Source organism: Micromonospora sp. NPDC126480 (assembly GCF_040302465.1).
Lineage (GTDB): Bacteria > Actinomycetota > Actinomycetes > Mycobacteriales > Micromonosporaceae > Micromonospora.
Genome location: NZ_JBEORU010000021.1, coordinates 1 through 112318 on the forward strand (window position 1 = coordinate 1; position 112318 = coordinate 112318).

The window sequence follows — 112318 nt, forward strand, 5'->3', positions numbered from 1 at the left end:
TGCTTCGTCAACCCCCGCACCCGCAACAACGGCTCACCGGCCGGTCGCTGGTCCGCGGCGGCGACGGTGGGCTCGTCCGGCGCGGGTCCGGTCGGTAGGGCGGTGGTGTCGGTGCTCATCGGGCCACCCCCACGTGGGCGACGTCCTCGGCGTACAGGCGGGTGCGGTCGTCGGCCGAGAGATGGCAGGCGACCAGATGACCGGGCGCGCCGGCCGGGCGCAACTCGGGCACCTCGGCGCGGGAGCGGGTGCCGTTACGGTCGGCGTAGCGGCAGCGCGGATGGAACGCGCACCCCGACGGCAGATTGATCAACGACGGCGGATTACCCGGGATCGGCACCAGATCCGCCTCCGCGTCACCGTGCAACGACGGCACGCTCGACAACAACCCCCACGTGTACGGATGCTGCGGCCGCCGCAACACCTGCTCCACACTCCCGTGCTCCACCGCCCGACCCCCGTACATCACCAACACCTCGTCAGCCACCTGCGACACCACACCGAGGTCATGCGTGATCAGGATGATCGCCGAACGGAACTCCGCCTGCAGATCCGCCAGCAGATCCAGGATCTGCGCCTGCACCGTCACGTCCAGCGCAGTCGTCGGCTCGTCCGCGATCAACAGATCCGGGTCGTTCACAAGCGCCATCGCGATCATCGCCCGCTGCCGCATCCCACCCGAGAACTCGTGCGGATACTGATCGAACCGCCGCCCCGGCTGCGGAATCCCCACCCGGCCCAGCATGTCCACCGCCCGCTGCCGCGCCTCCCGCCGACCCGCGTCCGGATGGTGCACCCGGTACGCCTCGGCGACCTGCCGCCCCACCGTGTAGTACGGATGCAACGCCGACAACGGATCCTGGAAGATCATCGCCATGTCCCGGCCGCGCAGCCGGCGCACCTCCTCCTCGGACAACCGGAGCAGGTCGCGCTCGCCGAGGAGGATCCGCCCCGACAGGCGGGTACGGCGCTGGTCGTGCAGGCCCAGGATCGCCAGCGAGGTCACGCTCTTGCCCGAGCCGGACTCCCCCACGATCCCGAGCGTCCTGCCCTGCTCGACCGCGAAGGAGATCCCGTCGACCGCCCGGACGGTGCCGTCCTCGGTGGAGAAGTGCACCTTGAGGTCCTCCACCCGCAGGTACGGGCCGGCCCGGCGGGCGACCGGCACGGCGCTGCTGGTCATCTCGTCTCCCTTCATCAGCTCAGTCGCACCCGTGGGTCGATGACCGCGTACAGCACGTCGACGACGATGTTGGCGATCACGATGAAGATGGCGGCCAGCAGGACGGTGGCCATGACCACCGGCAGGTTCAGGAACTGCACCGCCTCGACGGTGGCCTTGCCGAGCCCTTGCAGGCCGAAGATGGTCTCGGTGATGAACGTGCCGCCCAGGGCCGTGCCGATGTCGAGGCCGGCGATGGTCACGATCGGGGTGATCGCGGCGCGCAGGGCGTGCCGGGTGTGGACCCGGCGCAGCGGCAGGCCCTTGGCCCGGGCGGTCCGCACGAAGTCCTCCGACAGGGTCTCCAGCATCTGCGCCCGGGACAGCCGGGCGTACAGGGCGGAGTTGAGGAAGCCGAGCGTCATCCAGGGCAGCAGGAGCCCCAGCGCCCACTTCGCCGGATTCTCGGTCAGCGGCGTGTAGCTCGGGAAGGGCAGCAGCCCGGTCGCGTAGACGAGCAGGTAGAGCAGGATCAGGCCGAAGAAGTAGACCTGCATGGAGGCGCCGGCGAGGCTGACCCCGATGGCGAAGCGGTCGAAGACCGTGCCTCTGCGCAGCGCGGAGATCATGCCCAGGGTCACGCCGAGCAGGATCCAGATCGCCGCCGCGCCGAAGACGATGCTGAAGGTGACCGGGGCGCGCTGCGCGACGATCTCGGTCACCGGCTGGTCGTTGCGGAACGAGTAGCCGAGGCACGGCGCCGGGCACTCGCGTTCGAACTCGCCCGAGCCGAACGTACGGCCGACGAAGATGCCGCTGGCGAAGTTGACGTACTGCTCCGGCAGCGGGTCCCGGATGCCGAGCCGCTCCTCCACCTGGGCGATGTCCGCGGCGGTGCAGTTCTTGCCGCACATCACCTTGGCCGGGCTGCTGGGCACCGCGAAGAACAGTCCGAAGGTGACCAGGCTGATGACGATGAGGGTGACGACCGCGACGAGCAGCCGCCGGATGATGAAACGGAGCATCCGTCGAACCTCTCGGGCTGCGGCGGGGAGCGGCCGGAGCCGCTCCCCGCCGGGGCGTCACTGCTTGACGTAGATGGTGTTGACCTGGATGGCGCCGAAGGCGTCACTCAGGAAGGCGTTGCCGACCTTCGAGCCGTGCAGCACGTAGGTGGCGTCGTAGTAGACCGGGACGACCGGGACCTGCTCGCGCATGATCTTCTCGTCGAGCTTCATCCACTCCGCGTCCTGCTCGGCCGCCGGCAGTTGCCGGACGCGGTCGACCTCGGCGCTGACCGCCGGGTCGTTGATGTAGGAGAGGTTGTAGTTCCCCTCGGCCGTGATCTCCCGGCCGTCGAACTGGGGCGGGATGATGGTCGAGCCGGTCGGCCAGTCCGAACCCCAACCACCCAGGTACAGGTCGTACGGGTTGTTCTTGCGGCCGATCTCGTCGTAGTAACTGGACGACTCGATGGACTTCATGGTGATCTTGAAGCCGCGCTCGGTCAGGGTCTTGCGGATCGCCTCGGCCTGCTGGGTGCGCTGTTCGGTGTTGGCGTGCGCCAGCACCAGCTCCGGCGTCTTGCCGCCGAGCAGCTCCTTCGCCTTCTCCGGGTCGCCGCTGGGCGGCGCGCCGAACACGTCGTACTGCTTCCAGCCGGCGGTGGTCGGCGACATCAGCGTGGTGGCCGGCGTGCCGGCGGCCTGGCCACCGATGGCCTTGAGTGCGGCGTCCTTGTCCACCGCGTAGTTGAGCGCCTTGCGGACGTCGACGTCGGTGACCCGCTGCGTGTTGATGTTGAGCATCCAGACGTACTGCGTCGGGCCCTTCACCACGCGCTCGGCCACCGCGCCGGACGTGGTCCGCGGCAGCACCGCGGGCGGCACGTCGGTCCAGGTGAACGCGGCCTGGTCGGCCGGGGCGTCGGCGACGAGCCGCTCGGCGATCTGCGCCCCCTCGAGTCCGAAGGTGAACTTGAAGGCGTCCGGGTACGCGGTGCGCAGCGGGTCGCTGTTCGGGTCCCAGTTCGGGTTGCGCTCCAGTTCCAGCGCCACATCGCGCTGGTACGACTTGACCTTGTACGGGCCGGACGAGAAGGGCCGCAGGTCGTAGTTGGTCTTGGTGTCCTTGGCCGGCGGCACCGGCGCGGTGGTGGCCATCGCCGCCGCGTACGGCATGTCGCAGTGCGGGTCGGCGAAGTTGAACCGGATGGTCTTGTCGTCCGGTGTCTCCACCCCGTCCGGCGTCGGCTTCCCGCCGTCGTACGGTCCCTTGTAGGTGGCGTTGTACTCGCCGCCCGGGTAGAGCCACTGCTGGATGTAGTGCGGCCCTTCGTTGAGCTGCGGAGCGAACGACCGCGCGACGCCGTACGCGACGTCCTTCGAGGTGACCGGCGAGCCGTCCTCGTACTTCAGCCCGTCGCGGAGGGTGAACTCCCAGACCTTGCAGTCACCGTTGACGTCCTTGCCGGGGTCCTTGGCCAGGTCACCGACGAGGAGCATCTTACCGGTGCCGTTCTCCTTGTAGCCGGTCAGCGACCGGTAGATCAGGTTGGTGGTCAGCTGCTGGACGTTCACGTAGTTGCGGGCCGGATCGAGGTGCTCGAAGTCGAACTCGCGCAGGACCGTGATCGTCCCGCCCTTGGTGGCGCCCTCGACGGCGGTGGCCGGGCCCTGGTTGTCGGCCGCCTCGTAGGAGATCGAGCCGGTCTGGGTCTTCGCCTCCTCGTTGCCGGTGCCGGTGCCACCGTCGTCGGTGGTCCGGGTGCAGCCGGTGGCGACGAGCGCCACGGACAGGACACCGATCGACAGTGTCCGGGCTGTTCTACGCACGGTGCTTCTCCCTTCTCACCCGGCGCGGGCCGCACGAGGCCCGCCGTTCGCCGGGCGAACGGTTGGTGATCGGATTTCGGGTTACCGGGTTGACCGGGGATCCAGGGCGTCCCGCAGCGAGTCGCCGAGGAGGTTGAACGCCAGGACCAGGATGAAGATCGTCAATCCGGGGAACAGGGTGTACCAGGGGTCGCTGGCCACGTAGCCGATGCTGTTGTAGATCATGCGACCCAGGTCGGGGGTGGGTTCGGTGACGCCGATGTTGACGAACGCCAGGGCCGCCTCGATCGCGATGAACTGCGGCACGTTCAGCGACAGGGTGACCAGGATCGGCGCCCAGATGTTCGGCAGGAACTGACGCAGCAGCAGGTGCCCCGTACCCGCGCCGGCGGCCCGCGCGGCGTCGACGAACTCCCGTTCCCGCAGCGAGATCACCTGACCGCGGACCAGCCGCGCCGTGTACGTCCAGCTGAACAGGCCGAACGTGGCGACGATGAGGGCGACGCGGAAGCTCGGCGGCGGCGCCTCCCGCGCGGTGAAGAAGCGGTCCTCGACGATGGGGATGACCGCGAGGGCGAAGATGAGGAACGGAAAAGCCAGCGTCACGTCGATGAACCAGTTGATGAGGCTGTCCAGCCAGCCCCGGGCGTAACCGGCGACGATGCCGACGGCCACCCCGATCAGTGACGCCAGCAACGCCGAGACGAAGGCGATGAACAATGACGTACGCAGGCCGTACACCAGTTGCATGAGGATGTCCCGGCCGCTGCCCGGCTCCAGGCCGAGCAAATGCTCACCGCTGATTCCGCCGGCGTAGCCCAGCGGCATGCCGAAATCGTTCAGCCGGTCGACGAACTTGTCGGTCGGATCGATTCCGGTCAACCGTTCGATCAGCGGCGCGGCCAGCGCCACGACCATCGCGACGACGAGGGTCACGCCGCTGACCAGCGCGGTGCGGTCCCGCTTGAGGCGGAGCCAGGCGAGCTGTCCGGGCGAGCGACCCACGATGTCACGGTGGGTGGTCTGCGCCGGCGTCTCGGCCGGTGAATTCACCTCGGCAATCGGGTCGGTCGGGTCCCCGGCCAGGGGCAGGGACGGTGGGTGGGACATGTCGCTCATCGCGGGCCCCTTCGTGGCGGAACTGCGTCTGCGCCGACGATAAGCGAGAAGGAAAGGGCGGAAAGAATCGTTCAGATAACGACGGGATCGGTTGTCATGCATCGACAACGGTTCGGCAACGGCACCGCCTCCTTGCCGTAACGACGCCATTCGGTTGTCATCCGTTCGGCCAACTCACAGCCAATTCGCAACGCAATGCGTGTCGATCCGGTTGTCATGGGTCCGTTTCGATTCCGTGTCGATCGGCCGCCACGACGGCCACCGTCGCTTGTGGAGGGTGCGTCGACGGTCCGGCGCTGCGTGCCCCGGCCGACGGCGGCTGACCGCGACCGGGACGCTCAGCCGTCCGAATCGGACGTGCACCGGTCCGGCGTACCGGTGACCGGCGGGGGGATCCGCCAGGTCGCGGGCCGCCGGGACGGGACCAGGCGGTCGCGCAGCCGGGCGCCCGCGTCACCGGCGGTGGCGGCGACCATCGGCAGCAGGCGGGTGGAGCGCATCACCGCGACCTCCTCGGCGGGGCTGGTGGCCCCGTCGAGGAAGCGCAGCACGCGTTCGGCGGGGTTGCGTTCGAAGAGCCGGTCGAAGAAGTCCGGGCCGGCGACCCGGCCGCGGTCCAGCGCCCGCAGGGCGACGGCGTCCAGCCACCGGTGCCGTCCGGGGTACGCGGGCGTCGGCACCGGCGGCCGGCCTGCGGCCAGTGCGGCGGCGACCTGCTCGGCCTGCCGGAGCATGGCGGAGAACGTGAATCCGGTGGACGGTCGGGTGGCGCCGCCGGCGGTGCCGAGACGGACCACCCGGGGCGAGGGACGCGGGTCGAACGGTCCGTCCGTCATCGGGATCACGCCGTTCTCGATCTCCCGTACGGTCAGCCGGGCCGGGTCCAGCCCGAGCCGGTCGCGGTACGCGGCCAGCGCCTCGTCGTAGCCGGCGTCGGTGAGCAGGCCGGGCGTGAACTCCGTGTACTCGACAAGCGCGTACCGGTCGCTGACCGGCAGCACGTAGCCGAACGACACGCCCCGGGCCGGTTGCGGGGTGCGGAAGTCCATCAGCACCGCCCGGCGCGGGTCGAACGTCGGCCGGTCGGCCGCGAGCCACCAGCCACGGAAATGCTGGAGCCAGTTGGTGCGGCCGGGCCGTCGGGGCGGCCGGGGCCGCGAGTCGAGCACCCAGGACGCCCGGACGGCCGCCCCGGCGGTGCGCACCGTGACCCGGTCGCCGTCGTCCTGCACGGACTCGGCCGCGGCGACGATCCGGATCGCGCCGAGCCGCTGTTCGGCGGCGGCAGCCCGGTCGTAGACCGGGCCCGAGCGCAGCATGGCGTACCGCAACGGGGTGAGGTCGAGGACCCGGCGCCCGGCGGCCGTGGCGACCTCGACCTGCGACCAGCTCGCCGCGAGCAGCGGATCGAGGTCGTCGTCGGGTCGGCCCCAGAAGGCCCAGGTCCGGTCCTGCCCACGGCGGTGGACCGGGTCGACGACGGCGACGCGCAGGTCGCGCACGCGGTGCCGGTCGAGGGCGGCGAGCACGAGCGACGCGGCCCCGCCGCCGCCGACCAGGGCGAGGTCGACGTCGACCGGTACTGAGGTGGGCACCCGTCCACGCTGCCACACCGGCCGGCGATATCGGGTTGGCGGGTGCCGGCTCGCCGTGCGACCGTCCTCGCCGTGGACGAACACCTCGCGGTCAACCGGGCCAACTGGGACGAGCGGGCACCCGCGCACGCAGCGTCGTCGGGGTACGCGGTGGAGCGCTTCGTCGCCGACCCGGGCCACCTGAGCGAGGTGGTCCGCTTCGACCTGCCGCGCCTGGGCGACGTGAGCGGGCTCCGCGGGGTGCATCTGCAGTGCCACATCGGGACCGACACCCTGTCGCTGCACCGGCTCGGCGCGCGGATGACCGGCCTGGACTTCTCGGCGGCGTCGCTCGCGGAGGCCCGCCGACTCGCCGAGCGGACCGGCGCCGCCGTGAACTTCGTCCAATCCGACGTGTACGACGCACCGCGGGCGCTCGGCGGCGAACGGTTCGACCTGGTGTACACCGGTGTCGGCGCGCTGTGCTGGCTGCCGGACATCCGGCGGTGGGCCGAGGTGGTCGCGGCGCTGCTGCGTCCCGGGGGCCGGCTCTTCCTGCGCGAGGGGCACCCGATGTTGTGGGCGCTGGACGACGAGCGCGACGACGGCCTGCTCGCCGTGGAGCATCCCTACTTCGAGCAACCGGAGCCGACGGTCTGGACCGACCCCGGCACGTACGTCGAGACGGACGCGACGTTCACGCAGAACACCACGTACGAGTGGAACCACGGGCTGGGCGAGCTGGTGACGGCGCTGCTGACGGCCGGGTTCGAGCTGACCATGCTGACCGAGCACGACAGCGCCCCGTGGGACCCGCTGCCCGGGCGGACCGTCGCCGACGAACACGGCGAGCACCGGCTGCGGGAGCGCCCGTGGCGGTTGCCGATGACGTACACGCTCGCGGCCCTTCGCCGCTGAGGCCGCAAGCCCCTGGACAGGCAACCGGCCGGTTGCGTATGTTCAAAGGCAACCGACCGGTTGCCTTTGGGGGATGCGTGGACGAGGTGTTCCGGGCCCTGGCCGACGCCAGCCGGCGCCGGCTGCTCGACGACCTCAACGCCCGCAACGGCCAGACCCTGCGCGAGCTGTCCGCCGGGCTCGACATGAGCCGCCAGGCGGTCAGCAAGCACCTCGCCGTGCTGGCGGCGGCGAACCTCGTGACCACGGTCCGGCGCGGCCGGGAGAAGCTGCACTACCTGAACGCGGCGCCGATCACCGCCATCGCCGACCGGTGGATCCAGCGCTACGACCGCGAGCGGGTACGCGCGCTCGCCGACCTGCAGACAGCATTGGAGCGAACCGGCATGGACGCACCCACCTTCGTCTACACGACCTACGTCAACACCACCGCCGAGCGGCTATGGGCGGCGCTCACCGAGCCGGAGTTCACCCGGCGGTACTGGGGCGGCGTCGCGCTGCGCTCGGACTGGCGGGTCGGCTCGCCGGTGCTGTGGCAGGACGAGCCCGGTGGCGAGTTCCGCGACCTGGGCCAGCGCGTCCTGGCCGCCGAGCCGCCCCGGCTGCTGTCGTACAGCTGGCACGGCTTCCAGCCGGAGCACGCCGCGCACTTCGGCTGGTCCGCGGAGGAGCTGGCGGCCCGGCTCGGCGAACGACGCTCCAAGGTGACCTTCGAGATCACGCCGCACGGCCGCTTCGTCAGGCTCACCGTCACGCACGACGACTTCTCGCCGGACAGCGAGATGCACCGGGCGGTCAGCGGCCAGCTCGACGGCAGCGGCGGCTGGCCGGAGCTGCTGGCCAGCCTCAAGACCCTGCTCGAGACCGGCGAGCCGCTGCCCGAGCCGCAGCCCGTCACGGGCTGACTGGCGGCGCTCGCCGCCCGATAACGGGCCATCGGCCCAACGGCGTCGGCACCGGCCCCCGGTGGCATCGATCGGGAGCACCGACGCGCCCGCCGCGTCCCGGCATTTCCGCTGCTCGGTCCGCCTGTGAGGTGGACATGTGACGGCAACGAGGATTTCTCATTTTCACCGGATCGTGGGCCCAACCCACCTAGTGTTGGGCACACCGGTGCTAGTCGCGGAGTTGGCCACCCGAACGACGTCCCACCCATCAGCGGACGAAAAGTGAGGGAAGACGCGTATGAAGGCGAAGAAAGTCCTCGTGTCGGCGGCGGCCGGTGTCGGCCTCGGCACGCTGCTGCTCCCGGGCGCCGCGCTGGCCGAGACGATCGTGTCACCGGCCACCACACCGGTCGGCGGGACGGTCGTGCTCACCGCCACCACCTGCAACCCCAAGTCGGGCGACGCGATCTTCCGCGTCACCGGTCCCGACCGGGACATCAACGTCCGCTCCACCACCGCCGCGGCCGGCGGCGGGCTCAGCGCCGAACTGTTCACCGCCGGCTTCACCCTGGGCACCTACACGGTCACCGCCACCTGCGGCGACGGCAGCGCGGCCGGCACGGCCACGTTCACCGTCACCCCGATCGGCGGCGCCCCGGCCGGCGGCCGCGACGCCGGTGGCGGCGCCGGCTCGCTCGCGGCCGGGATCGCGCTGCTCAGTTCCGCCGCCGGCGGCGCCGTCATCCTGGCCCGCCGCAAGCGGCACGCCGCAATGGCCGCCGCCGCCCGCTGAGGCACTGCTCCGTCCATCCCTGGGAACGGGTGCCCGCACCGGCCGGCCGCCGGCGCGGGCACCCGGGCGACGAGCGTACGGAGGTGGCGGTGTCCCGAAACCGGCCGAGCTGGGCGGCCCGGATCGTCGCGCTGCTCGGCGCGGCCGGGCTGGGCCTGGTCACAAGTGTCGTGGCGGCTCCCCCGGCGCCACCCCGACCGGCCGGCGCACCGGTCGGGGCCCGCCCGGCTCCGGCACTGCCGCCACTGCCACGCGCCGAGCCCGTGACGGTCCGCGCCCCCGCCATCGGGCTCGACGCGCCCCTCGTGCCGGTCGGCGCCGACGCGCGCGGTCGACTGGAGGTGCCATCGCTGGACCGGCCGGCGATCGCCGGCTGGTACCGGCACGGGCCCAGCCCGGGCGAGCACGGCAACGCCGTCCTCGTCGGGCACGTCGACACGACCGCCGGCCCGGCGGTCTTCTTCGATCTCGGCCGGCTGCGCGCCGGGGACACCGTCCGGGTGGAACGCGCCGACGGGCGGGTCGCCGCCTTCGCGGTCGACGGCGTCACCGCGTACCCGAAGGACCGCTTCCCGAGCGACCTGGTCTACGGACCCAACCCGGCGGCAGGGCTGCGCCTGATCACCTGCGGCGGCCGGTTCGACCCGGACCGCCGCAGCTACGTCGACAACGTCGTCGTCTTCGCCACCCGGGTCGCGTGAGCCGGAGCGCGCCCCGGGCCGGGCCCAGCCGAGCCGCCCGCCCCGCCGCGGCCGGCGACGATCACGCCGCCGGACGGCCCCGGTCCGGACGCCGACGCCGGCGGGCGGGAGGATGGCCGGCGTGGTGAAGCGTGGCGAGCGACGAACCTGCCCGTGCGGCTCCGGCCTGCCCTACGACGGGTGCTGCGGACGGCTGCACGGAGGTGCGGACGCGCCGACCGCGGAGGCCCTCATGCGCTCGCGGTACTCCGCCTTCGCGGGGGGCGACGCCGCGTACCTGCTGCGCACCTGGCACTCCTCGACCCGGCCGGCCCGGCTCCGGCTCGACCCGGACGAGCGCTGGACCGGCCTGGAGATCGTCGACACCCTCGGCGGCAACCTGTTCGACGCCACCGGCGAGGTGGAGTTCCGGGCGCACCACCGCGCCCGCGGCCGGGCGGGCACACTCGCCGAACGCAGCCGGTTCGTCCGCGAGGACGGCCGCTGGGTCTACCTCGACGGCGAGACACGCTGACCGGCACCGGGATGCCCGCGACGTGGCGCGGTCGGTACGATGGGGCCGGCGCCGTCCCGCGCCCCACCTCCCTCCCGGTGCTCACGCCATCGGCCTCGCGGAGGCAAAGGGGGCCCCTGCCCTCGGGACGCACCACCACGTGCCCCACTTCGGCGGGGCCGACGGGAGCGTGAGTCCTGCCGGCCGTGCCGTGAGCAGGGAGCATGTGATGACGAATCAGCGCGCGTTCAAGTCCCGGGTCCGGGCCCGGATGGCGAAGACCGGCGAGAGCTACACGACCGCCCGCCGGCACCTGCTGGCCCGCGCCGACACCGAGGCACGCCTCGACGCCGGCGCCACGCCTGTCGAGGGCCCGGCCGGCGCCCCGGCGGCCGACCTCCCCGGCACCGCACCCGAGCCGGCGACCGCCGAGCCGGCCCCGCCGCCGGCCGGTGGCGCCGCCGGGCAGATCGAACGCATCCCCGACGCGTTGCTGCTAGAACGGACCGGCCGGGACTGGGCCGGCTGGCTCGCCCTGCTCGACGAGTGGGGCGGCACGGAACACAGCCACGCCGAGATCGCCCGTTGGCTGGTCACCGCCCACGACGTGCCGGGCTGGTGGGCGCAGACCGTCACCGTCGGGTACGAGCAGGCCCGTGGCCTGCGGGCCCCGGGGCAGCGTCGAGGCGGCGGATACTCGGCCGGCGGCAGCCGGACCGTCGCGGTGCCGGTCGACCGGCTGTTCGCCGCGTTCGCCGACGAGGACCTGCGGCGACGCTGGCTGCCCGACGTGGAGCTGCGGGTGCGTACCGCCACCGCGCCGAAGACGTTCCGCGCCGACTGGGCGGGCGGGCCGACCCGGATCGTGGTCGGCTTCGTGCCGGCGGGTGCGGCGAAGTCCCGGCTGTCGGTGGCGCACGAGAAGGTCGACAGCGCCGAGCGGGCGGCCGAGCTCAAGGCGTACTGGCGGGACCGGCTGGGCGCGCTCAAGCGGCTGCTCGAGTCGGACGGGACGTGAACAGGGGCGGCGGCCCCACGGCGGGGCCGCCGCCCGAGCTCAGCCGTCCCGTCGCGGCACCCGCCGGCCGCGCGCCGTCAGCAGGGCGACGACCAGGTACGGCACGGCGGCCACCGCGAACGCCACCCCGTTGCCGGTGGCGGTGGCGAGCCCGCCGTACGTCGCGTAGACGGCGATGATCGTGACGTCGGTCGCCATGCCGGCCAGCGAGGTGACGGTCGCCCGGCTGGGCCCGGTGATCCGCGCCTGGAGTCGGGCGTCGGCAAGCACCGTGGCCAGTTGGAACCCGCAGAAGGCGACGCCCACCAGCAGGAACCCGCCCGGGTGGCCGACCAGCGCGCCGACGGCGAGCGCCACGGCCGATCCGGCGAGCAGGCCGGCGTATCCGCGGCGGCCCAGCCGCTCCCCCGCCGGAGCGAGCAGTCCACCGGCCGCCGCGCCGAGCCAGGTGAACAGGAGCAGCAGCGGGACGGTCGACGCGGCGACGCCGGTGTCGTAAGCCAGCAGCGGGCTGTACTCGTCGAGCGCGCCCCAGACCGCCGCCACCACCCCGACCATCAGCACCGCCCGGCGGACCGCCCGATCGGCGCGCGCCTCCGCGAGACCCGCCCGGAGGCTGGCCCGCCAGCCGAGGTCGTCGCCGTCCGGCTCGGGGGCCGGCGCCGACGGGCGAGGCGGGTGGGACGGCTCACGGTCGTCGGGGAGGCGGGTGGCGACGGCCGCGGCGAGCAGGCACGCGAACACGCTCGCCGCCCCGACGGCGAGGTAGCCACCGAAGGCCAGCACCGGCGCGGCGAACACGATCGACGCCAGCGCGCCGAGCGTCCCGGCGGTCCGGGCCCGCCCGATCACCCGGGCGTACCGGCCGGCCGCCCCGAGCTGGTCGAGACCGGTGTAGACAAGCGCCTCCAGCGCGCCCGAGACGAGCGCTCCGCCCGCGCCCCAGAGCAGGAAACCGACCGCGAAGGTCGGGTAGGACGGCACGAGCACCCAGAGCGCGAAGCCGGCGGCGGTCACCAGCGGCGCAAGGCAGAGCAGCAGCCGCCGGGAGACCGCGTCGGCAAGCGCGCCGGAGGGTACCTCCAGCAGCAGGCTGCTGGCCGACCAGATAACGAACAGCGTCGAGATCTGCCACACCGTGAGGCCGGTGTCGGCGAACAGCAGCGCGTAGACGGGGTAGAGCAGGACGAGGTCGCTGAGGAACGCGTACGCGTACAGCGTTCCCGCGAGCCGCCGGACCCGGCGGTCGGGCGGACGGACGGTGACAGTGATCATGGGGCCTTCCCGTGGGACGGATGCGGACGCCGGGCGTACGGCGACCGCGGCGGCCCACGGGACGGGAACTCAGCGGTGGATCAACATCGCCACGTCATGCGGCTGATGGTAGCCGGGCCGGACCCGGGCGACCACACGGTTCGGGGCGGGACCCGACCGGTCCCGCCCCGATGCCGTGGCGGTCAGCGGCGGGACCTGTCGACCTCCGACGGCGGGATGACCATCGTCGCCTCGACGTCCTCCGGGGCCGGCTGCGTCGGCACGCCGCGCGGGGTGTCCTCGGTGGCCTGCGGCTCACGCGGCACCGGAACGGTCGGGTCGGCACCGGCCGTGGGCCGTGGCACCACCTGGGTGGCGTCGGCCGTGGGCACCACCTGCGTGGCGTCGGCGTCGCCGCCCAGGTGCGCGGCGGCGTCGCGGCGGCCCGCCTGGTAGGCGCGGGCGTGCGTGGCGATGGCGTGGGACTCCTGCTCCGCGCGGGCGAGCCAGGACTCCCAGCGGCTCTGCATCGGACGGACCAGCCCGCCACCGACACCGACGACCAGGATGCCGCCGGCCGTGGCGAGCACCGCGATGAGCACCGGCGTGGTCACCGCGGTGGCGACGCCGATCTGGTTCAGCGCGGCGATGACGCCGAGACCGAGGATGAACACGTACGCGATGGTGGCGAGGATCCGCCCGTACGACAGGCCGCCGAGCGCGCCGTTGACGATGTCGCGGACAGCGTTGGCGATCGCGGCGGCGACCACGACGATCACGATCGCGACGAACGCGCGCGGCAGCCACGCGATGACGGCGGCGATCAGGTCGGAGACCGGGTTCGGGCCCCAGATGCCGAACGCGAGCTGGAGCGTGACCAGCAGCACCGCGTAGTAGGCGAGTCGGGCGACGATGTCGCTGGCGTCGTAGCGGGACCGGGCGAGGGCGCGGCGGATGCCGCCGCGCTCGACGGCGCGGTCGAAGCCGACCCGCTCCAGCACCTTGTCCACGATCTTGAGTACGGCCTTGGCGATCAGCCAGCCGGCGACCAGGATGGCGACGAAGGCGAGCGCCTTCGGCAGGAAGAGCAGCACCGAGCGGAGGGCCTCCCCCGCCGCGTCACCGAAATTCTCTGTCATCGGATTCTTCCCTCCAGGGGCGTGCGGTTCGACCGCCGACCTACCCCCGGTGGGTTCCGGAGAAACCCGCGGTCAGCCGCCGCAGTCGTAGGCCACCGCGGCCCGTGCCTGCGCCGGCGCGGGCTCGAGGATGTTGACCGTCGCCGTCTCCGCGGTGCTGCCCACGCCGCTGAAGGACCAGCGCAGGGTCAGCCGTGCGGTGCGCTGCCCGTAACCGACCCGTTCGGTCAGCACGGTGCCGGGCGCGCTTCCGGAGCGCAGCCACTGGTACCGGATCTCGCCGGCCCGGCCGTTGGTGGTCACGGTGGCCACCACGTCGACGGTGACGTCACAGCGGGTGCCGGCCGGTTCGGGCACGGCCACCGTGACGTCGGTGATCTCCAGTGGACTGAGTCGCTGCCACAGGTACAGCCCGGCGATCGCCATCAGCACCAACGTGAGCAGGGTGGACAGCACCGAGGCCACGCGGCGCCAGAGCGACCGGCGCCGCGGCGCGGCTGCCGGCCAGGACGGGGCGGGCGGCGGGGCGGCCGGCACGCCGGGCCCGAACCGGATCTCGCCGCCGGCCGCCGCCGCACCGCCGGTACGCGCCCCGCCCGGCGCGGCGGCGCTCCACCCGCCGGGGATCGTTGCCGGGCCGGGCGCCGGGGTCCGCCCGGGCGCCGACCACGCCGCTGCCGGGCCCGTCGCGGAGGCACGACCGGCCGCTGTCGTCCACTGCACCGGGGCGGCGGCGGTCGGCTCGCCGGTGCCGGGCGGCCGTCTCCCGGCCGTCGGCGAGTGCCCGGCGGTGACCGGCGACCCGTCCGTCGGCGCTGGCGCGCCGAGGTGCACGGTCCGCTCGTCGGCCGGTTCCGCAGCGCCCAGCCGTACGGTCGGCTCGCCCGCCGTCGGCTGGCCGGGGGCGAGGCGGGCCGTGGGCTCCGCACCGCTGAGCCGGACGGTGGACCCGTCACCGGCGGCCAGGTGCACGGTGGCGTCGCCGCCCATGCCCGCGGTGGCATCGCCGCTCAGGTGCACAGTGGCGTCGCCGCCCAGGTACGCGGTGGCGTCGCCGCCCAGGTACGCGGTCGGCTCGTCCGGCGCCGTCCGGTCGTTCGGCTGGCTCACGGCTGCCCGCCTCTCGGTCTCCCGGGCACCGTCAGCCCGGGGTGCAGTAGGAGTAGAGGGTCACGTGCACGGGCCCGCCCTCTGCCGACGTGTTGCCGGCCCGGTCGACGGCGACCACACGGACCGGGATCCGCGTGGTGTTGGCCGGTCGCGGCAGGTCGGCGAGCACACCGGTGAACACGCCCCGTCCCGCGTGGGTCATCACCACCTCGCCGGTACGCCCCTCCAGCGTGTACCGCAGGCGAACCCGCAGGTCGCCGACCGGGGTGCGGTCGTCGGAGGCGGTGGTGGTGACGGTGCTGGCGGTGGGCCCGAACGGGCAGCCCGTCGGGTCGAGTTGGGTGGGGCTGGCGGAGACCTTGCCGACGGTCGGCGCGGTGGTGTCCGGCGGTGGCGGTGGACTCGTCGACGTGCTCGGTCGCGGTGTCGGCGGGGTGGTCGGCGGGGCCGTCGTGGCCGGTCCGCCCGGGGCGGTGGGGTCACCGGGGGCGGGTGGGGTCCCGGTGGCACCGCCGGCCGGTGTGGTGGTCGGTCCGGCGGTCGGCGTGGTGGTGGCCGCCGGAGTCGGCGTCGGCACCGCGGCCGGGCTGCCCGGGGTGAGCACCGTCCCCGCGGTCGGCGGCGGATCGAGCTGCGAGGCTGCCTCCGGTTTTCCCCGCTCGGCGTAGCTGAGCCCGGCGCTGCCCAGCAGCACGGCCGCCGCGGCCACGCCGGCCACCAGGGCCGGCCGGGCGCGGCCGCCGCGCAGCCAGCCCCACCGGCCGGTGCCCGATCCCAGCGCCGTGGTGGCGACGCTGGTGGCGCCGCCGGTGCGGTCCGGGAACGGGAAGAGCGCGGCGAGCAGGGCGGCGCGACGCGCCAGCTCCCGCAGGCCACGCTCCTCCCAGTCCGGCCCGAACGCCTCGGTCGCCACCTGTTCGAGCACGGCGAGGAAGACCTCGGCCGGTTGGGGCCGCTCGTCCGGACGCTTCGCCATGCCGTGTCGCAGCAGGTCGTGCACCGGCTCGGGAGCGGGCTCGGTGGGCACCGGGGCCTCGGCGTGCTGCCGGCGCAGGGTGAACAGGTCCCGGCCGTCGTACGGCGGCCGGCCGGTCAGGCACTCGTAGAACGTGGCGGTGGCGGCGTAGATGTCGCAGGCCGGGCTGGCCGGCGCGCCCGTCCACTGCTCGGGCGCCATGTAGCGCGGCGTGCCGGTGACGGTCCCGCCGGAGTCCGTGCCCACCGGCAGGGCGATGCCGAAGTCGGCGAGCTTGCTCGTGCCCTCCGCGGTGACGAGCACGTTCTCCGGCTTGTAGTCCCGGTGCACCACCCCGCGGGCGTGTGCGGCGCCAAGCCCGGCCAGCGAGCCCTTGAGGACCACGAGCGCCGACTCGGGGGTGGTCGCGCCGTTCGCGCGCAGCATCTGGCGCAGCGACACCCCGTTGACCAGCTCCATGACGATGGCCGCGCCGGACGGCGACTCCACGTACTCGTAGAGGCGCGACACGTTCGGGTTGTCGATCTCGGCCAGCAACCGGGCCTCGGTGCGGAACGCGTCCCGGAAGGACGGTTCGTCGCCGACGGCCCGGGTGAGGTACTTGATCGCCACCGGGGTGCCCGTCTGGTCGTGTACGGCCAGTTCGACCCGGCCGGACGCGCCCGCGCCGAGCTGCCGCACCGGCGTGTAGCCGGAGAGCTGCCAGCCGGTCACGTTCGCACCTCCTCGGTCGCGCGGGACGAAAGTGGCCGCCCCGCTGGTCATTGTGGCCCCGCCGACACGCTGGGCCATCGGCGCAACGGCTGCTTCCGGGGCCCGGACGGCGGCCGGGCCGCGGGTGATCCGTCGCGGACAAGCCCAGTGGTAGCAGGAGCCGGCAAGCCCTCCCCGGCCACCCGGCCGACTCGTGGCGGCTGTTCTAAGGTGCAGTTCGTGACGAGCAACGCAGATCCGCCACCCGTGGCCGTCCGGAGGATGACGACCCGACGCTGGCTGAGTGTCATGTTGCTGACGATGACGGCCCTGGTCCTCGTCGGCGGAGGGCTCGGTGCGGCGGCGCTGTCGCACACGGCCGAGGTCTCCAACCGGCTGGCCGACCGGATCGCCCCGGCCCGCGCGGCGGTCGGTCACCTCGACGCCGGGCTGCTGCGGCAGGTCGCCGCGGTGCGCGGTTACGTCGTCACCGGCGACGAGTCGATCCTCGCCCCGTACGGCGAGGCGATCGGCGCCGAACGGGCGCGGTGGGACCGGATGCGGGAACTGCTCGCCGACGAGCCGGAGGCGCTCGCCGACCTGGACCGTGCGGGCGGGCTCGCCGACCGCTGGCGGGCCGGGTACGCCGACCGGCTGGTCGCGGCGCGGCGGGCGGGTGCGCCGCCGGCCGAGCTGGCGTCGCTGGTGTCCCAGGGAGCCGCGTCGTTCGAGGCGGCGCGCACGGAGCTGACCGGTCTGGCCGACCGGCTCGACCGGATCCAGGCGGCCGGCCGGGCCGACCTGGACCGGGCGCGGGCGCTACGCGACATGACCTTCGTGGCGATCCTCGCCGCGCTGCTGGTCTGCGGGATCGTCCTGTCGGCGCTCGTGCGGACCACGGTGCTGCGCCCGCTGGAGCGGCTCGGCTCGTCGGCCCGCCAGGTCGCCGGCGGCGACTTCCGGCACCGGCTGCGCCCGGAGGGGCCGGCGGACATCGCCCGGCTCACGGCGGACGTCGAGTCGATGCGCCAGGTGGTGGTGGACGCGCTGGAGCGCAGCCACCGTGACCGGGACGCCCTGGAGCAGCAGGCGGCCGAGCTGCGCCGGTCCAACGAGGACCTGGAGCAGTTCGCGTACGTCGCCTCGCACGACCTGCAGGAGCCGCTGCGCAAGGTGGCGTCGTTCTGCCAGATGCTGGAGCGCCGCTACGCGGGTCAGCTCGACGACCGGGCACGCCAGTACATCCGGTTCGCGGTCGACGGGGCCACGCGCATGCAGGAGCTGATCAACGACCTGCTGGCGTTCTCCCGGATCGGGCGCGTATACGCGGACCTGCGCGAGGTCGACCTCGCGGAGGCGTTCGCCCGGGCCGAGGCGAACCTGTCCGGCGCGATCCAGGAGGCGGACGCGACCGTCGTCGCCGACCCGCTGCCGACGGTGCACGGTGACGCGACGCTGCTCACGATGTTGTGGCAGAACCTGCTCGGCAACGCGGTGAAGTTCCGCCACCCGGACCGGCGGCCACAGGTGCGGGTGACGGTCGAGGAGACGCCGGACGGCTGGGCGTTCGCAGTCGAGGACAACGGGATCGGCATCGACCCCCGGTACGCGGACAAGATCTTCGTGATCTTCCAGCGGCTGCACCCGCGGGGTACGTACCCGGGCACCGGGATCGGCCTGGCGATCTGCAAGAAGGTCGTCGAGTACCACGGCGGGACGCTCACCCTGGACGAGGCGTACACCGGTGGGTCCCGGTTCCGGTTCACGCTGCCTCGACCCGCCGAGGTCGTCGTACCCGCTCAGCCGGACGGGCCGGAGACCGCCCCGGCGGCGACGGTGTGAGCCGGCAACCACCCGGTCCTAGCGGTGCTGCCCGCCCCGGTGCCCGTCGCCGGTCACCGGGGCCACCGGCTCCGCCACGGCCTCGCCCTGCTCCGCCGGGGTGGCGCGCGCGTACCTGTCGAAGAAGCGCAGCAGTTCCACCGGGAACGGCATCACCAGGGTGCTGTTCTTCTCCGCCGCCACGTCCGCGACGGTCTGCAGCAGGCGCAGTTGGTACGCCCCCGGGGTGCCCGCCATCGCCCGCGACGCGTCGGCGAGCCGGCGGGACGCCTGGTACTCGCCGTCGGCCGCGATCACCCGGGCCCGACGGTCCCGCTCGGCCTCGGCCTGCCGTGACATCGAGCGTTTCATGCCCTCCGGCAGCGCCACGTCCTTGACCTCGACCCGCTCGATGTTCAACCCCCAGGGCTCCTCGGTCGGGGCGTCGATCACCGACTTCAGGTCGGCGTTGACCTTGTCCCGGTCGCTGAGCAGGGTGTCCAGGTCCACCTTTCCGATCACCGAGCGCAGCGCGGTCTGCGAGATCTGGAGCACGGCGGCCGGGTACCGCTGCACGTTCACCAGGGCCTTGATCGGTTCCACGACCCGGTAGTAGACGACCGCGTCGACGGTGAGGGTCACGTTGTCGCGGGTGATCGCGCCCTGCGCCGGCACGTCGATGACGGTGGTCTGCATGCTCACCCGGACCATCCGGTCGGCGATCGGGATGATCAACCGCAGGCCGGGCTGCCGAACCGGCTGCACCACCCGGCCGAACCGGAACACGACACCGCGCTGGTACTGCTGCACGATCCGGATGCTCAGCGCACCGAGCAGGACCAGGACCGCCAGCACGATCACCACGCCGATGGCGGTGGCTGCCATGACACCCCCCGATCCGGTAGGTCCCCAGGGCCGGCCCATTCCCGCTGTGGCCCGGAATAGTCATGGTCAGGGGCGGGCGTCGAGCAGCCGGTCGAGGTTGACCGCGGTGCTGATCAGCGAGAGGTGGCTGAAGGCCTGCGGGAAGTTCCCGGCCTGCTCGCCGCTCGGCGCGATCTCCTCCGCGTAGAGCCCGTGCGGGCTGGCGTAGGTGAACATCTTCTCCAGGGTCAGCCGGGCGTCCTCGAGCCGACCGGAGCGGGCGAGGGCGTCGACGTACCAGAAGGTGCACATCGTGAAGGTGCTCTCGGTCCCGGCCAGGCCGTCGGGGGACGCCTCCGGGTTGTACCGGTAGACGAGGCTGTCGGAGACCAGTTCCTGATCCATGGCCTGCAGGGTCGACTGCCACATCGGGTCGGCCGGCGACACGAAGCCCACCCACGGCATCGCGAGCAGGGCGGCGTCCAGCCGGTCGGTGCCGTAGTGCTGCACGAAGGCCTGTCGCCCGGGGTGGAAGCCCCGCGCCATGATCTGGTCGTAGACGCGGCTACGGATGGCACGCCACCGGCCGGTGTCAGCGGGACGTCCACGCGCGTCCGCGAGCCGGATGGCCCGGTCCAGGGCCACCCACGTCATCAGCCGCCCGTAGGTGTAGTTGCGGCGCCCGCCGCGGGTCTCCCAGATACCTTCCTCGGGCTTGGTCCCAGTTGTCGCAGAGCCAGTCCACGACATTCACACCGTGCCGCCACCCCTGATGGGTGATCTGGAACTTCTGAGCGTCGGCGGCGTGGATGGCGTTCAACGCCGCGCCGTAGATGTCGAGCTGAAGGTGCCTCGCCGCGCTGTTGCCGACCCGGACCGGCTTAGAGCCGCGGTATCCCTCGAGGTGGTCGAGCATCTCCTCAGGAGGGACGGGTGAGCCGTCAACGCGGTACATGACCTGGAGCGGCCCGCCAGTCTCGTCGGCGTCGCAGACCCGGTCGTTCATCCAGCGCATGTAGCGTGCCGCCTCGTCGGTGAAGCCCAGCGACAGGAGCGCTTGCACCGAGAAGGAGGCGTCGCGGATCCAGGTGTAGCGGTAGTCCCAGTTGCGCTCGCCGCCGATCTGCTCGGGCAGGCCCGCCGTGGGCGCGGCGACCAGCACGCCGGTCGGCGCATACGTCAGCAGTTTGAGGGTCATCGCGGACCGCTCCACCATCTCCCGCCAGCGGCCGGTGTACCGGGAACGGCCGAGCCAGTCGCGCCACCAGTCGCGGGTATGGGCGAGCAGGTCGTCGACCTCTTCGGGGGTGAACCGCCGTGGCGGCTCGGGCGACAGCCCGGTCTCCAGGACCACGCCCCCGGCCTCGCCCTCCGTCAGGGTGGCGATCAGGCAGATGCCATCGGCGGTGCGCCTGACCTCCTGTTGGTCGCGCAACCGGTTCGCGTAGCTGACCCGACTCAGGTTGAGGGCGAGCGACGGGCTCCGGAACACGCTGCCCTCCGGATGGATCTGAAGCTCGTGCCGGTCACGCCCGTAGTTGAAGCGGGGCCGCACGTCGAGGCGGAACCGCATCGTGCCGCGAACCATCCGCACCAACCGGACCAGGCGATGCCGGTCGGTGGCCTCGTCCCCGGCGACGGGCATGAAGTCGATGAGTTCGCCCACGCCGTCCGCGCTGAGGAAACGGGTGATCAGGATCGGTGTGCCGGGCAGGTAGAGCTGTTTGCACACGTGGTCGACCCCGTCCGGCGCGATCCGGAAGTGGCCGCCGCGGTGGCGGTCCAGCAAGCCGCCGAAGATGCTCGGTGAGTCGAACCGCGGCGCGCAGAACCAGTCGATCGTGCCGTCCATCGCCACAAGCGCCGCTGTCTGCAGGTCACCGATCAGCCCGTGCGCCTCCACCGCCGGGTACGAGTCCACGAGTCCTCCCCAGGTACTCCTCGACCGCGCGACTACCCCCGCTGCACCGGCCCACACCTCGCGTATCCCCTGCCAGCTGCGGAGACGAGCCGGTGGAGGCCAGCGGTCCGGCATTGGATCTGGCCGACCCACCGCCGTCGGTTCCTACGATGTGGGCCGATCCGACGACCGGGAGGACGCCCATGCGGGAGCGCTTCGCCGACCTGTCCACGCCCCTGGTGGCCGACGCCTGCGTGCGGCTGGGTGTGCCGCTGCGGGTGGCGCCCGCCGGGATCCGGCCGGTGGTTCCCGGTCAGCGGCTCGCCGGCCGGGTGCTGCCGGTCCGCCACCACGGAAGCGTGGACGTGTTCCTGGAGGCGTACGGGCGGGCGGCGCCCGGCGACGTGCTGGTGATCGACAACGGTGGGCGGACCGACGAGGCGTGCGTGGGCGACCTGGCGGTGCTGGAGGCCGCCGCGACCGGTGTCGCCGGCCTGGTCGTGTGGGGACTGCACCGGGACACCCCGGAGTTGGTGGAGATCGGGGTGCCCGTCTTCAGCTACGGCGCCCTGCCCGCCGGCCCGACCCGGGTCGATCCGCGGGAGCCCGCGACGCTCACCAGCGCCCGCTTCGGCGCGCACCGGGTCGACGCCGACGACCTGGTGCTCGCCGACGACGACGGGGTGCTGTTCGTGCCGGCGGCGCGGGGCGAGGAGGTGCTCGCGGCCGCGGAGCGCATCCACCGCACCGAGCGGGTGCAGGCGCAGCGGATCCGCGCCGGCGAGACGCTGCGCGAGCAGACGGCGTTCGCCGAGTACCTGGCCCGCCGCGAGGTGGACCCCGCCTACACGTTCCGCGCCCACCTGCGCCGGGTCGGCGGCGCCATCGAGGAGTGACGAACGGTCCTCTAGCGACGCGCGACGGCGGCGGCGCGGAGGCAGTCAGTCGAGGCAGAACTCGTTGCCCTCCGGGTCGGCCAGCACGAGGTGACCGGCTTCGAGCGGCGGCGCCGGCTCGAAGCGCCCGAGCCGGGTGGCGCCGTGCGAGACGAGCCGCTCGGCCTCCGCCTCCAGGGCCGCCATCCGCGCGTCACCCGCCAGCCCGGGCGCGGCCCGCACATCCAGGTGTACGCGGTTCTTGGCCCGCTTGCCCTCCGGCACCCGCTGGAAGAACAGCCGCGGTCCGGTGCCCTCGGGGTCGACCGCGGCCGAGGCGTCGTTGCGGCGCTCGGGCGGTACGCCGAACGCCTCCAGCGCCTGCTCCCACGAATCGAACCCGGGAGGTGGGTCCTGGATCCGGTAGCCGAGAGCCTCGGTCCAGAACGCCGCCAGGGTGGCGGGATCGGCGCAGTCGAAGGTGATCTGGATCTCGCGGGCCATGTCAGCTCGTCTCCTGTCGGGTGTGCCGGTAGAGGTCGCGCAGCAGGCAGACCTCGGCCAGATGATGGATCAGCTCCCGGTTGATGTGCAGCACCAACGCGGCCATCGGACGCTCGCCGTACGGTCCCTCGGCCGGCCCGCACGGGCGGGCCAGGCCGGTGTCGCCGAGCGACTCGACCCCGGCCTGCCAGGTGGCGTACTCGGCGTCGAGTTGGGCGAGCGCCGCCGCGGCGGTCGGGGCGTACGCGAAGGACTGGTAGTCGGTGGGCGCGCGACCGAAGTGGGCGGCGTTGCGCACCGCGAGCACGCCGACGATCACGTGCCCGAGCCGCCAGGCGATCGTCGTCAACGGCGGCGGGTCGGGCTCCGGCATGGCGAAGTCGATGGTCATCGCGCCGGACCCGGCCTGGACCGGCGCGGTTCCGGTGCCCCGCGGCCGTACGCTCCAGCAGCCCGGCGCCGGTTCCCAGAGGTACTCGTCGTCGCTGAGCCCGGCGAGGCGCGGCCGCAGCTGGTTGGTCCAGTGCCAGGCGATCTGGTCGCCGAGCAGGTGGTTCCAGGTCGGGTCGGTCATGGGCCCAGCTTCCCGCCAATAGCGGACAGGATCGTTCCGTGATCCGTGCGACGATCGGCGGGTGACCGTCGAGGCGACGACCGAGCGGGTGCTGCGGCTGCTGGCGCTGCTTCAGCGCCGGCCGTCCTGGACCGCCGCCGAGCTCGCCGCCGAGCTGCGGGTCACCGACCGGTCGGTACGCCGCGACGTGGAGCGGCTGCGGGCACTCGGCTACCCCGTGCACGCCACGGCCGGAGTCGGTGGCGGCTACCAGCTCGGCGCGGGCACCCGGCTGCCGCCGCTGCTCCTCGACGACGAGGAGGCGATCGCGACGGCGGTGTCCCTGCGCCTGGCGTCCGGCGGCACGGTCAGCGGGGTGGGCGAGGCGGCGCTACGGGCGCTCGCGAAGCTCGACCAGGTCATGCCGCCCCGACTGCGCGCCGAGGTGCGGGCGGTGCACGCCGCCACCGAGACCCTCGTCGGCCCCGGCGTCGAGATCGACGCGGAACTGCTTGTCACGCTGGCGCGGGCCTGCCGCGACGCGGTGCGGGTGCGGTTCCGGTACGCCGGCCGCGACGGCGCGGAGGGCGAGCGCACGGTCGAGCCGGTACGGATGGTCGCCACCAGCCGTCGCTGGTATCTGATGGCCCGGGACGTCGACCGCGAGGACTGGCGCACGTTCCGGCTGGACCGGATGCGTGACGTGGTGTCGACGACCTGGCGCTTCCGGCCTCGGGAGCATCCGGACCCGGTCGCCTACGTGCAGCGGGCGGTCACCGAGGCGCCGTACCGGCACGTTGCCCGGGTGCGGTTGCACGCCGCGGCCAACCAGGTACGGGCGCTGGTGCCGCCGCAGGTGGGGCGCGTCGAGGAGGATCGCGACGGGTGGTGCGTACTCGTCGTCGGCGGGGACGACCTGGACTGGCTCGCGATGCACGTGGCACGGCTGGGCTTCGAGGTGGCGGTGCTGGAGCCGCCGGAGCTGCGCGAGGCCGCCGCCCGGCTCGCCCGCCGCCTCGCGGCGATGGCCGGCCACGCCTAGCCGGCGGGCACGGTCCACGCCGGTCACGCCCCGTCAGTGGCCCCGGTAGAGGACCTCGATGTCGTCGGCGTAGCGCTCCTGGACGACTTCCCGCTTGATCTTCAGGGTGGGCGTCAGTTCGCCGTCCTCCTCGGTGAAGTCGCGGGGCAGGATGCGGAACGTCTTCACCTGCTCGGCTCGGGACACCGTGGCGTTCGCCCGGTCCACGGCCGTCTGGATCTCCCCGCACAAGTCGGGATCGTTCCGCAGCTCGGCGACGTCGGCGTCCGGCCGGCCGTGCGCGGACCGCCACCGGGCGAACGCGACCGGATCGATGGTGACGAGCGCGGCCACGTACGGGCGGTCGTTGCCGACGAGCATGCACTGGCTGACCATCGGGTGGGCGCGGATCGCCTCCTCGATCGGGGCGGGCGCGAGGTTCATGCCGGCCGCGGTGACGATGATCTCCTTGGTGCGGCCGGTGATGCGCAGGAAGCCGTCCGCGTCGAGGCTGCCGAGGTCGCCGGTGCGCAGCCAGCCGTCCGGGGTGAACGTCGCCCGGGTGGCTTCCGGGTTGTTCCAGTAGCCGGGGAAGACCACGTCGCCGTGGGCGAGGACCTCGCCGTCGTCGGCGATCCGGATCTCCACTCCGGGCAGTGGCCGGCCGACGGTGCCGATCCGTTGCGTCGACGGCGTGTTCGCCGTCAGGGCGGGTGAGGTCTCGGTGAGGCCGTACCCCTCCAGCACCAGCAGGCCGGCGCCCCGGAAGAAGTGGCCCAGCCGCTCGCCGAGGGGTGCTCCGCCGACGATCGCCGCCTCGCACCGCCCGCCCAGCGCCGCACGCAGCTTCCGGTACGCCAGCAGGTCGAGCACCCAGCGGGCCAGCCGTAGCAGCACGTTCGGCCGGCCCGGCGTGTCGAGGGCGCGGCTGTAGCGCACCGCCACCCGGTCGGCGACGGCGAACAGCCGGCCGCGGTGCCCGTCCTCGGCCTTCTGCCGGGCCCGGTTGTACATCTTCTCGAAGACCCGCGGCACCGCCAGGATGAACGTCGGCCGGTGCCGGCGCAGTTGGTCCATCACGGCCCCGATGTCGGCGCTGTGCACCATGGTCGCCCGCGTCTGGACCGTCCCGACCTGGATGAGCCGGGCGAACGCGTGCGCCAGTGGCAGGAACAGCACCGTGGACGCGCCGGGGTGCAGCAGTTGCGGCAGTACCGCGGCGGCGGCGGTCACGTCGCAGTGGATGGAGCGGTGCGTCAGGACGCACCCCTTGGGGCGGCCGGTGGTGCCGCTGGTGTAGACGATCGTGGCGATGTCCCCGCCGGTCACCCGCTTGCGGCGCGCCTCGACGCGCGTGTCGTCGACGGTCCGCCCCTGCCCGGCCAGCCCGATCAGGTCACCGGCGTCCAGTTGCCACACGTCCCGCAGCGCCGGCAGGTCCGACCGCAGGCCGGCGACCACCTCGGCGTGCCGGGACGTCTCCGCGACGCAGCCCACCGCGCCCGCGTCGGAGAGCATCCACCCGACCTGGTCCGGGCTCGCGGTCTCGTAGATCGGCACGGTCACCGCGCCGATCGCCCACAGGGCGTAGTCGACAAGGGTCCATTCGTACCGGGTGCGGCTGATCAGCCCGATCCGGTCGCCGTGGCCCACGCCGGCGGCGACGAACCCGCGGGCGAGGCTGAGCACGTCGTCGCGGAACTGCTCACACGTGACCGGCACGTCGCCGCCGCGTACCGACCGCCGCGCGGGCCACGCCCGCGACACCGGTGCGGGGCGCACGAACTGCACCGCCTGTGGGGCCTCCCGAGCGTTGATCCACACGCGCTCCGCCAGCCCCGGTAGTACCGCCCCGACGTCGAGCGGCGCGGAAACGACCTCCTGCACCTCATACCCCCGCCAGCCACGCCGCCGGCACCGGACGCTTCGACGGTCGTACGCCCATCGTGCGTTCGCCGGTGGCGCGGGCGGTGGTGCTATCGGCAAACCGGCCCGCATCGCGCGGGGAAATGGTAGGGGCCGGGCCCCTGATCGACAGTGGCCTCTAGCGCCGCACGCCGGTTGGCAATATTCTCCGCCTTACGCCCGGTGTTTGGAGCTGATTTTCACGTGGCTCATTCCCACCCCCGCGAGCCGGGCGCGGAGGAGATGCAATGCACGTCGAGCAGAGCGAGTTGGACCGTCGTACCCTGCTGCGGGCCGGCCTCGGCGCCGCCACCGTCGCGGTCGTCGGGAGCGAACTCGCCCGTCCCGCCGCAGCGCACGCCGACCCGGGCGCCGACCTGGACTGGATCTACAGCTGCGACGAGTGGGGCGCCCGCCCGCCGAAGGACCCGCTGGTCGTCAGCACGGTCCCGACGAACAAGATCATCGTGCACCACATGGCGTTCCCGAACGTCACCGACTACTCCGAGGCGCAGGCGATCAAACTGGCCCGCGACTGCCAGAACCTGCACATCGACGGCAACGGCTGGTCCGACACCGGCCAGCACTTCACCGTCAGCCGTGGCGGCTACGTCCTGGAGGGACGCCGGGGCAGCCTGGAACGGCTGCAGGCCGGCGACCGGCAGATGGTCTCCGCCCACTGTCCCGGTGAGAACACCCGCTCCATCGGGATCGAGAACGAGGGCACGTACGTCACCGAGACTCCGCCGGAGGCGCTGCTCGACTCGCTGGTCCGGCTCTGCACGACCATCTGCCGGCAGTACGGCCTGCACGCCCACGACATCTTCGGCCACTGGGACTTCCGCAACACGCTCTGCCCCGGCGCCGCCTTCTACCGCCAGTTCCCGATGCTGCGCCGCCGGGTCTTCGCCGCGCTCGGCACCGACCTCGCCGACGTACCGGCCCGCCGCTGGCCGGACCTGTGGCGGTTCGTCGGGTCGCCGTCGGTGCGGGTGGCGCAGTACCTGCTCGCCCACCACGGGTACGCCGTGACGCCCAGCAGCGTGTTCGACGCCGCCACGGTCGCCGCCGTGCAGGACTGGCAGGCCCGCAACGGCATCCCGGTCGACGTCGACGCCACCCTCACCGCCGAGACCTGGGAGACCCTGGCACCGGAACTGGATCAGCACGCGAGCGGCCTGCCGGTGACCGCGGCGCAGTTCATCCTCAACGCCAAGGGGTACGACGAGGTCGCCGTCACCGGCGAGTACGACCACGTCACCCGCACGGCCGTCAAGGACCTGCAGGCCCTGCACGGGCTGCCCCGCAACGGCAAGGTCAGCACCAGCACCTGGTGCGTCCTGGTGGGCGGCGTCGTCCGCCAGTCGTTCCGGCACCGCTGATCGCCCTCCGGCGCGGGGGCGGACGACCCGCTCGCCCCCGCGCCGGCACGAAACCCGCGCTCCCGCGCCTCGTTGGTCCCCCTGGCACCTCCACGCGCGACGACGTGGAGGCCGACCAAGGAGGCACGGTGCAGACGCAGCTCAACCCGTACGTCAACTATCCCGGTAACGCCCGCGGGGCGATGGAGCTCTACCACTCCGTCTTCGGCGGCGACCTCACCATCGCCACGTTCGGCGAGTTCGGCGAGACCGACCCGGCGGTCGCCGACAAGGTCATGCACGCGTTGCTGCGCTCCCCCGGCGGCCTGACCCTGATGGCCTCCGACCTCCCGCCCGGCCTGGAACACCAACCCGGCACGAACATCTCGATCAGCCTCAGCGGCGACGACGCCGACGAACTGCGCGGATACTGGGACAAGCTGTCCGCCGGCGGCAGTGTGACCATGCCGCTGGAGAAGCAGATGTGGGGCGACGAGTTCGGCATGTGCGTCGACCCGTTCGGTGTCCAGTGGATGGTGAACATCACCCAGGCCCAGGGATGATCATGACCCACGTCACGATCATCGGCACCGGCAACATGGGAACGGCCATCGCGGGCGTCGTCACCGCCGGCGGCAACACCGTGGACCTGCTGGGCCACGCCGAGATCAACCAGCCGGCCGCCGGGCAGATCGTCGTCCTCGCCGTCCCGTACCCGGCGGTCACCGAGGTGATCGCCGCGCAGCGGGACAGCCTCGCCCGGAAGGTCGTCGTCGACATCACCAACCCGCTCGACTTCGACACGTTCGACTCGCTCGTGGTGCCACCGGACGGTTCGGCCGCCGCCGAGATCGCCGCCGCGCTGCCCCAGTCGCAGGTCGTGAAGGCGTTCAACACCACCTTCGCGGCCACCCTCAACGGCCGGAAGGTCGGCTCGCAGCCGACCACGGTGCTGATGGCCGGCGACGACGCGGACGCCAAGACGCTGCTGGGCGGTGTCGTCGAGGCCGGCGGCCTGCGGGCCGTCGATGTCGGCCCGCTGCGCCGGGCCCGGGAACTGGAGGCAATCGGCTTCCTGCAGATCGGCCTCGCGGCGGCCGAGAAGGTCCCGTGGGACGGCGGGTTCGCCGTCGTGAGCTGACCGGCGCGCGCCGGCCGGCGTTTGGCCGGCGGTGATCCCGGAAAGTGTGGCGGCATGACCTGGGCCCGTCGAGCCGTACCCGCAGCCGTCGCCGCCGTCGCGGCCCTCGCCGCGCGTGACCTGCTGCAACGCGATCACGCGCTGCTGCGCAACTTCCCGCTCCTCGGCCGCGCCCGGTACCTGCTGGAGTCGATCGGTCCGGAGCTGCGCCAGTACATCGTGGCCGGCAACAACGAGGAGCGGCCGTTCACCCGCGACCAGCGCCGCTGGGTGTACGCGTCGGCGAAGCAGGAGAACAACTACTTCGGGTTCGGCACCGACAACGACATCGAGTACACCCCCGGGTACCCGATCATCATGCACCGCACCTTCGGCCGGGCGGTGCCGCCGTCGTCCCCGGCCGCCGGGCACGACGTGACGCTGCCCTGCGCCAAGGTGCTCGGCGCCGCCCGGGGGCGGGCCCGCGCGTTCCGCCCCGAGTCGGTGGTGAACATCTCCGGCATGAGCTTCGGGTCGCTGTCCGGCAACGCCGTCGAGGCTTTGAACCGGGGCGCCGCTCTCGCCGGCGCCCTGCACAACACCGGCGAGGGCGGCCTGTCGCCGTACCACCGCCAGGGCGGTGACCTCATCTTCCAGATCGGCACCGCGTACTTCGGCTGCCGCGACGAGCACGGCCGGTTCAGCCTTGACCGGCTCAGGGACCTGGTGGCCGGCGCGCCGGTGAAGGCGTTGGAGATCAAGCTCAGCCAGGGCGCTAAGCCCAGCCTCGGCGGGCTGCTACCGGCGGCGAAGGTGTCCGCCGAGATCGCCGCCACGCGTGGGATCACGCCGGACCGGGACTGCGTCTCCCCGTCCCGGCACGCGGAGTTCTCCGACTGCGACAGCCTGCTCGACTGGGTGGAGTTGCTCGCCGCCGAGACCGGCCTGCCGGTGGGCATCAAGTCCGCCGTCGGCGACCTCGGCTTCTGGACGGAGCTGGTCACCTTGATGCGCGACACCGGGCGCGGCGTGGACTTCGTGACGATCGACGGCGGCGAGGGCGGCACCGGCGCCGCGCCACTGATCTTCACCGACTCGGTGTCGCTGCCGTTCCAGCAGGGCTTCTCCCGGGTCTACCGGCTCTTCGCCGAGCAGGGCCTGCACGAGCAGGTCGTCTTCGCCGGCGCCGGCAAGCTCGGCCTGCCGGACAACGCCGTCGTCGCGTTCGCCCTCGGCTGCGACCTGGTCAACGTCGGCCGGGAGGCGATGCTGGCGATCGGCTGCATCCAGGCCCAGAAGTGCCACACCGACACCTGTCCCACCGGCGTCGCCACCCAGAACGCCTGGCTGGCCCGGGGCCTGGACCCGGGCCGCAAGTCGGTGCGGGCGGCGAACTACATCCGGACGCTGCGCCGCGACCTGATGAAGGTCGCCGAGGCCTGCGGCGTGGAACATCCCGGGTTGATCGACACCGGCTCGATCGAGGTCCTCGACGGTCGCACCGCCTCCACCCCGTTGCGGGACGTGTACGGCTACCGCCCCGACTGGGGCCTGCCGTCGGCGACCGACCGGGCCGAGATCATCCGGATCATGACCGCCGAGGCGCCGCAGGGCGGCAGCGCCCCGCCGTCGCCCACCGCCACCGGCTGACCGCGAAAACCGGACGACGCGGCCCGGCACCCGTGCGTACGGTGGCGCGGTGCTGATCAGACGGGAGACCCCGGCCGACGTCGCCGCCATCCACGCCGTGCACGCCGCCGCCTTCGCCGACCCGGAGCGGGCGGACGCCGGGCCGGTGGAGGCCGGCCTGGTGGACGCGTTGCGCGCCGACGCGGGCTGGTTGCCGGCGCTGTCCCTCGTCGCCGAGGTCGACGGGCAGGTCGTCGGGCACGTGGTGGCCACCCGGGCCCGGGTCGGCGGCGAGCCGGTGGCGGTGGGTCTCGGGCCGCTCGGGGTGCTGCCGGCGTGGCAGCGCCGCGGCGTCGGGTCGGCGCTCATGCACGCGGTGCTCGGCGGCGCGGACGCGCTCGACGTACCCCTGGCGGTGCTCCTCGGTCACCTGGACTACTACCCGCGGTTCGGCTTCCGGCCCGCCGTCGCGTTGGGCGTCACCCCGCCGGTGCCGGCGTGGGGCGCGCACTTCCAGGCCCGGCCGCTGGCCGCCTGGCACGAGGGGATCCGGGGCGAGTTCGCGTACGCGAAGCCGTTCGCCGACCTCTGACCGGCGTATCCCGCAGCCTTCCGGACCCGGGCCACCGCCGCCTACAGTGGACGGCGCCCGGTCGGACACGGGCAGTGACGGAGGGCTGCATGCGTCCGGAGGCGGACCGATCCCTGCTGCTCGACCTCGCCCGGCCGGTCGTCGACCGGTACTCCCCGGGCGAACAGGAGCTGTTCGCGCTGTTGAGCGAGGCGCACTTCGCCGACCCCGGGGCGTACGCGAAGCCGGAACGGCGCAGCGGTCCGCTGGCCTTCGGCGTGCCCGAGGTCCTGGTGCTGCTCACCCCGGTGGCTCTCGCTGCCATGACCGAGGCGGTCCGGTACGTGGTCGAGCTGGGCATGCGCAAGGGGCACCGGGTGACATCCGACGCGCTGCGGCGGTTGTTCCGGGGCGGCCGGTCGCAGCCGAAGGAGGCGGCACCTGTGGAACTCACCGCGCAGGAGTGGGCCGAGGTACGACGAATCGTCGAGCGGGTCGCGCTGCGTGGTGGTGTCGCCCCGGACCAGGCGGCGCTGATCGCCGACGCCGTCGTCGGCCAGGGCCGGCTCAGCGGCGAGGCCCGCTGACCGCCGTGGCTGACGGGATCGGCCATCGTGCGGGGCCCAGCACGCCGGCCGCCTACTTCGTCCTGCTGGTCGGTGCGGTCCTAGCCACCAGCGTGCTCGTGTTCTTCAGCCTCGGCTTCCACCCGGTTAATCGAGCTGAAACCATCGAGGCACGCCAGGCCGAATGCTCGACCGCCTTCGACGCTCACGCGGCCGAACTGGCTCGGGATGGCACTCTGGACGAACCCGGCCAGCAAGAGGCGCTCACCGCCGAGCTTCGTTCGTGCATGCGGCCGGTGTACGCCACACCACTCGCGGCGGTTGGAGCCGGGCTCGGGCTGCTGATGGTGGTCGCCCTCGCCCTCTACCTCACCCATTCCTGGTGGATCGTGCGGCGGGACCGGTCGAGGCGACTCAAGCCGCACCTGGTGCCCGGGTTGACGGAGGAGCTGGCTCAACTTAGCCACGACATCGGCCTGGCTCGGGCTCTCGAGTGGCGGCTCGTGCCGCACGGTGGCGCGCCCAGCGGGCAGGCGTTCGGTCTGCCGGGGCGACGGCGGGTCCACCTGGACGCCGGCCTGCTCGTGCTGCGCGCCACCGACCGGCCGGCGTTCCGCGCCGTCGTGGCCCACGAGCTGGCGCACCTGCGCAACCGGGACGTCGATCTGACGTACCTGACGATCTCGATCTGGCGCGCCTTCTTGCTCGTCGCCGTGCTGCCGACGGTGCTCCTGTTCGCCACGGCCCGCGGCGGGACATGGCGCACTCCGCTGGATGCCCTTACCGACCACGCCCGCACGCTGTGCGCCCTGGTCGCGCTCGGCTGCTCGGTCTACCTACTGCGCAACGCGGTGTTACGGGCTCGCGAGCGGCACGCCGACGCGGCGGCCGCCTCGGTCGGCGGCGTGGGCACCGCGCTGTCCGCCATCCTGGAGCGGCTGCCGCCGCCGCGACGGTGGCTCGACCGGTGGGGGACCCATCCACTGCCCGCTGACCGCCTCCGCGCCATCCGCGATCCCACATCCCTCATTCGCCCCTCCCACTGGGACCTGATCGTCACCGGCCTTCCGGCGGGCGTCCTGGCTGCGAACCTGTCGCCGGTGGTGGGCGGCGCTCTCGGGCTCGACCCAACCCTCGGAATGGCCCTGCTCGGCTTGCTGATCGGCGCCTGGCTGGGTGCCCAGCTCGCGTCAGCGGTCTGGCGCGAGGCCGTGGCGGGGTCCGATGCCCGACGACGGTTCCCGTTCTGGCTCGCCAGCGTCATGGCCCTGAGCGGGTCGTTCCTGATGGGTACGCAGGTGTCCCTGACCGGCCTGCTCGGGTCGGACGACGATGCGGTCTCCACGCTGGTCGCGGGGTTGCTGCTCACGATCGCGGCGGTGCCGCTGGCCGCCTGGGCCGACTCGGCGGCCCGCGCGGCTTCAGCGGCCGCGACCGGTGGCATCGAGTCGGCTGGCACCGCGCGGGCGGACGGCATCAGCCGACCCGGCCCGGTGCCGCGCTGGGCGTTTCCGGCGATTGTCGCAACCGCCGCGCTGGCCACCGGGACCGCGTTGGCCATCTGGCTGCCGTACAGCCGGGTCCGGTTCGGATTCTCGCTGGGCTGGGGTCCGCGGCCCGCCGACGGCGAGGGCTGGTATGCAGCCCTCGGAATGCTCACCACAGCAGATCTCGGTCCGGCCGACCGGTTGGTGCACAACCCGCTCACGTTACCGGCCCTGGCCGCCCTCTCGCTGGTGCCGACGGTGGTGTTGTGGAGCGCGGGCCACCGGAGCGCCGTCCAGCGCGCGGTGCTGCTCGGGCTCGGTGGCGGGCTCGGGGCGGCCGTGGTCGGGGCTCTGCTGCCGGTGGTCGCCCCCACGGCCCTCCCGGTCGACGTACGCCAGGCGCTCCCGGAACCGGCGGAGATGGGGTTCGGCGCGGTGATCGACAACGCCACGATCGCCGCCGGTTCGGTGCTGGTGGCGGTCATGATGGCGGTAGTCGTGGCCGGGCGGGGCCCCGGCCGGCCGGCGCTCGCGCTGCTCGCCGCCACGGTCGCCACCTTGGCCTCGACCGGAGCGATCTGGTGGGTGGCCGGCCCGGTGCGCTGCCTGACCGGCGTCGGGCTGTGCCGGGGCGCGCTGGACGTCGACGGTATGTCTAGAACGGCGCACTGGGTGTTCGTACAAGGCCTTCTCGTGGCGGTGCCGCTGGTGCTGGCGGCGGCCGTGGTGGCGCTTCGACGCCGGATGGCGGGCGGCGCCCCGGCCCAGAGCGACGACGCGCCGACCGTCACCGGCCACCCGGCCCAGTGGCCCGGCCGACTGGGCCTCGTCATGCTGCTCGTGGTGATCGCTGTCGTCGTGTGGGGCACCCGCACGGCAGCGTACGACCTGTGGTTGCGCGGATCGCTGGACTGAGCATCGCGATCGTCGACATGTGGGCAGGTCACTGCGATCTGTCGAACACTTGTGCGAAGATGTGCGGGTGTCGACCGCGGCCACCGTCCTGCACGCCGACCTGGACGCCTTCTACGCGTCGGTCGAGCAGCGCGACGATCCGCGCCTGCGTGGCCGCCCGGTGATCGTCGGCGGCGGAGTGGTGCTGGCCTGCAGCTACGAGGCGAAGGCGCGGGGCGTGCACAGCGCGATGAACGGGCGCCAGGCGCGGCGGCTCTGCCCGGACGCGGTGGTCGTGCCACCCCGGATGGGGGCGTACACGGCGGCCAGCCGGGCGGTGTTCGAGATCTTCCGCAACACCACACCGCTTGTCGAGGGCCTGTCCGTGGACGAGGCGTTCCTCGAGGTCGGTGGCCTGCGCCGGCTGGCCGGTGCGCCGGCCGACATCGCGGCGCGGCTGCGCCGGGAGGTCCGGGACCGGGTCGGCCTGCCGATCACCGTCGGCGTGGCCCGGACGAAGTTTCTCGCCAAGGTGGCCAGCGGCGTCGCCAAGCCGGACGGGCTGCTGGTCGTCCCCCCGGAGCGGGAGCTGGCGTTCCTGCACCCGCTTGCCGTGGAGCGGCTGTGGGGCGTCGGTCCGGTGACGGCGGCGAAGCTGCGCGACCGGGGGATCCACACCGTCGGGCAGGTGGCGGGGCTCGGCGAGGCGACGCTCGTGTCGCTGCTCGGGTCGGGGGCCGGCAGGCACCTGCACGCGCTGGCGCACAATCGCGATCCGCGCCGGGTGCAGGTCGGGCGCCGCCGGGGCTCGATGGGGGCGCAGCACGCCCTGGGGCGCGGCCCGCACTCCCCCACCGATCTCGACGCGACGCTCGCCGGGCTGGTGGACCGGGTGACCCGCCGGATGCGCGCCGCGTCCCGCTCGGGGCGCACAGTGGTGCTGCGGCTGCGATTCGCCGACTACACCCGGGCGACCCGCTCGCAGACGCTTCGCAAGGCCACCGCCGACACGGCACCCCTGCTGGCGACCGCGCGATCGCTGCTGTGGGCGACGCTGCCGGAGATCGACCGGCGGGGTGTCACGCTGATCGGCGTCTCCGTCGGCAACCTGGACGACGCGCCGGTGCAGCCGGCGCTGCCCTTCGAGCGGGATCCTGGAGCGGACCTGGACGCCGCGGTGGACGCGGTCCGCAGCCGGTTCGGCTCGACCGCGCTGACCCGGGCCACGCTGCTCGGCCGCGCTCCCGCGCTGGAGATGCCGCTGCTCCCCGACTAGCCGACGTGCGGGCGGACCGGCACGCCCCGCAGTCCCGGTGCCGCCGCCGGTCGGCTGCCGCCGCGACGGTCCGGGCGATCCGTGGCTGTCGAGCTGCCCTCACGGATGGGCCAACGGGATCTCCTCGATCGGCGTACGCTGGCCGGCGGTCGGTGCGCCCGGGCACGCCGTCGGGTGACCACCGGTCGGCCGGTCGGTCGGAGCCGGCGGCCCGTCGGTCCGGCCGGCGGAACGGCGCCGGGTCGACTCTCGTTACGTGATCGCGAGCCCCGGTGCCGCCGTCGCGGCGGCACCGGTTCGGCGGAGGTGAGCCGTGTCGGAGCGTCACGAACCCACCACTCCCGCCTGGGAGTGCCGGGACTGCGGGCAGAGCTGGCCGTGCCCGAGCCGTCGTCAGTTGCTGTTGCTGGAGTACGGTCCGCAGCCGGCGAACCTGAGCGTCTACCTGGCGGCCTGCCTGACCGCCGCCACGGCGGACCTGCGGTCACCACCGGCCGCCCTGCGGGAACGCTTCCTCGGGTGGATACCGCACCCGCGCCACCGCACCTTCTGAGGGCCTACTCGTCGACGCCGGCCCGGTGCGGCTGCGGTGAGCGGAACGGGATGCCCGCTGGGACCGTATTTGTCACACAACCGTCATCCGGCCGCAGGGTGATCGCGAATCCCGGCCGGCAGGTTGTGGGCTGAACGGGGGCGTCGCGGGCCCGACGGAGGCGGCGTCGTCGCATCGGTGGGCCCGCAAGCGAAGGGGGGACCCGCCGATGACCGTCGTCCGGGGCGACGAGCGAACGACACTGGTGTGCGACGTGTGCGGCGACACGGTCGACGCGGCCGCGACGGACGGGGGCCTGGTCTGGGCCCTGATCGCCGACCACGGCTGGAGCGGTTCACCGCTCGCCGACGGCCCCCACCGCTGCGCCCACTGCACCCTGACGTCCCGGTCCGGCGGTACGGCGGCGGACGGGCCGGGGACCGGTGGGATCCTCGGCATCGACCACCGGGACGGGGTGACCGTGATCACCTGCGCCGGGGACATCGACGTCGACAGCGAGGACACGCTGCGCACCGCGTTGCGCCACGCCACCGAGGTGGGCGGGCACGTCGTCGTGGACCTGTCCCACGTACACCTGATCGACTCGACGGGGCTGGGCCTGCTCGTCCGGGCGCACAGTGACGCCGCGGCCCGCGGAACCACCCTCAGCCTCGCCGCGCCGTCCACGTTCCTGCGGACCGTCCTGCGGACCCTGCGACTGGACGGGGTGTTGCCGATCCACGACAGCCGGGCCGAGGCGGTCGCCCAGGTGACCGGGCGGGCCGGGTCGACGGCGTCCGGGCACCGGTCCTGATCCCGGGCGACGAGCCCACTTCGACCTGGAGGTCCCCGTTGGCGTCGATGTCGATCACCATCACGATCCTGTCCGCCGGTGTGGTGGTCCTGGTGCTTCGCGGCAGCATGCGCGGCGACGACATCGGCGCCTTCCGTGACGCCCTGCACCGGGTGCTGCGGGACCGCCCTCGACAGGTACACCTCGACCTGTCCGCCATCGTCGACGTCGAGCCGTCCGCGGCCGCCGCCATCACCACCGCCGCCCTGGAGGCGGAGCGGACCGGGACGATGGTGCGGGTCGTCCACGCCTCCCCACCGGTGCGCCAACGGATGACCACCGCCGGCGCGGACGAACTGCTGCGCTGACGGCCCGCCCGGTCGTTTGCGTCCCGGGCACCCGGGAAGGCAGCCGGTCCGGGCGGCACGGGGACGCTCTCGCGCCGCGACTCGTCGGGGAGGTTGACATGGGCAACCGGGAACAGCTCCACGAACTACGCCAGCAGGCCCACAACGCAGGCATCGAGGGCAACTCGAAGATGACCGAGGACCAGCTGCGTGACGCGTTGCGCCGGGTTGGCAAGGGCACCGAGCCACAGATGGCGAAGCGGGAGGCGAAGCGCTGACCGGCTGACGCGCCCGGACGAGCGGCGCCGACGCTCGGGGGGCGGCGCCGCACGCGGGGGCCGGGTCAGCTCATCGTCGCGAGCAGGTCGCGGCACGCCCGCTCGCAGGCACGGCACGCGTCGGCGCAGATCCGGCAGTGCTCGTGCTTGTCGGCGTGCCCGGCGCACTCGTCACCGCACGACTTGCAGGCGGTGGCGCACGCCTCCAGCAGGCTGCGGCTGATGTTCGCGTCGTACCCGGTGTGCCGGGACAACACGCGCGCCGTCGTGGCGCAGATGTCGGCGCAGTCCAGGTTCGACCGGACGCACCTGGTCAGCTCGGCGACCATGTCCTCGCTCAGGCAGGCATCCGCGCAGGCGGTGCAGGCCTGGGCGCAGTCGTTCAGGGCGTCGATGACCGTGGCGAGCTTCTTGCGGTCCAGGTTGATGGACTTCGGGTACGTCTCCAGCATCGGCATCGTGGTGCCGGACATGTCAGTCTCCTCTCTGCATTCTCCCCGAACGTCCTACCCCTTCCCTCAGCTCGCATTCCCGGGCCCGCCGGAGCTTCCGCCGGTGGCGGACGGCTCGGCCGACGTCGGTGTCACGGCGGACGGAGTGGGCTCGGCCGGTTCGGAGGTGGTCTGCGGGTCGGGTGTCGGCTCCGCCGTCGACGACGGCTCGGACGATGGTGGCTCCGATGTCGACGGTGGCTCCGGTGTGGACGGCGGCTCCGACTCCGGGGGCTGGGTGGCCGTCGGCGACGTGGTGGGCGGCGACGTGGTCGGCGGCGGCTGGGTGGTCGGCGGCGACGTGGTGGGCGGCGGGTCGGAGGACGGTGGCGCCGTCGGGTCGGCTCCGGACGGCGAGGCCGGCGGCGCGGTCGCCGTCGGACCCGACCCGGACGTCCCGCCGGCACCGCGACCGCTGGTCCGGGGCTCGCCCGCCGTCGGTGCGCCGGCTCGCCGCCCACCGGACGCCTCGGTGGTCGCGGCCGGGCCGGCCGTGCGCTCCGGGAGCACCGAGGTCCGGACGTGCGTGCCCGAGCGGTCGCAGACGAGGTCGCCGAAGCTGAACCGGCGGGGCGCCTCGTGCCCGCCGGTGTCCGCCCGCCCGTGCAGCGTCGCGGTCAGTTCCGCACCGGGTACGGGTGGTTCGGCGAGCCGGAGCGTCACCCGCCGCTCGTCGCGCGTCCACGCGGCGCCGGCAACGTCGAGGAGCCGCTGGCCGGCCGGAAGGTTGAACGTCAGCGTTCGATCCGCCGGGTCGTGGTCGCCGGTCCCGGTCACGGTGATGCGCGCGGTGAAGCTGCCGTCGGGCTGCTGCTGCGCCTGGTACCGGGTGCTGCATCCGGCCTCGGCCGGCGGCGCGTCGGCGGATCCCTCCTCGGCGGTGACCAGTCCCGGCAGCACACCCGCGAGCGCCGCGACGGCCACCGCGGGAGCCGCGAGGAACACCCCACGGCGTATGCCGTTGGTCGCCCTGCCCGGGACCGGCGGCACCCGGCGGGTCGGGCCCGGCACGGTCCGGGCAGGCACCGCCGGCCGGGCCGGGCCCGGCGCGACGCCTCCCGCCCCGCTCGTCGTGGTGCCCGGTGCGAGCGCTGCGGCCAGCTCCGCCGCCGTCGGCCGCTGCGCCGCCTCCGTGGCCAGGCACCGGCGGAGCAGGTCCGCGTACGGCGCGGCGAGTTCGGTGGGGACGCTGGTGTCCGCCGGTTCGTGCGGGGCCCGGCGCGGCGTCCGCCCGGTCAGGCACTCGGTGATGACGACACCGAGGGCGAACACGTCCCCCGCCGGTGTCGCCTCCGCCCCGGCGGCCTGCTCCGGCGGCAGGTAGGCCGGCGTCCCCCAGACGAGGCCGTCCGGGTCGGTCACGTCGTCGCCCACTCCGGCGGCGATTCCGAAGTCGACGACCTTCACCCCGGTCGGGGTGAGCATGATGTTGCCGGGCTTGACGTCGCGGTGCACGACGCCGTGCTCGTGGGCTGCGGCGAGCGCGTCCGCCACCTGCTGCCCGATCCGCAGCGCCTCGTGCGGCGCCAACGGCCCGTCAGCGCGCAGCCGGGCGGCCAGCGTCCGCCCGGTGACGAACTCCAGCACCAGGAACGGGGTCGGCGTCCGGGTCAGGTGCCGCTGCTCGCCGTAGTCGTAGACCCGGGCCACACCGGGGTGGTCGAGCGGGGCCGCGGCCAGCGCCTCGCGGCGGATCCGGTCGCGGGCCGCCGGGTCGCCCAGCAACGCCGGGGACAGCAGCTTCACCGCGACGGTACGCTGCAACCGCAGGTCGTAGCCGCGCCAGACGGTCGCCATGCCGCCCCGTCCCACCGGCTCGTCGAGCCGGTAACGCCGTTGCAGACAACGCACCCCGTGCCCCCTCCCCGGTCCGGTCACACACCCCCGCGGGAGCTTCCGGCTGTCGGTCGATCTCGACGCCGCAGCCCCGGTCAACCATGGCGCTACCCTGGCTCCGGCAGGCAAAAACGCTGTTCGCGGGCCGGTCCGGTGTTGTCACACGACCGTCACGCGGCCGCACGGTGATCGTCATGCCTCAGGGCATCTCTGGTGACAGGAGCAACTGGACCGTCGCTGAGAGGCAGGTGATCACCATGGCCGGCCAGCACCTTCTCCGCCGGGTGGCCGTCGTCGCGGGACTGGCCGCCGCCCTGCTGTCGGGCGGCTGCACCCGGGAGCCGGAGCCCGAGCCGCCGCGACCCGCCAGCACCAGCCCGCCGAGCACCCTCGCCCGCGCCGAGGTCGGCGACCGGCTCACCGTGACCGCCGCCGTGGAGCGAATCATCGACGACGGCGCGATCGTCGTCCGGGACGTCGACCTGACGGACGGGTCGTTGCTGGTGCTGACCCGGCAGGCCGTCGAGGCCAGGCCGCCGCAGTTGGTCACGGTCGAGGGCACCGTCGTCCGGTTCGTGTACGGCGACCTCGCCGGCGAGCGCGGGCTCGGCGACCCGGAGACGTACCGCGCGTTCGACGGACAGAAGGCGCTGGCGGCCGGCCGGATCACCGTCTGGCGCTGACGGCCCCGCCGCTTGCGCGCCCCGGGGCACCGCTGTGCCGCGAACGCGCCAACGCCGCGGCGACCAGCTGCCGGATCGCGACGATCGCCGCCGCACCGAGCAGGTGCTCCCACTCGGGTGGCTGGGCCAGCCGCAGCAGGCCGGCCGCCAGCCACAGGTCGAGGGCGGCCCGCAGGGCCAGCACGCCGCTGCGGGCCACGACCAGGACGATCGCCCCGGACAGGAGGCCCGCCGCCACGCAGGCGAGGGAGGCGTACCCGATGAGCGTCGTCATGTCAGGTGCCCGCCCGGCGCCCGCGCCGGGTCCACGTCCGGCGGGTGGCCGGCCTCCTCGAGCTCGCGGCGCTCCTGTTTGATCTCCCGGGCCAGGAAGAAGTTCAACCCGGTGCGGATCGTCGCGACCGCGGCCAGCTCGGCGATCTCCAGCAGGGTGGGTGCGATCGCGGTACGGAGGATGTCCGAGGCGAGCTGGAACTCCAGCCCGAGGACCAGGAACCGCCCGAGGGCCAGGCGTACCGGCACGAACGCCCGGCTCCGCCGGTCCCGCAACCCGACCACGACGAACCGGACGAGCGCCACCATCGCGCCGACGAAGATGACGAGGGCGCCGGCGGCCTCCACCACCCGCACCAGCAGGTCCACCGTCTCCGACAGCCACTGCTCCCCGAGCATGTCCTCAATACCACCGTGTCCCGCCCGCGACCGCCGCCGGCATGCCCGGTCACCCACCCGATCGCGTCGCAAACGGCGGAAGCGGATTCGGCGCGCCCGTGCGGGGCCTAGCGTGAGGACACGTGACCCACCGGAGGGAGACTGCCGTGACCGAGCCGGAGGAGGGCCGGGAGAAGAGCCCGAAGACCGACCGGGTGCTCTTCTCGCCCGACGGCGACCCGCACCACACGATGGCGCAGGCTCCCCAGCCCGACGAGCACCTGGAGCCGACCGTCACCCGCGACGGCCGTACGGAGCCGGTCGACGACGAGCAGTGATGGGCTCGACGATGGAACCTCGTCCCAGCCCGGACGGAATCGCCTTCGCCGGGTGCCGGCCCCGGAGGAGACTGGCCCGGTGAGTGCTCCACCGCCGTTGCGCCGGTCACGCTGGCTCAGGCCGGTCGTGCCCGGTACCCGGGTCACCCGGGTGGAGCTGTTCTTCGACCTGATCTTCGTCTTCGCGTTCCTCAACGTCGCCGGGATCGTCTCCATGGACCTCACCCCACAGTCAGCCCTGTCCGGCGTGGTCGTGCTGGCGCTGCTCTGGTGGTGCTGGACGACGTTCGCCTCGCTGGGCAACCTGGTCCGCGCCGACCACGGGCTGCTGCCCCTGTTCGGGTTCGGCATCATGGCGGCCGCGTTCGTGCTGGCCATCGCCATCCCGCAGGCGTTCGTCAACCAGCCGGACGACCTGGCCGGCCCGGTGGTCTTCGCGGGCGCCTACCTGGCCCTGCGCGCCCTGACCCTGGCCGCGTTCCTGTACGCGCTCAGCAGCGCCGGTCGCAGCCGCCGGCAACTCGCGCTGATCGCCCTCCCGGCGGTGGTGGCCGCCGTGTTGATCGGGTTGGCGGCCTCCGCGACGTGGTGGGTGCCGGCGGACCACGTCCTCGACGTGCGTCTGGCCCTGTGGGCGTCCGCCCTGCTTGTCGAGTACTCGATCGGGCTGTTCCTGCCGTACGCCCGCTGGGCGGTGGCCTCGGCCGGGCACTGGGCGGAGCGGCACGCGTTGATCGTGCTCATCGCGCTCGGGGAGGCGGTCATCTCCCTGGGGCTCGGACCGGGGCGGTTCGACCGGCTCGCGCTGACCGGGCCGGTGATCATCGGCTCCGTCCTCGGCATCGTCCTGCTGGCCACGCTGTGGTGGCTGCACTTCGACACCCTCATGCCGAGCATCGAGCAGGCGATGCACGGAACCCGGGGCCGGACGCGGCTTCCGCTGGCCCGGGACGTCTTCACCTACCTGCACTTCCCGGTCATCGTGGCCATCGTCGCGACCGCTCTCGGGCTGAAGCTCGTCCTCGAGACGGTGGCCATGCCCGAGGTCGAACCGCTGCCGTGGTCGGCCGCCATCACCCTGTACGGCGGGGTGGCTCTCTATCTCCTGGCCGGGGTGGCCGTCACCGCGCGCACGTTCCGGCGACTCCGGCCCACCGCCCTGGTGGCCGGGGTGGTTATCGGTCTGCTGACGATACCGGCGACTCTCCTCACCCCCCTCGTCGCGCTGACCGTGCTGGTGCTGGTCTGCGGGACGCTCGTGGTGGTCCAGCGCTGGACGGGTGCCGCCGCGCGGGCCCGGATCAAGGCGTCGGTCCGCGAGGAGGAGACGGTGGCCGAGGAGGCCGTCAGCGAGTGGCGCTACCAGCACCTCTGACCGGGCCGGGCTACCGCCCCTCGTCGCGTACGTCGGCGAGGGTGCTGCCGTCGCCGAACTGGCCTCGAGTGATGACGCTGAGGCTTCCGTCCGTCTCCAGGACCACGGCCGCGAGGTCGTTGAGGTCACCGGCGCCCGCACTGCGGGCGGCCTGTCGGATCTCGCTCTCGGTGACCCGGGTGCGGCGCAGGGTTTCCCGCCGCAGCTGCCCGTCCCGCAGCAGGATGGTCGGCCGGGCCTTCAGCAGCCGCTGCGACGGCGGCCAGCGGACAGCGAGCAGGGCGACCGCGTACTGCAACGCCACCAGCAGGGACAGGGCGAGGATGCCTTCCACCAACGAGACGTCCCGCGACAGCAGGATCGTCGCCAGGGTCGAACCGAGCGCGACGGTGACGACGAAGTCGAAGGCGTTGAGCTTGGACAGCGTCCGTTTGCCGGAGACCCGCAGGATCACCACCAGCGCCGGATAGACGATCACCGCGATCACGAGCAGGCGTACCAGGTCGGCGGGGTTGTTCAGCACCATTGCGGTGACGTACCCGGTCACCGGCCGGGCAAAAAGACCGACGGCCGATTCGCCCGCGTCGACGGGGGTATGCGGACGGGATGGCACGAGCGCCGAGTCCCGAGGACATCTACGACAGCGCCCGCGCCGAGGGCGAGCGCCGGCTGTCCACCAGCGCGCTGGAACAGGCCTCCACCGGCTTCATCGCCGGGGTCACCATCGTCTTTGGGATCGTCGCGCTGGGCGTGGCCCGCGAGTTGGTGGCACCCGACTTCGCCTCCGGTGTGGGGCAGCTGGTCGGGGCGCTGGCGTTCGGCATCGGCCTGGTCTTCGTGGTGGTCGGGCGTACCGAGCTGTTCACCGAGAACTTCTTCGACCCGGTGGCCGCCGCGGTGGCCCGCCGGCGGCTCGCCGCGCTGGGTCCGTTGGCCCGGCTGTGGCTCCTGGTGCTCGTCCTCAATTTCGTCGGCGGCGCCGTGATGGCCGCCGTGTTCGCCGTGCACGGCACGCTGCCCGGGCGCGCGCACCACACCCTCGCGCTGGTGGCCGAGGAGATCGCCGCCAAGGATGGGCTGGCGACCTTCACCCGGGGCATCGCCGCCGGGACCCTGCTGACGCTGCTGTCGTACCTGCTGCACGCGGTGGGCTCGGTGGGCAGCCGGATGGCCCTGGCGTACGTGGTGGGGTTCTTCCTCGCTCTCGGCCCGTTCGACCACGTCGTGGTCTCCGGACTGCACCTGCTGTTCGGTATCTGGCTCGGCGCCCCCGTCTCCTACGCCGACCTGGGGCTCAACATCGTCCTGTCCGGCGCCGGCAACCTTCTCGGTGGTCTGCTGCTGATGACCCTGACCCACGCCGTGCAGGTCAAGGGCGGGGGCTGAGCCGCGCGACGGGCCGGATCCGGTCAGCCGGCGACCCACGGCGAGGTCGGCTGCAGGACCGCCTCCCGCAGGGCCACCGTGCGCCACCGGGTCACCTCCTGGTACGCCGGATCGGCGACCATCCGGCTGAAGGCGGACCGGCTCGGGTAGCGGACCAGCAGCACCGCGTCCCACGCCTGGCCCTCCTCGGCCACCAGGGCCGGTCCGCCGTCACCGGCGTAGAGCACCTCGCCGCCGTAGCGGGGCAGGAACGTCTCCCGCAGCGCGGCGGCGTACCGCTCGTAGGAGTCCCGCCCCCCGTCGGCGAAGCGCAGGAGGTTGAGCATCACCACCGGCCCGTCGGGATCGGTGGCGAGGAATTCCTTGAGGTCCCGACCAGTCGGGTCGACTGCCATGGGTCGCGCCTCCTGTCCGTTCCGGTGGCGACATGAGATCACACCTGCCCGCATCGGGAAACCGCCCTGGGGCGCCACGGAAAACCGCATATGATGCCAGATCAGAGGAGTTCCTCCCAATTTCGACAGTGGAAGACAGGGACGCCATGGCTGGTCAGCGACGCCGCCGATTCGCCCGCGCCGGGGCTGTCGTGCGCATGGTCGCGGCACTGGTCCTCGCGGGCGGGGCGTACGCGGCGTTCGCGCCGCAGGCGAGGGCACAGGAGGAGCCCCGGATGAGCGCCGCCGCCCGGGAAGGTGAGGCGCTGTTCGAGGTCGGCTGCATCACCTGCCACGGACGCAGCGCCGGCGGCGTGGAGGGGCGGGGGCCGAGCCTGATCAACGTCGGGGGCGCGTCGGTCGAGTTCCAGGTGGGCACGGGCCGGATGCCCCTGGCCCGGCAGGAGGCGCAGGCGCAGCGCAAACCGCAGCTCTACACCGACGAGCAGGTGCGCCAACTGGCGGCGTACATCGACTCGCTGGGGGTCGGTCCGGTGGTGCCGGACGACGTTGACGCCCTGGTCGAGGACGCGAACGTCGCCCGTGGCGGCGAGCTGTTCCGGATCAACTGCTCCCAGTGCCACGCGTTCGGCGGGGGCGGCGGCGCCCTGTCGTCGGGCAAGTACGCGCCGAGCCTCTACCCGGCCAGCGACCGCATCATCTACGCCGCGATGCTCAGCGGGCCGCAGAACATGCCGGTGTTCGGTGACAGCACGCTGACCCCGGAGCAGAAGGCGGACATCATCGCGTACATCCAGCGGGTGATCCAGGCCGACACCGACCCGGGCGGCTTCGACCTCGGCCGCTACGGCCCGTCCACCGAGGGCCTGGCCGTCTTCCTGGTCGGCATCGTCGCGCTGGTCTTCGCCAGCCTCTGGATCGCGGGCAAGTCGTGAGCGAGCACGTCGCGCAGCAGGGCCGGCACCCGGTCGACGTCGACGATCGAAACCTGTCCCGCTTCGACATCGTCCGCGAGGGCGCCCGCCGCGACGACATCGAGATCGTCCACTACGAGCCGCAGGTCGTGACCGGCTCACGGGCGGAGCGCCGGTTGGTGCGTACCGTCGCCGCGTTCTTCCTCGTCGCCGGCGCGGCGGCGACCGCCTTCCTGGCCGTCTACATCTGGTGGCCGTGGCGCTTCCGGCTCGTGGGCGGGCTGACGGAGTACTACACCCCGCTGCTCGGGACGACCCTCGGCATCGCCCTGTTGGCCGTCGGGTTCGGCGTCCTCGCCTGGGGCAAGAAGCTCCTGCCCAAGGAGGTCTCCATCCAGGACCGGCACGAGGGTGCCGTCTCCCCCGACGAGCAGCGCGTCACCGGCCAGACCATGCTGTACCTGGCCGACGAGCTCGGCGTGAAGCGCCGCCCGCTGCTCGGGATCTCCCTGCTGGCCGGGCTGGTACCGGTCTCCGCGGTCGTCGCCGCGCCGCTGGTCGGCGGCCTGATCCGGGACCCGCACACCGACCGCGAGCTGTTCCGGACCGGGTTCGCCCCGGCCGACGAGCAGGGCGCGATCACCCGGATCCGGCTGGTGCGGGAGGACGGCCGCCCGGTACGCCCCGCTGATCTGCTGCCCGGCGGGCAGGTCACCGTCTTCCCCGGCATCCCGCACGGCATCAGCAACCAGTACGCCGACTCGGTCACCCTGCTCATCCACCTGCGCGCGGATGACGCCCGCCTCGCGCGGGCGAACAACCGCGACACCGGCAAGATCGACTGGATGTGGGGCAACTACATCGCCTACTCCAAGATCTGCACCCACGCCGGCTGCCCCGCCAGCCTCTACGAGCAGCAGACCAACCGGCTGCTCTGCCCCTGCCACCAGTCCCAGTTCCTGATCACGAACAACGCGGAACCGATCTTCGGGCCGGCCAACCGGCGCCTGCCCCAACTGCCCATCGAGGTCGACGACGAGGGCTTCTTCGTCGCCTCCTCCGACTACCGGGAGCCGATCGGTCCGGACTTCTGGGAGCGCCCCTGACCACCGGCCGGCGTCACCCGCCCGGCGGGCGTAGCCGGTTGTTGACGTCGTGCACGTCGGTGGTCCCCCAGGCGACGGTGTGGGCGTGGGCCTTCACGTCGGCCGAGCTGACCTCGCCCTCGAGGATCACCACGCGGTTCTGCACCTCGATGCAGATGCGTTCGTGACGCAGCACGGGGTCGCGCTGCATCTGCTCGAGCAGGCGGCAGGCCAACCGGGCGTCCTCGGAGGTGGGGCCGGTCTGGAACAGCGATGGCAGGTCGTCGGGGAAGAACCAGGGGTACGTCATGGCGTCGCTCCTCACGTCCTGGTGGCTCTCCGGTTAGCCCTACCCCGCAGGCTTCGCCCGGAATACGACAGAGACGTGACAGTCCGCGCCCGCGAATGTGACGAGTCTCGACGTTGCGTCAGGATCAGGACGTGACGATGAAAAAGGGGACGGCATGAGCGGGCCGCGCAGTCCGGCGGCGCTGCTCGCCGACGTACGAGAGAGCTTCTGGCTGGTGCCGGGCGTCTTCGCGGTCGGAGCGGTGGCTGCGGCGATCGGCCTGTCGGCGCTCGAACTGCAGCTCGACCTGCCGGTCGAGTGGCTCCTGCCCGGAGGCCCGGACGGCGCCCGCTCGCTGCTGTCCTCGATCATCACGGCGATGATCTCGTTCACGGCGCTTGTCTTCTCCATCACCGTCGTGGCGCTGCAACTGGCCAGCAGCCAGTACTCGCCCCGGGTCCTGCGTACCTTCCTGCAGGACCGGATCATCCAGGTGACGCTCGGCACGTTCGTGGCGACCTTCCTGTTCGCGATGGTCGTCCTCGCCGCGCTGCCGACCGACGACGAGCGACAACTTCCAGAGCTGTCGCTGGCGGTCTCCATGTCCCTCGTGCTCGCCAGCACCGCCATGTTCATCTACTACCTGCACCACATGACCACCGTGATGCGGGTGTCGCACATCATCGCGTCGATCGGGTCCCAGACACGCCGGACCATCGAGCGGCGCCTCCCGGGCGACGGTGCCGCTCCCCCACCCGTCACCGGCGAGGTCGTGCAGGTGGTGCCGGCTCCGGGCTCCGGCATGGTCACCGACGTCGACCTCGCCCGCCTCGCCCGGCTGGCCCGCGAGCACGACTGCGCCATCTCCGTGGTTCCCACGCCCGGTGACTTCGTCCTCGCGGGCGCGCCACTGCTGCACGCCCACCGACTCCCGGCCGGCGAGCCCCGTCCGCTGCCCGTCGGCCATGCCGCCCGCGAGGTGACAATCGGGGTGGAGCGGACACCCGGTCAGGACGTGGGCTTCGGCTTCCGGCAGCTCGCCGACATCGCCGAGCGGGCCCTCTCTCCCGCCGTGAACGACGTCACGACCGCCACCCGGGCGGTCCAGGAGGCGCACGACCTGCTTCGCCGGCTCGCCACCCGCCCGGAGCGGCCGTGGACGGTCCGCGACGACGACGGGACCGTCCGGGTACGCGTCAACTGCCTCCCGTTCGACGCGTACCTGGCGATGGTCGTCGACGACCTGCGCGTCACCGCGGGATCCCAGCCCCGGATCGCCCGCCTGCTGGACGCGCTGCTCGAGGACCTGCACGCCGTCGCGCTGCCCGTCCACCGGCCCGCGCTACGACGCCGGATGCCGACCGGCTGACCCGCCGCCGGGTCAGCCGCCGCCGGGCGCGGTGACGGCATCGCTGCCGGAGGTGCGGTCCGCCCGCGCCGCTGGCACCGGCCGGACGGCGTCGGCAGGCGGCTCCCGGTCGGGCCGCTCGAGGCGCTCCCGCAGCGCCGCGATCTCCCGGCGCAGCGCGGCGACGTCCTCGGCGGTGGCGGTGGGCTGCTGGTTACGGCCCGAGACACGGTCGACGATCCAGGTGGCGAGGGAACCGGTCACGAAACCGATCAACCCGATGCCGCCGATCATCAGGCCGACGGCCACGAGCCGTCCCTCGGTGGTGACCGGGTAGAAGTCGCCGTACCCGACGGTGGTGATGGTCACGGCCGCCCACCACAGCGCGTCGCCGTAGCTGGTGATCGACGAATCCGGGGCGGACCGCTCCGCGTCGAGGACAGCAAGCGCGGCGACCACCACCAGGAGCACGGTGGTGGCCGCGACGTACAGGCTGAGCCGGCCGCGCACCCACACCTCGGTACGCCGGCTGAGCGTGAGCACCACGGTCACCAACCGCAACGCGCGTAGCGGACGCAACACGGGTAGAAGCAGGACCGCGAGGTCGAACAGGTGCTCGCGGAGGAACCGTCGACGCTCGCGGTGCAGGACGAACCGGACAACCATGTCGAGCCAGAACAGCAACCAGATGGCGAACGTCGTCACCTGGCAGACCCGACTCCAGGCCGTCCCGAGCTGCGGATCCAGGATCGGCGCGGCGTACGCCGCCAGGAACACGAGCGAGAGAACGGTCAACGGAAGGGCCGTCAGCCGCTCCCATCGGGTGGCTTGCCGCACCCGCCGGTCGGTGGCACTGCTGGTTCCCATGGTCACCCCTGGAAGGTGCTGCGTGTATCCGTGCAATCATTGCCCGGTGCGACTCTACGTGGAGCCGACGCAGCCCTCGACGGCGGCGGGCGAAGCCCTGGTGGATGCGCTGGCGGCGCTGAGCCGCTCGCTTGTCGGCATCACCGTCCGGACGCTCGGTGCCCTCGACGTCGAGCTCACGATGTCGCAGTACCGGACGCTGGTTCTCCTCGCGTCCCGGGGGCCGGTCCGGGTCGTCGACCTCGCGGCGGCGCTGCACGTGCATCCGTCCACCGTGACGCGCACCTGTGACCGCCTCGTCCGCCGTGGCCTGGTGGCGCGGCAGGCGGGCGAGCGCGACCGGCGGGTGTCCCTGCTCAGCCTCACCGCCGCCGGCCGGGACCTGGTGGGTGAGGTCGTCCGCCTGCGCACCACCGAGCTGCGGCGCTTGGTGGCGGCGACCGGGCTGCGTGCCGACGGCGGCCTGGTGGCGTCGATCGAGGCGCTGGTGGCGGCGGCCGGCGAACCGGACGAACGGCAGTGGCGGCGGCACTGGGAAAGCAGTGCCGGGACACCGGAGGCACCGACATGAGCGGGCCCCTCGCCTGGACGTTCCGGCGTGACTTCCGCGCCGGGTCCACCCGTGTCGTACTCACCGGTGGGTGCCCGCCCGGCGCTGAACCGCTGCTGGCCGCCGCCCTGCGGGACGGCGACGCGGACGCCCCGCTGGCCCTCATCATCGACCTGCAGGGCCTGTCCGCCGCAGCGGTCACGGCGGCCGGACCGGTGATCGCCGCCTGGGCCGCCGCCCGCGACGGCGGGCCGGCGCTGGCCGTCGACCCGCCGGCGCACCCCGCCGTGTCCCTGCCGCCCGTGGCCGGAGCGTCTCCGTCCGGGACGCCGGTGGGCCCCGCGCTGCGCCGGGCCCACCTGTGCCTGCCCGCGCATCGCGACTCCCCCGCCGGTGCGCGCCGGCTCGTCGCCGAGCACTGCCGGTCGTGGGGCCGCCCGGAGGCCGTGGAGCGGGCCACCATCGTCACCTCGGAGCTGGTCAGCAACGCCGTGGAGCATGCCGGCACCGAACTCGACGTCACGCTTGTGGAGCTGGCCGGCGCGGTACGGGTCAGCGTCCGCGACCGCGCCGGCGACCGGCCGGACCCGGCCGGGGACGGAGACCTGCTCGCCGAGCGGGGCCGGGGCATCCCGATCGTCGGGGCCCTCGCCGACGACTGGGGCTTCCTGACGGTCGGCGACGGCAAGACGATCTGGGCCGTCGTCGCCGACGACTGACCGCGCGCGTCGGCCCGCACGGGTGGCATGACGGAGCCGCCGGCGGGTAGCCGCTGCCGTGGTCGACTGGCGGGCCATGTTCACGCCGGACACCCCGATCCTGGAGATCGTCGTCCGGGGCAGCGTCATGTACCTGACGCTGTTCTTCCTGCTCCGCATCCTGCTGAAGCGGGAAAGCGGCACCACCGGCATGACCGACCTCCTGGTGATCGTGCTGATCGCGGACGCCGCGCAGAACGGCATGGCGAGCAACTACACCTCGCTCGCCGACGGCGTGGTCCTGGTCGCGGTGATCATCGCGTGGGCGTACGTCCTCGACACCGTGGCCTACCACTGGCGCCCGGCCGCCCGGTTGATCCGGCCGAACGCGCTGGTCCTGGTGCGCGACGGCCGGATGCTGCACCGCAACATGCGCCGCGAACTGGTCACCGAGGAGGAGCTGTACGGGAAGCTGCGGGAACAGGGCGTCGACGACCTGGCCGACGTCCGGGAGGTCCGGATGGAGTCCGACGGCCAGTTCAGCGTCATCACCCGTGCACAGGACCGCGACCAGTCGTCGTGATCCGGGCCGGGGGCGCGGCCCCGCCGCCTAGCCCCGCGCCAGCTCGGCCAGCCGGTCGACCTGCCGCGGGTCGGCGAGGGCCGAGCCCACCCCGACCACCCGCACCCCGGCGGCGAGGAAGTCCCCGGCGTTGCCGGCGTCGACCCCGCCGGTGGCGACGAAGCGCAACTCGGGCAGCGGGCCGGCGACGGCCCGGAACCACGCCGGGCCGAGGCTCACCGCCGGGAAGGCCTTCAGCCAGCGCAGGCCGTGCCGCAGCGCCTGCTGCGCCTCGGTCGGAGTGGACACGCCGGGCAGGTGCGGCAGGCCCCGCGCGGCGGCGGCGTCGGCGACCGCGAGGTCCAGGCCCGGCGCGACGGTGAACGCGGCGCCCGCGTCCGCGGCGGCGGCCACCTGGTCGGCGTCCAGGACGGTGCCGGCGCCGACCGGGAGGCCCCGCTCCCGGGCTGCCGCGACGACGCCGCGCAACGCGGGCAGCGCCGCCGGGGTGCGGATGGGCACCTCCACGACGTCGATGCCGAGATCCCAGGCCCGGGCGGCGAGCCGGAGGGTCTCGCCGGCCGGCAGGTCGCGCAGGATCACCAGCACCCGTACGCCGTCGAACAGGGACGCCGGATCCGGCACGCTCATCGGTTCTCCTCGGTCAGGTCCAGGGTGGCCCACCGCTCGTCCGGTACGGCGGCCAGCGCGTCCAGCCGGTCCCGGCCGGGCAGCGCCCCCGTGTCGCCGGGCACCCGCAGCGCGTACCCGGCGAGCAGGTGGCCGTGGCGCAGCCGGGCCGCCGGGTCGAGGCCGCGCAGCAGGCCGGACAGGTAGCCGGCGGCGAACGCGTCGCCAGCGCCGACCGGTTCGACCACCCGGACCGGCAACGCCGGCACCACCGTGGCCGGACCGCGCCGGGGCAGCGCGGTGGCGGCGACCGCCCCGTCCTTCACCACCACCGTCGAGGGCGACGGCAGCAACCGCCGGACGTCGATCGGGTCGGCGCAGCCCCACAGCCGCGCCGCCTCGTCGAGCCCGACGAAGACGACGTCGGCGCGGTCGGCGAGCCGGCGAAGCACCGGTGCCGCCCGGTGCGCCGGCCAGAGGCCGGGGCGGTGGTTGACGTCGAAGCTGACCAGGGTGCCGGGAAGCGACCGGCGGGTCAGCGCGTGGGCGACCAGGTCCCGGCAGGAGTCGGACAGGGCGGCGGTGATCCCGGACAGGTGCAGCACGCGGGCGCCGGCCAGTCGGGGGTCGTCGAGGACGCTCCGGTCGAGCCGGGCCGCCGCCGACCCGGCCCGGTAGTAGTGGACCCGGGTGCCCTCCGGCGCCGGGTCCTTCACGTACAGGCCGGTGGGGGCGTCCGGGTCGACGGTCACGGCGGTGACGTCGACCCCGGCGGCGGCCAGCCGCGCCACGACGAGACGCCCGAACGGGTCGTCACCGACCCGGCTGGCCCAGACCGAACGGTGGCCGAGGCGGGCCAGGTAGCCGGCCACGTTGGACTCCGCCCCACCGACGCCGACCGCGAGCGTGCCGGCCCGCTCCAGCGACCCCGGCGGGTCGGGGGCGAGCACCACCATCGTCTCGCCAACCGTCGCCACGTCCGGCCCGGACCCGTTCACGCGGCCGCCAGCTCGGCGGCGGCCGCCCGGTCGAGCCGCCCGTCGGCGACCACCACCCGGTGCCGGCCGGCGCGGGTGGTGCCGGCCGCGACGACGCGCGGCCGCTCGAAGGCGAACGCGACGCAGATCCCCGGGTACATCGAGGTCCGCACGAACCACCGGTCGCCGTCCCCGAGGCCCGCGAAGACCAGGGTGTACGCGGACCCGTCCGGCCCGGTGCCGGTGAACGCCAGCCACGGCTCGGCGCTGCCGTTCACCGCCTCCTCGCCCTCGGTCGCCGGGGTGAAGGTGTGCGCCGGTCCGGGGCCGGCCGCCCGCCAGAAGAAGCCGCCGTAGCCCGCTCCGCCCGGCCGGCCGTTGGTGGCCGGGCTGCCCAGCGTCACGTCCCGGTCCTCCGGTGCGGTCAGGGTGTACGCCAGGTCCAACGCCCACGCCGTCGCGGTCAGCGCGCAGGCGGCCAGTTCACGCCGCTCGATGAGCAGCACCCCGCCGTCGCGGTCCCGCCATTCGAGCCGGTGCGCGAGCCGGTGCGGCTCGCGCGCCGCCCAGCCGGTGTGGACGATGCGGCCGTGGTCGTCCCGCCACTGGTAGCCGTCCGCGCGGCGGTACGTCCGGCCGCCCCAGAGGTTGCTGCCGTTGACGTCCGGCACGGTCAGCGACGCGCCGTTGTGCCACCGGTGGTCGGCCGGCAGTTCGTCGGTGACCACCGTGCCGGCGAGGGTACGCACCGGGTGCAGGTACGGGCGCGGCCCGTCGCGGGGCTGCAGCGGCGGGTCGACGAGGTACCGGGCCACCGGCGCGTCGCCGACGTGCAGCCACGCGTCGACGGTCACGGCTGTCCCGCCGGGACGAGGACGGCCCGCCGCGCGACGGCGTGCAGCGCGGCCAGCGCGTACCCGGCGAGGATCGGCACCGCGACCGGGGTGACCAGCACGGCGAGCAGCGCGGCGACGGCGACGACCCCGGCGGCGGCCGCCCAGGTGGCCGGGTTGACGCGGCAGGTCGCGGCGGCGGCCCGGGCGGCGGCGCGCCAGCCCCGCCCGCCGCCACGGCCCACCTGCACGACGGCCAGTCCGGCGTACCCGGCGGCCGCGACCGCGATCAGGGCGGTGACGAGCAACGCCGGCCCGCCGCCCGGCACCCGCCCGCCGGCCAGGGCGGCGAGGTCGAGGGCGAGCAGGCCGACCGCCACCGCCGCCACCAGCGTCGCGCCGAGGCCGGGCAGCAGGGCCCGGCCGAAGCGGGCGAGGCTCTCCCGGGCCGGCGGCCAGCCGCCGGTCGCGAGCCGGTCGTGCAGGGCGGCGCTCGCGGTGACGACCGACGCACCGGCGGTGAGCACGGGCGCGGCGGCCAGGGTCAGCAGGATGCCGAGCAGGGCCAGGTCGGTGGCGTCGGTGAGGACGTCCCGCCAGTCCCGGCGCGGGCGGCCGGCGTGGCCGCTCATCCCTTGAGCCCGCTGGTGTTGATGCCCTGCACGAGCAGGCGCTGGAAGGCCAGGAAGAACAGGAACACCGGCAGCAGGGACAGCACCGACATCGCGAACATCGGCCCGAGCGACGTCTGCCCGCTGGAGTCGATGAACAGCCGCAGGCCGATCGGCACCGTGTAGCTCGTCGGGCTGGGCAGGTAGACGAGCTGGGTGAAGAAGTCGTTCCAGGTCCAGATGAACGAGAAGATGGCCGTGGTGACCAGCGCCGGCCGGGCCAGCGGCAGGATCACGTACCGGAACACCCCGTACGGGGAGCAGCCGTCGATCTTGGCGGCGTCGTCCAGTTCCCGCGGGATGCCCCGCATGAACTGCACCATCAGGAACACGAAGAACGCCTCGGTGGCGAGCAGCTTCGGCACGATCAGCGGCAGCGGCGTGTCGACCCAGCCGAAGTAGTTGAACATGACGTACTGCGGAATGATCAGCACGTGGCTGGGCAGCAGCAGCGTGCCGATCATGACCGCGAACCACATCTTCCGACCCCGGAAGTGCAGCCGGGCGAACGCGAACGCGGCGACCAGACAGGACACGGCGTTCGCGACGACCGTGGCCAGGGCGATCACGGTGCTGTTCACGAAGAACCGGCCGAAGCTGATGCCCTCGATGTAGCTCCAGCCGTCGGGGTAGTTGGACCAGGTCGGCTCGATCGGGACGACCGAGAGGTTGCTGGCCACCTCGGTCGGTGACTTCAGCGACGAGCCGACCATCCACAGCAGGGGGTACAGGACGAACCCGAGGATCGCGACCAGGATGACGACGCGCACCACGCCGCGGAGCGCTCCGGGCGGGCGGTGCCCGGCCGCGGTGGCTGCCTGGACTGCCATCAGTTCTCTCCGTCCGCGTAGTGCACCCAGAACCGGCCGGTGCTGAAGAAGACCACCGTGATCAGGCCGATCGCGACGAGGAAGACCCAGGAGAGCGCCGAGGCGTACCCCATCCGGAACTCGGTGAAGCCCTCGTTGTAGATGTGCAGGGTGTAGAGCAGGGTGGAGTACACCGGGCCGCCCGTCCCGTTGCTGATGACGAAGGCCGAGGTGAAGCCCTGGAAGCCGTTGATCGTCTCCAGGACCAGGTTGAAGAAGATCACGGGCGAGAGCATCGGCAGGGTGATGTGCCAGAACTGGCGGAACTTCCCGGCGCCGTCCACCGAGGCGGCCTCGTACAGGTCGGTCGGGACCTGCTTGAGACCGGCCAGGAAGATCACCATCGGTGCGCCGAACTGCCAGATCGCCAGGACCATGACGGTCTCCAGCGCCCAGGTCGGGTCGTTGACCCACGGCCGGCCCTGGATGCCGAAGACGGAGAGCAGGTCGTTGAACGCCCCGTCGCCGCTGAACATGGCCCGCCAGACCAGAGCCAGCGCCACGCTGCCGCCGAGCAGCGACGGCAGGTAGAACAGGCTGCGGAACAGCCCGACGCCGCGGCGCTCGCGGTTGAGCAGCAGCGCCACGCCGAGCGCCGCGGCCAGCTTGAGCGGCACCGCGATCAGCGCGTACGTGAGCGTGACCCGGACGGCATGCCAGTACGACGGGTCCTCGGTGAACATCCGCCGGTAGTTGTCCAGGCCGACCCACTCGACCTGGTCCCAACTCGCCAGCACGTCGTAGTTGGTGAAGCTCAGGTAGAGCGAGAACAGCATGGGGAACGCGGTGATCGCCATCAGGCCGAGCAGCCAGGGCGACAGGAAGACGTAGCCCGCCAGGCCTTCCTGGCGGCGCAGCCGGCTGGGTCCGCGCGGCCTGCGGCCCCGCCTGCCGGCCCGGGCCGGTGTCGGCGCCTCGCCGGCGGTGGGTTGGTGGGTCGTGGTCAACGCCACGATCGGTGCTCCTCTCGAAAGACCCGGGCGGTCACCCGGTGCGGGGCCCGCGACCGGTGGCGGTACGCGGGCCCCGAACCGGGATCAGGCCAGCGCGGCGGACGCCTCGGCGAAGAACTGCTTGGCGGCGGACTCGGGCGTCGCCTTGCCGTAGGTGACGCTCTCGGCGATGTCCCGCAGCTTGGTGCGCAGGCCGCTGTGGCCCTTCGGCGGCACCGGCGGGGCGGGGCCGAACTTCTCGGCCAGCCCGTTCTCGAACGCGAAGGTGGCCTTCATCGCGTCGTCGGTGATCTCCGCCTCCAGCGTCTTGCGTACGTCGAGGTTGGCCGGCAGGCCCCGGTCGGTGCCGAGGATCTTGGCGGCCTCCGGGTCGTTGACCAGGAAGTCGATGACGTCGGCGACGACCTCGGGGTGCTTGGTGGCGCGGGAGGCGGCCCAGTACAGCGAGGCCCGCGGCCACTGGCCCTTCACGTCACCCGGGTACGGCACCATGCCGAGCTGGCTCTTGGTGCCCTTCTGCAGCTCGGAGAGCTGGTTGGACCACATGAAGGAGGTGGCGCCCTTGCCGGTCACCACGAGCTGGGTGGAGACGCTGCCGGTGACCGCCTCGTGCACGACGTCCGCCGGCGGGGTGGCGCCCTTGGCCCGGGCGTCCTGCCACAGCTTGAACCAGGCGGCCAGGTCGGCCTCGGCGAAGCCGAGCTGCTTGCCGTTGTAGAACTCCTTGCCCTGGGTCCGCAGCCACAGCCACAGGGCCTTGTAGTCGGAGCTCGGGTCCATGGTGCCCCAGTACTTGCCGCCGCCCTTCTGGGTCACCTGCGCGGCCCAGTCGAAGAACTGCTGGTAGGTCCAGCCCTCCTGCGGCTCGCTGACGCCCAGCTCGGCGAGCTTGGTCTTGTCGTAGATCATGGCCGGGGTGTTCTCGCCGGAGGCGATCGCGACCTGCTTGCCGTCGACCTGGCCGTACTTGGTCAGCTCGGGGTGGTGCTTGCTGAGATCGATCTTGTTGTCCTTGACCAGGTCGGTCAGGTCCAGCGTCACGTTGCGGCTGGCGTACTCGCCCAGGCCGTTGTCGTCGATCTGGAAGATGTCCGGGGCGTTGCCACCGGCCGAGATCGTCGCCAGCTTGTCGTAGTAGCCGTCGAAGGCCTGCCAGGTCGGGGTGATGGTGACGTTGGAGTGCTTGCTCATGTAGAGCTTGAGCGCCTCCTCGGTGGCCTTGGCCCGGGCCTCGCCGCCCCACCAGAAGAACTCGATGGTGACCGGTGCGTCGGGATCGCCGCTGCTCTCGTCGTCACCGCAGCCGGCGGCGCCGAGGACCAGGGGAAGGGCGACGACCGCGGCGAGCAGACCGCGGAACATCCGCCGTCGCGGGACGGGGGTACGGTGAACGGGCACGGCCGGCGGGCCGGCGGTGGGGGATGTTGCGGGGTGCATGTGCGCTCACTCCTTGGCGTTAGGAGGCGACGACGCCACCGGTGGCCGCGGCTGGGCGACCCGGGCCCGCAGGGCGATGCGGGCCCGGGACAACCACCTGGGCGCCGGGGCGGTGCCGACCGTCAGCCGGTGCGGCTGCGGTCGAGTCGCGGATGACCAGTTCGGTCCGGAGCATTACCTGTGCGGTGGTACGACGGTCGTCGGTGCTGCCGCTCCGGCCACCGCCCCGGGTTCCCCGGGCGATGACGCTGTCGGTGGACAGGAGCATGTCGACGGCCGTCCGGCCGGCGGCCGCGGTCGGCGTGGCCACCGTCGTCAACTTGGGCCGGGTGAGCCGGCTCAGGGCGATGTCGTCGATCCCGACGACGCTGACGTCCTGCGGGACGCGCATCCCGAGGGCGTCGAGTCCTTCGATCAGGCCGATGGCCATCAGGTCGTTGTAGGCGAGAACTGCGGTGACCTCGTTGCGGCGCACCTGCTCGGCGAGCGCGCCACCACCGGTCTCGGTGGGGTGGTTGGGCCCGAGGACGGTCAGCTCGGCACCACCGGAGCGGGCGGCGGCGCTCGCCGCCCGGCGGATCTCACGGCTGGTCCATGACCCGCGCGGCCCGGACAGCAGCGCGAGCCGCCGGTGGCCCAGGGTGAGCAGGTGCTCCACCGCCGAGCGGGCGCCCTGGCCGACGTCCATGGTCACGCAGGGCAGGCCGGCGACCTGCCGGTTGATCACCACGAGCGGGACCTCCCGGCTGAGCTGCTCGATCAGGCTGTTGCTCATCCGCGGGCTGCACAGCAGCACCCCGTCGACCTGCTTGGCGAGGGCGTGGACCAGCTCCTCCTCGGCGATCGGGTCCTCGTTGGTGTCGGCGACGAAGACGTGGTAGTCGCGTTGCCGGGCCTGGCTCTCGGCGGCCTTGATCAGCGGTGGGAAGAACGGGTTGGCGATGTCGGCGATGATCAGGCCCAGGTTGTGCGTACGGCCGGTGATCAGCGCGCGGGCGGCACGGTTGGGGCGGTAGCCGAGGTCCTCGGCGACCGCCAGCACCCGGCTGCGGGTCTCGGGGTTGACCAGGTGCGGGGCCGAGAACGTGCGGGAGACCGTGGAGATGTGCACGCCGGAGGCCCGGGCGACGTCTCGGATGGTGGCTGGCACGGCGGGCCCTTCGTCCAGTGTGGCTGGGGTCACGTCAGGTGCCGCCAATTAATGCAAACGGTTGTGCTCGTGTCAACGGCCGACGATTACGTTCGTGTTTCGACCGCGCTCTCTTCATGCGCCCAAATAGGACGCAATGCGGATCTATGACACCGGTTTGACATCGATCGTTGACGTCACTGGCCCTCCCGTGGTTATTTCGGCTGCAAACCTTTGCAGCAATCGGAGAGGTGGCGCCATGTCGTCCAGGACCGGTGAGCGGGCCCGCCACGCCCTGGTGGGCACCGGGTCGCGGGCCGAGATGTTCGTCCGGGCCCTGGTACGCGACCACGCGGACACCGCCGAGCTGGTCGCCTTCGCGGACGTCAACCAGGCCCGGATGGACGCGCACAACCGCTGGCTCGGCGAGCTGGGACACCCGCCCGTGCCCACGTACCAGGCCGCGGAGCTGGCCGCCATGCTGGCCAAGGAACGCGTCGACGTGCTGCTGGTGACAAGTGTCGACCACACGCACGCCGCGCACATCGAGACCGCGCTGCGCGCCGGCTGCGACGTGGTCACCGAGAAGCCGATGACCGTGGACGTGGCCGGCTGCCGGCGCATACTCGACGCCGTCGCCGACACCGGCCGGCAGGTGCGGGTGGCGTTCAACTACCGCTACAACCCGCTGCACGAGCAGCTCCGCCGGTTGCTGGCCGACGGGGCGGTCGGCGAGATCGGTTCCGTGCACTTCGAGTGGCTGCTCGACGTCCGGCACGGCGCCGACTACTTCCGGCGCTGGCACCGCGACAAGGCGCACTCCGGCGGACTGCTGGTGCACAAGGCCGGCCACCACTTCGACCTGGTCAACTGGTGGCTGGACGCCGTACCGGTGGAGGTCCACGCCGCCGGGCGGCTGTTCTTCTACGGCGAAGCCGGCCGGCGCCACGGCTACGCGCGCGACTACCAGCGGGCGCACGGCTCCTCCACCGCCGCCGACGACCCCTTCGCGCTGCACCTGGCCGCCCACCCCAAGCTGCGCGAGCTGTACCTCGACGCCGAGGCCGAGGACGGCTACCAGCGCGACCGCAACGTCTTCGCCCCCGGGGTGACCATCGAGGACGACATGGCGGTGCTGGTGCGCTACTCCACCGGCGCCACCATGACCTACCACCTCACCGCCTACGCCCCTTACGAGGGCTACCGGGTCATGGTCAACGGCAGCCGGGGCCGCGTCGAGCTGGAGGTGGTCGAGAGCGACCACGTCAGCCCGGCCGCGGCCGGCGCGCTGAAGGGCGCGGCGCTGCACGGGGACGAGGCCGCCGCCGAGGCCGGCGGCGCCACGCTCACCCTGCGCCCGTTCTGGCGCCCACCCAGCCGGATCCCGGTCGAGGGCCACACCCGCACCGGGCACGGCGGCGCCGACATCCGGATGACGCGGGTGCTGCTCGGCGGCGCCCCGGACCCGATGGGCCGCGCCGCGACCGCCCGCGACGGCGCCCTCGCTCTGCTCACCGGCCTCGCCGCCAACCGCTCCCTCGCCACCGGCGCCCCGGTCCGGGTCGCCGACCTGCTCGACCTCCCCTAGCGCCGCGACCCGTCCGAGGAGTCCCATCCGTGCCGACACCCGACCTGCTCTTCCCCGCCGACCCCGCGCAGCGGGCGGTGGCCCGCCGGCTGTACGTGCTGGCGGCACCCCAGCCGATCATCTCCCCGCACGGGCACGTCGACCCGGCGATCCTGGCCGAGGACCGACCCTTCCCCGACCCGGCGCGCCTGCTGATCGTGCCCGACCACTACCTCACCCGGATGCTGCTCAGCCAGGGCGTCCCGCCGGCCGACCTGGGCGTGCCGACGGTCGACGGCAGCCCGACCGAGACCGACGGGCGGACCATCTGGCGCCGCTTCGCCGCGCACTGGCACCTGTTCCGGGGCACCCCGTCCCGGCTCTGGCTGGAGCAGACCTTCACCGACGTGTTCGGGGTGACCACCCCACTGTCGCCGGCCACCGCCGACGCCGTCTACGACGAGTTGGCGGCGCGGCTGGCCGAGCCGGCGTTCCGACCCCGGGCGCTGTTCGAGCGGTTCGGCATCGAGGTGCTCGCCACCACCGAGTCACCGCTGGACGACCTCGGGCAGCACGCGAAGCTCGCCGCCGACGGATGGGGCGGTCCGGGCGGCCGGGTGATCACCACCTTCCGGCCGGACAACGTGGTGGACATGGACTTCGACGGCTGGGCGGCAAACGTGGAACGGCTCGCCGAGGTGTCCGGCGAGGACACCGGCACCTACGCCGGCTACCTGGCCGCGCTGCGGCAGCGCCGGGCGGCGTTCATCGCGGCGGGCGCCACCTCCTCCGACCACGGCCACCCCACCGCCCGCACCCTCGACCTGAGCCCGCGCGAGGCGGCCGACCTCTTCGACCGGGGCCGGCGCGGCCTCGCCGACGCGGCCGACGCGGAGGCGTTCCGGGCGCACATGCTGCTCGAGTTCGCCCGCATGTCGCTCGACGACGGCCTGGTGATGCAGCTGCACCCGGGCGCGGTGCGCAACCACAACCGCTGGCTGTACGCGCGGCACGGCCGGGACGTCGGCGGCGACCTGCCGCAGGCCACCGAGTACCTGCACGCGCTCACCCCGCTGCTGGACGCGTACGGCAACGACCCCCGGCTGCGGGTGGTGCTCTACACCCTCGACGAGTACACGTTCACCCGGGAGCTGGCACCGCTGGCCGGCGGGTACGCAGCCCTCTACCTCGGCGCGCCCTGGTGGTTTCTGGACTCGCCGGAGGTGCTGCGCCGGTTCCGCGAGTCGGTCACCGAGTCGGCCGGCTTCTACAACACCGCCGGCTTCGTCGACGACACCCGCGCGTTCTGCTCCATCCCGGTACGCCACGACGTGGCCCGCCGGGTCGACGCCGCGTACCTCGCCCGCCTGGTCACCGAGCACCGGATGCCCGAGGACGAGGCCGCCGAGACCGTCGTCGACCTCGCGTACCGGCTGCCCAAGCGGGTCTTTCGGATCGGAGAACCGGCATGAGTGTGCGCATCACCGACGTCGACGTCCACGACGTCCGCTTCCCCACCGCCGCCGCCGGCGACGGCTCGGACGCGATCAACCGGGGCGACTACTCGGCGACCTACGTGGAGCTGCGCACCGACGCGGGCGTGACCGGCGCCGGGTTCACCTTCACCAACGGCCGGGGCAACGAGATCACCTGCGCGGCGGTGCGGGCCCTCGCCCACCACGTCACCGGCCGCACCGTCGAGGAGATCGTCGCCGACCCGGTCGGGTTCTGGCGCTCGCTCACCGCCGACGTGCAGCTGCGCTGGCTGGGCCCGGAGAAGGGGGTCATCCACATGGCCACCGGGGCGCTTGTCAACGCGGTGTGGGACCTGCGGGCCCGGCTCGCCGGCAAGCCGCTGTGGCGGCTGCTCGCCGACCTGCCCACCGACGACCTCGTCGCCAGCGTCGACTTCCACCACATCACCGACGCGCTGACCCCGGACGAGGCAGCGGCCATCCTCGACAAGGGCCTGGTCGGGTTGGACGAGCGGCACGCCGGGCTGGCCCGGGACGGGTTCCCCTCGTACACCACGTCGGTCGGTTGGCTGGGCTACCCGGACGAGAAGGTCCGGGCGCTGACCCGCGAGGCGTACGCGCACGGCTGGCGGGCGATGAAGATGAAGGTCGGCGGGCCGCCGGAGGACGACCTGCGCCGGGCGCGGATCATCCGCTCCGAGATCGGGCCGGACGCGCTGCTGATGATGGACGCCAACCAGGTGTGGGACGTCGACGAGGCGATCACCAACATGGCCGCGCTGGCCGAGGTGGACCCGTACTGGATCGAGGAGCCCACGCACGCCGACGACGTGCTCGGTCACGCGCGCATCGCCCGGGCCGTCACCGAACTCACCGGGGGCCGGTGCCGGGTCGCCACCGGCGAGGTCGCCGCCAACCGGGTGATCTTCAAGCAGCTGCTGCAGGCCGACGCGATCGGGGTGATGCAGATCGACGCGTGCCGGGTCGGCGGCGTCAACGAGGTGCTCGCCGAGCTGCTGCTCGCCGCGAAGTTCGGGGTGCCGGTCTGCCCGCACGCGGGCGGCGTCGGCCTCTGCGAGTACGTGCAGCACCTGGCCGTCTTCGACCACCTGCGGGTCGGCACCAGCCTGGAGGGTCGCATGGTCGAGTACGTCGACCACCTGCACGAGCACTTCGTCGACCCGGTACGCACCCGGGGCGGCCGATACCTGCTGCCCGAGGCCCCGGGGTACAGCACCCTGATGAGGCCCGAGTCGGTCGCAACCTACCGTTTCCCGGACGGCCCGGCATGGCGGTGACCGTCGGCGCCGACCGGCTGGGCCTCGGCACCCTGCACCGGGTGCCGCCGGCCAGCCGCCCGCTGCTGCGTCCCGGCAGCGCGAAACCCGGGATCGTCCACCTCGGGCTCGGCGCCTTCCACCGCGCCCACCAGGCCGTCTACACCGAGGAGGCGATGGCCGCGGCGGGCGGGGACTGGGGCATCGTCGGCGTGGCCCCGCGCAGCCGCGAGGTGCTGGCGGCGCTCGCCGCGCAGGACCACCTGTTCAGCGTCACCACCACCAGCGGGCAGGGCGTGCACACCCGGGTGGTGGGCGCGCTCGCCGGGGTGCGGCACGCGGCCGGCGACCCGGCCGCCGTGGTGGCGCTGCTGGCCGACCCGGCGATCCGGGTGGTCACGCTGACGGTGACGGAGAAGGCGCACCATCTGGACCCGGTCACCGGGCGGCTGCGGCCGGACGCCGAGGTCGCCGCGGACCTGCGCGGTGACCGGCCGCCGGTGACCGTGCCCGGCCTGCTGCTGCGCGGGCTGCTCGCCCGCGCCGCCGCGCAGGGCCCGCCGTTGGCCCTGGTGAGCTGCGACAACCTGCCCGCGAACGGCCGCCGGCTGCGCGGCCTGGTCGAGCAGGCCGTGGAGTACGCGCGGGTGCCCGAGCCGCTGGCCGGCTGGGTCCGGGACAGCGTCACCTTCCCGGGCACGATGGTGGACCGGATCGTGCCGGCCACGACGGCGCACACGCTGGACGTGGCTCGCGACGCCCTCGGGGTCGCCGATCTGGCGGCGGTGGTCGCCGAGCCGTACCGGCAGTGGGTGATCGAGGACGACTTCCCCGCCGGGCGGCCGGCGTGGGAACGCGCCGGTGCGGTGCTCACCGGTGACGCCGGGCCCTGGGAGCGGCTGAAGCTGCGCACCCTCAACGGGGTGCACTCGGCGGCGGCGTGCCTCGGCGCGCTGGCCGGCCAGGAGACCGTCGCCGACGCCCTCGCGCTGCCCCACCTGGGCACGGTGCTGCGGCGGCTGGTCGCCGAGGACGTGGCGGCGAGCTTCACGCCGCCGGCGGGCGTCTCGGTCGTGGCCTACGGCGAGGAGGTGCTGGAGCGGTTCGCGAACCCGGCCATCCACCACCGCACCCTCCAGGTGGCGATGGACGGCTCGCAGAAGCTGCCGCAGCGGATCCTGCACACGATCGCCGACCTGCGGGCGCAGGGGCGGCCGGCGCGTTGGGCCGCGCTGGTGGTCGCCGGGTGGATCCGCTTCGCCGCCGGCACGGCCGACGACGGTTCCGCGCTGCCGCTGGCCGATCCCCTCGCCGACCGCATCCGGGCGGCGCTGGCGGCCGCCCCGTCCACTCCGGCGGGGGCGGTCGACGCGCTGTTCAAACTCCGTGAGGTGTTTCCGGTGGAGGTGGCCGAGGACGACGACGTCCGGGCCGACGTGACCGCCTGGCTGGCCGACCTCGACCGGCACGGGGTGGCCGCGACGCTGGCGGGTGCCCGGTGAGCGGCCGGGCGGTGCCCCGGGTGGTGGTGGTCGGGGCGAACGGGCACGGTCGCTGGCACCGGCGGGCGATCGCCCCGCTGCACGCCGCCGGCCGGGTGACGCTGGCCGCCCTGGTCGACGTCCGCCCGGTCGAGGTGGACCCGGCGGCGCCGGTGCCGGAGGGCGCGGCGCTGTTCACCGACCACCGGGAGATGCTGCGGGCGTTGCGGCCCGACGTGGTGGTGGTGTGCACCCCGCCGCACACCCACCTGCCGATCGCCCTCGACGCGCTGGCCGCGGGTGCGGACCTGCTGCTGGAGAAACCGCCGGTGCTGTCCATGGCCGAGCACCGGCGGCTCGCCGCGGCGCTGGCCGGGACCGGCCGGGCCTGCCAGGTGGGCTTCCAGGCGCTCGGCTCGGCGGCCCTGGCGGAGCTGAGCACGGCGGTGGCGGCCGACCGGCTGGGCCCGCTCACCCGGATCGCGACGGTCGCGGCCTGGCAGCGCTCCGACGGCTACTACGCCCGGGCGCCCTGGGCCGGCCGGCGGACCCTGCACGGCCGGCCGGTGCTCGACGGTGCCCTGGCCAACCCGCTCGCCCACGCGGTCATGCAGTGTCTGGCCGTCGCCGCGGTGGCCGCCGGCGGGCCGGTCGAGCCGGCGCTTATCGAGCTGGAGCGCTACCGGGTGCGGCCGATCGAGGTGGACGACACCGCCGTGCTGCGGATGACTCCGCGCTCGGGACCGCCCGTGGTGGCGGCGGTGACGCTCGCCGGGGAGGAGTTCATCCCGGGCGAGGTGATCGTCACCGGCCCCGCCGGCCGGGCGGTGCTGGAGTACCCGACCGACCGGCTGGCGCTGCCGGGCGACGTCGAGCCGCGCGTCGTGCCGGGGCGGCACGGCCTGCTGGAGAACCTGCTCGACCACCGGGCCGACCCGGGACGGGTGCCGCTGATCGCCCCGCTGGCGCGGACCGCGCCGTTCACCGCGCTGCTGGACGTCATCCGCTCGGCGCCGGAGCCGGCCCTGCTCGGCGCGGACCGGGTGAGCGCCGGCGGCGACGGCGTGGACCGGGTGCTCACCATCCGGGGCGTCAACGAGGTGCTGCGGCGCGCCGCGGAGCGGGGCCGGCTGCCCTCGGAACTCGGGGTGCCCTGGGCGACGGAGCCGTACCGGGTGCGCCTGCCGAGCGCCAGCGAACCGCAAACGCGTGCAAACGATCTCGTGAGGTGACCGCCGGAGGAATGGGACATTGACCGTCGTACCCCGACAGCCAGTGGCGGGGACGATGCCCGCTGAGTCCGGCAACTGCAACGAACCTGCACATCAAGTGCATTGATTATATTTGATGAGAAAACCTACCGTAATCCTGTTGGACCTCTTCGACAGGAACAGGCGGTGGAATCATGCGTAGACCCGGAGTGGCCGCGACGCTCGTCGTCGCGACGCTCGCGCTGGTGCCCGGTGCGGCGGTGGCCGCACCAGACGCCACCGGGGACCGGCTCGGCCCGGTCGCCCGGATGCTCGGACGGCAGACCCTGCCCCCCGGCGACGGCTGGGCCGCCGCCGGGCCGGGCACCACGGGCGGCGCGGCGGCGGCCCACGACCAGGTGCACGTCGTCACCAGCCGCGCCGAGCTCGTCGCCGCGCTCGGCGGTGACAACGCCACCAACCGCGGCAACGCCACCCCGAAGATCATCTACGTGGACGGCGAGGTGAGCGGCTTCGAGGCCGCCGACGGCACCCCGCTGGAGTGCGCCGACCTGGCCGATCCGGCGTACTCGCTGGAGGCGTACCTCGCCGCGTACGACCCGGCGGTCTGGGGCCGGGTGGCGCCCAGCGGGCCGCTGGAGGAGGCGCGCCGACGCTCGGTGGCGAACCAGACCGCGCACACCCAGATCAACGTCGGCCCGAACACCACGATCATCGGGCTGGGCGGCGCCCGGCTCAGCGGGCTGACCCTGATGATCGACAGCGCGGACAACGTGATCGTCCGCAACCTGACCTTCGACGACGCCCGTGACTGCTTCCCCGCCTGGTCCCCCACCGACGGCGACGCCGGCAACTGGAACTCACAGTTCGACCAGATCTCGGTACGCCGCAGCGAGAACGTCTGGATCGACCACAACACCTTCACCGACGGCGACAACCCGGACAGCGCCCAGCCGGCGTACTTCGGCCGGCCGTACCAGGTGCACGACGGCTCGCTGGACGTCACCCACACCGCGAGCCTGGTCACCGCCTCCTGGAACCGGTTCCTCGGGCGCGACAAGGTACTGCTGATCGGCTCGTCCAACACGGTCGGCCCGGACCTCGGGCGGCTGAACGTGACCCTGCGCCACAACCTCTTCGACGGCACCCAGCAACGGCTGCCCCGGGTCCGCTTCGGCCAGGTCGACGTCTACAACAACCACTACCGGCTCGCCGGCGACGGCTTCCAGTACGCCGTCGGGGTGGGCGTCCAGTCGGCCACCCACGTCGAGAACAACCACTTCACGCTCGGCGCCGGAATCACCGCCGCGGACCTGCTGTACGACTGGGGCGGCACCGCGGTCACCACCCGCGGCAACGTCGTCGACCCGGCCGACGGGCCGGCCCGCCCGGTCGACCTGGTCGCCGCGTACAACGCCGAGCACGAGCCGGACCTGTCCCCGGACGCCGGCTGGACCCCCGTCCTGCGGCACGGCCCGGTGCTGCCGGCCGCGGCCGTGCCGTTCGTGGTCGGCGCGTTCGCCGGAGCCGACCGCCTGCTCCGCTGAACCACCCCGTCCACCACCACCCCTGGGAGAGAACCGTGCACCTGAGACGTACGCCCCGACGTGCGCTGGCCGCGGCGGTCACCGCCGGCGCCACCGCCACCGTCCTGGCCGTCGGCCTCTCGTCGGCCTTCGCCGCCACGGTCTTCAGCGACAACTTCGACGACGGTGACGCCGGCGGCTGGTCGAAGTCCGGCGGCAACTGGTCGGTCGTCACCGACGGCTCCGGCGTGCTCCGCCAGTCCAAGGCGGACAGCGAGCTGGCCCGCCAGTTCGCCGGGCAGAGCGGCTGGACCGACTACCAGGTCCAGGCCCGGGTCAAGCCGCTGTCGTTCGGCTCGTCCAGCAGCCTGGTCGGCCTGGCCGCCCGGGCGGCCGGCAGCACAAAGATGTACCGGCTGGCGCTGCTCGGCTCCGGCCGGGCCGAGTTGCAGGCGGTCAACGGAAGCCAGATCACCGTCCTCGGCTCGGCGTCCGTGGGCGCCGGCACCGGCACCTGGTACACGTTGCGGATCGAGACCAGCGGCAGCACCATCCGCGGGTTCGTCAACGGCACCCAGGTCGCCGCCGGCAGCAGCAGCCTGGTCGCCGCCGGCCGGATCGGCCTGGTCACCGCGTACGCGACCGGCAGCTTCGACGACGTCACCGTGGACTCCGGTGGCGGCTCCACGCCGACCACGCCGCCGCCGAGCAGCCCCGGCTCACCGCCGCCGAGCAGCCCGCCGCCCACGACCCCGCCGCCGGGCGGATGGCCGACCCCCACCGGCAGCGTGAAGGTGGACGCGACAATCCAGGTCTCCGGCACCTTCGACGGCGGCCTGCGGCGGTACTACGGCATCGGCGACGGCGGCCAGAGCGAGAGCCAGGACCCGATGTTCGTGCTCGCCCCCGGCTCCACCCTGCGCAACGTCGTCATCGGCGCGCCGGCCGGCGACGGCGTGCACTGCGAGGGCAACTGCACCCTGATGAACGTCTGGTGGGAGGACGTCGGCGAGGACGCCGCCACCTTCCGCGGCGGCACCACGTACACGGTCGACGGCGGGGGTGCCCGCGCGGCGAGCGACAAGGTGTTCCAGCACAACGGCTCGGGCACCGTGCACATCCGCAACTTCCGGGTGGAGAACGCCGGCAAGCTCTACCGGGCCTGCGGCAACTGCTCCACCTCGTACCAGCGGCACGTCGTGATGGACAACGTCACGGCGACCCGCACCGACGCGCTGGCCGGCATCAACACCAACTGGGGCGACACCGCCCGGTTCAGCCGGATCACCATCCTCGACGACCCGGACCGGGAGACGCGGATCTGCGTCAAGTACCGGGGCGTGCCCAAGGGTGACGAGCCGGAGGAGATCGGCGAGGGCGCCGACGGGGTGAACTGCCTCTACTCGGCCTCGGACATCACCTGGCGGTAGGGACGGTGCGGTGCCCGGCGGCCACTGCCGCTGGGCACCGCGTGTACCCCCGTCCGGGTGGCCCGGCCCTCGATCCCGCCTTCCCGCGCGACGCCCCGGTCTAGCCTCCGGTCGAGGGTGTCGTAGGCGAGCGGGGAGGCCGGCGTTGGAGGACTACCCGGCCATCGAGGACCACGGTCTCATCGGTGACCTGCAGACCGCCGCGCTGGTCACCCGCAAGGGCACCATCGACTGGTTCTGCGCCCCGCGGTTCGACTCGCCGAGCATCTTCGCCGGGATCCTGGACCGGGTCCGTGGCGGCTATTTCTCGATCGTTCCCGACGGGGTGCAGTACGTCAGCAAGCAGCTCTACCTGCCGAACACCCCGATCCTGATCACCCGCTTCATCAGCGCCGACGGCGTCGGCGAGATCGTCGACTTCATGCCGGTGACCGGGGAGCAGGCGACCGACCGGCACAGCATCGTACGGATCATCAACATGGTCCGGGGCGAGATGCGCTTCCGCACCCTGTGCCGGCCCCGCTTCGACTACGGGCGCGAGCAGCACGAACTCGCCATCCTGCCGAACGGCGCCGTCTTCCGTGCCCCGTCGGGCAGCCTGACCCTGCACCTGTCCCGCCCGGACGGACGGACCCTCCCGGTTGAGAACGTCCAGGACCTCGGCGCGGACCTGCTCGCCTTCACCACCATGCACGAGAACGACAGTGCCGCGATCATCATGGAGACCGCCTGCCCGGACGGGCCCCGGGTGATCCCGTTCGGTGAGATCCAGGAGCTGTTCGAGGCGACCCGGGACTACTGGCGCCGGTGGCTCGACCGCTCCCGGTACACCGGGCGGTGGCGGGACATGGTGGAGCGCTCCGCGATCACCCTGAAGCTCATGACGTACGCGCCGACCGGCGCGATGATCGCCGCGCCGACCGCGTCGCTGCCCGAGGAACTGGGCGGCACCCGCAACTGGGACTACCGCTACACCTGGATCCGGGACACCTCGTTCTCGGTGCGGGCCCTGCTCGGCCTGGGCTTCACCGAGGAGGCCACCCGGTACACCGACTGGCTCGACGAGCGGGTCCGCGAAGCCGGCAACAGCTCCGCCCCATTGAAAATCATGTATCGCGTGGACGGCTCGTCCGACCTGCACGAGGAGGTCCTCGAGCACTTGGAGGGCTACCACGGGTCGGGGCCGGTGCGCATCGGCAACGGCGCGGCCGACCAGCTCCAGCTCGACATCCACGGCGAAGCGCTGGACGCCATGCTGCTCGCCGACGAGCAGGGCATCCGCGCCTCGCACCAGGTCTGGCGCAGCACCGTACGGATGATCGACTGGCTCTGCGACAACTGGGACCAGCCGGACGCGGGCATCTGGGAGAGCCGCAGCCACCCCCGCGACTACACGTTCGGCCGGCTGATGTCCTGGGTGGCGTTCGACCGGGCGATCCGGCTCGCCAACCGCAGCGGGCGGCCTGGCGACGTGCCGCGCTGGGTGCAGCACCGCGACGCGATCTACAACCAGATCATGGCTCGGGGCTACCACCGGGGTCGCCGCGCGTTCGTGCAGGCGTACGGGGAGGACGTGCTCGACGCGTCGCTGCTCATCATGCCGTCGGTCGGGTTCATCACCCCGACCGACCCGCTGTGGCAGTCGACGCTGCACGCCATCGACCGCGGCCTGGTCTCGGACAGCCTGGTGCATCGCTACAAGCCGTCGGAGGCGCCGGACGGCCTGCCCGGCGACGAGGGCACGTTCAACATGTGCACGTTCTGGTACGTGGCCGCGCTCGCCTGCTCCGGCCGGCTGGAGGACGCCCGCCTCGTGTTCGAGAAGATGTTCACGTTCAGCAACCACCTGCGCCTGTACGCCGAGGAGATCGCCCTCACCGGGCAGCAGATCGGCAACTTCCCGCAGGCGTTCAGCCACCTGGCGCTGATCACCACCGCGGTGACGCTGGACGGGCTGCTCGACGCCGAGGGGTGGCGGCGGTAGGCCGTCAGGCGTCGTCGGTGTGGTTGCGGCTCCACCGGCCGCCCACCGGCGGGGTGTCCAGCCGGACGGCGTCCCCGGCGTTGCCTACGAGGTCGTTGTCCTCGATCCGGCAGGCCACGCAGCTGCCCCGCCCGGTCACCCACAGCCCGTACGTCTGCGTGCCGTCACCGCTGTCCCACACCCGGTTGCCGCGCACCGTCGCGGCGTCCACCGCCGCGTTGACGGTGATCCCGGCCCGCAGCGGCGGCGGAGCGGGCAACTCGTACCGGCTGCCCGGCGGCGGCACGTCCTCGTTCCAGGCGGTGACGGCGTCCGGCCGTAACTCGGCGAGGGTGAGCTGGGTGGCGGTGTTTCCGGACACCACGGCGGTCCGGCTGCCGACCCGCAGCACCTTGCCCCGGTGCCCGTCGACCGGCCAGTCCGCGGCGCCGTCGGTCACGGTCCGGCGGCCGTACCGCACGGAGGCCCCGGATCCGCTGGCGGCGGGAGCGCACCGGCGACCGTTGTCCCGGATCCGGTTGCCCACCACGAACGCGTCCACCAGGGGCCGGTCGATCCGGATCGCGTCCAGACCGTTGTCGGCGAGGTCGTTGCCCTCGATCACCACGGCCCGCGCCGGGCCGCGGTAGCCGTCGCCGAGGTCGTGCTCGTGGTAGCCGTACCCGCCGTTGCCGGTGATCCGGTTGCCCCGGATCGCGTACGGGCCCGGTGTGTTGCCCATGCTGATGCCGTCGCCGACGTTCCGGTCGATGACGCAGTCGGCGACGATCCCGCCGCGGCCGGCGACGCCGGCGGTGCCGTTGGCGGAGACGTCGAAGCCGGCCTCCAGGTTGCCGGTAAGCGTGCAGGCGGAGACGACCAGGCCGTCGGCCCCCCAGTCGGAGATGCCGAACCGGTTGGCCTGGCTGTGGCAGCCGACGATCCGGTAGCCGCGCGGCGGCGTCCAGTACGGCTTCTGCAGCTCGAGGAAGATGCCGTTGGTGCCGTTGCCGATGGTGGTGCAGTTGGCGATGGTGCAGCGTTCGATCTCGCCCCACCCGCCCACGCCGATCCCGATGCCGGCGCCGCCCATCTGCAGTCCGTTGTCCATGCGGCCGCAGCCGACCACGACGACCCCGTCGATGACCGTGTCCTGCAGGAAGTCGCAGCCGAGGCCGGTGGCGCCGGTGTGGTGGATGTACAGGTTGCGGAACACGCCCCGCACGACGTACTGCAGGCCCAGGCCCTTGGCGAGGTAGCTGTACTCGGTCATCGCCACGCCGGACCCGTCGATCTCGAAGTCGGCGAAGGTGCACTCGGCGACGTGCCGGTCCCGGTCCGCGCCGTGCTGCACGGTCGTCCAGTAGGCCAGCGGCACCGGGTCGGACCGGTTGCCCTCGTTACTGAGCAGGAACCGGGTCGCCGCCGGCCCGGCGCCGATCAGGGACACGCCGCTGCGCCACACGGTGCCGGCGTCGCGGATCGAGTAGATGCCGGGCGGGCAGTAGATGACCCGCGCCCGACCGTCGGCCGCGTACCCCTCGCCGAGCCGGTCCACAAGCGCCGCGAGGGCGGGCTGGTCGTTGGTCACGCCGTCACCCGCCAGCCCGTGCTCCTGCGCGTCGCACCACAGCGGCGCGCCGGCCACCGGCGTGAGCCGCTTCGGAACCGCCGTGGACAGACCCTGATGCGACACGGACCGGGCCTTCCCACTCCCTCCCGGGACAAACCGAAGGAAGGGCCCCTTCTTAACGCCTGCGGTAGTGGAAGGGGCCCCTCTTAACACCTCATCCCACTGCGCGCTCAGTCCACGTCGACCCAGTCGAGGGTGCGCTGCACGGCCTTCCGCCAGCGGCCGTACCCGCTCTCGCGCTGCTCGGCCGACCACGTGGGCTGCCAGCGGCGGCTCTCGTTCCAGTTCTCGCGCAGTTCGTCGGTGTTCTTCCAGAAGCCCACGGCGAGCCCGGCGGCGTACGCGGCGCCGAGCGCGGTGGTCTCGGCCACCACCGGCCGGCTCACCGGCACACCGAGGATGTCGGCCTGCAACTGCATGCACAGGTCGTTGACCGTGACGCCGCCGTCGACCTTCAGGCACTCCAGGCGTACGCCGGAGTCGGTGGCCATGGCCTCGGCGACGTCGCGGCTCTGGTAGCAGATGGATTCGAGCGTGGCCCGGGCGATGTGGGCGTCGGTGTTGTAGCGGGACAGGCCGACGATCGCGCCCCGGGCGTCGGAGCGCCAGTAGGGCGCGAACAGCCCGGAGAACGCCGGTACGAAGTACACCCCGCCGTTGTCCTCCACCTGCCGGGCGAGGATCTCGCTCTGCGCCGCGCTGCTGATGATCTTCAGCTGGTCGCGCAGCCACTGGACGGCCGACCCGGTGACGGCGATCGAGCCCTCCAGGGCGTAGACCGGCGCCTGGTCGCCGAACCGGTAGCAGACCGTGGTGAGCAGCCCGGACCGGGAGCGGACGATGTCGGTGCCGGTGTTGAGCAGCATGAAGTTGCCGGTGCCGTAGGTGTTCTTCGCCTCGCCGGGGGCGAAGCAGACCTGACCGACGGTGGCGGCCTGCTGGTCACCGAGGTCGCCGGTGAGCGGGACCGGGCCGGTGAACGGGCCGTGCGGCGCCGTGGTCCCGTACGAGGCCGGGTCGGAGGAGGGCCGGATAGCCGGCAGCATGGCGCGCGGGATGCCGAAGAACGACAGCAGCTCGTCGTCCCAGTCCAGCGTCTCCAGGTCCATCAGCATGGTCCGGCTGGCGTTGGTCGGGTCGGTGACGTGCACGCCGCCGTCGGTGCCGCCGGTGAGGTTCCACAGCAGCCAGGTGTCGGTGGTGCCGAAGACGGCCTCGCCGCGTTCGGCGGCCGCCCGGACCCCGTCGACGTTCTCCAGGATCCACTGGATCTTGCCACCGGCGAAGTACGTCGCCGGCGGCAGCCCGGCCCGGCGGCGGATCACCTCGCCCTTGCCCTCGCGCTCCAGCGCCGCGGCGATCCGGTCGGTCCGGGTGTCCTGCCAGACGATGGCGTTGTAGTAGGGCCGGCCGGTGCGGCGGTCCCACACCACAGTGGTCTCGCGCTGGTTGGTGACGCCGAGCGCGGCGAGGTCGGAGGCCGCGAGGCCGCGTTCGTTCATCGCCGTCTGGATGACGGTCTGCGTCCGCTCCCAGATCTCCAGGGGGTTGTGCTCGACCCAGCCGGCCCGCGGCAGGATCTGCTGGTGTTCGAGCTGGTGGCGGCCGATCTCGTTGCCGCCGTGGTCGAAGATCATGAAGCGGGTGCTGGTGGTGCCCTGGTCCACCGCGCCGACGAAGTCAGCCATGCGGGAGGTCTCCTCTGCGGCTCGTAGGGGATCTCCCGATCAGACGCGAGCGGGCCCGGGTGGCGCAACCCGCGGACGCCGGTCAGCGTGCCTCGCAGATCCGGCCGGTCAACGCCGGGTCGCCCTCCCGGCCGGTGGACCAGAGCGGGTTGACGTCGAGGACGAGAGGTGGCGCCTGCCAGGCGGCGCTGAGCCGTTGCAGCACCTCGTAGATGCCGAGCGGCTGGTCGACCGGCTCGCCGGAGAGGAAGGCGATGGCCTGGTCGTAGACGTCGCTCCGGTCGAGCAGGCCGCCGTGCAGGGCCGGAACCTCGACGACGGGAATCTGGGTGTACTCACCGGGTGGCGCCTCGGCCGCGCCGACCAGCGGCAGGAACGCGATCATCCGGACGCCCGGCACCGGGCAGAGGATCCGGTTGCGGTAGAACGGCGCCTCGACGATCACGGACCGGATGAACGGCTCGTCCGGCTCGGTGTCGACCTCCTTGAACAGGTTCGTCACCGCGGCGATGCCCCGCAGCTCCCACCCGGCCACCACTCCCCACCCCTCGTGCCGGGGTGGCGGGTAGTAGGCACGTCCGGGCCAGATCAGCGGGCTGAACAGCATCGCCGCGGCCACCGGCCCGCCGGGCAGCTTGTCGAGATAGGTCCGGATGACAAGCGCACCCTCGCTCTCCCCCGCCAGGGCGACCTGGCGGCCGGTCTGCTCGTGCAGGGCGTCGACCTGCGCGTCGAGCAGCGCCGCGCTGGAGTCCAGCGACCGGTGGGTGTGCTCCGGCCCGTACGGCAGCGGCCGGCCGGAGGGGTCGAGCCCGGCGTACGAGAAACGCTGCACCCGGGGGTCCACCGCCGGCCGGCCGTCCCAGCTCGACTCGAACCCGGCCAGGACGATCACCGCGTAGGGCACCCGCTCGGGCAACGGGTGCCGGGTCAACGGCGGCGTCCAGGCTCCCGTCGTGGCGGACGAGAGCCCGAGCAGCGGTGGCGCGCCGACCGCGGCGACCATCGTCAGGACGATCGCGATCGGGGCCACCGGCACCCGGGCCCAGCGGACCCGCCGCTGGTTCCGCACGGCGGCGGTCACGGTACGCCGCCAGAGCAGGCCGTTCACCGCGCCGGCCAGCCCGGCGACCATGATCCGCGACCAGCCCGGCACGGTCACGATCACGGCACTGGCCGCGGTGAGCACCGCGAAGTTCAGCAGCGACCAGCCCAGCAGCTCGATCGAGGGCAGTCCCTTCCACCAGCGCTGGACCACGCCCGCGCGCTGGAGGAACGGCGCCATGAGGATCATCGGGACCACGGAGGCGAACAGGTACCAGGAGAGCGCCACCGCGGAGAACGCGACGGAGATCGCCGCCCACGGCGAGATGATCAGGATGGCGACCGCCGCGACCTCGAGGTTGCGCAGCACCAGCCAGCGCATCGGCGGGCGGGGCTGCTCCTCCGGCCAGGCCAGCGCGGTCAGCCAGGCGGTCAGCACGCCGCGCCCGACGACGGCGGCGACCAGGCCGAGCGCGAACGTCGCCCACGAGTTGTGGTAGACGAGCAGCCAGCGCAGGTCGTGGTAGGAGTCGTACGGCCAGACGGCGGTCGCCTGGGGAGCCAGTGGCTGCGCGGCGAAGAACCCGAGACCGACCAGGGCCGCCATCTCCACCGTCGGCGGCACCGCGGCGAGCAGCAGGAGCCCTCCACCATGACGGCCGGCCACGTTGAGTCGCATCATGCGTAGGATGCCCGCTCGCCGTCACCCACGGTGTCGGTTCCCGGCAATGGGCCTTGACGGTGACCTGCGACACGCCATTCAATGTGCAGGTGGCACGGTGCCACGTCGGAGCGGCCTCGCCAAGGGACCCGCCACTTCGACCGATTTCGCTCTCGCGTCACCCGGCCACGCAGACCGGGCGCGACATGTGCGGAGGGTAGTCGGTGAACGAGCGCCGCCGCCGCATGCGGCTCAGCGCGGCCCTGCACGTGGTGTCACACGGGGTCGCCGTTCTCTACTGTCTGCTGACCCTCGACCAGCCGAACCGCGGGGGCATGCTTGTGGTGTACGCCGGTGGCATGGCGGCCGGCGCGGCGGGCCTGTGGGCCGCGCGGCGGGTGACCAGCAAGGCGGTGGGCTATCGCGTCTCGTTCGTCATCCTGCTGGTCACGATGGTCGCGCTCGCGCTGGGCACCTACTGGGACGGCGGCGTCGACGCCCCGGCCGCGCTGGGCTTCCTGACCACCACCGTCTTCGTCGCCACCCAGACGCCCCGCCTGCGGCTGATGGTCGCCCTCGAGGTGCTGATCCTCGGCACGTACGTGGGCGTCGCGATGGTCGGCCCGCCGATGCGGCCGGGACACCTGTTCATCAACGTCGCCGGAATGGTCGTGCTGATCTCGGTGTGCTCCACGCAGGCCGGCAAGCTGGCCCGGCAGCGCTCCCAGCTGCGCGCCCTGGCCACCCTGGATCCGCTCACCGGGGCGTTGAACCGGCGCGGTCTGGCCGAGTTCGCCGCGACGCTGTTCGGCCCCCGGTGCCGGCCCGGACCGTCCCTGCTCTGCCTCGACCTGGACGACTTCAAGCAGGTCAACGACCGCCTCGGCCACGCCGTCGGCGACCAGTTGCTGCAGTCGACGGTGGCCGCCGTACGCCGGACGGTGCGCCCGGACGACGTGGTCGCCCGGATCGGCGGGGACGAGTTCGTCGTCGTCCTGGCCGACGCCGACGCCGCCACCGCGCAGGCCGTGGCCGCCCGGGTCGACGCCGCGGTGGGCCAGCAGACCAGCACCAGTGTCGGGTGGGCCACCGCACCGTACGACGGGACGACGCTCGAGGCGCTGATGCAGGCCGCCGACCAGCGCCTGTACCGGGTCAAGCAGGAGCGCCGCCGGAGCGCCGGCACCGGGCTACCGCCACCGCGGCGGCCGGACACCCTCGGGGTGCCCTGAGGCCCGGCCGCCGGCACTGCCCGGCGGCTCCCGGACCGAACCCTTCCGTCGGACCGGGCACCCGCGCGGCGGCGTAGTGTGTGTCGCATGGCTGACACCGGTCCGGCGATCGGTGGTCGTCGAAACCTTCGCGCCGGTTCCGGCCGCGCCCGCCCCGGCGCCTCGGACGGCTGAATGCCACCCGGCGACGGGTGGCCGCAGCTCCCCGGTCTGCTCCGCCCGACGCTTGAGGTCACCGGGGTCGACGCCGTGCAGACCCAGCTCAGCCGGCGGTACAGCAGCATGCGGCTGACCGCCCGCGACGGACCGCAGGTGATGCGGCTCGCCGAGGCCCGGCTCGGCCCGGTCCGCCTGGAGCGGCTGGCGTTCCGGATGGACTTCGACGCCGAGGGCGCGCCGTTGGACGCCTTCCACGTCGGCGTCCTCACCGCCGGGGCGGCACGCTTCCGAACGGCCGGCCGGGACCACCGGCACGTGCCGGGGGACGTCTTCCTCGCCGCGCCGCCGGGCCAGCCGTACACCGCCGCGGTCCGCCGGGCGGCCGCCGAGTTCGCCGTCCTCTCCCCCGCGCTGTTGCGGGAGGTGGCCGAGGCGGCGCCCGGTCGCGCGCCGGTGCGGTTCCTCGACTGCCGTCCGTTGTCGCGCAACGCGGCCGCCGCCTGGCGGCGCACCTTCGCCTACGTCCGGTACGGGGTCCTCGCGATCCCGGACCTGGCGGCGAATCGTCTGCTCGTCGCGAACGCGGCACGCCTGCTCGCCGCCGCGACGCTGGCCGCGTTCCCCACCACCGCGTCGACCGACCCGACCGTCGAGGACCGGCGCGACGCCACCCTGCGTACGGCGCACCGGGCGATCGCCTTCATCGACGAGCATCCCGATCTGGAGATCAGCATCGCCGATCTCGCCGCCGCTGCCCGGGTGAGCATCCGGGCGGTACAGCTGGCGTTCCGCCGGCACGTCGGCACGACCCCCACCGCGTACCTGCGGCGGGTCCGGCTGCATGAGGCGCACCGCGAGCTCCGCGCGGCCGACCCGCGAACGACGACGGTGAGCGCGGTGGCGGCTCGCTGGGGCTTCGCGAGCCACAGCCGCTTCACCCGGCTGTACCGGTCCGAGTTCGGCATCCCGCCGAGCCACACGTTGCGGGCGTGACCCGGCGGGTCGCACCGGCTTAGAACCGGTTCCTGGGCAGCCAGCCCAGGAACCGGTTACGCGCCCGGGACAGCGGCATGGTGGGCAGGTCCTGGACGGCGGCGACCAGGCAGGACCCGAGGTAGACCGCGAGGCCGGCGCTGGCGCCGCCGAACTCGGCGAGCAACTGGCTCTGTTTGGTGGGGCACGGCCAGTCCGTGCCGCAGGCGGTGCACTCCCAGCCGGGTGTGCTGGGCAGGTGTTCCGGCAACCGCTCCCGGCGGTAGCGCCGGGCGGCGCTGTTGGCCGCCGGACGGTCGCGCCGGGGCGGGCCGCCGTTGGGCGAGCTGACCTCCTCCGGCGCGAGCCGTCCCCGCACGTCGGTGAGCAGGGCACCCACCCGGATCAGCGCGTCCGGCCCGACCCGGTGCGGCAGCAGCGTGGTGAGCAGGTGGTGGCCCAGGGCGTCGAACGATCCGCGGGTCATCCGCAGATCCCGGCAGAGCGTCAGCAGGTGATCCGGCCGCGCCGGCCGCCCGGCGTCCAGCACCTGGGTCACGACGGTCCGCAGGCAGCTCTCCAGCTCGGCCGCTCGCGCGTCGACGCCGGTCCCGACGTCCCGGGCCAGCCGGCGCACCGTGCGCGCAGCCACCGCCCGGGCGATGCGTTGCGTGTCTTTCCGGTCCACTGTCCTCACCCCGTCCCGCGATCGGCCTGAATCGGCACTCCGCCGGATCCGGGCACCAACCGGACGCCACACCGCACCAGTGTGGACGGACGGAGCGCAACGCCGTACCCGGTCAAGATTCACTGGTCCCGCCCGATGACGCCTAGCACGAGAGGCGCGGGATCTAGCCCGTTTGCGAAGCCGTGCCGGCTGGCGCGTCCGGCGGGGTACGCCGAGCGGCAAGGGCTTTCCGTACCACTGCGGGTCTCGGCCGACACCCGTACACTGCGTGGCGAGGCAATTGCGCGGCGCGGGATTCCCGGGCCGCGGGCCGGAGGTTGCTTGTTCCGCGGGGAGGCGGAGTGAGTGCACAGGCGCCCGTCACGCACCGGTTCGACAGCCGGGATCCCGCCCTGATCCGGACCCACCTGGCCGCGTCCTTCGGCACGCCGCTACGGGTGCGGGTCGGGCTGGACCCGCCCCGGCTCTGGCAGCACCGCATCGACCTCGGCCCGGTACGCCTCACGCAGGCGGCGCACTGCGGCGACCTGCACATCGATTTGGCCGGGCCGGACGCGCTCGTGATCTGCCAGGCGGTGACCGCGCCTGTCGTCCGGACCGCCGCCGGCGAGCGGCACCGGTTCGCACCCGGGGACGTCTTCGTCCTCGCACCGCCCCGGCACCCGTGCACCGTACGCTGGCAGGCCGGATCCATCACGACCTGCGTGCTGGACCTCGACCTGCTCGCCCGGGTGGCCGGCACGGCGCCGGCCGGACCGGCGTCGCCGCTGCGTCTCGCCGCGCTCGGCCCCGCCCCGCCACACCTCGTCCGGCACTGGCGGACGACCACCGCGTACCTGCGGGAGGCGGTGCTCGGCGACCCGGAGGCGGCCGGCCAACCGCTCGTGGTGGGCGCCGCGGTCCGCATGGTCGCCGCCGCGGCGCTGACGGTCGTCACCGACGCCGCCGTCGACGACACCACCGCCCGGGACCGGCGCGACGCGGGCGTCGGCACCGTACGCCGGGCGCTGGCGTTCATGGAACGGCACGCCGAGCGGAACATCCGCGCCGCGGACATCGCCGCCGCCGCGAACGTCACCCCGCGGGCCGTGCAGCTCGCCTTCCGGACGCACCTGGACACGACGCCGATGGCGCACCTGCGCGGAATCCGGCTGCACCGGGCCCACCAGGATCTGCTGCGGGCGGACCCGGAGCGCGAGACGGTGTCCCGCATCGCCCTGCGCTGGGGGTTCCTGAGCCACAGCCGGTTCACCGCCCGGTACCGGGCCGCCTTCGGCGTACCACCCAGCCGCACGCTGTACCGCTGACGGGTCCGGTGCAGGGCCGAAGGTCCCGACCGGGACGGGACCCTTGCTCGCCCTAAGCCGGACCAGCGCCCCTGCTCGGCACTCCCCGATCGCGGTGGAATTGGTGTGTGCCCGACGGGGGCACACCGGATGACGAGAGGACGTGGACGCCATGACCGCGATTGCCGAGCGGTACACCCCGGAGACGACCGCTCCTGCGGTCGGCACCGCCAGGACCGAGACGACCACCACCACCCACAAGGCCACCCGGTACGTGTTCGCCGGCGTGCGGCTGGCGATCGGCTGGACCTTCCTGTGGGCCTTCTTCGACAAGGTCTTCGGCTTCGGGTTCGCCACCCCGGCCGAGCGCGCCTGGATCGAGGGTGGCAACCCGACCAAGGGCTTCCTCAGCGGCGCCGAGGGCCCGTTCGCCGGCATCTACCAGAACCTGGCCGGCACCGCGTTCGCCAACTGGGCGTTCATGCTCGGCCTGCTCGGCATCGGCCTGGCCTTCACGCTCGGCATCGGCATGCGGATCGCCGCCGCGGCCGGCGCGACCCTCTACGTGATGATGTGGTCGGTGGCGCTTCCCCCGCAGAACAACCCGTTCATGGACGAGCACCTGATCTTCGCCGCGGTCATGGTCGGCCTGACCCTGATCGGCGCCGGCAAGACCATCGGCCTCGGCAAGGTCTGGGAGAAGCTGGCGATCGTGCGGAAGCTCCCCTTCCTCAAGTAACCAGATCCAGCACCCTCTGGGGCACCGCCGGCGGCGGTGCCCCATCGCCGTGCCCGGCCATCTAGGCCTCGGCGTCGCCCGGCGCCGGGAGATCGTGCCACCCGGGTTTATCCGGGCGCAGAAGGGGAGAATTCTCCGGCCGATCGGGGACGGCTCCCGCCACTTCGCCGAAGCGGCGCAAGGCCGGCCCGCACAGCGGAAACAGGTACATTGGCGGCGGTTGCCGACGACCGATCCGATGGCGAACAGGCGGGGTCTCCGACCCCAGGGTTCACCTGAGCGTCGATACGCCGCGCTTCTTCCAACCGCCACGGGCCCGCACCGACCAGCACTAACGTCCGATACGTGCTCCGTACTCGCGCCACGCTTCCGGTCCGGGTCGTCGCCGTGCTGGCGGGCGCCGTGCTCGTGTCGCCCGCCGGCGCTGCAGCGACCGCGACACGGGCGGCCGCCGCCCACCGGCCGTGCCCCACTGTGGAGCCCCCGGTACGCCCACCCGCCGCACCGTCACCGCCGCCGGTGGACCGGGCGGACGCCGAGGTCGGCGGGGAGGCGCTGGCGACGCCCGGGCTGGCCGCCCCGGCGGGCACGCCGAGGGCGCCGGCGGTCACCGCCACCGCCTGGGTGGTGGCCGACCTGGGCAGCGGCCAGGTCCTCGGCGGCTGCGCGCCCCACGAGCACCGGACACCGGCCAGCGTGCAGAAACTGCTGCTGGCCGCCGCCCTGATGCCCCGCCTCGACCCGAACCAGGTCGTCGAGGTGAAACGCGACGACCTGCGCGACCTCGATCCGGAGAGTTCGCTGATGGGCGTCGTCGCCGGTGGCCGGTACACGGTCGAGGAGCTGTGGCTCGGGCTGCTCCTCGAATCCGGCAACGACGCGGCCAACGTGCTGGCCCGGGTCGGCGGCGGCGCGGCCGGCCGGGCGGGCGGCGTGCAGGTGATGAACGACGAGGCGCACCGCCTGCGCGCCAACCAGACCCACGCCGCGACCCCGTCCGGCCTCGACGGACCCGGCCAGTACACAAGCGCGTACGACCTGGCGCTGATCGCGCGGGCGGCCTTCGCCCGGGAGGACTTCCGCCGGTACATCGGCACGCCGACGGCGCACGTGCCCGCGCAGCGGGGCCGGGGGGCGCTCGCCCTCGCCGGTGACAACGCCCTCCTGGGCCGCTACCCGGGGATGCTCGGCGGCAAGACGGGCTTCACCGACCTGGCCCGGCAGACGTACGTCGGTGTGGCCGAACGGGACGGCCGGACACTGGTGGTGGCCCTGCTCGGGGCGGAGACCGCGCCGCTGGGCAGCCTGGGCGAGGCGACGGCACTGCTGAACTGGGGCTTCGGACTCGCCCCCGACAAGTCGGTCGGCCAACTGGTGGCGCCCGAGGAGAAGAAGCGCAAGGACGACCGGCTGGTGGTCGCCGCCGGCGGCGACGGCGCGGGGGCCGGCGGATCGTCGAGCCTGGGCCTGCCGGCCGCCCTCGGCGCCGGCGCCGTCCTGCTGACCATCCTGCTCGGCGTCCTCACCAGCCGCCGGAAAGGAAGGGCCCCTTCTTAACGTCTCCGGTAGAGGAAGGGTCCCCTGTTAACACGTTCCTTCCTCCCGGTGCCGGGCCCGCCGTCGCGCCATAGGCTGAGCGCAGGCGCTGGATCGGGCGGAGGGAGCGACGATCATGAGCCAGACCGACCGGACCGACGCGGCCGAGGGTTGGAACGCGGCCGAGGACGACGGTGTCCTGGACGCCACGGACACGCTCGACGACGACCGCGTCCGCGACCCCCTCGACACCGGGATCGTCGCCACGGACCACTGGACGGCGGCGAACCGCTACGGCACGACGCTCGCCGAGCAGCGGGCGGGCGAGTCCCTCGCGCAGCTGCTGGCCCAGGAGGAGCCGGACGTCGACCCGTACGTGGACGGGACCGACGACGAGGACGAGCTGACCCGGCGGGGCTACGAGCGCGAGGTTCGCGCCGGTCGCCTGGTCGCGTACGACGAGGGTGTGCGCGAGGACGACGAGGCCGAGTCGGTCGCCTGGGACGCCGGCATCGACGGCGGCGCCGCCAGCGCCGAGGAGGCGGCGATGCACCTGGTCGACGACCCGGACGGCCCGGGCGACGGCCCGCTGCGCTGACACCGCCGGCTGAGCCGTGCCGAAGACCACCGTGGTCAACCTGAAGGGCCGCCGCGACGACCCGGCGTACGCGGACGTGGTCTACGTCGGGCGCGCCATGCACCGCGGTGGTTGGCACCTTCCGGCCTCACCGCTGTCCAGCCCGTACCGCCCCGGCCCGGACGGCACCCGCACGGAGGTCGTCGAGAAGTACCGCGCGTACCTGCTGGGCCGGCCCGACCTGCTCGCCCTCCTTCCCGGCCTGCGCGGACGCCGGCTCGGCTGCTGGTGCGTGCCGGAACGCTGCCACGCCGAGGTGATCGCGGAACTCGCCGACTCGGGGTAGCTCCTCCGCCGGGCTGCGCCGTGGGGACAGCACGGAGCGCGGTCGGTTGGTAACGTTGCGGCGGTGTCCGGTGGGGAGAGTCACGTGTGGACAGACGAGGCAGCGCTCGACTCGGCGACGCGTCGGCTCGACGAGTGGGAGTCCACAATCGCCGACCGCGCGGCGAGGGCGAAGGCGCTGTCGATGCGGGTGCAGGCGCTGACCGGCGCCGCGCACAGCCCGGACCGGCTCGTCGAGGTCACCGTCGACTCCGCCGGCTGCCTGTGCGGCCTCCGGCTCGACGAACGCATCCGGCAGCGGTCGGCGGCCCGCACCGCCGAGCAGGTCCTCGCAGCCGTCCGGGCCGCACAGGCCGACCTCCTCGGGCAGGTCTCCGCCGCGGCCACGGAGACGCTCGGCGACGCCGACCCGGCGGCCCGGGCCGTCGTCGACTCCTACCGGCGCCGGCTGGGCACCCAGGATGCCGGCCGGTGACGGCATCCAGGTCGACCCGGACGACCTGACCGCCCACGCCGCCCGCCTCGACCGCCACGCGCACGGCATCGACACCGCGCGGCAGGCGGGGCAGCACGTCCGGTTGAGCGCCGACGCGTACGGACAGTTGTGCGCCGTCCTGCCCACGCTGCTCGACGGCCTGCAACGGATGCTTGTCGACGGTGTCGGCGCCGCCGCCGGGTCCGTCCGCGACACCGCCGGTCGGCTGCGTACCGGCGCCGACCGCTACCGGGCCGCCGACGACCGCGCCGCACGACAGTTGCGCCGGGCCGGGCGCGGGCCGTGACGGCCAACCCACTCGTCGCCACCGCGTCCGGCACCGCCCCGAGCCCGTGGGCGGGGGTGTGGATCTGCGAGGACATCGAACTCATCGCCCAGGGCATCCGCACCGGCAGCTGGATCGACGGCAGCCTCGGCGTGGTCAGCGCCGGTCTGGACGCGCTCGCCCTGGTCTCCGACCCGGCCGGCGCCCTGCTCCAGTACGGCATCGCCTGGCTCATCGAGCACGTCCGGCCGCTCAGCGAGGCCCTCGACTGGCTCGCCGGCGACCCGGCGCAGATCACCGCGTACGCCCAGACCTGGCGCAACGTCGCCGCGTCCCTCCGCGACGAGGCCGCCGCGCTGGCCCGCGCGGTACGCACGGACGTCGCCGGCTGGGGCGGCAGCGCCAGCCCCGCGTACCGGACGTGGGCCGCCGAGCAACAGCAGGCCGTCACCGGCCTCGCCGAGGGCGCCGAGGCGATGGCCGCGATCACCGAGGGCAGCGCCGGCCTGGTCGCCGCCGTCCGGCTGCTGGTCCGCGACGCCATCGCCACCTGCGTCTCCCGACTGGTCGTGTACGCCGCCGAACTCGTCGCCACCGGCGGCCTGGCCGCGCCACTCGTGGCCGAGCAGGTCACGACGCTGGTGGCCGCGTGGGCGGCCCGGATCGCGAAGCTGCTGCGCGGGCTGCTCACCAGCCTTCGCCGCCTCATCCCCGAGGTCCGCCGCCTCGGCAACCTCATCGAGAAACTCAAGCAGATCCTCAGCCGCCTCCGGTCCCGGACGTCCTCGGGTGGGAGCAGCGGACCGCGGGATCCGGAGGTGCCTCGCGAACCGACGCCGCACTCACCGGCGGAGGAGCAACGCATACGTGAACTCGGCATGGATCCGGCGACCGGCAGATTCCGTCCAGGGGAGGCTGAAACGGCCGTGAGAATTGAGCAAGAACTGGGCGTACGACTAACTCGTGCTCCGGCGGAGTCCTCCGCCGACTGGGTGGACGCCACCGGTCGCACCTATGACGCTGTGGGCAACTTCCCAAGCCAGTTCTTCGAACGGCAGTGGCCCCAACTTCAGTACCAGATTGAGCGACACCTGGACAAAGCCGACCTGGTACCGGTCGACGTGTCGAAGTTCTCGGCCGAGCAGACCGGGATAATCGAGAAGTTCATAGCGGATCGCAGCCTGGGTCCGCGCGTCTTCATAGTAGGAAAGTGATGGCTGGCCTCATCGTGCTCAGACCCGGCGTCGACTGGAGCGTGTCGGGAGCGCTGTTCGACTGGACGTTGGAGTTCCTGATCTCGCGCCTTTCCGACCGGCAGGCTGCCGGCCGCATACAGGAGATCGTCGACAACAACCTCGGGTCGCTGTGGCTCAACGACATGCCGGAAGCCGTTCAGCGGGAGATCGTCGGCCATGTGCGCAGCGGTCTGGTGGCAGCCGGTGAGAAGGACCTGCCGGATACCGACCAGAAGGCGGATGTCCTTCGGCACCTGCAGGAACTGGTTGACGCTACCCACGTAGCGGCGCTGCCCGAACCTGGCGAGCCGACGTAGGGCCGATGACTGTCAGCGTTGGCGAGGTGGTCGCGTACGCGGCGGTCATGGCGGTGGGTGCGCTCTCCCCCGGCCCGGACTTCGCGATCGTCGTACGGCAGGCAGCCGCCTCGGGCCGTACGCGCGGGATGGCCACCGCGGCGGGGATCGCCGTCGGCGTCTTCGTCTGGGCGGTGGCCGCCGCGACCGGGGTGGCCACGCTGCTGGCGGCCTCGGCGGTCGCCTTCACGGTCGTCAAGGTGGTTGGCGCGGCGTACCTCGCCTGGCTCGGCGTACGGGCGCTGGTCGCCGCGACACGAGGCGGTGGCGGGGCAGCCGACGGCGCCGCCGCCGGGAGCGGTACGACCATCCGGGCCGCGTTCCGGCAGGGGTTGCTGTGCAACATCCTCAACCCGAAGGCGGCCGTCTTCTTCGTCGCGCTGATGCCGCAGTTCCTCGCCGCCGACGCGACGGCACTGGACGCGGCGGTGTTGGCCGCGGTTGCCGCGGCCGTCGCCCTGCTGTGGTTTGTCGGCGTGGCCAACCTGGTGGCCGCGATGCGGCGACGGCTCGACCGGCCAGTGGTACGCCGGACGATCGACGCCGTCACCGGGGTTGCGCTCATCGCGCTCGGGCTGCGTCTGGCCGCCGCACGCCTGTGAGCGAGGTGGTTCCACCGGCGGTGCAGCTCCACGGGCCGCAGCCGGCACGGCGGCCGATAGGGAGAGCAGCGCGCGCCGGGACGGCTGATGCGTCGACGACATCAGCTCCAAAGCGGCACCCGGAAGCTACCACCTGCGCACCCTGCCGGCACATGGCAGCCAGGGCACAAACCTTCCCCAGCCAGGGCGCGAGCTATCCCCCGGCCATCGCCCCCAGAATGATGAACGGCTCCTTGCCGGCGACGACCTCCTCGGGCAGCGGCGTGTCGGGTGAGTCGTTGGACAGGTCCTGCTCACAGGCGTAGAACCGGACGAACGCACGGCGCTTGCCGGTGTGGCGGTCACGAATCGTGCCGAGGAGCATCGGATACCGCTGCTCCAGGGTGTCCAGCACGGAGCGCTGGGTCGCCGGCCCGGGCAGCTCGAGCCGGACCTCACCGTGCACGTGGGCCAGGTTCTTCAGGTGGGCCGGGAGGACGACCCGGATCACGGCAGCACCTGGACTTCCACGGAGAGCACGGGCGGCAGATCGCGGACGATCGGCGCCCAGCTGTCACCGCCGTCGGCCGACCGGTAGACCTGGCCGCCGGTGGTGCCGAAGTAGATCCCGCACGGGTCGAGCGTGTCGACGGCCATCGCGTCGCGCAGCACGTTGACGTAGCAGTGCGACTGCGGCAGGCCGTCGGTGAGCGGCTCCCAGCTCTCGCCACCCGTCCGGCTGCGGTAGACGCGCAGCTTCCCCTCCGGCGGGTAGTGCTCGGAGTCGCTCTTGATCGGGACGACGTAGACGGTCTCCGGCTCGTGCGCGTGCACGGCGATCGGGAAGCCGAAGTCCGACGGGAGGTCGCCACTGACCTCGCGCCAGTTGCCGCCGGCGTCGTCGCTGCGCATCACGTCCCAGTGCTTCTGCATGAAGAGGGTGTCCGGCCGGGACGGGTGCTGGGCGATGTGGTGCACGCAGTGCCCGACCTCCGCGTCCTGGTCGGGGATCTCACCCGAACGCAGGCCCTTGTTGATCGGCAGCCAGCTGGCGCCGCCGTCGTCGCTGCGGAACGCGCCCGCCGCCGAGACGGCCACGTAGATCCGGTCCTTGTGGACCGGATCCAGGATGATCGTGTGCAGGCACATGCCGCCGGCGCCGGGCTGCCACGTCGGACCGGTCGGGTGGGTACGCAGCGCGGTCAGCTCCGTCCACTTCTGGCCGCCGTCGTTGGACACGTAGAGGGCGGCGTCCTCGGCACCGGCGTACACCGTGTCGGGGTCGTGGCGGGACGGCTCGAGGTGCCAGATCCGCTTGAACTCCCACGGGCGCGGCGTGCCGTCGTACCACAGGTGTTGGCCCACCTCGCCCGCGTAGGCGAAGTCGTTGCCGACCGGATTCCACGTGCGGCCGCCATCGTCCGAGCGCTGGATGAGCTGCCCGAACCAGCCGCCGGACTGGGACGCGTAGAGCCGGTCCGGGTCGACCGGCGACCCGGTCAGGTGGTAGATCTCCCAGCCGCCGAAGTGTGGCCCGTCGACCGTCCAGTTCTCGCGTCGGCCGTCGGACGTCAATGTGAACGCGCCCTTGCGGGTGCCCACCAGCACACGTACGCCGCTCATCTTCTCATCCCTTCGCTGTGTCGACGGTACGGCGGGACAGACCCTCCGCGACCTCGAAACTCATCGGTCCCGGCCAGTCTTAGTCCCGAGGTACGACAAGACCAGCTCCTACCCGGGTAGGAGGCGCGCTCCGACCGTCGGCCGCGACCGGGGCCGGAGGTCGGGCGCACCGCGCCCGCCGGCGCACCAGCCTGCAGGTATGACTACTGCACTGCGCCGGGCGGGACACTGGCACCGCCCACTGATGGTCTTCGTTGCGGCGATGGCGGTGCTCGCCGTCGTCTCCGCGATCGGTGTGGTCACCGACCCGCGGGTGCTCACCGGCGTACCGATCTGGCTCAAGCCCCTCAAGTTCTCGGTGTCCTTCGTGCTGTACGGCATCACCCTGGCCTGGATGCTCTCGCTGCTGCCACGCCGCAGCCGGATCGCGGAGCGGGCGGCGACGGTCGTCGTCGCGATGGGGGTGGTCGAGATGATGATCATCGTCGGGCAGGTGCTGCGCGGCACGGCCAGCCACTACAACGAGACCTCCCCGTTGAACGCCGTCCTGTGGCAGCTGATGGGTGCGGCGATCATGGTGCTGTTCGCCGCGCACGTCGTCATCGGGATCGTCGTGGTGCGCCAGCCGATGGCCGACCGGGCCGCCCGGTACGCGACCGGACTGGGGCTCGGGCTCACGCTGCTCGGCATGCTGGTGGCGCTGCCGATGGTGCTGCCCGGCCAGGATCCGGGTGTCGAGGGGATCGCCGGGGCGCACAGCGTCGGCGTGGCCGACGGCGGGCCGGGACTGCCGCTGGTGGGCTGGAGCACCACCGGCGGGGACCTGCGGATCGGGCACTTCGTGGGGATGCACGCGTTGCAGGCGCTGCCGCTGCTGGCGATCCTGCTACGGCGGTTCGCCGGTACCCGGCTGGACCCGCGTACCCAGGCGCGGCTGCTGCTCGTCGCGGGTGCCGCGTACGGTGGGCTGACGCTGCTGGTCACCGCGCAGGCGCTGCGCGGGCAGCCGCTGCTGCGGCCGGACGCGCTCACCGTGACCGCCGCGGCGGCCCTCGTGGCGGCGACCGTGGCCGCCGCGGGCCTGGTCGTGATCCGGCGTCGCCCGGCCGTGGAGCTGGTGGCGTGACCGCCGCACCGGGCGGGCCGGCGGGCACTCGTACCCGCGGCCCGCACCGCCTAGGCTGATCCCGTGGGTTGGGTGGCCCGGCTGTTCGACGCGCGCGACAGCCTCGTACGGATGCTCCTGCTCGACCTCAGCGGCGTCGGCTACCTGGTCCTCAGTGGCCACAGCGGTGTCTCGGCGACCGGCACGCAGTGGGTCCTCGCGGTGATCGCGTTCGCCGCCGGGCTGGTGTTCCACCGCCGGATCCTGGTCAACCTGCTCGTGCAGGTGGCGCTGCTGGCGGTGGCGATCTGCCTGCTCGACGACCTCACGATCAACCAGGTGGGGGCCAGTTGGGCGTTGTTCGAGCTGACCATGCGGGCGGACCGTCGGCGGACGATCTGGTCGGCCGCCGGCCTGCTGGCCGCGGTCGACCTGACCGACTCGATCGGCGACCCGCTTCCCCGGGTCCTCTCCGGCGTCTTCGGCCTGCAACTGGAGGTCGGCGTCCCGCTGCTGCTCGGCCTGGTCATCCGGACCACCCGGGAGCTGGCCCGGCAGGCCGAGGAGCGGGCGGCGGCGGAGCGGCGGCGGCGCGAGTCGGAGAGCCGGGCCGCGCGCGCCGACGAGCGCAGCGCGATCGCCCGCGAACTGCACGACGTGGTCGCCCACCACGTGGCGTCCATGGTGCTGCGGGTCGGGGTGGCCCGGCACGTGCTGACCGATCTGGATCCCCGGGTGGGCGAGGTGTTCGACGACGTGCACGGCACGGGCACGGTGGCGCTGGCCGACCTGCGCCGGCTGGTCGCGGTCCTGCGCGACCCCGACGGGGTACGCGGCGACGCGGCGCTGACCGCGATCGAGCCGTCGGCGCTTCCGGCGGCGCTGGGCGCGGCGGTCGACCGCGCCCGGCAGGCCGGCGTCACCGTGGAGGCCGACATCGACCCGGCGATCGTGTCGCTCGACGCGGTGCGGGGTCTGGCGGTGCTGCGGCTGACCCAGGAGGCGCTGACCAACGTGGCCAAGCACGCCGGCACCGCCACGCTGGCCCGCCTGTCGGTCCGGGTGATCGGCGGGGCCGTGCACTTGTCGGTGGAGGACGACGGGCGGGGCCGGGTGCCGGCGGCGCTGCCGTCCGGCGGCGGCCACGGCATCACCGGGATGCGGGAGCGCGTCGAGGTGCTCGGTGGCCGGTTGGAGGTTGGCCCGGCGGGCTCGGGCTGGCGGGTGCGTACCGTCCTGCCGGCGCCTCCCGCCGCCGTGCCGGCGCCCTCGCCGCCGCCGGAGCCGGCGGGCCCGGTCGGACCGCTCGGCCCGGTGGGCCCGCTCGGCCCGGCGGGGTCGGCGTGATCCGCGTCCTGCTGGTCGACGACCAGCACCTGATCCGCGCGGGCCTGCGCATGCTCTGCGAGGACCAGCCCGACATCGAGGTCGTCGGCGAGGCCGACAACGGCCGCGAGGCGATCTCGCTCGCCGCGCGGCTCGTCCCCGACGTCGTCGTGATGGACCTGCGCATGCCGGGCGTCGACGGGATCACCGCGACCAGCCGCATCCTCGCCGAGCGGCCCGGCACCCGGGTCGTGGTGCTGACCACCTTCGGCGACGACGACCATCTCTATCCGGCGCTGGCCGCCGGCGCGTGCGGCTTCCTCCTGAAGGACGCCCCGCCCACTGACCTGCTGGACGGCGTACGCCGGGCCGCCGCCGGGGACAGCCCGTTCAGCACCGACGTGCTGCGCCGCCTGGTGCAGCGCGCGGTGCACGCCCGGGCCGGGACGCCCCGGCCGGTCGACGGGCTGACGGCCCGCGAGCGGGAGGTCCTCGACCTCGTCGCCGAGGGCCTGTCCAACACCGAGATCGCCGAGCGGCTGCACATCGGCGTCACCACGGTCAAGACCCACATCACCAGCCTGATGGCGAAGACCGGCAGCCCCAACCGGGTACGCCTGGCCCTGTTCGCCCACGGCGCCTGAGCCGACATCGCCGCGCTCCGCCGCTCGGCCGCCGAGGGGTGGGTGTCAGGACGCGGCTTCAATGATGCGCAGGTCGCGTTCGGCGCCGTCGTCGAGGGCGCGCAGCGCCTCCTGGTACGCCGGGCTCTCGTACGCGGCGACCGCCGCCTCGACGCTGTCGAACTCGATGAGCGTCGTGCGCTCCACCACGCCGGACTCGAACGCGGCCGACGGCAGACCGCGGGCCAGGAAGGTGCCGCCGGCGGCCCGCATCGCCGGCCCGGCCAGCTCGATGTACGCGGCCAGCTTGTCCTGGTCCTTGATGGACCGGAAGGTGTTGATCCAGTAGGCCTTCGGCATCGTCTCTGTTCCTGCTCGGTCGGGACGCCGTCGAACCCGGCGTTTCTCAGGTAAGGGCCAGCCTACTGCTCACCGCTCACACCTCGCCGCGAAGGCGGCCGGACCCTTGCCCAGACCCCGTGGTCGGCGTAGGAAGAAATCTCACGTCCCCTCTCGGCCCCTTCCCCCTCAGCCTCGGCTCCGTGGACCCGTCCACTTAGTCCACCGTCGAAGGAGATGCCCGTGACCACCCCCAGACGGCTCCGCCTCGCCGTGTCCGTGCTGGTGACCGCCGGCGCGGTGCTGCTCGCCACCGCGGCCGCCGCCGGACCGCCCGCACCGCGACCGCCCGCCCCCGGCCCCTGCGACCCGATCGGCACGGCGGCCTGCCTGCTGCCGTTCCCGAACGACTACTTCACCGTGCCCGACCGGACCAGCCCGACCGGCAAGCGGGTGCGGTTCACGGCCTCCTCGATGCCGGCCAACGTGCAGGGCGTCCCGATCGACCCGGCCGAATGGAACCGGCAGGACGGGTTCAGCCCCGGCTCGCCGATCCTGGTGCACGTGCCCGGCCTCGACGCCGCGGCCACCGGGATCGCCCCGGTCACCGACATCGGCCGATCACTGGCGCCGGACGCGCCGATCGTGCTGCTCGACACGGCGACCGGCAAGCGCACCCCGTACTGGGCCGAGCTGGACGCGCACGCCGCCGGCCAGCCCGACCGGCAGCTGCTCATCATCCGGCCGGCCGTGGCGCTGGCCGAGGGCACCCGGTACGTCGTCGGCCTGCGCGGCATGCGCGACCGGGACGGCGAACTGATCCCGGCACCGGCCGCCTTCCGCTCGTACGTCACCGGTGGCGGCCTCGGCCCACGCGACCGGCGGGTCCCGCAGATGAAGCGGATCCTCGCCGACCTGACCCGGGTCGGCGTCAAGCGGCACAGCCTCCACCTCGCCTGGGACTTCACGGTCGCCAGCCGGCAGGGCCTGACCGGGCGGATGCTGGCGGTCCGCGACAGCGCGTTCGCCACGCTGGGCAGGGCGGCACCGTCGTTCACCGTCACAGCCGTGACCGACTACCCGGAGCAGCAGGACGCGCGGATCGCCCGGCAGGTGACCGGCACCGTCGACGTGCCGTCCTACCTGACCGGCGGCGGTGGACCCGGCTCGCGGCTGCACTACGGACCGGCCGGCGGCGACGGAACGCCGGCGTGGGCCGACGCGCGGCCCACACCGTCCGGCGCGACGCTGAAGGCGGACTTCGTCTGCAACATCCCGCGCAGCGCCTCGGCCGCCGATCCGGCGCACCTCTCCCTGTACGGCCACGGCCTGCTCGGCCGGCCGACCGAGATCAACGCCGGCAACGTCAAGACCATGTCGGCCACGTACAACTTCACCTTCTGCGCCACCAGCTGGATCGGGATGGCCGCCGCCGACGTACCGTTCGTGGCCGGCGCCTTCACCGACCTCAGCGCCTTCCCCGCGGTGGCCGACCGGCTGCAGCAGAGCTTCCTGAACTTCCTCTTCCTGGGCCGGACGATGATCCACCGGGGCGGGTTCGCCGCCGACCCGGCGTTCCAGGACGCCGCGGGCCGGCCGCTCATCGACCTGGCGGGCGGGTTGCACTACGACGGCAACAGCCAGGGCGGCATCAACGGCGGCGCGCTCACCGCCATCGCCCAGGACTGGACCCGCTCGGTGCTCGGCGTGCCGGCGATGAACTACTCCACGCTGCTGCAACGCAGCGTGGACTTCGCGCCCTTCCAGCAGATCATGGACGGGTACTACCCGGACACGGTCGATCAGCAGCTGATCTTCGCGCTGCTGCAGATGCTGTGGGACCGGTCCGAGGCCAACGGGTACGCCCAGCACATGACCGACCGGCCGTTGCCGCGGACGCCGGCGCACCAGGTGCTGATGCACGTGGCCTTCGGCGACCAGCAGGTCTCCCCCGCCGCGGCCGAGGTGCAGGCGCGCACCATCGGCGCCCGCCTGCACACCCCCGCCCTCGCCGACGGTTGGTCGACCGACGTGCGGCCGTACTGGGGGATCGCGCCGATCCGCGCCTACCCGTACCGCGGCTCGGCGATCGTGATCTGGAACAGCGGTGCGGCGTACGCGCCGCCGCCGACGAACCTCGCACCGCTCGGGCCGGAGTACGGCGAGGACTCGCACGAGTTCCCGCGCGCCCAGCCCGGGGCGCAGCTGCAGAAGGCGACGTTCCTGCTCACCGGGAAGGTCATCGACGTCTGCGCCGGACGGCCCTGCCCCTGATCCGGTGACACCGGCCGCGCCGGACCGGGACGCGAAATCGCGTTCCGGTCCGGCGGTCGCCGGGCCGGTGCGAGGATTGGCGCGTGCCAGCCTCGCCCGGCGCCCCGGCGCCGGTCGATCCGACGCGGCAGGTGGAGAAGCATGCCCAACGACGAGGACGTCCGTCCCTACCGGCTCGACACGCCGGAGGACGCGATCACCGACCTGCGCCGCCGGATCGCGGCCACCCGCTGGCCCTCCCGGGAGCTGGTCACCGACCGCTCGCAGGGCGTGCAGCTGGCCACGGTCCAGGAGCTGGCCCGCTACTGGACGAGCGAGCACGACTGGCGCGGGTGCGAGGCGAGGCTGAACGCCCTTCCGCAGTACACGACGGACATCGACGGCGTCGAGATCCACTTCATCCACGTGCGGTCGCCGCACGAGAACGCCCTGCCGCTGATCATGACGCACGGCTGGCCGGGCTCGGTCGTCGAGCTGCTCGGGATCGTCGGCCCGCTGACCGACCCCACCGCGCACGGTGGCGGCCCCGAGGACGCCTTCCATCTGGTGCTGCCGTCGCTGCCCGGCTACGGCTTCTCCGGCGAGCCGACCGAACTCGGCTGGGACTCCAACCGCATCGCCGGCGCGTGGGCGACGCTGATGAGCCGGCTCGGCTACTCGGCCTACGTGGCCCAGGGCGGCGACGTGGGCGCCTCCGTGACGGAGGCGATGGGCCGCCAGGGTCCCGACGGGCTGCTCGGCATCCACGTCAACCTGCTCGCCGGGGCGATCGCCCTCAAGGACCAGCTTCCGGCGCAGTCCGAGCCGGAGCGCACGGCGCACGAACGGCTCAACGCGTTCATGACCGACGGCTTCGGCTACTTCCTGGAGCAGTCCACCCGGCCGCAGACCATCGGCTACTCGCTGCTGGACTCACCGGTCGGGCTGGCGGCCTGGATGCTCGACCACGACACGGACAGCTACTACAAGATGTCCCGTGCGTTCGTCGACGGCGGGCCGGTCGGCGGCCTCACCCGGGAGTCCATCGTGGACAACATCACGCTGTACTGGCTGACCGGAACCGGCGCCTCGTCCGCTCGCTGGTACTGGGAGTTCGGGCGGTTCGTGGCCGCGGCCGGCGCCTCCGGCCAGGCTCCGCCACCGGTCAAGGTTCCGGTCGGCTTCACGGTGTTCCCCGACGAACTGTGGGCCGCCCCGCGCAGTTGGGTCGAGGCGGTCTTCCCCGGCCTGGCGTACTTCAACGAGGTCGGCACGGGCGGTCACTTCGCCGCCTGGGAGGAGCCGGACCTGTTCGCCGCCGAGATGCGGGCGGCGTTCCGGCCGCTGCGCAAGGCCTGAGCCCGGGCACGTGCCGGCCGCCCCGGCGACGCAACGCTCCGCCGACGGCGGCGGTTCCCGCCCGTCCGATCATCTCGGACGGGCGGGAACCGGATCGCTCACAGCTTGACGTACCGGGTCAGGTCCACAGTCGCGATCGTGCCGGCACGGACCTGGGCCACCGCGACCGGCGGGCCGACGACCCGGTGGGGCAGGTCGACCTGCACCAGGTAGGTCCCGGGCCGCAGGTGCACGAAGCCGAACCAGCCGTCGCCGTCGGTACGCCTGACGATCGGCGCACCGCCGGTGGTCAGCGGCCGCAGGGTGACGGTCGCCTGGTCCAGCGGCGCGCCGGTGCCCAGCGCGAGGCGGCCGGACACGTGCCCCTCGTCGGGGGTCGCCTTCCACGGCATCACCGGCACCGCCGCCTCGTCGGCGAACAGGGCGTCCGGACCGGTGGTCAGCGCCTCGGCCAGCCGGTCCCGCTCGGCGTCGCGGACCGACAGCGGCTGACCGACCCCGGCCCGGGTCGGGTTCGCGTACGAGTAGCCGCTCCAGCCGGCGGCGGTGTTACCCGCGGCGGTCGGGGTCAGCGCCCGCCGGGCCTGCTCGACGCTGTGCGGGATGTCGTTGAGGTACAGGGCCGGCCCGATCACCGCCTGCCGGTCGCCCTGCCAGTCGGCGAGCACCTCGGTCCACTCGTCGTACATCTGCTTCTGGTCGGGCATCCAGTCGCGCTTGTAGTTCATGGCCACGACCGTGTCCATGATCCCCTCGGCCAGCCAGCCCTTCCAGTCCTGCAGCACCTCGGCGTACGGCCGGGTCTTCTCCCAGCCGCCCATGGTCTGCGGGCCGAAGGCGTAGGTGATGCCGTCCATGGACAGCCGCGCCCGCGGATCCACCTCCCACATGCCGAGGTAGATCTTGCGGACCAGGTTGGTCATCTGGGTGCGCCGCCAGTCGGAGAACTGCGGGTCGGACGGCAGCGGGGTGTCGGTGCGGCCGGTGGCGGCGCGGAAGCGGGCCAGCGAGGTCTCGCTGTAGCCCCAGTCGCTGTGCGTGGTGGTGGAGTTGAAGTCGGGGTAGCGCACGTAGTCGAGGTTGACGCCGTCGACGTCGTACTCCCGCACGATGCTCTGGATCGCCTCGACGATGTAGTTGACCGCGCCCGGGTTGGCCGGGTCCATGTAGGCGTTGGCGCCCATCAGTTCCAGTCCGTCGTGACGCTTGTTGAGCCAGCGGTCGGCGCCGGTGGCGGACCGGCCGTGCTTGTTGAAGACGTGCTCGGGCGAGGAGTGCGGGGTGGCCGAGTTCCACATCGTGTTGACATTGACCCAGGCGTGCACCTCCAGGCCCGCCGCGTGCCCCTGCGCGATCACCTCGTCCAGGGGGTCGTAGGGGGCGGGGGCGATGGCCGCGTCGGTACGCGGGTAGAGCGCCCGGTTGCAGAAACAGTCGTAGCGCCGGGCGATCTGGACGATCAGGGCGTTGGCGTTGATCTTCTTGGCGTCCTGCACGAGCTTGGTGACCTGCGCGGGCGTGTAGATGCCCTCGTTGAACGCGTCGACCCAGTAGCTGCGCCACTGCTGGGTGGATCCGGTCTCCGGAGCGGCGTTCGCGGGGCTGGCCATGCTCAGAGCGAGGACGGTGGCGGTCAGGGCGGCTAGCACTCGTCTTCTCAAGGTGCCCTCCATGGCGGAAGGTGCGCTGAAGGATAGCTACAGCGTCTGACTTAAAGGCGAAGGTAAGCTACGGATCGCCCTGGGGGCAAGGGATCGGACCCCGTCGACGGCGAGGACGTTCGCTATGGCCATCGCATGATCCATTTGAGACACTTGCCACGATCTATGTTTCCCCGCACCGGGTGGGACGATGAGCGATTCCGCGAGCGGCTCGAGATACCTCGACTTCCTCTACGTCGAGGGGGAACGCCTCGGGTGGGTCTTCCGCGACCGGAACCTCTACCGGCACGCCTTTCCCGAGCCGTACCCGACCGTCGAACCCGTGCGCGACGCGGTGTACTTCGACGCCGCGACAGCGAGCGTGGACAAGTGGCACCGGGTGCGGCGATGGGTGAGCATCGGCTTCGGCGTGACGGTCGTCCTCCTCTGCCTCGGAATCGTCGGCAAGGGGCCGTCCAACCTGCTCGTCATCATCGCGATCGGGCTCGCGGTGATGCTCGGTGGCGCCTACCTGAGCTGGTCCAACAGTCGCGCCCTCGAGGAGGGTCCGCAGCGGGAGCGCGAGCGGCAGCTGCACCGCTACGAAGCGGCGTGCGCGTCGTGGGAGGAGTACCGCGAGCAGTTCGACGCCGCGGAGCGGGAACGGGTCAGCGGCTATCTCGAATGGGGAGCGGCGCTCCTGCCGCCGACGGCCCGCCGGGTCGACGTCGTCGGCGGCAGCGTCTGGGGCTGGGAGGCGCTCCTGACCGTCATGGGCGCCTCGATGCTGCGGACCCGGGGCGCGATGACGCTCGTCGACTTCTCCGGCGAGGCCGTCTGCCATGAACTGGTCTGGCTGGCCAGGGCGGTCCCGGTCGACGTCACCGCCGTCCGGCTGCCCGAGCAGCTCGGCGAGACCACACTGCTGTCCCGCACGGACGGACGCGGTCTGGTCGACTGCCTGGTCGAGGCGATGCACGGCGACGCCCCCGCCGGCCGGCGCGCCGACCGCGCCCAGGACGACCGGATCCTGTCGACGGTCTGCCGGGCACTCGGCGAGGACGTCACGATCCACCGGATCGCCGCGGCCATCGGCGTCCTGCTCGACGAGCCCGGCGAGTTCCCGGAGCTGAGCGCAGCCGAGCGGGAGCACATCGCCGAGTCGCTCTTCTCCGACGAGTTCCGGCGCCAGGCCCACCCGAACCTGCGGCGGATCGAATCCCATCTGTACCCGTTGCGCGAACTGCTCGCCGCGTCCGAGGCGGAAGACGTCCGCCACGATCTGGGGCGACCCGGGTTGACCTGCCTCGTCTACCAGAACGCCGCGTACAACGTACGAGAGGAACTGCTCAAGGAGTTGGTGTTCCAGGGGCTGATCCAGCGGCTCGCGTCGTCCGAGCCGTTCGTCGGCCCGCTGGTCGTCGCCGGCGCGGACGACCTGAGCCACCGGCACATCGAGCGGCTGACCGACCTGTGCGTACGACGCGGCGTTCGGCTGGTCCTGATGTTCCGGCACCTGCGGGACTCGGCGGTCCGCGCCGTCGGGTCGGACGTGGTCGCGTTCATGCGCCTGGACAACCACGAGGAGGCCGCGCGCGCGGCCGACTTCATCGGCCGGCAACACAGCCTCGTTCTCAGCCAGCTCACCCGCACGCTCGGCGGCAGCCAGACGCATTCGCAGGGCACCGGCATCGGATTCTCGGACCAGACCAGCGGTGGCGGATGGATCGGGCACGTCAGCACCGGCCGGAGCTGGACCCACACCAGGACGGTGGCCGACAGCTTGAACTGGAACGAATCCCAGAGCGAGCAACGGGTGTACGAGTACGTGGTCGAGCCCCGCACCCTGCAGGACCTGCCGGACTACGCGTTGATCGAGGTGACCCAGGGCACCGGCGGGCTGTCGGTACGCAGCGTGGAGTGCAACCCGGACATCGTCTCGCTCCCCCGCGTCACCACCGGTCCACTGCCGGACCTGCCGCTGCCGGACCCGGCGGAGGCGGCGGCCGTGTGGTTCGGCGAGCGTGCCGCAACTGCGCCGAACGTGCCCGGACAACGGGGCCGCCCGCGCCCCGACCCGGACGACGAGTCCGAGTGGGCCGAGGAGCCCTACCCGGAGGACTGGCGGTGACGCCTGCGACCGGTCCGCGCCCGGGCGTACCCGACTGGCTGAACCGGACGACGGCGTACCGGATCGTGGAGCTGCCCCGGACAGCGGACCGGGCACGCGGCGATCCGGCCCGACGCCGCCGGCTGGCCGCTGTCGTCGCGGCGTACCACGCGGCGGCAGTCGGCACCGGCGGCCGGGTCGTGGTGGGCTGGTGCCGCCCGCGCGGGCAGAGCGACGTGCATGTCTTCACCGGCGGCGCCGTGGAGGCCGCCGGCACCGCCGCGGGCCCGGGCGCTGACGGCCGGCACCGATCCAGCCTCTTCGCCGGCTCGGCCGGTCTGGAATATCCGGCGGGTGGTCTGGCCGCGTTGCTCGACGCGCTCCCCTGCTGGACGCGGATCGCCGCGACGACGGACGCCCTGGTCGAGGAGCACGACGACCGGGATCCGACCACCGACCTGCGGCCCCGGCTCGACGACGGCCTGCTCGGCGTCTGGCCGAGCGCCTTCGCCTGGCTGCTGCTCGCCGACCCGGTCCCCGCCGACGAGGTCGCCGAGCAGGCCCGGCAGCTCGCCGCTCAGGAACGCGACGCCAAGGCCCGCAGTTCGTCGCCCACCCAGGCGGTACGCGCCCTGCGGCTCGAACGCCGGCACCGGGAGCTGGCCGCCGCCGAGACGCTCGGGTGGTGGCGGATCGACCTGCTGGCCGCCGGTACGACACCGCAGGCAGCCGCCGCTGTGGCGGGCCTGCTCTGCGCATCGGTCGACCTGCACGGTCTGCCGTACGCGCTGGCGCCCGGCCGGGCCTCGGGCGGCCTGACCGACCTGCTCCGGCCGGCCGGGCCGGCCCCCGTGACCGGCGAGCCAGCCCGATCCGATTCGTTCGTCGGCAGCTCGTCGCTGGTGGCCGCGCTGGCGGTCCCGCCGACGCAGGAGGCGCCCGGAGTGCGCATGACCGTCCGGTCGGAGTTCGACGTCACCCCGGAGACCGCCGCCGGCCCGGCGGCCGTTGGGTCCCGCGCCGACTCGTTGGCGATCGGGGACGTGCTCGACCGGCACGGCAACGTCGGCGATGAGTTGCGGATACCGACGAGCAGCCTCAACCGGCACACCTTCGTCTGCGGGGCGACCGGGGCGGGCAAGTCGCAGACCGTGCGGCACCTGCTCGAACAGGCCGCCGCGGCGGGGCTTCCCTGGCTGGTGATCGAACCGGCCAAGGCGGAGTACCGGCGGATGGCCAACCGGCTGCGCAACGCCGATGTCGTCGCGGTCCGCCCCGGCGAGGCGACGGCGCCGCCCGCGGGATTCAACCCGCTGCGGCCGGTGCCGGGATTTCCGCTGCAGACCCACGCGGACCTCGTCCGCGCCCTGTTCGTCGCCGCCTTCGACGCGGACGAGCCGTTCCCGCAGGTACTCGCCGCCGCGCTGACCCGTTCCTACGAGCAGCTCGGGTGGGACCTGGCCCTCGGTGAGCCGCGGCGGCCCGGGCACCGGCCGCGCTACCCGACCCTCGGCGACCTGCAACAGGTGGCAGAGGAGGTGGTCGACCGGATCGGGTACGGCCGTGAGGTCGCCGACAACGTCCGTGGATTCATCCGGGTCCGGTTGGCCAGCCTTCGGCTCGGCACGACGGGCAGCTTCTTCGAGGGCGGCCACCCCATCGACATCGGACGCCTGCTGGACTTGAACGTGGTCTTCGAGATCGAGGACATCGGTGACGACCGGGACAAGGCGTTCCTGATGGGTGCCCTGCTCATCCAGCTGACCGAGCACCTGCGGGTGCGGGCACGCCGGGAGGACTCCCCGGCCGGGGCGACGCTGCGACACCTGAGCGTCGTCGAGGAGGCGCACCGGCTGCTGCGGCGCACCGTCCGCCCCGGCCCGGCGGCGCACGCGGTGGAGCTGTTCGCCGGGCTGCTGGCGGAGATCCGCGCGTACGGGGAAGGCCTGGTGATCGCCGAGCAGATCCCGGAGAAGCTTGTCCCGGACGTCATCAAGAACACCGCGGTGAAGGTCATCCACCGGTTGCCCGCGCGGGACGACCGGGACGCCGTCGGCGCGACGGTCAACCTCACCGACCGCCAGTCTGAGTTCGTCGTGACGCTCCCGCCCGGCGTCGGTGCGGTCTTCACCGACGGCATGGACCACCCGGTGCTCGTACGGGTGCCGGACGGCACCGACCGGGAGACGGCCGCGCCGGCCGCCACCGCGAACCCCGCTGCGATCATCGGTCGGCGCAGTGCCGGCTGCGGCACCGCGTGCCGGGCCGAGCCCTGCACCCTGCGGGACATTCGCCGAGCGCAACTGTTGCTGGCGGACCTGCCCTGGCTGGGACTGTGGGGCGAACTGGCGGTCGTGGGGCACCTCACCGGCTGGCCCACCCCGGCCCTCCGCGCGCACCTGATCCAGGTGCTGCGGATGCTGCCGGTACGGCTGCGCGAGTGCGCTGTCTCGCACGCGGTCGACGACGCGGTCGCCGCCCGGTCGGCACAGCTGTCGGCTTCCTGCGACCCCGGCGACCTCGCCAAGCACGTCGTCGACTCGCTGCACTGGGCGGCGTTCGGCGGCGGGCACTGCGCGGAGCAGGAGCCCTGGTTCCTCGCGCACCCGTACCGCTGGGCGGTGCTGCGCGACGACCTGCGGGCCGAGGCGAGCCGAGCGGCTCCCGGAGCCGGGCGCTCCGCGCGGAGCCCCGAGTGGGCACGGCGCTACGGTGTGGACGTTCCGGGCCGTACCGTGGCCGAGCAGTTCGCCGCCGTCTCCACCTGGTTCGACGCCGACCAGCGGGACCGGGATGCCGGCCGGATGGTGGCCTTCGGGCTCCGCACGCCGTCGGTGGTCGAGACGGCCGTGGGGGTCCGCTGTGACGCCCCGTCCTGGCCGGACCGGCTCGCGCAAGCCGTTGACACCTGTTTCGCCGCCTGCCGGTGGCCGATGGTGGTTCTCCAGTGCTCCGGAGGGGTGTGACCGGTGGCTGCGCGTTGGGACGACCCGCTGAACGTGGCCGGCCGGGCGGACGACGAGGACCGCTCCGCGAGCACCGAGCGGGGCGCCGACCGCGACCGGCCGGAACGGACGCTTGAGCACGACGACCCGCCGGCCGGCCCGGACAGGCCGGAGGGGACGGCCGGGACGCTGGACCGGGCGGAGGAGCGCGCGGCGACCGACGACGCGTCACTGCGCGAGCGGTTACAGGCCGGGGCGCAGCGAGGGGGCGAACTCGCCGCGGCCGTCCTGGTCTCGGCGGCCGGCATCCTCGGTTGGCAGGAGACGGACGACCGGCTGCCCGTACAGGCCGCGGCGAACGCGTCGGAGGCCATCGGGGAAGCCGCCTCCGCCGCCAAGGACCGAAGGGACCGCGACGACGCGGTGGAGGAGCCGAACCAGGACGTCGACCCGCAGGAACAGTTGCCGCCGGACCGGGCGGCGCACCGGACAGATGGTGTCGGCCCCGAAGCCGCGTCGTCCGTCGAGGTGGATCTCCCCGGCCGAGCTTGGTCCGGCGAGTCCCGCCCGGACGCCGCGGACGACGACTGAGCCGGCCGATCCGTTCAGGACGTGGACGCCGGCGACGGGTCCGGTGACCCGGTGTCCGGCTCCCCGGTCGAGTCCGGCGTCGGTTCGGCCGTCGTCGCGGTCGGCGCCGCAGAGGTAGGGGTCGCCACGGACGGCGTCGCACCAGGCGGTCCGCTCGACGGTTCGGCCGCCGGCTCGGAGACATCGGCCGCGGGGGCGGCGCTGCGGTCCGGATCGGGTTCCGCTGTCCGCGCCCCGCTGGGCGCGTCGTCCGCCGGGTCACCCCCGCCGGAGTCCGGCCGGGACGTCACGACGGAGGGCGACGGCACACCGGACGGGTCGTCCGGTGACCATCCGGTCCGGTCAGCCAGCACCACGGCAGCCGCCGCGGTCGCCAGCAGAACCAGCGCGACGCCCGTGACCGCCTTCCGCCCGCCGATACCCCGGCCTGGACGGCGCTCCGGCACCGGTGCCAGCGTCGCGGTAGGGGCGGCTCCCGGTGCCGCCGCCGCGAGCGCGGGGAGCGTCGGCGGACCGGGCGAGCCGGCGACCGCCGCCGCGGTGGCGGCCATGGCCGCGGCCGTCGGGAACCGGTGATCGGGGTCCCGGGCCATCGCGGTGGCGACCAGATCGCGGACGCCCGCCGGGACGTCGTCGGGCAGCGGGGGCGGTTCCTCGTCGAGGCGGCGCAGGGCCACCGCGACCGCGTTCTCACCGGGGAACGGCGGCTGCCCGGCGAGGCAGTGGTATGCCACCGCCCCCAGGGCGTAGATGTCGGCGGCCGGGGTGAGCGGCTTCGTGGACAGCTGTTCCGGCGCCATGTACAGGGCGGTGCCCACCACCTGGTTCGCCGCCGTCAGAGCCGTCGCCTCCGGCGAGCGCGCGATACCGAAGTCGACCAGGACGACGTGCCCGTCCGGCTCGATGATCAGGTTGCCCGGTTTGACGTCGCGGTGGACCACGCCGACGTCGTGGGCGGCCTGCAGGGCGCGGGCGGTCTGCGCCACGATCGACAGCGTCTCGGTGACGCCCAGCCGACCCAGCTCGGCGATGCGCTCCGACAGCGCCTGCCCCCGCACGTACGCCATCACGATATACGCGAGCCCCGAGCCGCCGGGCAATGACGCCTCGCCGTAGTCGTACACCTCGGCGACCCCCGGATGCCGCAGCGCGGCCATCGCCCGCGCCTCACGCCGGAACCGCTCGCCGGCGCTGGCCTCCTGCACGAACCGGGTGTGCTGCATCTTGACCGCCACGGTCCGGTTCAGCGTCTCGTCGACGGCCCGCCACACCTCGCCCATGCCGCCGGCAGCGATCCGATCGGCCAGGCGGTAGCGGTCTCCGATCAGGTCCCCCACGTCCGGCATGCGATCCCCGTACCCCCGCGGCTTCCCTCTTACGCCCGGCCCCGGCGGCAGCCCTACGGGTTCTTAATCCCCGCGCCGCTGCTACTCGCCGGCGAGCAGGGCTTCAAGAGGCGCCACCGGGACGATGTCCGTCGCCTTGGCCGTCAGACCCGCGTCCACGGTGATCAGGGCGTCGGCCTGCAACCGGGCAATCGCCAGGTACTCCGCGTCCCGGAGCGTGTCCCACCCCTGCTGGCATGCGATCCGCCACGCCGTGGCCCGCGACACCCGGTCACCGAGCAGCCGCATCTTCAGCTCCGTGATCCGCTCGTGGGCGGCCAGCGCTGCTCGTTCGGTGCGCTCGCCGCGGCGGACCTCGCTCAACAACAGCTGCAACGCCTCAGAACGAATCCAGTTCGGCGCCACCAGTCGATGGCTGGGATCGACGCGAAGACCGCCGTCGACGAGATGCAGCAAGGTGGGGGCGTCGATGACGTAGCGCGCCATGCCCGTCAGCGTAAGGGTTAGGCAGGCGGCTGGCCGGTACGCTGTGCCCATGAGCTCGGAGGCGGTCGGCAGGCACATGCCCACGGTCGTGACGCTCGATGATCTCACCGCGATGATGGCCGCGGACGAACACCACCGGTACGAGATCAGCCCTGAGGGAGTCCTCTCGATCCTGCCGCCGCCGGGATACGCCCATGCCATCATCGCGACCCGGCTCATGGTGTGGCTCGCCCAGGGCGGTGTCCCGGCGGACCGGATCGCCCAGGCAGTCGGGCTCCGCATCCCAGGGCGACACGGTGGCGTCGGCGGCCGCATTCCTGACCTGGTCGTCTGGAGCAAGGCCCAGGCCGACGGCGTTTGGCTCCCGGTGACCGACGTGCTCCTGGCCGTCGAGATCATCTCTCCCGGCTCCGAGGGCGTGGACACCGTGACCAAGCGCAGCGAGTACGCCGCCGCGGGCATCCCGCAGTACTGGGTGGTCGACCAGGACCAGGCGCAGACCGTCACGATGCACCGACTGGACGGCGAACACTACGCCGTTCGCGCGACCATGCCGCTCGCCTGGGTCCTCAACACCGACCCGGCCGAGCACGACCTCGGCTGATCGGGCGGACGGACGCCGGCCAGCCAGCCGTGCCTATCGCCTGGATGCCCTCACCACGGCCTCGTCAACCTGCTCGACCGCTTCGGTCTGGGCCCGCTCGCCAGGTGCCGGGCGCCGCGCGGCCTAGGATCGGGCCATGCCCTGGACCGCGGACGACGTCGACCGGTTCGAGGCCTCCAGGCTGCGGCTGGAGGCCATCGCCTACCGCCTCCTCGGCTCCGCCGGGGAGGCGGAGGACGCCGTGCAGGAGACGTTCCTGCGCTGGCAGGCCGCCGACGTCGACCGGATCGAGGTCCCCGAGGCCTGGCTGACGAAGGTGCTCACCAACCTGTGCCTCAACCAGCTCACCTCCGCGCGGGCGCGCCGCGAGACCTACGTGGGCCAGTGGCTGCCCGAGCCGCTGCTCGCCGGGGACCCGATGCTCGGCCCGGCCGACACCGTCGAGCAGCGCGAGTCGGTCTCGTACGCGGTCCTGGCCCTCCTGGAGCGCCTCTCCCCCAACGAGCGGGCGGTGTACGTGCTGCGGGAGGCCTTCGACTACCAGCACCGGGAGATCGCCGAGATCCTCGACGTCACCGAGTCCGCCAGCCAGCAGCTCTTCCACCGCGCGAAGAAGCACATCGCAGCCGGCAAGGCCCGTACCGAGGTCGACGGTGCCGCCGCCCGGCGGGTCGTCGAGGAGTTCCTGGCGGCTGCCGGCAGCGGCCAGGTCGAGCGGCTCGTGCGCCTTCTCACCGAGGACGCCACCGCGATCGGCGACGGCGGCGGCAAGGTCCCGGCCCGCGCCAAGGCGTTCGAGGGTGCCGTCGCGGTCGCGAAGTTCCTGCGGGGCCTGTTCACACCGGGCGAGGCCAAGCGCGCGATCGTCGGCGGCGCGCCCGAGGTCCACCTCTGGACCGCCAACGGCGAACCCGCCGTCGTGGCCGTCGTGGACGGCCGGGTCGTCGGCGTCATGTGCCTGGAGGTCACCGCCGACGGCATCGCCGCGGTCCGCAACCAGGTCAACCCGGACAAGCTCGAACGCGCGACCGCGCGCTGGGCCGCCGCCGACCATGGGGAGCCCCTGTTCCACGCCTTCTGATCGGTCGTCCGACCCGCGACGCTGCGGGTAACCCTGGTTAGTGGCCGGGAGTGCGGTAAGGAAGGTGAACGACGCAGCTTCGGAATCGGCGCTCGTCGAGGAGCGCGAGATCGGTGCGCCCGCCAGTCGGCAGCTCCGGTTCGCCGGCTCCGACGGGCTCGCTGAATTCGACGAGAGGCTTGTCGGGACGGCAGGTCGTTGGCCGCTCTGATGTTCAGCGGTGGCTGACGACGTTGACCACCTTGCCGTCCGGGTCGCGGACGAAGAACCGCCGGACGCCCCACTGCTCGTCGGTAACCGGGTGCACGATCTCTGCGCCCGTCGCGCGTACCGCTTCGTAGGCGGCGTCGACGTCATCGACCTCGACGGTGAGGTCCGGATTGACGGAGGCCGCTGCGTCTTTGGTGATGAGAATGACCTGGGCGGTGGGGTTGGCCGGAGAGACCAGGTTGACCACCCAGCCCAGGTTCATTTCCTCCCGGAAGCCCAGAAGCTGGTAGAAGCCGCTGCTTGCGGCCGGGTCGGCGGTGGTGAGATCGGGCACGGCGCGGCGAATCGTCATGCCGGATCCTTACATGCCACGTACTGGTTCGTACGGGTAGTGGTCCCCCACTCACCGGGCGGCCAGGGCGGACGCGGCACAGCGCTCGTCAGGCGACGGAGGACACCGTTCCAATCGCCCTGTGAGGTGCTTCATATCGCGTTCCGGTCAGGAAACGGCGGGCCGCCCGGTTCAGGTGGCAAAACCGCGGCAGGACAGGAGCAGGAACATGCAGCACCGCATCGTCGTCCTCGGAGCCGGATACAGCGGCGCCATCGCCGCCGGTCGCCTCGCCAAGCGGCTCCGCCGCGAGGACGTCGCCATCACCCTCGTCAACGCCGAGCCCGACTTCGTCGAACGCGTCCGCATGCACCAACTGGCGACCGGCCAGGAGCTCAAGCCCCGGCCGCTCAGCGAGATGTTCGCGGGCACCGGCGTCCGATTGAGGGTCGCGACGGTCACCGGCGTCGACGTCGACCGCAGGACCGTCGGCGTCAGCGACGCGAGCGGCACCGACGAACTCGCCTACGACACGCTCGTCTACGCCCTCGGCAGCGGCTGGAACGCGGGCGGCGTCCCCGGGACCGCCGAGCACGCGTACGAGATTGCCAGCCGCCCCGGAGCGCTCCGGCTGCGCGAGCGCCTGGCCCGCCTCGACGCCGGGCAGGCCGTGGTGGTCGTCGGCGGCGGCCTCACCGGCTTGGAGGCCGCGACCGAGATCGCCGAGGCCCGCCCGGACCTCGACGTCGCCCTCGCCGCCCGCGGCGGCCTCGGCGACTGGCTGTCACCCAGGGGCCGCGAGCACCTGCGGAAGGTCGTGGGCAAGCTCGGGATCACGGTGTACGAGCACACCGCCGTCACCGCTGTCGAAGCCGACCGCGTCACCACCGCCGACGGCACAGCCATTCCGGCAGCGGTCACGGTGTGGACCACCGGGTTCGCGGTACACCCGATCGCGGGGGCGACCGCCCTGCAGGTCAACGGCACCGGCCAGATCGTCGTCGACGGGACCATGCGGTCGGTCTCCCACCCGGACGTGTACGCCGTCGGCGACGCAGCCCTGGCAACGGGCCCCGGGAACAAGCCGCTGCGGATGTCGTGCGCCTCAGGAGGCCCGACCGCGTGGCAGGCCGCCGACGCGATCGCGGCCCGCCTGACCGGCGCGAAGCTCCCGAACGTGCCGATCCGCTACTTCAACCAGTGCATCTCACTGGGTCGCAAGGAAGGTCTGATCCAGTACGTCACCGCCGACGATCGCGCCGTGCGGGCGGCCCTGACCGGACGGCTCGCCGCCGGCTACAAGGAACTGGTCTGCAAGGGCGCCGCCTGGAGCGTCGCCCACCCGACGCTCGGGCTGCCGACCCGGCGCCGCCGCGTCGTGCGAGAGCGGGCCGCGGCAGGCCCGGCCGTCAAGACGCTGGCGTAGAGCGTGAAGCTGGCGCGGGCGCCGTCGACGCGAAGGCGCCCGCGCCGGCTCCCGCTCCCGCTCCCGCTCCCGGCGGTCAGTTGACGACGATCGGATTGCTGAGCGCTGCCATCCGCCCGTCCGGGTGGCGCACCTCTGTTCGGACGAAGCCGGCCTCGTCAGCCGTGGTGCGCCACTCGACGAATCCACCGTCGACCGGCAACTGCTCGCGACACACCGTGCCGCGCTCGGTGTGCAGGCTGACGACCCCCGACGGCACGCCGGCCACCCGCACCCGCACCGCGACCGACTCGCCGCGCGACTCCAAGCGTTCACCGACTCCGGCGCTCCGCTCGCCGGCGGTCGCCACGAACGCCAGCTCGACCGCGGCCGACTCCGCTATCCAGCTCCGGCCCGCCCTGATGCCGGCCAGGATGGCGTCGCTGCTCAGCTCCTCCGCGAACACGACGGTGTGCGGCGTGCCGAGTTGACCCTCCAGATGTACGTCACTGTTGCCCATCGCCGGACGCCACCGCCCACGGGCGACATCGAAGGCCAGTCGCCGCCCCCACTCGGCCAGGGCCGCCTCGTTGTCGGCGTTCCAGGGCAGGTCCGACGCCCACAGCCCGTTCCACACCTCGACCGTGTCGAACCAGCGGTACGGGTACATGAGGGTGCCACCGGGATACGGCGCGTAGGGGTGGGCCGCCACGCACACTCCGCCGGCCTGGCGCACGTGGTCGAGGTACTGACCGATCGCGTCGTCGCGGACGCCGTACCGCCAGTCGACCACCTGCCCTGGAGCCACGCCGAGCGCCAGCCAGTGCCCGGTCTGCGTGGTGACCTCCTGGCCCAGGATCACCAGCAGGTCGTCCCCGGCGTACCGCAACCAGTCCTCGTGCCCGCGCGAGTTGTTGTGCTCGGTGGTGGCGACGAAGTCGAGCCCGGCCGCGCGGGCAGCGGCGGCAAGCTGCTCCGCCGTCAACTCCCCGCCGTGCGAGTGAACCGAGTGCACGTGGCAGTCCCCCCGGTACCAGCCACGTCCCCGCCCAGCCGCCCGCCCGTGACCGATCGCCATCTCCGGAGGGTAAGCGCCCGACGCTGGTGGGACCGAAGCCGCCCGGCGAAGGACCGGCGCAGGCTGCCCTGGACACTTGAGCACGGATACCCGACGGCATGCTTGGAGGATCGATGCCGGAGATCGCGGCAGTCACGATATGCAGCAGCTCCAAGTTCTACGGCACAGCCCAGCTGGCCGAGGCAGCGTTCCGCGACCTGGGCATCACCGTCTACACCCCGCGCTACGACTTCAACGAACAGCATGTGCGGGTCGACGAGCCGGACAAGATCCGGCTCACGCGCGATTTCCTCGCGAAGATAGCGACGTCGGACGCGATCTTTGTCGTGGCCAACGGCGGATATGCCGGCGTCAGCGTGTGCATCGAGGTCGGTTACGCCGTGGGGCAGGGCAAGCTGGTGTTGTTCTCCGAACAGCCAGCGGAGTTCGCGCTCCGGGCGCTTGTCGACGCGGTGGTTCCGGTCGAGAACATCGCCGCCGGGATGCGATCGGTGACCGGGTCCGAGGCGACCCGGAGCGCACCGTGAGGTGGACCATCGGCGAGTCCCCCGACCTGAGATGACCTCGTCCGGCAAGGGTTGCGATGGCTGCGTCAGCGACGCAGGCGGCGGGAGCACTCGCCATCGTGGCCGTCGCGGAGCACGCAGCGCCGGCCACCGGGCATCCGCAGGTCGCAGAAGACCCGGTGCCGCAGGAACTGCTTGTCCTCCTCGGAGACGGTCATCTCCCCCGGGTCCATCATCGGCAGCACGGTGATCCAGCGGCCGACGACCCGTGCCAGCCGTTGCGCGGCCGGCAGGTCGGCGGCGACAACGGGCAGGTGAATCACGTACCGTCCGCTCACCGGCGACCAACCTCGGCCTGCTCGGACTGCCACCGGCGCAGCGCAACCTTGATCCGCAAAGTCTCCCGCCGGCTCTGCGCGAGCGCGTCGTAGACGGCGGCCATGTCGACGGCGACCCGGTCGAGGAAGGCGTACACCTCGTCGGGGTTCAGGCCGCGGCGTCCGAGCCGGGCGGGCGGGAAGCGGCGCTCGCGCACCTGCCACGGCAGCAGACTGGGGTACGCGCGGGAGCGGTACGTCGTCCCACCGCCCTCAGGGAACGGCCTCTGGTTGCGGACGCTCATCACTACCTGCCTTCCTGGGTCGTGGATGGGGTGGGTCGACCCGCCCTCCCCGCACGGGCGGACCCACCCCGCCCGAACACCGCAGCTTCAATCAGCGGTACGGCATCCGGGCTGCTCAGCGAGGGTCTGGCTGGGAAGCGCGGCGGCCGGTTTCGGGGGATGACCCGGCCGCCGCGCTGTGGTCATCCTGTGACAGTCCGCAGTGGAAGCGCAACGTTTGATACCGCGATTTCCCTGACATGCATTGACTTTCTTTCTTGGACGGATTAGGTGTTGCACGAGCAGGTCACGCAGTGTTGCGTCTTGGAATCAAGGAGTGTGCGGATGGCCGAGGAACTCGGATCGACGGTGCCCCGCCGGCAACTCGGCCGGCTGCTGCGACAGTTTCGCAACGAGGCGGGCGTGACGCTCGACGCCGCCGCCGAGGCACTGGAGTACAGCCGGCAGAAGATCTGGCGCATCGAGTGCGGCATGGGACCGGTCCGGGTGCTCGACGTCAAGGCGATGTGCGAGCTGTACGGGGTGTCCCCGGAGATGACCGAGGCGATGCGCGGCCTGGCCGCGGAGACGAAGTCGAAGGGCTGGTGGCACGCGTACGGGGACGCGGTGCCGAGCTGGTTCGAGCTGTACGTCGGCCTGGAATCGGCCGCCGCGTACCTACGCCGCTACGACGAATCGCTGATCCCCGGCATCCTCCAGACCAAGGAGTACGCCCACGCCCTCTACCGCCTCGGCGGGCGCTTGAGCGACGAAGAACGCGAGCGGGCGGTGCAGGTCCGACTTCAACGGCAGGCCCTGCTGGTCCGCCGGTTGCCGGCGGCTCCTCGGCTGGATGCCGTGCTGTCAGAGGCGGTGCTCCGCCGTGCCGTTGGCGGCTCGACCGTCATGGGTGCTCAGCTCGACCAACTCGTCAAGCTGTCCGACCTGCCGAACGTGTCGGTCAGGGTGCTACCGCTGGCGGCCGGTCCGCAACCGGGGGCCGTCGCCGGGTCCTTCGTCATCCTCGACTTTCCGCCGACCAAGGGTGGCCGCGCTGCCCCGGAACCGTCCATCGTTTACAGCGAGTCCTTGACCGGCGCGCTGTACCTCGACAAGCCCGATGAGCTGGCCGCCTACGAACGTGTCTGGAGAGGGCTGGCTGCGCTCGCGCTCGGCGAGGCAGAATCGAAGGACATGATCAAGAGAATCATCGGGGAGATGCGGCATGACTGACCTGACCGGCGCCGTCTGGCGCAAGAGCACCCGCAGCGGCGACAACGGCGGCGACTGCGTCGAGGTCGCGACCAACCTCCCTGCGATCGTGGCCGTCCGCGATTCCAAGGATCGTGGCGGCGCGGTTCTCATCTTCAGCACGGCGGCATGGCGGACCTTCGTCGAAGAAGCATCCGCCACCGAGCTCAGTGGATCGGCCCTGCGGTAACTCGGCCGAACGTCCCGAACAGCGGAAAGACAACGGACAGCGTTTCGTCCGCTGGGCGGATATGGTGCCACTCAGGACAACGTTTCACAGCATCTCGCTGATCGGTCGCCAGCCCTTTAGCTACTCCTACTCCGATCCGATGTCACCAACCTGACAATCATCAACTCCTCCACAGCACCGCCGGTACCGTCGGCGGGACTCAATCGGCACATTGCCGCACTGACCTGCTGTGGGGACAAGACATGACCGCTCCTGGCGACCCGAGCCCGAACCAGCCCTACCTGGGCCCGCCGGCCAACGCGCCGTCGCCGTACGGCCCTCCGCCGCCTGCGGCGTACCCGATCGCGCCGGCCCCCCGGAAGCGACCGGCGTGGCTCATCCCGACGCTGGTGGGCGTGGGTGCCATCGTGGCGCTGTGCTGCGGCGTCGGGATGGTAGGAGTCATTGTCGGCGATCCGGAACCGACGAGGGTCTCCTCCAGCGAGCGCCCGTCTCCGCCGCCCCCGGCTGAATCCGCCCCTTCGACCTCTTCGTCGGCGCCATCTCCCGCCACGACGACTGTGGCCCCGGCCGATCCCAGCCCGCCGCCGTCGGCCGGGCCGAAGGTGTACCGGGTTGGCGACAAGGTCCGCGGCGGCGACTTCGAGTTCACCGTCAACAGCGTCAAGTGCGGCATCTCGCAGGTTGGCGACTCGTTCCTCAACCGCAAGGCGCAGGGCATGTTTTGCCGGGTGAACATCTCCGTCAAGAACGTGACCAGATCGGCCCACATGTTCCATGCAGATGGCACCGTGACCGCCCAGGACGCCGCTGGCCGTGAGTACGACGCCGACGGCACGGCAGGGATGTACGGAAACGACGACGCCAACGGTTTCCTCGACGAGATCAACCCGGGCAACACCGTACGAGCCAACGTCTTCTTCGACGTGCCCAAAGGCACGAAGCTGAAGACCGTAACATTCGACGCGGGCCTATTCACGTTGGCCGAAGACGCAGTCGTAAACCTCTGACGTAGCGGTCAGGTCGGCGGATCCGCTGGCCTGACCGCTCGAAGGTTGAAAGCGGTGACCGCCAGCCCGTGAGCAGGTGAACCTTCAGTCACGCTGCCAGCGCATCGAGGCGCTTGAGGATCATGGGCGGGAGGTCCTCCGCCTCGAGACGGTATTCCCGCCAACGATCTTTTGCTCCCGGCCTCATCGATGCGCTGAAGCGATACCGTCCCTTGCTGTTCGGCTCGCCGAGCGTCTTGGCGTACTCCTCGCTCGGGACGAGCCACGCCTTCATCACAGCGCCCCGGTCAATGTCGATCGCGACGAAGAGCAGGTCCAGGTCGGAACGAGGGACGAAGGTCTTTGCCCGGACGAAGGCCACAAACCCCTCGTCCTGGACCCGCTTGCTGTCTGACATCCGTGCCTTGACCTGCACGGCAAGAGTGGCAGTCGAGTTGCGACGATGGAAGACGAGGTCCACCCCCTCGTCGTCCACGACCGATGTCGAGACGTTGAGCCTGCCGCGGGTCGCGAGAATGCAGAAGGCCGCTACAAGGTATTCAGTAGCCTTGCCCATCCTGGCCGACTCGGCGGACTTCAGTGTGTAGTCGTCCTCGTTCACCGTCACTCGCTACCTCCACCCGCTGCCATGCGCTGTCCTCACCGCAACCACACCGCATCCTCGGCCTGACAGCCGTCACCCAGGCTGGGACGCCGACTCACCGCAGTCCTGGGCATCGGTAACCGCGATGCGCGCCGCGATGACGCATCCACACCACCACATCGAGGATTCGCAGTGGAGTCACGTCGCTCGGCACGCCCGCACGTGCGCCCAGATCCACTAGCCGATGCCGCAGGGCGTAACCGTCCTCTTGCATTCGCTCGTGCAGCCAGCACCAGAACCCCTTTCCGGTTCTGAACGCACACCTAACAACCTCGTCATAGACGGGCACGAGCTTGGGGCGCTT

112 protein-coding genes and 1 pseudogene (1 of these 113 cut by a window edge) are annotated in these 112318 nt (G+C 72.8%); 67 read left to right on the forward strand and 46 right to left on the reverse strand.

All coding sequences use genetic code 11. The features are described from left to right. Positions 1-115: 115 nt before the first annotated feature. The 5 genes from ABTW87_RS19625 to ABTW87_RS19645 form a co-directional block, all read right to left on the reverse strand. The gene (locus tag ABTW87_RS19625; RefSeq protein WP_350652265.1) at positions 116-1183 is read right to left on the reverse strand and encodes an ABC transporter ATP-binding protein; all 1068 of its coding nucleotides are present in this window, start codon (positions 1181-1183) and stop codon (positions 116-118) included. 14 nt (positions 1184-1197) lie between these two features. Then, on the reverse strand, positions 1198-2187 hold the full coding sequence (locus ABTW87_RS19630) for an ABC transporter permease (RefSeq protein ID WP_350652266.1): 990 nt from the start codon (positions 2185-2187) through the stop codon (positions 1198-1200). 57 nt (positions 2188-2244) lie between these two features. Further along, positions 2245-3996, reverse strand: a complete 1752-nt coding sequence (locus ABTW87_RS19635) for an ABC transporter substrate-binding protein (protein ID WP_350652267.1) — start codon at positions 3994-3996, stop codon at positions 2245-2247. 81 nt (positions 3997-4077) lie between these two features. Beyond that, positions 4078-5115: an ABC transporter permease gene (locus tag ABTW87_RS19640; protein WP_350652268.1), complete on the reverse strand. Its 1038-nt coding sequence runs from the start codon at positions 5113-5115 to the stop codon at positions 4078-4080. 338 nt (positions 5116-5453) lie between these two features. Continuing rightward, entirely contained in the window at positions 5454-6710 is a 1257-nt protein-coding gene (locus ABTW87_RS19645; RefSeq protein ID WP_350652269.1) for a lycopene cyclase family protein, read from the reverse strand. Positions 6711-6752: 42 nt separating this feature from the next. Between ABTW87_RS19645 and ABTW87_RS19650 the strand changes: the two genes are divergently transcribed. From ABTW87_RS19650 to ABTW87_RS19675, 6 genes are all read left to right on the forward strand, one after another. Further along, positions 6753-7607 (forward strand): class I SAM-dependent methyltransferase, encoded by an 855-nt coding sequence (locus ABTW87_RS19650; RefSeq protein WP_350652270.1) that lies wholly within the window; start codon positions 6753-6755, stop codon positions 7605-7607. Positions 7608-7684: 77 nt separating this feature from the next. Beyond that, positions 7685-8512, forward strand: a complete 828-nt coding sequence (locus ABTW87_RS19655; RefSeq protein ID WP_350652271.1) for an ArsR/SmtB family transcription factor — start codon at positions 7685-7687, stop codon at positions 8510-8512. Positions 8513-8792: 280 nt separating this feature from the next. Next, complete coding sequence (locus ABTW87_RS19660; RefSeq protein WP_350652272.1) at positions 8793-9287, forward strand: hypothetical protein; 495 nt, start codon at positions 8793-8795, stop codon at positions 9285-9287. 89 nt (positions 9288-9376) lie between these two features. Continuing rightward, positions 9377-9988, forward strand: a complete 612-nt coding sequence (locus tag ABTW87_RS19665; RefSeq protein WP_350652273.1) for a class F sortase — start codon at positions 9377-9379, stop codon at positions 9986-9988. 121 nt (positions 9989-10109) lie between these two features. Beyond that, a complete protein-coding gene (locus ABTW87_RS19670; protein ID WP_502891614.1) occupies positions 10110-10502 on the forward strand; it encodes a YchJ family protein in 393 nt (130 codons plus the stop codon). Between the two features lie 208 nt (positions 10503-10710). Continuing rightward, positions 10711-11499, forward strand: a complete 789-nt coding sequence (locus ABTW87_RS19675; RefSeq protein WP_350652275.1) for a hypothetical protein — start codon at positions 10711-10713, stop codon at positions 11497-11499. A gap of 39 nt (positions 11500-11538) precedes the next feature. Here ABTW87_RS19675 and ABTW87_RS19680 read toward each other — a convergent pair whose 3' ends face one another. The 4 genes from ABTW87_RS19680 to ABTW87_RS19695 form a co-directional block, all read right to left on the reverse strand. Then, on the reverse strand, positions 11539-12774 hold the full coding sequence (locus tag ABTW87_RS19680) for an MFS transporter (RefSeq protein WP_350652276.1): 1236 nt from the start codon (positions 12772-12774) through the stop codon (positions 11539-11541). 182 nt (positions 12775-12956) lie between these two features. Next, positions 12957-13892 carry a mechanosensitive ion channel family protein gene (locus ABTW87_RS19685; RefSeq protein ID WP_350652277.1) on the reverse strand — a complete coding sequence of 312 codons (936 nt, stop codon included), beginning with the start codon at positions 13890-13892 and terminating at the stop codon, positions 12957-12959. A gap of 72 nt (positions 13893-13964) precedes the next feature. After that, the gene (locus ABTW87_RS19690; RefSeq protein ID WP_350652278.1) at positions 13965-15002 is read right to left on the reverse strand and encodes a hypothetical protein; all 1038 of its coding nucleotides are present in this window, start codon (positions 15000-15002) and stop codon (positions 13965-13967) included. 31 nt (positions 15003-15033) lie between these two features. Next, complete coding sequence (locus ABTW87_RS19695) at positions 15034-16692, reverse strand: serine/threonine-protein kinase (RefSeq protein WP_350652279.1); 1659 nt, start codon at positions 16690-16692, stop codon at positions 15034-15036. Positions 16693-16911: 219 nt separating this feature from the next. On the opposite strand from ABTW87_RS19695, the gene ABTW87_RS19700 reads away from it, so the two are divergent. Next, positions 16912-18513 carry a sensor histidine kinase gene (locus ABTW87_RS19700; protein ID WP_350652280.1) on the forward strand — a complete coding sequence of 534 codons (1602 nt, stop codon included), beginning with the start codon at positions 16912-16914 and terminating at the stop codon, positions 18511-18513. Positions 18514-18531: 18 nt separating this feature from the next. Here ABTW87_RS19700 and ABTW87_RS19705 read toward each other — a convergent pair whose 3' ends face one another. After that, positions 18532-19377, reverse strand: coding sequence for a slipin family protein (locus tag ABTW87_RS19705; protein ID WP_350652281.1), 846 nt, complete (start codon positions 19375-19377; stop codon positions 18532-18534). Positions 19378-19443: 66 nt separating this feature from the next. Further along, a pseudogene (locus tag ABTW87_RS19710) lies at positions 19444-21277 on the reverse strand (glycoside hydrolase family 15 protein). Between the two features lie 182 nt (positions 21278-21459). Between ABTW87_RS19710 and ABTW87_RS19715 the strand changes: the two are divergent. Continuing rightward, positions 21460-22152 (forward strand): RraA family protein, encoded by a 693-nt coding sequence (locus ABTW87_RS19715; protein WP_350652282.1) that lies wholly within the window; start codon positions 21460-21462, stop codon positions 22150-22152. Between the two features lie 45 nt (positions 22153-22197). Here ABTW87_RS19715 and ABTW87_RS19720 read toward each other — a convergent pair whose 3' ends face one another. Beyond that, positions 22198-22635, reverse strand: a complete 438-nt coding sequence (locus ABTW87_RS19720; protein ID WP_350652283.1) for a VOC family protein — start codon at positions 22633-22635, stop codon at positions 22198-22200. Between the two features lies 1 nt (position 22636). Further along, positions 22637-23209, reverse strand: a complete 573-nt coding sequence (locus ABTW87_RS19725; protein WP_350652284.1) for a DinB family protein — start codon at positions 23207-23209, stop codon at positions 22637-22639. A 61-nt stretch (positions 23210-23270) separates the two neighbouring features. Between ABTW87_RS19725 and ABTW87_RS19730 the strand changes: the two genes are divergently transcribed. Further along, positions 23271-24230: a helix-turn-helix transcriptional regulator gene (locus ABTW87_RS19730; RefSeq protein WP_350652285.1), complete on the forward strand. Its 960-nt coding sequence runs from the start codon at positions 23271-23273 to the stop codon at positions 24228-24230. Between the two features lie 33 nt (positions 24231-24263). Here the strand turns inward: ABTW87_RS19730 and ABTW87_RS19735 are convergent, their stop codons facing one another. Then, positions 24264-26096, reverse strand: a complete 1833-nt coding sequence (locus ABTW87_RS19735; protein WP_350652286.1) for an AMP-dependent synthetase/ligase — start codon at positions 26094-26096, stop codon at positions 24264-24266. 266 nt (positions 26097-26362) lie between these two features. Here ABTW87_RS19735 and ABTW87_RS19740 point away from each other — a divergent pair, with 266 nt between their 5' ends. From ABTW87_RS19740 to ABTW87_RS19795, 12 genes are all read left to right on the forward strand, one after another. Beyond that, positions 26363-27496, forward strand: a complete 1134-nt coding sequence (locus ABTW87_RS19740; protein WP_350652287.1) for a peptidoglycan recognition protein family protein — start codon at positions 26363-26365, stop codon at positions 27494-27496. Positions 27497-27624: 128 nt separating this feature from the next. Next, a complete protein-coding gene (locus tag ABTW87_RS19745) occupies positions 27625-28038 on the forward strand; it encodes a VOC family protein (protein ID WP_350652288.1) in 414 nt (137 codons plus the stop codon). Between the two features lie 2 nt (positions 28039-28040). Beyond that, on the forward strand, positions 28041-28616 hold the full coding sequence (locus ABTW87_RS19750) for an NADPH-dependent F420 reductase (RefSeq protein ID WP_350652289.1): 576 nt from the start codon (positions 28041-28043) through the stop codon (positions 28614-28616). Positions 28617-28670: 54 nt separating this feature from the next. Beyond that, complete coding sequence (locus tag ABTW87_RS19755; protein WP_350652290.1) at positions 28671-30245, forward strand: FMN-binding glutamate synthase family protein; 1575 nt, start codon at positions 28671-28673, stop codon at positions 30243-30245. Between the two features lie 49 nt (positions 30246-30294). Beyond that, a complete protein-coding gene (locus ABTW87_RS19760; RefSeq protein ID WP_350652291.1) occupies positions 30295-30816 on the forward strand; it encodes a GNAT family N-acetyltransferase in 522 nt (173 codons plus the stop codon). An 89-nt stretch (positions 30817-30905) separates the two neighbouring features. Then, on the forward strand, positions 30906-31382 hold the full coding sequence (locus tag ABTW87_RS19765; RefSeq protein WP_350652292.1) for a hypothetical protein: 477 nt from the start codon (positions 30906-30908) through the stop codon (positions 31380-31382). Between the two features lie 5 nt (positions 31383-31387). Then, complete coding sequence (locus ABTW87_RS19770; RefSeq protein WP_350652293.1) at positions 31388-33763, forward strand: M48 family metalloprotease; 2376 nt, start codon at positions 31388-31390, stop codon at positions 33761-33763. A gap of 67 nt (positions 33764-33830) precedes the next feature. Continuing rightward, on the forward strand, positions 33831-35018 hold the full coding sequence (gene dinB / locus ABTW87_RS19775) for a DNA polymerase IV (RefSeq protein ID WP_350652294.1): 1188 nt from the start codon (positions 33831-33833) through the stop codon (positions 35016-35018). Positions 35019-35331: 313 nt separating this feature from the next. Next, positions 35332-35571: a hypothetical protein gene (locus tag ABTW87_RS19780; protein ID WP_350652295.1), complete on the forward strand. Its 240-nt coding sequence runs from the start codon at positions 35332-35334 to the stop codon at positions 35569-35571. A gap of 208 nt (positions 35572-35779) precedes the next feature. After that, positions 35780-36364, forward strand: coding sequence for an STAS domain-containing protein (locus ABTW87_RS19785; protein ID WP_350652296.1), 585 nt, complete (start codon positions 35780-35782; stop codon positions 36362-36364). 47 nt (positions 36365-36411) lie between these two features. After that, positions 36412-36711: an STAS domain-containing protein gene (locus ABTW87_RS19790; protein WP_350652297.1), complete on the forward strand. Its 300-nt coding sequence runs from the start codon at positions 36412-36414 to the stop codon at positions 36709-36711. Between the two features lie 98 nt (positions 36712-36809). Next, positions 36810-36968 carry a hypothetical protein gene (locus ABTW87_RS19795; RefSeq protein WP_350652298.1) on the forward strand — a complete coding sequence of 53 codons (159 nt, stop codon included), beginning with the start codon at positions 36810-36812 and terminating at the stop codon, positions 36966-36968. Between the two features lie 65 nt (positions 36969-37033). Here ABTW87_RS19795 and ABTW87_RS19800 read toward each other — a convergent pair whose 3' ends face one another. Then, positions 37034-37441 (reverse strand): four-helix bundle copper-binding protein, encoded by a 408-nt coding sequence (locus ABTW87_RS19800; RefSeq protein WP_350652299.1) that lies wholly within the window; start codon positions 37439-37441, stop codon positions 37034-37036. 45 nt (positions 37442-37486) lie between these two features. Then, positions 37487-39337, reverse strand: a complete 1851-nt coding sequence (locus ABTW87_RS19805; RefSeq protein ID WP_350652300.1) for a protein kinase domain-containing protein — start codon at positions 39335-39337, stop codon at positions 37487-37489. A gap of 215 nt (positions 39338-39552) precedes the next feature. On the opposite strand from ABTW87_RS19805, the gene ABTW87_RS19810 reads away from it, so the two are divergent. Continuing rightward, positions 39553-39978, forward strand: a complete 426-nt coding sequence (locus tag ABTW87_RS19810; protein WP_350652301.1) for a hypothetical protein — start codon at positions 39553-39555, stop codon at positions 39976-39978. Here the strand turns inward: ABTW87_RS19810 and ABTW87_RS19815 are convergent. Then, positions 39962-40252, reverse strand: coding sequence for a hypothetical protein (locus ABTW87_RS19815; protein WP_350652302.1), 291 nt, complete (start codon positions 40250-40252; stop codon positions 39962-39964). The two genes, ABTW87_RS19810 and ABTW87_RS19815, sit on opposite strands and share 17 nt — an antisense overlap. After that, entirely contained in the window at positions 40249-40659 is a 411-nt protein-coding gene (locus ABTW87_RS19820) for a DUF1622 domain-containing protein (RefSeq protein WP_350652372.1), read from the reverse strand. The genes ABTW87_RS19815 and ABTW87_RS19820 overlap by 4 nt, the downstream gene beginning before the upstream one ends. A 137-nt stretch (positions 40660-40796) precedes the next feature. On the opposite strand from ABTW87_RS19820, the gene ABTW87_RS19825 reads away from it, so the two are divergent. Together ABTW87_RS19825 and ABTW87_RS19830 are read left to right on the forward strand one after the other, a co-directional pair. Continuing rightward, a complete protein-coding gene (locus ABTW87_RS19825; protein WP_165438034.1) occupies positions 40797-40967 on the forward strand; it encodes a hypothetical protein in 171 nt (56 codons plus the stop codon). Between the two features lie 79 nt (positions 40968-41046). Beyond that, the gene (locus ABTW87_RS19830; protein WP_350652303.1) at positions 41047-42342 is read left to right on the forward strand and encodes a low temperature requirement protein A; all 1296 of its coding nucleotides are present in this window, start codon (positions 41047-41049) and stop codon (positions 42340-42342) included. Positions 42343-42352: 10 nt separating this feature from the next. On the opposite strand, the gene ABTW87_RS19835 is transcribed toward ABTW87_RS19830, so the two are convergent. After that, complete coding sequence (locus ABTW87_RS19835; RefSeq protein ID WP_350652304.1) at positions 42353-42889, reverse strand: DUF421 domain-containing protein; 537 nt, start codon at positions 42887-42889, stop codon at positions 42353-42355. Between the two features lie 59 nt (positions 42890-42948). On the opposite strand from ABTW87_RS19835, the gene ABTW87_RS19840 reads away from it, so the two are divergent. After that, on the forward strand, positions 42949-43728 hold the full coding sequence (locus ABTW87_RS19840; RefSeq protein ID WP_350652305.1) for a formate/nitrite transporter family protein: 780 nt from the start codon (positions 42949-42951) through the stop codon (positions 43726-43728). Between the two features lie 23 nt (positions 43729-43751). Here ABTW87_RS19840 and ABTW87_RS19845 read toward each other — a convergent pair whose 3' ends face one another. Then, positions 43752-44123, reverse strand: a complete 372-nt coding sequence (locus ABTW87_RS19845) for a DUF1330 domain-containing protein (RefSeq protein ID WP_350652306.1) — start codon at positions 44121-44123, stop codon at positions 43752-43754. A gap of 146 nt (positions 44124-44269) precedes the next feature. Between ABTW87_RS19845 and qcrC the strand changes: the two genes are divergently transcribed. Together qcrC and qcrA are read left to right on the forward strand one after the other, a co-directional pair. Beyond that, the gene (qcrC, locus tag ABTW87_RS19850) at positions 44270-45058 is read left to right on the forward strand and encodes a cytochrome bc1 complex diheme cytochrome c subunit (RefSeq protein WP_350652307.1); all 789 of its coding nucleotides are present in this window, start codon (positions 44270-44272) and stop codon (positions 45056-45058) included. Then, the gene (gene qcrA, locus ABTW87_RS19855) at positions 45055-46143 is read left to right on the forward strand and encodes a cytochrome bc1 complex Rieske iron-sulfur subunit (protein WP_350652308.1); all 1089 of its coding nucleotides are present in this window, start codon (positions 45055-45057) and stop codon (positions 46141-46143) included. The genes qcrC and qcrA overlap by 4 nt, the downstream gene beginning before the upstream one ends. A 13-nt stretch (positions 46144-46156) precedes the next feature. On the opposite strand, the gene ABTW87_RS19860 is transcribed toward qcrA, so the two are convergent. Continuing rightward, a complete protein-coding gene (locus tag ABTW87_RS19860) occupies positions 46157-46432 on the reverse strand; it encodes a BON domain-containing protein (protein ID WP_350652309.1) in 276 nt (91 codons plus the stop codon). A gap of 154 nt (positions 46433-46586) precedes the next feature. On the opposite strand from ABTW87_RS19860, the gene ABTW87_RS19865 reads away from it, so the two are divergent. Further along, positions 46587-47780 carry a DUF2254 domain-containing protein gene (locus ABTW87_RS19865; protein WP_350652310.1) on the forward strand — a complete coding sequence of 398 codons (1194 nt, stop codon included), beginning with the start codon at positions 46587-46589 and terminating at the stop codon, positions 47778-47780. 12 nt (positions 47781-47792) lie between these two features. Here ABTW87_RS19865 and ABTW87_RS19870 read toward each other — a convergent pair whose 3' ends face one another. Continuing rightward, positions 47793-48626: a potassium channel family protein gene (locus ABTW87_RS19870; protein WP_502891615.1), complete on the reverse strand. Its 834-nt coding sequence runs from the start codon at positions 48624-48626 to the stop codon at positions 47793-47795. Between the two features lie 46 nt (positions 48627-48672). Between ABTW87_RS19870 and ABTW87_RS19875 the strand changes: the two genes are divergently transcribed. Genes ABTW87_RS19875 through ABTW87_RS19885 form a run of 3 tightly spaced genes read left to right on the forward strand, consistent with a single transcriptional unit; the run spans position 48673 to position 50457 of the window. After that, positions 48673-49197, forward strand: a complete 525-nt coding sequence (locus ABTW87_RS19875; RefSeq protein WP_350652312.1) for a MarR family winged helix-turn-helix transcriptional regulator — start codon at positions 48673-48675, stop codon at positions 49195-49197. Further along, on the forward strand, positions 49194-49895 hold the full coding sequence (locus ABTW87_RS19880) for an ATP-binding protein (protein WP_350652313.1): 702 nt from the start codon (positions 49194-49196) through the stop codon (positions 49893-49895). Before ABTW87_RS19875 ends, ABTW87_RS19880 begins: the two co-directional genes overlap by 4 nt. A 58-nt stretch (positions 49896-49953) precedes the next feature. After that, positions 49954-50457 (forward strand): DUF421 domain-containing protein, encoded by a 504-nt coding sequence (locus tag ABTW87_RS19885; RefSeq protein WP_350652314.1) that lies wholly within the window; start codon positions 49954-49956, stop codon positions 50455-50457. 27 nt (positions 50458-50484) lie between these two features. Here ABTW87_RS19885 and ABTW87_RS19890 read toward each other — a convergent pair whose 3' ends face one another. The 8 genes from ABTW87_RS19890 to ABTW87_RS19925 all read right to left on the reverse strand — a co-directional run bounded on the left by ABTW87_RS19890 (position 50485) and on the right by ABTW87_RS19925 (position 57956). Further along, positions 50485-51087, reverse strand: coding sequence for a bifunctional 4-hydroxy-2-oxoglutarate aldolase/2-dehydro-3-deoxy-phosphogluconate aldolase (locus ABTW87_RS19890; protein ID WP_350652315.1), 603 nt, complete (start codon positions 51085-51087; stop codon positions 50485-50487). Next, positions 51084-52064, reverse strand: coding sequence for a sugar kinase (locus ABTW87_RS19895; protein WP_350652316.1), 981 nt, complete (start codon positions 52062-52064; stop codon positions 51084-51086). Before ABTW87_RS19895 ends, ABTW87_RS19890 begins: the two co-directional genes overlap by 4 nt. Continuing rightward, a complete protein-coding gene (locus tag ABTW87_RS19900; protein ID WP_350652317.1) occupies positions 52061-52897 on the reverse strand; it encodes a DUF6807 domain-containing protein in 837 nt (278 codons plus the stop codon). Before ABTW87_RS19900 ends, ABTW87_RS19895 begins: the two co-directional genes overlap by 4 nt. Then, positions 52894-53508 (reverse strand): hypothetical protein, encoded by a 615-nt coding sequence (locus ABTW87_RS19905; RefSeq protein WP_350652318.1) that lies wholly within the window; start codon positions 53506-53508, stop codon positions 52894-52896. The genes ABTW87_RS19900 and ABTW87_RS19905 overlap by 4 nt, the downstream gene beginning before the upstream one ends. Continuing rightward, positions 53505-54377 (reverse strand): carbohydrate ABC transporter permease, encoded by an 873-nt coding sequence (locus ABTW87_RS19910; protein ID WP_350652319.1) that lies wholly within the window; start codon positions 54375-54377, stop codon positions 53505-53507. Before ABTW87_RS19910 ends, ABTW87_RS19905 begins: the two co-directional genes overlap by 4 nt. After that, on the reverse strand, positions 54377-55369 hold the full coding sequence (locus tag ABTW87_RS19915; protein ID WP_502891616.1) for a carbohydrate ABC transporter permease: 993 nt from the start codon (positions 55367-55369) through the stop codon (positions 54377-54379). The genes ABTW87_RS19910 and ABTW87_RS19915 overlap by 1 nt, the downstream gene beginning before the upstream one ends. A gap of 84 nt (positions 55370-55453) precedes the next feature. Continuing rightward, positions 55454-56806, reverse strand: a complete 1353-nt coding sequence (locus ABTW87_RS19920; RefSeq protein WP_350652320.1) for an ABC transporter substrate-binding protein — start codon at positions 56804-56806, stop codon at positions 55454-55456. Positions 56807-56825: 19 nt separating this feature from the next. After that, positions 56826-57956 carry a LacI family DNA-binding transcriptional regulator gene (locus ABTW87_RS19925; RefSeq protein ID WP_350652321.1) on the reverse strand — a complete coding sequence of 377 codons (1131 nt, stop codon included), beginning with the start codon at positions 57954-57956 and terminating at the stop codon, positions 56826-56828. 238 nt (positions 57957-58194) lie between these two features. Here ABTW87_RS19925 and ABTW87_RS19930 point away from each other — a divergent pair, with 238 nt between their 5' ends. From ABTW87_RS19930 to ABTW87_RS19965, 8 genes are all read left to right on the forward strand, one after another. Next, the gene (locus tag ABTW87_RS19930) at positions 58195-59523 is read left to right on the forward strand and encodes a Gfo/Idh/MocA family protein (protein WP_350652322.1); all 1329 of its coding nucleotides are present in this window, start codon (positions 58195-58197) and stop codon (positions 59521-59523) included. A gap of 29 nt (positions 59524-59552) precedes the next feature. Then, complete coding sequence (gene uxaC / locus ABTW87_RS19935; RefSeq protein WP_350652323.1) at positions 59553-60974, forward strand: glucuronate isomerase; 1422 nt, start codon at positions 59553-59555, stop codon at positions 60972-60974. Further along, positions 60971-62275: an enolase C-terminal domain-like protein gene (locus ABTW87_RS19940; protein ID WP_350652324.1), complete on the forward strand. Its 1305-nt coding sequence runs from the start codon at positions 60971-60973 to the stop codon at positions 62273-62275. The genes uxaC and ABTW87_RS19940 overlap by 4 nt, the downstream gene beginning before the upstream one ends. Continuing rightward, positions 62266-63756 carry a mannitol dehydrogenase family protein gene (locus ABTW87_RS19945; protein WP_350652325.1) on the forward strand — a complete coding sequence of 497 codons (1491 nt, stop codon included), beginning with the start codon at positions 62266-62268 and terminating at the stop codon, positions 63754-63756. The genes ABTW87_RS19940 and ABTW87_RS19945 overlap by 10 nt, the downstream gene beginning before the upstream one ends. After that, the gene (locus ABTW87_RS19950; protein ID WP_350652326.1) at positions 63753-64967 is read left to right on the forward strand and encodes a Gfo/Idh/MocA family protein; all 1215 of its coding nucleotides are present in this window, start codon (positions 63753-63755) and stop codon (positions 64965-64967) included. Before ABTW87_RS19945 ends, ABTW87_RS19950 begins: the two co-directional genes overlap by 4 nt. A gap of 173 nt (positions 64968-65140) precedes the next feature. Continuing rightward, a complete protein-coding gene (locus ABTW87_RS19955; protein ID WP_502891617.1) occupies positions 65141-66493 on the forward strand; it encodes a pectate lyase family protein in 1353 nt (450 codons plus the stop codon). A 35-nt stretch (positions 66494-66528) separates the two neighbouring features. Continuing rightward, positions 66529-67902, forward strand: a complete 1374-nt coding sequence (locus tag ABTW87_RS19960; RefSeq protein WP_350652327.1) for a pectate lyase — start codon at positions 66529-66531, stop codon at positions 67900-67902. Between the two features lie 145 nt (positions 67903-68047). Continuing rightward, on the forward strand, positions 68048-69886 hold the full coding sequence (locus ABTW87_RS19965; protein WP_350652328.1) for a glycoside hydrolase family 15 protein: 1839 nt from the start codon (positions 68048-68050) through the stop codon (positions 69884-69886). Positions 69887-69890: 4 nt separating this feature from the next. Here the strand turns inward: ABTW87_RS19965 and ABTW87_RS19970 are convergent, their stop codons facing one another. The 3 genes from ABTW87_RS19970 to ABTW87_RS19980 all read right to left on the reverse strand — a co-directional run bounded on the left by ABTW87_RS19970 (position 69891) and on the right by ABTW87_RS19980 (position 74909). After that, a complete protein-coding gene (locus tag ABTW87_RS19970; RefSeq protein ID WP_350652329.1) occupies positions 69891-71561 on the reverse strand; it encodes a right-handed parallel beta-helix repeat-containing protein in 1671 nt (556 codons plus the stop codon). Between the two features lie 107 nt (positions 71562-71668). Continuing rightward, complete coding sequence (gene glpK / locus ABTW87_RS19975; RefSeq protein WP_350652330.1) at positions 71669-73186, reverse strand: glycerol kinase GlpK; 1518 nt, start codon at positions 73184-73186, stop codon at positions 71669-71671. 82 nt (positions 73187-73268) lie between these two features. Next, positions 73269-74909, reverse strand: a complete 1641-nt coding sequence (locus ABTW87_RS19980) for an alpha/beta fold hydrolase (RefSeq protein ID WP_350652331.1) — start codon at positions 74907-74909, stop codon at positions 73269-73271. Positions 74910-75115: 206 nt separating this feature from the next. Here ABTW87_RS19980 and ABTW87_RS19985 point away from each other — a divergent pair, with 206 nt between their 5' ends. Next, a complete protein-coding gene (locus ABTW87_RS19985; RefSeq protein ID WP_350652332.1) occupies positions 75116-76123 on the forward strand; it encodes a GGDEF domain-containing protein in 1008 nt (335 codons plus the stop codon). A gap of 174 nt (positions 76124-76297) precedes the next feature. Beyond that, positions 76298-77275 carry a helix-turn-helix transcriptional regulator gene (locus ABTW87_RS19990; protein ID WP_350652333.1) on the forward strand — a complete coding sequence of 326 codons (978 nt, stop codon included), beginning with the start codon at positions 76298-76300 and terminating at the stop codon, positions 77273-77275. Between the two features lie 19 nt (positions 77276-77294). Here the strand turns inward: ABTW87_RS19990 and ABTW87_RS19995 are convergent, their stop codons facing one another. Further along, positions 77295-77942 (reverse strand): hypothetical protein, encoded by a 648-nt coding sequence (locus ABTW87_RS19995; protein ID WP_350652334.1) that lies wholly within the window; start codon positions 77940-77942, stop codon positions 77295-77297. A gap of 341 nt (positions 77943-78283) precedes the next feature. Here ABTW87_RS19995 and ABTW87_RS20000 point away from each other — a divergent pair, with 341 nt between their 5' ends. The 10 genes from ABTW87_RS20000 (at position 78284) to ABTW87_RS20045 (ending at position 85379) form a co-directional block, all read left to right on the forward strand. Continuing rightward, on the forward strand, positions 78284-79249 hold the full coding sequence (locus tag ABTW87_RS20000) for a helix-turn-helix transcriptional regulator (RefSeq protein ID WP_350652335.1): 966 nt from the start codon (positions 78284-78286) through the stop codon (positions 79247-79249). A gap of 142 nt (positions 79250-79391) precedes the next feature. After that, positions 79392-79967 carry a hypothetical protein gene (locus ABTW87_RS20005; RefSeq protein WP_350652336.1) on the forward strand — a complete coding sequence of 192 codons (576 nt, stop codon included), beginning with the start codon at positions 79392-79394 and terminating at the stop codon, positions 79965-79967. Between the two features lie 345 nt (positions 79968-80312). Next, positions 80313-81524: a D-alanyl-D-alanine carboxypeptidase family protein gene (locus ABTW87_RS20010; protein ID WP_350652337.1), complete on the forward strand. Its 1212-nt coding sequence runs from the start codon at positions 80313-80315 to the stop codon at positions 81522-81524. Positions 81525-81639: 115 nt separating this feature from the next. Continuing rightward, positions 81640-82101, forward strand: coding sequence for a DUF5709 domain-containing protein (locus ABTW87_RS20015; RefSeq protein WP_350652338.1), 462 nt, complete (start codon positions 81640-81642; stop codon positions 82099-82101). A gap of 16 nt (positions 82102-82117) precedes the next feature. Continuing rightward, entirely contained in the window at positions 82118-82426 is a 309-nt protein-coding gene (locus ABTW87_RS20020) for a DUF4326 domain-containing protein (protein ID WP_350652339.1), read from the forward strand. Between the two features lie 84 nt (positions 82427-82510). After that, positions 82511-82900 carry a YbaB/EbfC family nucleoid-associated protein gene (locus ABTW87_RS20025; protein ID WP_350652340.1) on the forward strand — a complete coding sequence of 130 codons (390 nt, stop codon included), beginning with the start codon at positions 82511-82513 and terminating at the stop codon, positions 82898-82900. After that, positions 82887-83207 (forward strand): type VII secretion target, encoded by a 321-nt coding sequence (locus ABTW87_RS20030; RefSeq protein WP_350652341.1) that lies wholly within the window; start codon positions 82887-82889, stop codon positions 83205-83207. Before ABTW87_RS20025 ends, ABTW87_RS20030 begins: the two co-directional genes overlap by 14 nt. Beyond that, positions 83204-84400: a WXG100 family type VII secretion target gene (locus ABTW87_RS20035; RefSeq protein WP_350652342.1), complete on the forward strand. Its 1197-nt coding sequence runs from the start codon at positions 83204-83206 to the stop codon at positions 84398-84400. Before ABTW87_RS20030 ends, ABTW87_RS20035 begins: the two co-directional genes overlap by 4 nt. Then, positions 84400-84738, forward strand: coding sequence for a hypothetical protein (locus tag ABTW87_RS20040; protein ID WP_350652343.1), 339 nt, complete (start codon positions 84400-84402; stop codon positions 84736-84738). Before ABTW87_RS20035 ends, ABTW87_RS20040 begins: the two co-directional genes overlap by 1 nt. 5 nt (positions 84739-84743) lie before the next feature. Further along, the gene (locus ABTW87_RS20045) at positions 84744-85379 is read left to right on the forward strand and encodes a LysE family transporter (protein WP_350652344.1); all 636 of its coding nucleotides are present in this window, start codon (positions 84744-84746) and stop codon (positions 85377-85379) included. Positions 85380-85572: 193 nt separating this feature from the next. Here ABTW87_RS20045 and ABTW87_RS20050 read toward each other — a convergent pair whose 3' ends face one another. Both ABTW87_RS20050 and ABTW87_RS20055 read right to left on the reverse strand, forming a co-directional pair. Next, entirely contained in the window at positions 85573-85869 is a 297-nt protein-coding gene (locus ABTW87_RS20050) for a MoaD/ThiS family protein (protein WP_350652345.1), read from the reverse strand. After that, the gene (locus ABTW87_RS20055) at positions 85866-86981 is read right to left on the reverse strand and encodes a WD40/YVTN/BNR-like repeat-containing protein (protein ID WP_350652346.1); all 1116 of its coding nucleotides are present in this window, start codon (positions 86979-86981) and stop codon (positions 85866-85868) included. Before ABTW87_RS20055 ends, ABTW87_RS20050 begins: the two co-directional genes overlap by 4 nt. 199 nt (positions 86982-87180) lie before the next feature. Between ABTW87_RS20055 and ABTW87_RS20060 the strand changes: the two genes are divergently transcribed. From ABTW87_RS20060 to ABTW87_RS20070, 3 genes are all read left to right on the forward strand, one after another. Next, positions 87181-88107 carry a hypothetical protein gene (locus ABTW87_RS20060; protein WP_350652347.1) on the forward strand — a complete coding sequence of 309 codons (927 nt, stop codon included), beginning with the start codon at positions 87181-87183 and terminating at the stop codon, positions 88105-88107. A 63-nt stretch (positions 88108-88170) separates the two neighbouring features. Then, the gene (locus ABTW87_RS20065) at positions 88171-89433 is read left to right on the forward strand and encodes a sensor histidine kinase (RefSeq protein ID WP_350652348.1); all 1263 of its coding nucleotides are present in this window, start codon (positions 88171-88173) and stop codon (positions 89431-89433) included. Further along, positions 89430-90056 carry a response regulator gene (locus ABTW87_RS20070; protein WP_350652349.1) on the forward strand — a complete coding sequence of 209 codons (627 nt, stop codon included), beginning with the start codon at positions 89430-89432 and terminating at the stop codon, positions 90054-90056. The genes ABTW87_RS20065 and ABTW87_RS20070 overlap by 4 nt, the downstream gene beginning before the upstream one ends. 45 nt (positions 90057-90101) lie before the next feature. Here the strand turns inward: ABTW87_RS20070 and ABTW87_RS20075 are convergent, their stop codons facing one another. Continuing rightward, the gene (locus tag ABTW87_RS20075) at positions 90102-90395 is read right to left on the reverse strand and encodes a DUF1330 domain-containing protein (RefSeq protein WP_350652350.1); all 294 of its coding nucleotides are present in this window, start codon (positions 90393-90395) and stop codon (positions 90102-90104) included. Between the two features lie 216 nt (positions 90396-90611). On the opposite strand from ABTW87_RS20075, the gene ABTW87_RS20080 reads away from it, so the two are divergent. Together ABTW87_RS20080 and ABTW87_RS20085 are read left to right on the forward strand one after the other, a co-directional pair. Beyond that, positions 90612-92648 (forward strand): hypothetical protein, encoded by a 2037-nt coding sequence (locus ABTW87_RS20080; RefSeq protein ID WP_350652351.1) that lies wholly within the window; start codon positions 90612-90614, stop codon positions 92646-92648. 141 nt (positions 92649-92789) lie between these two features. Continuing rightward, positions 92790-93986 carry an epoxide hydrolase family protein gene (locus tag ABTW87_RS20085; RefSeq protein ID WP_350652352.1) on the forward strand — a complete coding sequence of 399 codons (1197 nt, stop codon included), beginning with the start codon at positions 92790-92792 and terminating at the stop codon, positions 93984-93986. Between the two features lie 98 nt (positions 93987-94084). Here the strand turns inward: ABTW87_RS20085 and ABTW87_RS20090 are convergent, their stop codons facing one another. Beyond that, positions 94085-95647 carry a family 10 glycosylhydrolase gene (locus tag ABTW87_RS20090; RefSeq protein WP_350652353.1) on the reverse strand — a complete coding sequence of 521 codons (1563 nt, stop codon included), beginning with the start codon at positions 95645-95647 and terminating at the stop codon, positions 94085-94087. A 190-nt stretch (positions 95648-95837) separates the two neighbouring features. Between ABTW87_RS20090 and ABTW87_RS20095 the strand changes: the two genes are divergently transcribed. From ABTW87_RS20095 to ABTW87_RS20105, 3 genes are read left to right on the forward strand one after another with little or no spacing between them, the layout of a single operon-like run. Beyond that, positions 95838-97757, forward strand: coding sequence for a hypothetical protein (locus ABTW87_RS20095; protein WP_350652354.1), 1920 nt, complete (start codon positions 95838-95840; stop codon positions 97755-97757). Next, positions 97754-100702: an ATP-binding protein gene (locus ABTW87_RS20100; RefSeq protein WP_350652355.1), complete on the forward strand. Its 2949-nt coding sequence runs from the start codon at positions 97754-97756 to the stop codon at positions 100700-100702. The genes ABTW87_RS20095 and ABTW87_RS20100 overlap by 4 nt, the downstream gene beginning before the upstream one ends. Positions 100703-100705: 3 nt before the next feature. Then, positions 100706-101272 (forward strand): hypothetical protein, encoded by a 567-nt coding sequence (locus tag ABTW87_RS20105; protein ID WP_350652356.1) that lies wholly within the window; start codon positions 100706-100708, stop codon positions 101270-101272. A 14-nt stretch (positions 101273-101286) separates the two neighbouring features. On the opposite strand, the gene ABTW87_RS20110 is transcribed toward ABTW87_RS20105, so the two are convergent. Together ABTW87_RS20110 and ABTW87_RS20115 are read right to left on the reverse strand one after the other, a co-directional pair. After that, positions 101287-102618, reverse strand: coding sequence for a serine/threonine-protein kinase (locus tag ABTW87_RS20110; RefSeq protein WP_350652357.1), 1332 nt, complete (start codon positions 102616-102618; stop codon positions 101287-101289). An 81-nt stretch (positions 102619-102699) separates the two neighbouring features. Then, positions 102700-103104: a type II toxin-antitoxin system VapC family toxin gene (locus tag ABTW87_RS20115; RefSeq protein WP_350652358.1), complete on the reverse strand. Its 405-nt coding sequence runs from the start codon at positions 103102-103104 to the stop codon at positions 102700-102702. A 49-nt stretch (positions 103105-103153) separates the two neighbouring features. Here ABTW87_RS20115 and ABTW87_RS20120 point away from each other — a divergent pair, with 49 nt between their 5' ends. From ABTW87_RS20120 to ABTW87_RS20130, 3 genes are all read left to right on the forward strand, one after another. Further along, the gene (locus ABTW87_RS20120; protein WP_350652359.1) at positions 103154-103708 is read left to right on the forward strand and encodes a Uma2 family endonuclease; all 555 of its coding nucleotides are present in this window, start codon (positions 103154-103156) and stop codon (positions 103706-103708) included. A gap of 136 nt (positions 103709-103844) precedes the next feature. Beyond that, entirely contained in the window at positions 103845-104789 is a 945-nt protein-coding gene (locus ABTW87_RS20125; RefSeq protein ID WP_350652360.1) for an RNA polymerase sigma-70 factor, read from the forward strand. 64 nt (positions 104790-104853) lie between these two features. Beyond that, on the forward strand, positions 104854-105000 hold the full coding sequence (locus tag ABTW87_RS20130; protein ID WP_350652361.1) for a hypothetical protein: 147 nt from the start codon (positions 104854-104856) through the stop codon (positions 104998-105000). A 3-nt stretch (positions 105001-105003) separates the two neighbouring features. Here the strand turns inward: ABTW87_RS20130 and ABTW87_RS20135 are convergent, their stop codons facing one another. Continuing rightward, positions 105004-105351, reverse strand: coding sequence for a VOC family protein (locus ABTW87_RS20135; RefSeq protein ID WP_350652362.1), 348 nt, complete (start codon positions 105349-105351; stop codon positions 105004-105006). A gap of 208 nt (positions 105352-105559) precedes the next feature. Between ABTW87_RS20135 and ABTW87_RS20140 the strand changes: the two genes are divergently transcribed. After that, complete coding sequence (locus ABTW87_RS20140; protein WP_350652363.1) at positions 105560-106756, forward strand: NAD(P)/FAD-dependent oxidoreductase; 1197 nt, start codon at positions 105560-105562, stop codon at positions 106754-106756. Between the two features lie 76 nt (positions 106757-106832). Here the strand turns inward: ABTW87_RS20140 and ABTW87_RS20145 are convergent, their stop codons facing one another. After that, on the reverse strand, positions 106833-107813 hold the full coding sequence (locus ABTW87_RS20145; RefSeq protein WP_350652364.1) for a CehA/McbA family metallohydrolase: 981 nt from the start codon (positions 107811-107813) through the stop codon (positions 106833-106835). A gap of 113 nt (positions 107814-107926) precedes the next feature. Here ABTW87_RS20145 and ABTW87_RS20150 point away from each other — a divergent pair, with 113 nt between their 5' ends. Next, on the forward strand, positions 107927-108340 hold the full coding sequence (locus ABTW87_RS20150; protein ID WP_350652365.1) for a hypothetical protein: 414 nt from the start codon (positions 107927-107929) through the stop codon (positions 108338-108340). A 65-nt stretch (positions 108341-108405) separates the two neighbouring features. Here the strand turns inward: ABTW87_RS20150 and ABTW87_RS20155 are convergent, their stop codons facing one another. Both ABTW87_RS20155 and ABTW87_RS20160 read right to left on the reverse strand, forming a co-directional pair. Further along, entirely contained in the window at positions 108406-108657 is a 252-nt protein-coding gene (locus tag ABTW87_RS20155) for a hypothetical protein (RefSeq protein ID WP_130325099.1), read from the reverse strand. Further along, on the reverse strand, positions 108654-108941 hold the full coding sequence (locus ABTW87_RS20160) for a DivIVA domain-containing protein (protein ID WP_350652366.1): 288 nt from the start codon (positions 108939-108941) through the stop codon (positions 108654-108656). The genes ABTW87_RS20155 and ABTW87_RS20160 overlap by 4 nt, the downstream gene beginning before the upstream one ends. A 324-nt stretch (positions 108942-109265) precedes the next feature. On the opposite strand from ABTW87_RS20160, the gene ABTW87_RS20165 reads away from it, so the two are divergent. The 3 genes from ABTW87_RS20165 (at position 109266) to ABTW87_RS20175 (ending at position 111371) form a co-directional block, all read left to right on the forward strand. Further along, a complete protein-coding gene (locus ABTW87_RS20165) occupies positions 109266-110153 on the forward strand; it encodes a helix-turn-helix domain-containing protein (RefSeq protein WP_350652367.1) in 888 nt (295 codons plus the stop codon). Next, positions 110146-110361, forward strand: a complete 216-nt coding sequence (locus ABTW87_RS20170) for a DUF397 domain-containing protein (RefSeq protein WP_350652368.1) — start codon at positions 110146-110148, stop codon at positions 110359-110361. Before ABTW87_RS20165 ends, ABTW87_RS20170 begins: the two co-directional genes overlap by 8 nt. Positions 110362-110756: 395 nt before the next feature. Next, on the forward strand, positions 110757-111371 hold the full coding sequence (locus ABTW87_RS20175; protein ID WP_350652369.1) for a DUF4352 domain-containing protein: 615 nt from the start codon (positions 110757-110759) through the stop codon (positions 111369-111371). A gap of 88 nt (positions 111372-111459) precedes the next feature. Here the strand turns inward: ABTW87_RS20175 and ABTW87_RS20180 are convergent, their stop codons facing one another. Together ABTW87_RS20180 and ABTW87_RS20185 are read right to left on the reverse strand one after the other, a co-directional pair. After that, the gene (locus ABTW87_RS20180) at positions 111460-111972 is read right to left on the reverse strand and encodes a hypothetical protein (protein WP_350652370.1); all 513 of its coding nucleotides are present in this window, start codon (positions 111970-111972) and stop codon (positions 111460-111462) included. 97 nt (positions 111973-112069) lie between these two features. Next, positions 112070-112318: the final stretch of a DUF6308 family protein gene (locus ABTW87_RS20185; RefSeq protein WP_350652371.1), read on the reverse strand. The gene runs 420 nt beyond the window's last position; the window shows 249 of its 669 coding nt (coding positions 421-669); its start codon lies beyond the right edge, outside the window — the gene reads right to left on this strand; its stop codon occupies positions 112070-112072.

Bases quoted from the DNA above. Each gene is read 5' to 3' on its own strand.
- ABTW87_RS19625 (WP_350652265.1), bottom strand. From the start codon at position 1,183: ATGACCAGCAGCGCCGTGCCGGTCGCCCGCCGGGCCGGCCCGTACCTG.
- ABTW87_RS19630 (WP_350652266.1), bottom strand. From the start codon at position 2,187: ATGCTCCGTTTCATCATCCGGCGGCTGCTCGTCGCGGTCGTCACCCTC.
- ABTW87_RS19640 (WP_350652268.1), bottom strand. From the start codon at position 5,115: ATGAGCGACATGTCCCACCCACCGTCCCTGCCCCTGGCCGGGGACCCG.
- ABTW87_RS19660 (WP_350652272.1), top strand. From the start codon at position 8,793: ATGAAGGCGAAGAAAGTCCTCGTGTCGGCGGCGGCCGGTGTCGGCCTC.
- ABTW87_RS19675 (WP_350652275.1), top strand. From the start codon at position 10,711: ATGACGAATCAGCGCGCGTTCAAGTCCCGGGTCCGGGCCCGGATGGCG.
- ABTW87_RS19680 (WP_350652276.1), bottom strand. From the start codon at position 12,774: ATGATCACTGTCACCGTCCGTCCGCCCGACCGCCGGGTCCGGCGGCTC.
- ABTW87_RS19685 (WP_350652277.1), bottom strand. From the start codon at position 13,892: ATGACAGAGAATTTCGGTGACGCGGCGGGGGAGGCCCTCCGCTCGGTG.
- ABTW87_RS19705 (WP_350652281.1), bottom strand. From the start codon at position 19,377: ATGGCAGCCACCGCCATCGGCGTGGTGATCGTGCTGGCGGTCCTGGTC.
- ABTW87_RS19715 (WP_350652282.1), top strand. From the start codon at position 21,460: ATGCGGGAGCGCTTCGCCGACCTGTCCACGCCCCTGGTGGCCGACGCC.
- ABTW87_RS19720 (WP_350652283.1), bottom strand. From the start codon at position 22,635: ATGGCCCGCGAGATCCAGATCACCTTCGACTGCGCCGATCCCGCCACC.
- ABTW87_RS19725 (WP_350652284.1), bottom strand. From the start codon at position 23,209: ATGACCGACCCGACCTGGAACCACCTGCTCGGCGACCAGATCGCCTGG.
- ABTW87_RS19740 (WP_350652287.1), top strand. From the start codon at position 26,363: ATGCACGTCGAGCAGAGCGAGTTGGACCGTCGTACCCTGCTGCGGGCC.
- ABTW87_RS19750 (WP_350652289.1), top strand. From the start codon at position 28,041: ATGACCCACGTCACGATCATCGGCACCGGCAACATGGGAACGGCCATC.
- ABTW87_RS19755 (WP_350652290.1), top strand. From the start codon at position 28,671: ATGACCTGGGCCCGTCGAGCCGTACCCGCAGCCGTCGCCGCCGTCGCG.
- ABTW87_RS19765 (WP_350652292.1), top strand. From the start codon at position 30,906: ATGCGTCCGGAGGCGGACCGATCCCTGCTGCTCGACCTCGCCCGGCCG.
- ABTW87_RS19785 (WP_350652296.1), top strand. From the start codon at position 35,780: ATGACCGTCGTCCGGGGCGACGAGCGAACGACACTGGTGTGCGACGTG.
- ABTW87_RS19790 (WP_350652297.1), top strand. From the start codon at position 36,412: ATGTCGATCACCATCACGATCCTGTCCGCCGGTGTGGTGGTCCTGGTG.
- ABTW87_RS19795 (WP_350652298.1), top strand. From the start codon at position 36,810: ATGGGCAACCGGGAACAGCTCCACGAACTACGCCAGCAGGCCCACAAC.
- ABTW87_RS19800 (WP_350652299.1), bottom strand. From the start codon at position 37,441: ATGTCCGGCACCACGATGCCGATGCTGGAGACGTACCCGAAGTCCATC.
- ABTW87_RS19810 (WP_350652301.1), top strand. From the start codon at position 39,553: ATGGCCGGCCAGCACCTTCTCCGCCGGGTGGCCGTCGTCGCGGGACTG.
- ABTW87_RS19815 (WP_350652302.1), bottom strand. From the start codon at position 40,252: ATGACGACGCTCATCGGGTACGCCTCCCTCGCCTGCGTGGCGGCGGGC.
- ABTW87_RS19840 (WP_350652305.1), top strand. From the start codon at position 42,949: ATGGCACGAGCGCCGAGTCCCGAGGACATCTACGACAGCGCCCGCGCC.
- ABTW87_RS19845 (WP_350652306.1), bottom strand. From the start codon at position 44,123: ATGGCAGTCGACCCGACTGGTCGGGACCTCAAGGAATTCCTCGCCACC.
- qcrC (WP_350652307.1), top strand. From the start codon at position 44,270: ATGGCTGGTCAGCGACGCCGCCGATTCGCCCGCGCCGGGGCTGTCGTG.
- ABTW87_RS19860 (WP_350652309.1), bottom strand. From the start codon at position 46,432: ATGACGTACCCCTGGTTCTTCCCCGACGACCTGCCATCGCTGTTCCAG.
- ABTW87_RS19865 (WP_350652310.1), top strand. From the start codon at position 46,587: ATGAGCGGGCCGCGCAGTCCGGCGGCGCTGCTCGCCGACGTACGAGAG.
- ABTW87_RS19870 (WP_502891615.1), bottom strand. From the start codon at position 48,626: ATGGGAACCAGCAGTGCCACCGACCGGCGGGTGCGGCAAGCCACCCGA.
- ABTW87_RS19880 (WP_350652313.1), top strand. From the start codon at position 49,194: ATGAGCGGGCCCCTCGCCTGGACGTTCCGGCGTGACTTCCGCGCCGGG.
- ABTW87_RS19890 (WP_350652315.1), bottom strand. From the start codon at position 51,087: ATGAGCGTGCCGGATCCGGCGTCCCTGTTCGACGGCGTACGGGTGCTG.
- ABTW87_RS19905 (WP_350652318.1), bottom strand. From the start codon at position 53,508: ATGAGCGGCCACGCCGGCCGCCCGCGCCGGGACTGGCGGGACGTCCTC.
- ABTW87_RS19910 (WP_350652319.1), bottom strand. From the start codon at position 54,377: ATGGCAGTCCAGGCAGCCACCGCGGCCGGGCACCGCCCGCCCGGAGCG.
- ABTW87_RS19920 (WP_350652320.1), bottom strand. From the start codon at position 56,806: ATGCACCCCGCAACATCCCCCACCGCCGGCCCGCCGGCCGTGCCCGTT.
- ABTW87_RS19930 (WP_350652322.1), top strand. From the start codon at position 58,195: ATGTCGTCCAGGACCGGTGAGCGGGCCCGCCACGCCCTGGTGGGCACC.
- ABTW87_RS19940 (WP_350652324.1), top strand. From the start codon at position 60,971: ATGAGTGTGCGCATCACCGACGTCGACGTCCACGACGTCCGCTTCCCC.
- ABTW87_RS19945 (WP_350652325.1), top strand. From the start codon at position 62,266: ATGGCGGTGACCGTCGGCGCCGACCGGCTGGGCCTCGGCACCCTGCAC.
- ABTW87_RS19955 (WP_502891617.1), top strand. From the start codon at position 65,141: ATGCGTAGACCCGGAGTGGCCGCGACGCTCGTCGTCGCGACGCTCGCG.
- glpK (WP_350652330.1), bottom strand. From the start codon at position 73,186: ATGGCTGACTTCGTCGGCGCGGTGGACCAGGGCACCACCAGCACCCGC.
- ABTW87_RS19980 (WP_350652331.1), bottom strand. From the start codon at position 74,909: ATGCGACTCAACGTGGCCGGCCGTCATGGTGGAGGGCTCCTGCTGCTC.
- ABTW87_RS19990 (WP_350652333.1), top strand. From the start codon at position 76,298: ATGCCACCCGGCGACGGGTGGCCGCAGCTCCCCGGTCTGCTCCGCCCG.
- ABTW87_RS20015 (WP_350652338.1), top strand. From the start codon at position 81,640: ATGAGCCAGACCGACCGGACCGACGCGGCCGAGGGTTGGAACGCGGCC.
- ABTW87_RS20030 (WP_350652341.1), top strand. From the start codon at position 82,887: ATGCCGGCCGGTGACGGCATCCAGGTCGACCCGGACGACCTGACCGCC.
- ABTW87_RS20040 (WP_350652343.1), top strand. From the start codon at position 84,400: ATGGCTGGCCTCATCGTGCTCAGACCCGGCGTCGACTGGAGCGTGTCG.
- ABTW87_RS20045 (WP_350652344.1), top strand. From the start codon at position 84,744: ATGACTGTCAGCGTTGGCGAGGTGGTCGCGTACGCGGCGGTCATGGCG.
- ABTW87_RS20055 (WP_350652346.1), bottom strand. From the start codon at position 86,981: ATGAGCGGCGTACGTGTGCTGGTGGGCACCCGCAAGGGCGCGTTCACA.
- ABTW87_RS20060 (WP_350652347.1), top strand. From the start codon at position 87,181: ATGACTACTGCACTGCGCCGGGCGGGACACTGGCACCGCCCACTGATG.
- ABTW87_RS20075 (WP_350652350.1), bottom strand. From the start codon at position 90,395: ATGCCGAAGGCCTACTGGATCAACACCTTCCGGTCCATCAAGGACCAG.
- ABTW87_RS20080 (WP_350652351.1), top strand. From the start codon at position 90,612: ATGCCCGTGACCACCCCCAGACGGCTCCGCCTCGCCGTGTCCGTGCTG.
- ABTW87_RS20085 (WP_350652352.1), top strand. From the start codon at position 92,790: ATGCCCAACGACGAGGACGTCCGTCCCTACCGGCTCGACACGCCGGAG.
- ABTW87_RS20095 (WP_350652354.1), top strand. From the start codon at position 95,838: ATGAGCGATTCCGCGAGCGGCTCGAGATACCTCGACTTCCTCTACGTC.
- ABTW87_RS20110 (WP_350652357.1), bottom strand. From the start codon at position 102,618: ATGCCGGACGTGGGGGACCTGATCGGAGACCGCTACCGCCTGGCCGAT.
- ABTW87_RS20115 (WP_350652358.1), bottom strand. From the start codon at position 103,104: ATGGCGCGCTACGTCATCGACGCCCCCACCTTGCTGCATCTCGTCGAC.
- ABTW87_RS20120 (WP_350652359.1), top strand. From the start codon at position 103,154: ATGAGCTCGGAGGCGGTCGGCAGGCACATGCCCACGGTCGTGACGCTC.
- ABTW87_RS20125 (WP_350652360.1), top strand. From the start codon at position 103,845: ATGCCCTGGACCGCGGACGACGTCGACCGGTTCGAGGCCTCCAGGCTG.
- ABTW87_RS20135 (WP_350652362.1), bottom strand. From the start codon at position 105,351: ATGACGATTCGCCGCGCCGTGCCCGATCTCACCACCGCCGACCCGGCC.
- ABTW87_RS20140 (WP_350652363.1), top strand. From the start codon at position 105,560: ATGCAGCACCGCATCGTCGTCCTCGGAGCCGGATACAGCGGCGCCATC.
- ABTW87_RS20145 (WP_350652364.1), bottom strand. From the start codon at position 107,813: ATGGCGATCGGTCACGGGCGGGCGGCTGGGCGGGGACGTGGCTGGTAC.
- ABTW87_RS20150 (WP_350652365.1), top strand. From the start codon at position 107,927: ATGCCGGAGATCGCGGCAGTCACGATATGCAGCAGCTCCAAGTTCTAC.
- ABTW87_RS20160 (WP_350652366.1), bottom strand. From the start codon at position 108,941: ATGAGCGTCCGCAACCAGAGGCCGTTCCCTGAGGGCGGTGGGACGACG.
- ABTW87_RS20165 (WP_350652367.1), top strand. From the start codon at position 109,266: ATGGCCGAGGAACTCGGATCGACGGTGCCCCGCCGGCAACTCGGCCGG.
- ABTW87_RS20170 (WP_350652368.1), top strand. From the start codon at position 110,146: ATGACTGACCTGACCGGCGCCGTCTGGCGCAAGAGCACCCGCAGCGGC.